The sequence below is a fragment of the Spongiactinospora rosea genome (assembly GCF_003315795.1).
GTDB classification, from domain to species: Bacteria; Actinomycetota; Actinomycetes; order Streptosporangiales; family Streptosporangiaceae; genus Spongiactinospora; species Spongiactinospora rosea.
This window is the reverse complement of record NZ_QMEY01000002.1, coordinates 684,356-783,085: the sequence shown is the minus strand read 5'-3', so window position 1 is coordinate 783,085 and position 98,730 is coordinate 684,356. Positions and strand designations below refer to the sequence as shown.

Annotated in this window: 98 protein-coding genes; 55 read left to right on the top strand and 43 right to left on the bottom strand. The window is 71.0% G+C overall.

Annotated elements, in window-relative coordinates; translation table 11 throughout:
- On the bottom strand, window positions 1-173 hold a 173-nt coding region (locus tag DP939_RS08695; protein WP_318656271.1), incomplete at its 3' end, for a helix-turn-helix domain-containing protein.
- Between the two features lie 655 nt (window positions 174-828).
- Between DP939_RS08695 and DP939_RS08690 the strand changes: the two genes are divergently transcribed.
- From DP939_RS08690 to DP939_RS08680, 3 genes are all read left to right on the top strand, one after another.
- Entirely contained in the window at window positions 829-1,674 is an 846-nt protein-coding gene (locus tag DP939_RS08690; protein ID WP_113980068.1) for a peptidoglycan-binding protein, read from the top strand.
- A gap of 60 nt (window positions 1,675-1,734) precedes the next feature.
- Window positions 1,735-2,628: a peptidase inhibitor family I36 protein gene (locus DP939_RS08685; protein WP_199565023.1), complete on the top strand. Its 894-nt coding sequence runs from the start codon at window positions 1,735-1,737 to the stop codon at window positions 2,626-2,628.
- 127 nt (window positions 2,629-2,755) lie between these two features.
- On the top strand, window positions 2,756-3,703 hold the full coding sequence (locus DP939_RS08680; protein WP_113980067.1) for a SpoIID/LytB domain-containing protein: 948 nt from the start codon (window positions 2,756-2,758) through the stop codon (window positions 3,701-3,703).
- A 40-nt stretch (window positions 3,704-3,743) separates the two neighbouring features.
- On the opposite strand, the gene DP939_RS48640 is transcribed toward DP939_RS08680, so the two are convergent.
- Window positions 3,744-4,616 carry an NBR1-Ig-like domain-containing protein gene (locus DP939_RS48640; protein WP_113980066.1) on the bottom strand — a complete coding sequence of 291 codons (873 nt, stop codon included), beginning with the start codon at window positions 4,614-4,616 and terminating at the stop codon, window positions 3,744-3,746.
- Between the two features lie 331 nt (window positions 4,617-4,947).
- Window positions 4,948-6,450 (bottom strand): ricin-type beta-trefoil lectin domain protein, encoded by a 1,503-nt coding sequence (locus DP939_RS08670; RefSeq protein WP_113980065.1) that lies wholly within the window; start codon window positions 6,448-6,450, stop codon window positions 4,948-4,950.
- A 326-nt stretch (window positions 6,451-6,776) separates the two neighbouring features.
- Here DP939_RS08670 and DP939_RS08665 point away from each other — a divergent pair, with 326 nt between their 5' ends.
- A complete protein-coding gene (locus DP939_RS08665) occupies window positions 6,777-8,066 on the top strand; it encodes an erythromycin esterase family protein (protein ID WP_113980064.1) in 1,290 nt (429 codons plus the stop codon).
- Here DP939_RS08665 and DP939_RS08660 read toward each other — a convergent pair.
- On the bottom strand, window positions 8,039-8,611 hold the full coding sequence (locus tag DP939_RS08660; protein ID WP_158578509.1) for a hypothetical protein: 573 nt from the start codon (window positions 8,609-8,611) through the stop codon (window positions 8,039-8,041). The two genes, DP939_RS08665 and DP939_RS08660, sit on opposite strands and share 28 nt — an antisense overlap.
- Window positions 8,612-8,711: 100 nt before the next feature.
- Between DP939_RS08660 and DP939_RS08655 the strand changes: the two genes are divergently transcribed.
- Together DP939_RS08655 and DP939_RS08650 are read left to right on the top strand one after the other, a co-directional pair.
- Window positions 8,712-8,975 carry a hypothetical protein gene (locus DP939_RS08655; protein ID WP_113980062.1) on the top strand — a complete coding sequence of 88 codons (264 nt, stop codon included), beginning with the start codon at window positions 8,712-8,714 and terminating at the stop codon, window positions 8,973-8,975.
- A 231-nt stretch (window positions 8,976-9,206) separates the two neighbouring features.
- A complete protein-coding gene (locus DP939_RS08650; RefSeq protein ID WP_225878107.1) occupies window positions 9,207-9,839 on the top strand; it encodes an HNH endonuclease family protein in 633 nt (210 codons plus the stop codon).
- Window positions 9,840-9,899: 60 nt separating this feature from the next.
- Here the strand turns inward: DP939_RS08650 and fmdA are convergent, their stop codons facing one another.
- The 3 genes from fmdA to DP939_RS48635 all read right to left on the bottom strand — a co-directional run bounded on the left by fmdA (window position 9,900) and on the right by DP939_RS48635 (window position 13,236).
- On the bottom strand, window positions 9,900-11,156 hold the full coding sequence (gene fmdA / locus DP939_RS08645; RefSeq protein WP_113980060.1) for a formamidase: 1,257 nt from the start codon (window positions 11,154-11,156) through the stop codon (window positions 9,900-9,902).
- Window positions 11,157-11,813: 657 nt separating this feature from the next.
- A complete protein-coding gene (locus DP939_RS08640; protein WP_113980059.1) occupies window positions 11,814-12,149 on the bottom strand; it encodes a hypothetical protein in 336 nt (111 codons plus the stop codon).
- A 172-nt stretch (window positions 12,150-12,321) separates the two neighbouring features.
- The gene (locus DP939_RS48635) at window positions 12,322-13,236 is read right to left on the bottom strand and encodes an NAD(P)-dependent oxidoreductase (RefSeq protein WP_113980058.1); all 915 of its coding nucleotides are present in this window, start codon (window positions 13,234-13,236) and stop codon (window positions 12,322-12,324) included.
- A 59-nt stretch (window positions 13,237-13,295) separates the two neighbouring features.
- Here DP939_RS48635 and DP939_RS08630 point away from each other — a divergent pair, with 59 nt between their 5' ends.
- Together DP939_RS08630 and DP939_RS08625 are read left to right on the top strand one after the other, a co-directional pair.
- A complete protein-coding gene (locus tag DP939_RS08630) occupies window positions 13,296-13,688 on the top strand; it encodes a MerR family transcriptional regulator (RefSeq protein WP_113980057.1) in 393 nt (130 codons plus the stop codon).
- Window positions 13,689-14,301: 613 nt separating this feature from the next.
- A complete protein-coding gene (locus DP939_RS08625; RefSeq protein WP_113980056.1) occupies window positions 14,302-14,955 on the top strand; it encodes an HNH endonuclease family protein in 654 nt (217 codons plus the stop codon).
- A 38-nt stretch (window positions 14,956-14,993) separates the two neighbouring features.
- On the opposite strand, the gene DP939_RS49640 is transcribed toward DP939_RS08625, so the two are convergent.
- Window positions 14,994-15,398, bottom strand: coding sequence for a hypothetical protein (locus DP939_RS49640; RefSeq protein ID WP_263972305.1), 405 nt, complete (start codon window positions 15,396-15,398; stop codon window positions 14,994-14,996).
- 383 nt (window positions 15,399-15,781) lie between these two features.
- Between DP939_RS49640 and DP939_RS47695 the strand changes: the two genes are divergently transcribed.
- Window positions 15,782-15,952 carry a hypothetical protein gene (locus DP939_RS47695; protein WP_225878118.1) on the top strand — a complete coding sequence of 57 codons (171 nt, stop codon included), beginning with the start codon at window positions 15,782-15,784 and terminating at the stop codon, window positions 15,950-15,952.
- Between the two features lie 64 nt (window positions 15,953-16,016).
- On the opposite strand, the gene DP939_RS47690 is transcribed toward DP939_RS47695, so the two are convergent.
- The 5 genes from DP939_RS47690 to DP939_RS08595 all read right to left on the bottom strand — a co-directional run bounded on the left by DP939_RS47690 (window position 16,017) and on the right by DP939_RS08595 (window position 21,088).
- Complete coding sequence (locus DP939_RS47690; protein WP_113980055.1) at window positions 16,017-16,367, bottom strand: hypothetical protein; 351 nt, start codon at window positions 16,365-16,367, stop codon at window positions 16,017-16,019.
- Between the two features lie 304 nt (window positions 16,368-16,671).
- Entirely contained in the window at window positions 16,672-17,994 is a 1,323-nt protein-coding gene (locus DP939_RS08610) for an outer membrane protein assembly factor BamB family protein (protein ID WP_113980054.1), read from the bottom strand.
- Window positions 17,995-18,039: 45 nt separating this feature from the next.
- Complete coding sequence (locus DP939_RS08605) at window positions 18,040-19,122, bottom strand: phosphotriesterase family protein (protein ID WP_113980053.1); 1,083 nt, start codon at window positions 19,120-19,122, stop codon at window positions 18,040-18,042.
- Complete coding sequence (locus DP939_RS08600) at window positions 19,119-20,243, bottom strand: phosphotriesterase family protein (protein ID WP_113980052.1); 1,125 nt, start codon at window positions 20,241-20,243, stop codon at window positions 19,119-19,121. The genes DP939_RS08605 and DP939_RS08600 overlap by 4 nt, the downstream gene beginning before the upstream one ends.
- A gap of 44 nt (window positions 20,244-20,287) precedes the next feature.
- A complete protein-coding gene (locus DP939_RS08595; protein WP_225878106.1) occupies window positions 20,288-21,088 on the bottom strand; it encodes an alpha/beta fold hydrolase in 801 nt (266 codons plus the stop codon).
- Window positions 21,089-21,145: 57 nt separating this feature from the next.
- Between DP939_RS08595 and DP939_RS08590 the strand changes: the two genes are divergently transcribed.
- Window positions 21,146-21,601 carry a MarR family winged helix-turn-helix transcriptional regulator gene (locus tag DP939_RS08590; RefSeq protein WP_113980051.1) on the top strand — a complete coding sequence of 152 codons (456 nt, stop codon included), beginning with the start codon at window positions 21,146-21,148 and terminating at the stop codon, window positions 21,599-21,601.
- A 10-nt stretch (window positions 21,602-21,611) separates the two neighbouring features.
- On the opposite strand, the gene DP939_RS08585 is transcribed toward DP939_RS08590, so the two are convergent.
- The 4 genes from DP939_RS08585 to DP939_RS08570 are packed head-to-tail and all read right to left on the bottom strand — an operon-like array spanning window position 21,612 to window position 25,566.
- On the bottom strand, window positions 21,612-23,099 hold the full coding sequence (locus DP939_RS08585) for an MFS transporter (RefSeq protein WP_113980050.1): 1,488 nt from the start codon (window positions 23,097-23,099) through the stop codon (window positions 21,612-21,614).
- Entirely contained in the window at window positions 23,096-23,647 is a 552-nt protein-coding gene (locus tag DP939_RS08580) for a TetR/AcrR family transcriptional regulator (protein WP_225878105.1), read from the bottom strand. Before DP939_RS08580 ends, DP939_RS08585 begins: the two co-directional genes overlap by 4 nt.
- Window positions 23,648-23,707: 60 nt before the next feature.
- Window positions 23,708-24,931, bottom strand: coding sequence for a pyridoxal phosphate-dependent aminotransferase (locus DP939_RS08575; protein WP_113980049.1), 1,224 nt, complete (start codon window positions 24,929-24,931; stop codon window positions 23,708-23,710).
- A gap of 8 nt (window positions 24,932-24,939) precedes the next feature.
- Complete coding sequence (locus DP939_RS08570) at window positions 24,940-25,566, bottom strand: GntR family transcriptional regulator (RefSeq protein WP_158578508.1); 627 nt, start codon at window positions 25,564-25,566, stop codon at window positions 24,940-24,942.
- A gap of 157 nt (window positions 25,567-25,723) precedes the next feature.
- Between DP939_RS08570 and DP939_RS08565 the strand changes: the two genes are divergently transcribed.
- From DP939_RS08565 to DP939_RS08515, 11 genes are all read left to right on the top strand, one after another.
- Window positions 25,724-26,869, top strand: coding sequence for a diaminopropionate ammonia-lyase (locus DP939_RS08565; protein ID WP_113980047.1), 1,146 nt, complete (start codon window positions 25,724-25,726; stop codon window positions 26,867-26,869).
- A 270-nt stretch (window positions 26,870-27,139) separates the two neighbouring features.
- Window positions 27,140-28,585, top strand: a complete 1,446-nt coding sequence (locus DP939_RS08560; protein WP_158578507.1) for a peptide ABC transporter substrate-binding protein — start codon at window positions 27,140-27,142, stop codon at window positions 28,583-28,585.
- Window positions 28,586-28,605: 20 nt separating this feature from the next.
- On the top strand, window positions 28,606-29,529 hold the full coding sequence (locus DP939_RS08555; protein ID WP_113980045.1) for an ABC transporter permease: 924 nt from the start codon (window positions 28,606-28,608) through the stop codon (window positions 29,527-29,529).
- Window positions 29,522-30,433, top strand: coding sequence for an ABC transporter permease (locus DP939_RS08550; protein WP_113980044.1), 912 nt, complete (start codon window positions 29,522-29,524; stop codon window positions 30,431-30,433). The genes DP939_RS08555 and DP939_RS08550 overlap by 8 nt, the downstream gene beginning before the upstream one ends.
- An 11-nt stretch (window positions 30,434-30,444) precedes the next feature.
- Window positions 30,445-31,449 (top strand): ABC transporter ATP-binding protein, encoded by a 1,005-nt coding sequence (locus DP939_RS08545; RefSeq protein WP_113980121.1) that lies wholly within the window; start codon window positions 30,445-30,447, stop codon window positions 31,447-31,449.
- Window positions 31,427-32,428, top strand: coding sequence for an ABC transporter ATP-binding protein (locus DP939_RS08540; RefSeq protein ID WP_113980043.1), 1,002 nt, complete (start codon window positions 31,427-31,429; stop codon window positions 32,426-32,428). The genes DP939_RS08545 and DP939_RS08540 overlap by 23 nt, the downstream gene beginning before the upstream one ends.
- 36 nt (window positions 32,429-32,464) lie before the next feature.
- Entirely contained in the window at window positions 32,465-33,727 is a 1,263-nt protein-coding gene (locus DP939_RS08535; RefSeq protein ID WP_113980042.1) for a metal-dependent hydrolase family protein, read from the top strand.
- On the top strand, window positions 33,709-34,923 hold the full coding sequence (locus DP939_RS08530; RefSeq protein ID WP_113980041.1) for an amidohydrolase family protein: 1,215 nt from the start codon (window positions 33,709-33,711) through the stop codon (window positions 34,921-34,923). The genes DP939_RS08535 and DP939_RS08530 overlap by 19 nt, the downstream gene beginning before the upstream one ends.
- Window positions 34,920-35,507: a pyridoxine/pyridoxamine 5'-phosphate oxidase gene (locus DP939_RS08525; RefSeq protein ID WP_113980040.1), complete on the top strand. Its 588-nt coding sequence runs from the start codon at window positions 34,920-34,922 to the stop codon at window positions 35,505-35,507. The genes DP939_RS08530 and DP939_RS08525 overlap by 4 nt, the downstream gene beginning before the upstream one ends.
- Window positions 35,508-35,531: 24 nt before the next feature.
- Window positions 35,532-36,578 (top strand): alpha/beta hydrolase family protein, encoded by a 1,047-nt coding sequence (locus DP939_RS08520; RefSeq protein ID WP_113980039.1) that lies wholly within the window; start codon window positions 35,532-35,534, stop codon window positions 36,576-36,578.
- A gap of 103 nt (window positions 36,579-36,681) precedes the next feature.
- A complete protein-coding gene (locus DP939_RS08515) occupies window positions 36,682-37,275 on the top strand; it encodes an FMN-binding negative transcriptional regulator (RefSeq protein ID WP_113980038.1) in 594 nt (197 codons plus the stop codon).
- Window position 37,276: 1 nt separating this feature from the next.
- Here DP939_RS08515 and DP939_RS08510 read toward each other — a convergent pair whose 3' ends face one another.
- Window positions 37,277-38,626 (bottom strand): M14 family zinc carboxypeptidase, encoded by a 1,350-nt coding sequence (locus DP939_RS08510; RefSeq protein WP_113980037.1) that lies wholly within the window; start codon window positions 38,624-38,626, stop codon window positions 37,277-37,279.
- A gap of 103 nt (window positions 38,627-38,729) precedes the next feature.
- On the opposite strand from DP939_RS08510, the gene DP939_RS08505 reads away from it, so the two are divergent.
- The 7 genes from DP939_RS08505 (at window position 38,730) to DP939_RS08475 (ending at window position 47,300) form a co-directional block, all read left to right on the top strand.
- Window positions 38,730-40,319 (top strand): PucR family transcriptional regulator, encoded by a 1,590-nt coding sequence (locus DP939_RS08505; RefSeq protein ID WP_113980036.1) that lies wholly within the window; start codon window positions 38,730-38,732, stop codon window positions 40,317-40,319.
- Window positions 40,320-40,412: 93 nt separating this feature from the next.
- Complete coding sequence (locus DP939_RS08500) at window positions 40,413-41,846, top strand: amidohydrolase (protein ID WP_199565020.1); 1,434 nt, start codon at window positions 40,413-40,415, stop codon at window positions 41,844-41,846.
- A gap of 102 nt (window positions 41,847-41,948) precedes the next feature.
- Entirely contained in the window at window positions 41,949-43,538 is a 1,590-nt protein-coding gene (locus tag DP939_RS08495) for a peptide ABC transporter substrate-binding protein (protein WP_113980034.1), read from the top strand.
- Window position 43,539: 1 nt separating this feature from the next.
- Complete coding sequence (locus DP939_RS08490; protein ID WP_113980033.1) at window positions 43,540-44,466, top strand: ABC transporter permease; 927 nt, start codon at window positions 43,540-43,542, stop codon at window positions 44,464-44,466.
- Between the two features lie 43 nt (window positions 44,467-44,509).
- Window positions 44,510-45,331: an ABC transporter permease gene (locus DP939_RS08485; protein ID WP_199565019.1), complete on the top strand. Its 822-nt coding sequence runs from the start codon at window positions 44,510-44,512 to the stop codon at window positions 45,329-45,331.
- An 8-nt stretch (window positions 45,332-45,339) separates the two neighbouring features.
- Window positions 45,340-46,311: an ABC transporter ATP-binding protein gene (locus DP939_RS08480; protein ID WP_113980031.1), complete on the top strand. Its 972-nt coding sequence runs from the start codon at window positions 45,340-45,342 to the stop codon at window positions 46,309-46,311.
- Window positions 46,308-47,300: an ABC transporter ATP-binding protein gene (locus DP939_RS08475; RefSeq protein ID WP_113980030.1), complete on the top strand. Its 993-nt coding sequence runs from the start codon at window positions 46,308-46,310 to the stop codon at window positions 47,298-47,300. Before DP939_RS08480 ends, DP939_RS08475 begins: the two co-directional genes overlap by 4 nt.
- Here DP939_RS08475 and DP939_RS08470 read toward each other — a convergent pair.
- Entirely contained in the window at window positions 47,255-48,076 is an 822-nt protein-coding gene (locus DP939_RS08470; protein WP_199565018.1) for a helix-turn-helix transcriptional regulator, read from the bottom strand. The two genes, DP939_RS08475 and DP939_RS08470, sit on opposite strands and share 46 nt — an antisense overlap.
- A 119-nt stretch (window positions 48,077-48,195) precedes the next feature.
- Between DP939_RS08470 and DP939_RS08465 the strand changes: the two genes are divergently transcribed.
- The 5 genes from DP939_RS08465 to DP939_RS08445 are packed head-to-tail and all read left to right on the top strand — an operon-like array spanning window position 48,196 to window position 52,807.
- Complete coding sequence (locus tag DP939_RS08465; RefSeq protein WP_113980029.1) at window positions 48,196-49,203, top strand: ABC transporter substrate-binding protein; 1,008 nt, start codon at window positions 48,196-48,198, stop codon at window positions 49,201-49,203.
- On the top strand, window positions 49,200-50,030 hold the full coding sequence (locus DP939_RS08460; RefSeq protein WP_113980028.1) for a siderophore-interacting protein: 831 nt from the start codon (window positions 49,200-49,202) through the stop codon (window positions 50,028-50,030). Before DP939_RS08465 ends, DP939_RS08460 begins: the two co-directional genes overlap by 4 nt.
- Window positions 50,017-51,009 (top strand): FecCD family ABC transporter permease, encoded by a 993-nt coding sequence (locus DP939_RS08455; RefSeq protein WP_113980027.1) that lies wholly within the window; start codon window positions 50,017-50,019, stop codon window positions 51,007-51,009. Before DP939_RS08460 ends, DP939_RS08455 begins: the two co-directional genes overlap by 14 nt.
- Window positions 51,006-52,025, top strand: coding sequence for a FecCD family ABC transporter permease (locus DP939_RS08450; RefSeq protein WP_113980026.1), 1,020 nt, complete (start codon window positions 51,006-51,008; stop codon window positions 52,023-52,025). Before DP939_RS08455 ends, DP939_RS08450 begins: the two co-directional genes overlap by 4 nt.
- Window positions 52,022-52,807, top strand: a complete 786-nt coding sequence (locus DP939_RS08445; RefSeq protein ID WP_113980025.1) for an ABC transporter ATP-binding protein — start codon at window positions 52,022-52,024, stop codon at window positions 52,805-52,807. The genes DP939_RS08450 and DP939_RS08445 overlap by 4 nt, the downstream gene beginning before the upstream one ends.
- On the opposite strand, the gene cas6e is transcribed toward DP939_RS08445, so the two are convergent.
- Together cas6e and DP939_RS08435 are read right to left on the bottom strand one after the other, a co-directional pair.
- Window positions 52,797-53,468 (bottom strand): type I-E CRISPR-associated protein Cas6/Cse3/CasE, encoded by a 672-nt coding sequence (cas6e, locus tag DP939_RS08440; RefSeq protein ID WP_113980024.1) that lies wholly within the window; start codon window positions 53,466-53,468, stop codon window positions 52,797-52,799. The two genes, DP939_RS08445 and cas6e, sit on opposite strands and share 11 nt — an antisense overlap.
- Window positions 53,459-53,905 carry a type I-E CRISPR-associated protein Cas5/CasD gene (locus DP939_RS08435; RefSeq protein ID WP_113980023.1) on the bottom strand — a complete coding sequence of 149 codons (447 nt, stop codon included), beginning with the start codon at window positions 53,903-53,905 and terminating at the stop codon, window positions 53,459-53,461. The genes cas6e and DP939_RS08435 overlap by 10 nt, the downstream gene beginning before the upstream one ends.
- Before the next feature lie 33 nt (window positions 53,906-53,938).
- Between DP939_RS08435 and DP939_RS08430 the strand changes: the two genes are divergently transcribed.
- The 3 genes from DP939_RS08430 (at window position 53,939) to DP939_RS08420 (ending at window position 55,102) form a co-directional block, all read left to right on the top strand.
- Window positions 53,939-54,223, top strand: a complete 285-nt coding sequence (locus DP939_RS08430; protein WP_113980022.1) for a transposase — start codon at window positions 53,939-53,941, stop codon at window positions 54,221-54,223.
- 113 nt (window positions 54,224-54,336) lie between these two features.
- The gene (locus DP939_RS46065) at window positions 54,337-54,597 is read left to right on the top strand and encodes an IS3 family transposase (protein ID WP_158578506.1); all 261 of its coding nucleotides are present in this window, start codon (window positions 54,337-54,339) and stop codon (window positions 54,595-54,597) included.
- The gene (locus DP939_RS08420) at window positions 54,575-55,102 is read left to right on the top strand and encodes an IS3 family transposase (RefSeq protein WP_113980020.1); all 528 of its coding nucleotides are present in this window, start codon (window positions 54,575-54,577) and stop codon (window positions 55,100-55,102) included. The genes DP939_RS46065 and DP939_RS08420 overlap by 23 nt, the downstream gene beginning before the upstream one ends.
- 110 nt (window positions 55,103-55,212) lie before the next feature.
- On the opposite strand, the gene DP939_RS47685 is transcribed toward DP939_RS08420, so the two are convergent.
- From DP939_RS47685 to DP939_RS08400, 4 genes are all read right to left on the bottom strand, one after another.
- A complete protein-coding gene (locus DP939_RS47685) occupies window positions 55,213-56,667 on the bottom strand; it encodes an ASCH domain-containing protein (protein ID WP_225878104.1) in 1,455 nt (484 codons plus the stop codon).
- A 14-nt stretch (window positions 56,668-56,681) separates the two neighbouring features.
- Window positions 56,682-57,254 carry an AAA family ATPase gene (locus tag DP939_RS08410; protein ID WP_113980019.1) on the bottom strand — a complete coding sequence of 191 codons (573 nt, stop codon included), beginning with the start codon at window positions 57,252-57,254 and terminating at the stop codon, window positions 56,682-56,684.
- The gene (locus DP939_RS08405; RefSeq protein WP_147267926.1) at window positions 57,251-58,189 is read right to left on the bottom strand and encodes a hypothetical protein; all 939 of its coding nucleotides are present in this window, start codon (window positions 58,187-58,189) and stop codon (window positions 57,251-57,253) included. Before DP939_RS08405 ends, DP939_RS08410 begins: the two co-directional genes overlap by 4 nt.
- Window positions 58,190-58,348: 159 nt before the next feature.
- A complete protein-coding gene (locus tag DP939_RS08400; protein WP_113980017.1) occupies window positions 58,349-58,933 on the bottom strand; it encodes a dihydrofolate reductase family protein in 585 nt (194 codons plus the stop codon).
- Window positions 58,934-59,013: 80 nt separating this feature from the next.
- On the opposite strand from DP939_RS08400, the gene DP939_RS08395 reads away from it, so the two are divergent.
- Window positions 59,014-59,700 carry a winged helix-turn-helix transcriptional regulator gene (locus DP939_RS08395; protein ID WP_113980119.1) on the top strand — a complete coding sequence of 229 codons (687 nt, stop codon included), beginning with the start codon at window positions 59,014-59,016 and terminating at the stop codon, window positions 59,698-59,700.
- Here DP939_RS08395 and DP939_RS08390 read toward each other — a convergent pair.
- Window positions 59,667-60,683 (bottom strand): SDR family NAD(P)-dependent oxidoreductase, encoded by a 1,017-nt coding sequence (locus DP939_RS08390; protein ID WP_113980016.1) that lies wholly within the window; start codon window positions 60,681-60,683, stop codon window positions 59,667-59,669. The two genes, DP939_RS08395 and DP939_RS08390, sit on opposite strands and share 34 nt — an antisense overlap.
- 89 nt (window positions 60,684-60,772) lie before the next feature.
- On the opposite strand from DP939_RS08390, the gene DP939_RS08385 reads away from it, so the two are divergent.
- Window positions 60,773-61,159: a MerR family transcriptional regulator gene (locus DP939_RS08385; protein ID WP_113980015.1), complete on the top strand. Its 387-nt coding sequence runs from the start codon at window positions 60,773-60,775 to the stop codon at window positions 61,157-61,159.
- Here the strand turns inward: DP939_RS08385 and DP939_RS08380 are convergent.
- Both DP939_RS08380 and DP939_RS08375 read right to left on the bottom strand, forming a co-directional pair.
- The gene (locus tag DP939_RS08380) at window positions 61,127-61,885 is read right to left on the bottom strand and encodes a S1 RNA-binding domain-containing protein (RefSeq protein ID WP_113980014.1); all 759 of its coding nucleotides are present in this window, start codon (window positions 61,883-61,885) and stop codon (window positions 61,127-61,129) included. The two genes, DP939_RS08385 and DP939_RS08380, sit on opposite strands and share 33 nt — an antisense overlap.
- 2 nt (window positions 61,886-61,887) lie before the next feature.
- Window positions 61,888-62,328 (bottom strand): iron chaperone, encoded by a 441-nt coding sequence (locus DP939_RS08375; RefSeq protein ID WP_113980013.1) that lies wholly within the window; start codon window positions 62,326-62,328, stop codon window positions 61,888-61,890.
- Window positions 62,329-62,424: 96 nt separating this feature from the next.
- On the opposite strand from DP939_RS08375, the gene DP939_RS08370 reads away from it, so the two are divergent.
- Window positions 62,425-62,820: a GNAT family N-acetyltransferase gene (locus tag DP939_RS08370; protein ID WP_113980118.1), complete on the top strand. Its 396-nt coding sequence runs from the start codon at window positions 62,425-62,427 to the stop codon at window positions 62,818-62,820.
- A gap of 43 nt (window positions 62,821-62,863) precedes the next feature.
- Here the strand turns inward: DP939_RS08370 and DP939_RS08365 are convergent, their stop codons facing one another.
- Genes DP939_RS08365 through DP939_RS08350 form a run of 4 tightly spaced genes read right to left on the bottom strand, consistent with a single transcriptional unit; the run spans window position 62,864 to window position 68,167 of the window.
- The gene (locus tag DP939_RS08365; RefSeq protein ID WP_147267925.1) at window positions 62,864-64,510 is read right to left on the bottom strand and encodes an ABC transporter substrate-binding protein; all 1,647 of its coding nucleotides are present in this window, start codon (window positions 64,508-64,510) and stop codon (window positions 62,864-62,866) included.
- Window positions 64,507-66,330: an ABC transporter ATP-binding protein gene (locus DP939_RS08360; protein ID WP_113980011.1), complete on the bottom strand. Its 1,824-nt coding sequence runs from the start codon at window positions 66,328-66,330 to the stop codon at window positions 64,507-64,509. Before DP939_RS08360 ends, DP939_RS08365 begins: the two co-directional genes overlap by 4 nt.
- Complete coding sequence (locus DP939_RS08355; RefSeq protein WP_199565017.1) at window positions 66,327-67,193, bottom strand: ABC transporter permease; 867 nt, start codon at window positions 67,191-67,193, stop codon at window positions 66,327-66,329. Before DP939_RS08355 ends, DP939_RS08360 begins: the two co-directional genes overlap by 4 nt.
- Window positions 67,190-68,167: an ABC transporter permease gene (locus DP939_RS08350; RefSeq protein WP_113980010.1), complete on the bottom strand. Its 978-nt coding sequence runs from the start codon at window positions 68,165-68,167 to the stop codon at window positions 67,190-67,192. Before DP939_RS08350 ends, DP939_RS08355 begins: the two co-directional genes overlap by 4 nt.
- An 88-nt stretch (window positions 68,168-68,255) precedes the next feature.
- Here DP939_RS08350 and DP939_RS08345 point away from each other — a divergent pair, with 88 nt between their 5' ends.
- The 6 genes from DP939_RS08345 to DP939_RS08320 all read left to right on the top strand — a co-directional run bounded on the left by DP939_RS08345 (window position 68,256) and on the right by DP939_RS08320 (window position 74,979).
- Window positions 68,256-68,759 (top strand): GNAT family N-acetyltransferase, encoded by a 504-nt coding sequence (locus tag DP939_RS08345; protein ID WP_147267924.1) that lies wholly within the window; start codon window positions 68,256-68,258, stop codon window positions 68,757-68,759.
- A gap of 102 nt (window positions 68,760-68,861) precedes the next feature.
- Window positions 68,862-69,173 (top strand): antibiotic biosynthesis monooxygenase family protein, encoded by a 312-nt coding sequence (locus DP939_RS08340; protein ID WP_146607327.1) that lies wholly within the window; start codon window positions 68,862-68,864, stop codon window positions 69,171-69,173.
- 22 nt (window positions 69,174-69,195) lie between these two features.
- Window positions 69,196-70,149, top strand: a complete 954-nt coding sequence (locus DP939_RS08335; protein ID WP_113980008.1) for an LLM class flavin-dependent oxidoreductase — start codon at window positions 69,196-69,198, stop codon at window positions 70,147-70,149.
- A complete protein-coding gene (locus tag DP939_RS08330) occupies window positions 70,146-72,365 on the top strand; it encodes a N,N-dimethylformamidase beta subunit family domain-containing protein (RefSeq protein ID WP_113980007.1) in 2,220 nt (739 codons plus the stop codon). The genes DP939_RS08335 and DP939_RS08330 overlap by 4 nt, the downstream gene beginning before the upstream one ends.
- Window positions 72,362-73,717 (top strand): transaminase, encoded by a 1,356-nt coding sequence (locus tag DP939_RS08325; protein WP_113980006.1) that lies wholly within the window; start codon window positions 72,362-72,364, stop codon window positions 73,715-73,717. Before DP939_RS08330 ends, DP939_RS08325 begins: the two co-directional genes overlap by 4 nt.
- 8 nt (window positions 73,718-73,725) lie before the next feature.
- Window positions 73,726-74,979, top strand: a complete 1,254-nt coding sequence (locus DP939_RS08320) for a hypothetical protein (protein WP_158578505.1) — start codon at window positions 73,726-73,728, stop codon at window positions 74,977-74,979.
- On the opposite strand, the gene DP939_RS08315 is transcribed toward DP939_RS08320, so the two are convergent.
- The 3 genes from DP939_RS08315 to DP939_RS08305 form a co-directional block, all read right to left on the bottom strand.
- Window positions 74,973-75,320: a hypothetical protein gene (locus DP939_RS08315; protein ID WP_113980004.1), complete on the bottom strand. Its 348-nt coding sequence runs from the start codon at window positions 75,318-75,320 to the stop codon at window positions 74,973-74,975. The two genes, DP939_RS08320 and DP939_RS08315, sit on opposite strands and share 7 nt — an antisense overlap.
- An 86-nt stretch (window positions 75,321-75,406) precedes the next feature.
- Complete coding sequence (locus tag DP939_RS08310; RefSeq protein ID WP_113980003.1) at window positions 75,407-77,248, bottom strand: glycoside hydrolase family 76 protein; 1,842 nt, start codon at window positions 77,246-77,248, stop codon at window positions 75,407-75,409.
- 72 nt (window positions 77,249-77,320) lie between these two features.
- Entirely contained in the window at window positions 77,321-77,677 is a 357-nt protein-coding gene (locus tag DP939_RS08305) for a hypothetical protein (protein ID WP_113980002.1), read from the bottom strand.
- A gap of 164 nt (window positions 77,678-77,841) precedes the next feature.
- On the opposite strand from DP939_RS08305, the gene DP939_RS08300 reads away from it, so the two are divergent.
- Together DP939_RS08300 and DP939_RS08295 are read left to right on the top strand one after the other, a co-directional pair.
- Window positions 77,842-80,688: an nSTAND1 domain-containing NTPase gene (locus tag DP939_RS08300; protein ID WP_113980001.1), complete on the top strand. Its 2,847-nt coding sequence runs from the start codon at window positions 77,842-77,844 to the stop codon at window positions 80,686-80,688.
- 77 nt (window positions 80,689-80,765) lie between these two features.
- Window positions 80,766-82,214, top strand: coding sequence for a pyridoxal phosphate-dependent decarboxylase family protein (locus DP939_RS08295; RefSeq protein ID WP_113980000.1), 1,449 nt, complete (start codon window positions 80,766-80,768; stop codon window positions 82,212-82,214).
- Here the strand turns inward: DP939_RS08295 and DP939_RS08290 are convergent.
- The 4 genes from DP939_RS08290 to DP939_RS08275 form a co-directional block, all read right to left on the bottom strand.
- A complete protein-coding gene (locus DP939_RS08290) occupies window positions 82,177-83,859 on the bottom strand; it encodes a S8 family serine peptidase (protein WP_113979999.1) in 1,683 nt (560 codons plus the stop codon). The two genes, DP939_RS08295 and DP939_RS08290, sit on opposite strands and share 38 nt — an antisense overlap.
- Before the next feature lie 78 nt (window positions 83,860-83,937).
- The gene (locus tag DP939_RS08285) at window positions 83,938-84,312 is read right to left on the bottom strand and encodes a ribonuclease domain-containing protein (RefSeq protein WP_199565016.1); all 375 of its coding nucleotides are present in this window, start codon (window positions 84,310-84,312) and stop codon (window positions 83,938-83,940) included.
- A 123-nt stretch (window positions 84,313-84,435) separates the two neighbouring features.
- The gene (locus tag DP939_RS08280) at window positions 84,436-85,023 is read right to left on the bottom strand and encodes a sigma-70 family RNA polymerase sigma factor (RefSeq protein ID WP_113979997.1); all 588 of its coding nucleotides are present in this window, start codon (window positions 85,021-85,023) and stop codon (window positions 84,436-84,438) included.
- A 307-nt stretch (window positions 85,024-85,330) separates the two neighbouring features.
- Window positions 85,331-85,891, bottom strand: a complete 561-nt coding sequence (locus DP939_RS08275; protein ID WP_147267923.1) for a hypothetical protein — start codon at window positions 85,889-85,891, stop codon at window positions 85,331-85,333.
- Between the two features lie 226 nt (window positions 85,892-86,117).
- Between DP939_RS08275 and DP939_RS08270 the strand changes: the two genes are divergently transcribed.
- The gene (locus tag DP939_RS08270; protein WP_113979995.1) at window positions 86,118-86,987 is read left to right on the top strand and encodes a helix-turn-helix domain-containing protein; all 870 of its coding nucleotides are present in this window, start codon (window positions 86,118-86,120) and stop codon (window positions 86,985-86,987) included.
- A gap of 13 nt (window positions 86,988-87,000) precedes the next feature.
- Here DP939_RS08270 and DP939_RS08265 read toward each other — a convergent pair whose 3' ends face one another.
- Window positions 87,001-87,927 carry a LysR substrate-binding domain-containing protein gene (locus DP939_RS08265; RefSeq protein ID WP_113979994.1) on the bottom strand — a complete coding sequence of 309 codons (927 nt, stop codon included), beginning with the start codon at window positions 87,925-87,927 and terminating at the stop codon, window positions 87,001-87,003.
- Between the two features lie 159 nt (window positions 87,928-88,086).
- On the opposite strand from DP939_RS08265, the gene DP939_RS08260 reads away from it, so the two are divergent.
- From DP939_RS08260 to DP939_RS08230, 7 genes are all read left to right on the top strand, one after another.
- Window positions 88,087-89,496, top strand: a complete 1,410-nt coding sequence (locus DP939_RS08260) for a 2-hydroxymuconic semialdehyde dehydrogenase (protein WP_199565044.1) — start codon at window positions 88,087-88,089, stop codon at window positions 89,494-89,496.
- Between the two features lie 12 nt (window positions 89,497-89,508).
- Window positions 89,509-90,315 carry a 2-keto-4-pentenoate hydratase gene (locus DP939_RS08255; protein ID WP_113979992.1) on the top strand — a complete coding sequence of 269 codons (807 nt, stop codon included), beginning with the start codon at window positions 89,509-89,511 and terminating at the stop codon, window positions 90,313-90,315.
- Entirely contained in the window at window positions 90,312-91,085 is a 774-nt protein-coding gene (locus DP939_RS08250; RefSeq protein ID WP_113979991.1) for a 2-keto-4-pentenoate hydratase, read from the top strand. The genes DP939_RS08255 and DP939_RS08250 overlap by 4 nt, the downstream gene beginning before the upstream one ends.
- A complete protein-coding gene (locus DP939_RS08245; RefSeq protein ID WP_113979990.1) occupies window positions 91,082-91,522 on the top strand; it encodes a RidA family protein in 441 nt (146 codons plus the stop codon). The genes DP939_RS08250 and DP939_RS08245 overlap by 4 nt, the downstream gene beginning before the upstream one ends.
- Before the next feature lie 2 nt (window positions 91,523-91,524).
- Window positions 91,525-92,097: a 3-hydroxyanthranilate 3,4-dioxygenase gene (locus DP939_RS08240; RefSeq protein WP_113979989.1), complete on the top strand. Its 573-nt coding sequence runs from the start codon at window positions 91,525-91,527 to the stop codon at window positions 92,095-92,097.
- 32 nt (window positions 92,098-92,129) lie between these two features.
- Complete coding sequence (locus DP939_RS08235) at window positions 92,130-93,131, top strand: amidohydrolase family protein (RefSeq protein ID WP_113979988.1); 1,002 nt, start codon at window positions 92,130-92,132, stop codon at window positions 93,129-93,131.
- 100 nt (window positions 93,132-93,231) lie between these two features.
- The gene (locus DP939_RS08230) at window positions 93,232-94,497 is read left to right on the top strand and encodes a carboxylesterase family protein (protein ID WP_113979987.1); all 1,266 of its coding nucleotides are present in this window, start codon (window positions 93,232-93,234) and stop codon (window positions 94,495-94,497) included.
- Window positions 94,498-95,095: 598 nt separating this feature from the next.
- Here the strand turns inward: DP939_RS08230 and DP939_RS08220 are convergent.
- The 3 genes from DP939_RS08220 to DP939_RS08210 form a co-directional block, all read right to left on the bottom strand.
- Entirely contained in the window at window positions 95,096-96,298 is a 1,203-nt protein-coding gene (locus DP939_RS08220; RefSeq protein ID WP_113979986.1) for an NAD(P)/FAD-dependent oxidoreductase, read from the bottom strand.
- Between the two features lie 51 nt (window positions 96,299-96,349).
- A complete protein-coding gene (locus tag DP939_RS08215) occupies window positions 96,350-97,651 on the bottom strand; it encodes an MFS transporter (RefSeq protein ID WP_199565015.1) in 1,302 nt (433 codons plus the stop codon).
- 279 nt (window positions 97,652-97,930) lie between these two features.
- Window positions 97,931-98,686 carry an ABC transporter permease gene (locus DP939_RS08210; protein WP_113979984.1) on the bottom strand — a complete coding sequence of 252 codons (756 nt, stop codon included), beginning with the start codon at window positions 98,684-98,686 and terminating at the stop codon, window positions 97,931-97,933.
- Window positions 98,687-98,730 lie beyond the last annotated feature (44 nt).

Below are 98,730 nucleotides of genomic sequence, written 5' to 3'. Positions count from 1 at the left end.
TCGAAGTTGTGCCCGCGCCGTCTGCGGCCCGGCGGCTTGCCGTCGGCCAGCGCCCGCTCGATGATGCGTCTGACGGTCTTGTGCGTGGTGCCGCACATCTGCGCGGCTCCGCGATAGGTGCCTACCTCCTGGTAGGCGGCGATGATGTCCATGATTTCCCCCGAAGACTTCATGGCCGGGCAGACCCCCTGAGCGGTGATCTCGTGACTGGCTGACACCGTCACGATCACCGCTCAGGGCACACATCGCCGCGCGACACACCAACCAGCGCGAAGACGAAGTGGGGACCTGAACCGGCCACCTGTGGTGGCCTTGAACTGGCCACCTGTGGGGACTTTTACATGGCCACGGACAGCCTGTGCCGGGTCGCCGCAGCAGGCCCATTCCGTGCACCCGGACTGCTCGTAGTCCCATAGGCGTCGGTTCGGCTGGTGGACGAAGCTGCGCCAGCGGATGAAGGCCGACTCGATCGAGCCCGGCCACAGGTAGTTCTTGAGGCGTTCGATCCGCCGGACTTCGGCCAGGGCCGCCGGGGACAGGCCAGGGATGGTCGTGGGGGGATCCTGCGTCTGGCGCCGGAGGGGAAGCTCGGCGCGGACGCGGCCGGGGCGGCTACGCGGCATCGGCCTTTCGGGTGATCGTCATGTCCGTCATCTTGTCATCGATGCGGGGGCGCTCGCTGTCAGATGCCTGTAAGACGGCCTGCTCACCTGTAAGAACAGCCCGCCGTACAGGCTGACAACAGGATCTTGTTGCGGACGCGTGAAGAGAACCAGAAGTGTGGGCCGCGTCACAGAAATTCTCGCATAACCCGAACAGGGAGAAACGATGAAGCCGACCTCGCGCGTCACTGGCCTCTTGGCGGCCGCTCTGGTCGCCGGTTTGACCGGAGCGTCCGGGATGTCGGTGGCGCAGGCGGCCTCAGCCAGGGCCCTCCCGAGTGTGAACATGGAGGCGACGGTCAAGGCGGCCCAGATCGACCCGCGGCGGGCGGACGAGACGCGGACGCCGGGAGCCAAGGCCAGTGTACTGCTCGTTGAGAAGGCGCTGCGTGACCGGCGGCTGCTCGACGGGCAGTGGGTGGACGGGTACTTCGGCAGCACGACCATCACCGCCTACGCGAAGTACCAGAAGTCGCTCGGTTACAAGGGGCTCGCCGCCAACGGGCTGCCGGGCAAGACGTCGCTCGTCAAGCTCGGGGCCGGCCGCTTCAAGGTCACCCACACCATCGTTCCGGGCGGCCGGGTGTCCGTGGACGGCGGCGTCGTCAACACCCGTACGCGCAGCATGCTGGCCGAGGCCAAGCGGCTGTTCGGCCGCCGCCTGGTGCTGGACCAGGGCTCGTACAACCCCGGGGGCGACCCCACGTCCGTAGGTACCCACGACGGCGGGGGCGTCGTCGACATCTCGGTCAAGGGGATGAACGCGGCGACCCGCACCGCGGCCATACGCGCGTTGCGGCGGGTCGGCTTCGCGGCATGGGTGCGCGACCCGAGCCAGGACGACTGGCCGTGGCACATTCACGCCGTCGCGATCAGCGACACCGACCTCTCCCGTCAGGCTCAGCGCCAGGTCGGTGACTACTACCTGGGGTTCAACGGACTTTCCGGCCGTGGGCCGGACGACGGCCCGAAGGTGGCCATCCGTACCTGGGAGGAATACCGGCGCCGCTGACCATCCGAAGTCCTGCTCCACCCGAAATCCACTTCATACGAATTCAAAGGAAACAGCATCATGGGCACGATGAACAAGGTTTTCACCGCGGCGTTCGCGACGTTGGCGCTCGGCGGGTCGCTCGCCATCACCGCAACGCCCGCTTCGGCGGCCGGCCGGGACGGCGTATGCCAGAGCGGGGAGTTCTGCTACTACTTCAACAGCAACAACAAGGGCTCGGTCTCCGACTTCACCGGCTCGCTCGCCAACTACGCGACCGAACAGCCCTCCTGCTACGACTTCAAGGGCCCGGGCAACGGCAAGGGCAAGTGCATCAAGAACTCCGCCGCCTCCGCCTGGAACCGCAGCAACAAGACGGTCCGCGTCTACTTCAACAGCAACTACAGCGGCACCTACCAGGATTTCAAACCGGGCGCCAAGGCCAACCTCATCCCGGCCCTGAAGAACCAGAACGCCTCGCATGAGTTCGGTCCGTCGTCATCGTCGCGCGTCAATATGTCGTACGCGCTGTACAAGCCGAAGACCGGTCGGCTGACCTGCGCCTTCGACGGTTACACCAGCACCTCCGGCCGGCACGAGGGCATCGACTTCGCCCGCAGCGTGGGCTCCAACGTGCACAACCTGATGCAGGGTACAGTCATCAACGTCGCGCGAGGGGCCAATGGCGGTTCGGGGCTCTCCACGATCGCCATCTACAACAGCTCGCTGAACAAGACGCTGATCTATCTGCACACCGCTCCGTCGTCCTCGCTGCGGGTGGGCCAGGTGGTGCGGACCGGTCAGATCATCGCCACCGAGGCGTGGCGCGGGATCTCGTCCAGGGCGGCCGCGCACACCCACGTCGAGCTGCGTCCGGGACGGCAGCTGCGCGCCGCCAAGAGCGTCGGCGACTCGCACCTGCAGAACCCGAACCCGAACGCGTTCTGGCGCGCTCGCGGCTACAACGTCCGATAGCGCACCGCGCCTGCGAGGAAAGCGGCCGGCGAGGAAAGCGGCCGATGAAGAAAGCGGCCTGCGGTCAAGCGGCCTGTGAAGGATCGGCCTGCGGTCAAGCGGCCTGGGTAGAAAGAGGAAGGCAACCGTGCATTCACGAACAGCGCGGCTGATCTCGCGGCTCACCACGGCGGTCGCCGCGGTGGCGCTCGGCGGATCGGTGCTCGCCATCACCGCCACGCCCGCTTCGGCGGCCGAACGCGACGGCGTGTGCCAGAGCGGGGAGTTCTGCTACTACTTCAACAGCAACAACAAGGGGTCGGTCTCCGACTTCACCGGTTCGGTCGCCGACTACGCGACCAAGCAGCCCTCCTGCTACGACTTCAAGGGCCCGGGCAACGGCAAGGGCAAGTGCATCAAGAACTCCGCCGCGTCCGTCTGGAACCGCAGCGGCAAAACGGTGCGCGTGTACTTCAACAGCAGGTTCGCCGGCACCCACCAGGATTTCAGGCCCGGCGCGAAGGGCAACCTGATCCCCGCCCTGAAGAACCAGAACGCCTCGCACCAATTCATGGGCGGAACGGCGCCGACCCGCTGCAAGACCGACGGCTCGCACAGCAGGCTGCCCACGTCGATCCTCGTCTACCGTAAGTCCCTCGGTCGCGTGGAGAGCGTGGCCTTCAAGGACTACGTCAGGAACGTCCTGCCCAACGAGTGGCGCTCGCAGTGGCCGCGGGAGTCGCTGCGGGCCGGGGCCATCGCCGTCAAGAACTACGGCTGGTACTGGGCGCTGCACTCGACGCGCAAAACGCCGGACGGTAAGTGCTTCGACGTCTACGACCACACATCGAGCCAGGTCTACAGGCCGGGCTCGGCGACGGCGGCGACGAACGCCGCGGTGAACGCGACGTGGGGCACCCGGCTGACGCGCAATGGGAAGGTCTTCCAGGCCCAGTACTGCCAGTCGTCGACGGCGTGCGGCATGTGGCGCGATGGGGACTGGATGTCACAGAACGGTTCGCGTGACAAGGCGAACAAGGGCTGGAGCCACACCAGGATTCTCAAGGCCTACTACACGAGGATCGCGATCCATTAGTGCGATCCCATAGCGCGTCCGGCTCCGGTTTCCCGCCGTTTCACCGCGGCGGGGAACCGGAGTTCTCGTCGATGATGAGCTGGAAGTTGATCGGCCGGCTGCCGGGAAAGACGACCTCTTTGGAAGCGTTCAGCATCTTGAAGCGCACGAAGCAGAAGCCCGGCTTCGTCGGTGTGATGATGTCGACACGTATGTCGACCATTTTGCCGGGCTTGGTCTCCTTGACCGGCACTTCGGCAGGGGTCTGGCATTGATCGGGATGCTGTGGTTCCAGGCGGCGCAGCGAGTATCCCTTCCAGTGCACCTTCCCGGTGTTCTCAAGCCGCCATACCTTGGTCACGGTCTCGCCCGGTCCGACGTGCGTGCAGTCGGTGAGGGTGATGTCCCCGCGGAACTTGGAGGCGTCGCCGTTGCGGGCGGGCGGGGCGGGAGGGGGGTTGGGCTGGCGTATCGGGCAGTCGATCGCGGACAGCGACGGAGCCGCGGACCCGCTCGGGGCGGGATCGGCGGGCTCGAACCCGCGGTAGATGACGATCATGATGAGGACCGCCGCGCCCACGCCGATCGTCGTCAGGGCGAGCGCCGCCGGGACGGTCAGCCGGACTCGCCTGCGGCGCTCCGGTACAGGACGGGTGGTCTGGGCGGACAGGGCCTCGTCGTTCGGCCGGTCCGGCTGCGGCGGTACGGTGAGCTGCGCCGGGAGGGGGTGCGGGACGCCATCGGGAGGGCGATCCACCGGGGGGTCCGCCCCCCGGACCGCCTGGTTGGCCCGCTCCCAGCGCTCGCGGTACGCGGCCGGGTCGGCGCCGCACGCCCGGACGAACTCGGTGGTGGTCTCCCAGCTCGGGAGCCGGTTGCCTTTGGTGGCTTCGTGCAGGGTTGTGTGGGAGATTGCCCCCGAACGACCGGACATCTCCCGAAAAGGGGGATTTCCGACAGATTGGCGTAGTTCTCGGAGGACTCCCGCGAAGTCCTCGATCGCCCCCGCCCGTGCTGGCCCATCATCCACCGGACGAAGTTAACAGGACCCACGCTCTCCACTCAACTGCCAACTCAACCGGCGGCTCAACCGCCGGGGGCGGGCGCGACTTTCGCCGAACCACCTGGCTTCGCTGGAGATCTCAATTATCGATGGCCAGCGTTCCATTGAATATAAATTAAGCATAATGTGGTGTTTCAATAATTGTGGTAATGCGCCGGTCGAGGCTTTTGCCCTACCCCGGCCGGCGCTCACCAGCCGGGCATCAGCCCCGGCGCCACTCCTGCCGGCGCCCGCCGTCGCACGTCGCCAGTTGGAGCCGGTACCCGTGGCGGCCCCCGCCCGCGACCTCCACGCACTTGTCGGCACCGGCGTTGACCAGGTCGCCCGCCGTGGTCAGGGTGAACCGCTGGGACAGGGCGTCACCGCAGCGGGACATCCGGACCGCCGCCCCTGCGACGTCGAGGCACAGGTTGAAGTTGCGGACGGTGCCGTCCCGATGGAACGTCCACAGCTGGGATCCGGTCGCGTCGCACGTCCACAGCCGCGGGCGCTCGCCTTCGACACGCCGGTCGGACGGCACGTCGACGCATCGATTCTTCCAGCCGATGATTCGCCCGGTTCGCTTCGTAGTGGTCAATGTCAGGTTGTATTCATGTAGAACCGGATTGATCGGCTGGAAAAGGGTGGACGCGTCCGGCCCGCCGCAGTCGCCGCCACCGCCGGAGAGCACGCCCTGGGCCTCGCCGTCGGAGACGAACGGGCCGCCGGAGTCGCCGCCTCCCGCGCAGGCCGTGGTCCTGGTGAGACCTGGGACGACCCCTTCGACGTACCTGACCGTGACGTCCTTGGCCGTGATCTCGCCGCAGCGCCAGTGCGTCGTACGGCCGGAGCGGCAGACGGACGCCCCGATCGGGGCCTCCTGGGTGCCGGTCACCGGGGTGTTGCCGCCGTTGTAGTCGTTGATCCACGGGCGGGGCGTCCAGTCGTCGTTCACGCGGACCCACGCCTGGTCGGCGCCGGGGAAGGTCGAGCCGACGAACGTACCCTGGTCGGTCCTGTCCCAGCCCTGGGTGCGCCACCCCGGCTGCCCGCAGTGGCCGGCGGTGACGAAACCGCCGTCGTCCACGGGGAAGCCCACGGAGCACCAGCCGACCCTGCCCTGCCCTTCGATGACGACGCTGATCTCGTCGCCGCCGCGGACATCGCCGAGCGGCCTGATCGGGTGATCGACGGTGACGCGTACGTCATCGGTGACCGACAGCCCGGCGGCCTGGGCGAACCGTTCGCCGGCCGTCCGGTCGGACGCGGTCACGACCACGGTGTTGGCCCGCACGTCCGCGTACCAGCTGTGGATCTCGGGGCCCGCGGCGTGCGCGGCCCGGTCCAGCGCGGCCTTGGCGGCGGCGAGCCGCTCCTCGCTGCGCCTGACCGGCACCGGGGTGGCGCCCGCGTCGCGGACCGCCGTGGCGTCCTCGGTGGTCAGTACGCCGACGCTGAGGCGTTCGCGCGCGGGGTCGTACCAGGCGCCGCCGATGCGGTCGCCGAGGCGTTCGCGTATCCGCCGCTCCACGGTGATCGCGGTGGCTTCGTGGGCCTGGCGGACCCGGGCCTGCTCGGTGGTGAGGCGGAGGTCGCGTTGCAGGGCCTGCTGCCTGCTGACGCCGTCCGACGAAGGGGAAGGGGGCGTGGCCTGGGCGGACGGGGGCGGGACGGCCAGTACGGCGGCAAGGGCCACCGCGGCGCCGGTCAGTACGGTTAATCGCACAGTCGGTCCTTTGCGGGGGGTGTGAAGGGAGAGATCCGCCTACGGTGACCGCGGTGTCCGCTCGTCCCGGCGTCTGCGGGGGCAGAGGCGGGGGCGTCTGTGGGGGCGGTCGAAGCCGCGTGGGAAAGCCTTCATGGCGCTTCTCCCGTCGGTTCGGCACACCTTCCGTCATGCGATTGACCAAATGCCAGTCCATTTACTGACCATTTTCCGGCTGATCTTGGGCCTCCTGTCGTACTCCGCGACAGGACTACTCCGCCCGCCGTACCGCGAATCCGTCCCCGGGCAGGACGCCGCACGCAGGACGCCGCGCGAGGCTGTCCGGTATGAATGTGGAGACGAGCCGCCAGACAGGCTTCGCCGGCTGGGTCGGTGATCATGCTTTGACCGTCGAGACCCTGGACTTCCAGGCGCCCCTGGACGATCTTGAGCCGCTGCGCGACACCATTGGCGACGCGCGGATCGTGGCGCTGGGCGAGAGCACCCACCACATCCGGGAGTTCTACCAGGTACGTCACCGTATCTTGCGCTTCCTGGTGGAACGTTGTGGATTCACGGTCTATGCGCTGGAAGCCCCTTTCACTCAGGGACAGGTGCTGGACGCGTGGGTCCAGGGCGGCCCCGGTACCGTCGAGCGGGTCGCGGCGGAGGGCATCGCGCTGTCGCTGGGGCAGTGCCGGGAGATGTACGAGGCGCTGACCTGGATGCGGACGCGCAGCGCCGCCGCCACCGCGCCGCCGCTGCGCTGCGTGGGCACCGACCTGCCCGGCGCCGCCGCGTCACCGGTGCCCGCGCTGGACGTGCTGGCCGGCTACCTGCGCTGGGCCGCGCCCGAGGTGCTGCCGGTGCTGGAGGAGGCGCTCGGCGTCGCCCGTGATTTCGACGAGCCGATCATCTTCGGGGCCCTGCGCCGGTACGAGAGCCTTGATCCCGGCCGGCGCGATGTGCTGACCGGCGCGCTGAGCAGGCTCATGGCCCACATGGACCGGCTGGCGCACGTCCAGCGCGCCAAGGGACACGGGGTCGAGCACGACACGGCGATGTGGCACCTGCGCGGGGCCTGGTACCTGGACCACCTTCATCGCGCCAACGCCGCCGAGGGTTTCGAGTCCGCCTCGACGTTCCGCGACGTCTATATGGCGGAGTCGGTGTTGCGTCTTGTCGAAAGCGGCGCGCGCGTTGTGCTGGCCGCGCACAACTGGCACATTCAGCGCACGCCCGCGCTGGACCATGAGGAGCGCCTGCTCCTGCCGACCGGCGTCCATCTCGCCGCCGCCCTGGGGGACGACTACCGGGCGATCGGGCTGACGTCCAGCCTGGGCCGGACCACCACACTGGGCGAACCGACCCCCGAACGGCCGGTCGGCGCCTGGTACGACGCGCCGCTCCCGCCGCCCGCCGAGGGCAGCATCGAGGCGGCCTTCCGCACCGACCGCCTCTGGACGCTCGCCGACCTGCGCGCCGCCCGGCCGCACGTTCACGACGCGGCGTCCTTCCGGCATTCCCGCATGGCGGACTATTTCCTGGACCTGCCGGTCTTCGAGGCATTCGACGCCATCGCGCACGTGTCGCGTACGACGGGCACTGATCACGTACTGGAACGCACCGCCGACTGAGCGTGCTGCCCGGCGTTTCCCGAGCGGCGGTGGAGTTTGAGCAGGATGTAGGCGGCGAGGGCGTAAGGAACAGCGTAGAGAGGGGATGGAATGCCGCTTGAGCCGTCCCGGAAGCAGGAATATCCATCTGGGAGCGAGGCGTAATCGGGCGGCGGGCACTGAACCAGGTCCGAGAACAGACTGACGGGCGTGGCGACGAGGTTGACCACCGCGAGAACCCCCAGAAGGGCGGCGACGGCCAGGGTGGTCCGATTTCGCCATCGGCGCCGGAGCAGGGCGGCGGCGACCACCATGGGCACCGGGAGCGCGAAGAGCAGTATGGTCAATTCGGCGTTTCTCAGCGCGTGCAGGATCGTCATGCCCGTGTCGCCGAGGTAGCCGATGCCGAGGCCCTGGGCGACGGGCTGGAATCCGATCCCGTCCAGGGGCCGGAAGTCGAGGTAGTAAGGGCCGTTCCCGCCGAAGAGAAGGCCACCGGCGAGGGCGAGGACGGTGGGCACGGCCGCGAGCAGCGCGGCCACCGGCCACCATGGCCATATTCGCATCCGACCTGCTCCTTACGGCGTTTCCGGGTGGGGTGGGAATCCCTGTCACGAGATCACTCCGTGGATTGTCCCGTATCGGGAGACCCCCTAGGATCGGCCCATGCGAGCCGGGCACAGCGAGGGGCTGACGATGCTCGGCCATGCGCTGGGTGTGGTCGTCGCGTCCGTGCTCGGGGAATGGGCGCGGGAGAGCGGCCGGGAATCGCTCGGCGATGTGATGGTCATTTGTTCGGTGCTGTTCCAGGTCGCATTCTTCTTCGGCGTGGTCCGGCTGCTGTCGCGGGCGATGCGGTGGAGTGGCGGGCTGTTCGTACGTCGGCGGCGGACGGCGCCGCGACGTTCTTCTGAACCTTCTGGCTTCTGAACCTTCTGGCGGTTAGCGAGCCCTCCGCGGCCGTCGCCGGGGGGTGACAGGTCTGCGCCGGCCAGGGGAAATCCGCCGGGCACACTCGGCATCACCATGACTACCGCACGTATTAACCATTGATTTAGGTAAATGCCGGACTAGAGTGCGACTGTCCCTTATGACCGCTCCCCTCGCCCCCCGATCGGAACGCCCTGGTTCTGGCCGAGGATGCGGTCAGAAGGGCATGTCGTGCGCCGACCCCTCTCTGCAGTCACCGCCGCCCTGGCGCTGGCCATCGCGACCGTCACGTTGACCGCCACGCCCGCCGCCGCGATTCCGCCGAACATCCCGTCCGCCTCCACGGCCGCGAGCAGGCTCGCCGCCCTGACGGTGGCCGCCGAATCCCACCACAGCTCCTACGACCGCGCCCTTTTCCCCCACTGGACGACCGTTTCCGGGTCCTGCAACACCAGGGAGGAGGTGCTGAAGCGGGATGGTTCCGGCGTCGTGGTCGACTCGTCGTGCGCGGCGGTCTCCGGCAGCTGGTACTCCCCCTACGACGGCGCAACCTGGTACGCCGCGAGCGACGTCGACATCGACCACATGGTGGCCCTGGCCGAGGCATGGTCGTCCGGCGCGTGGGCCTGGACGACCGCCAGGCGGCAGAGTTTCGCCAACGACCTGGGCGGGCCGCAGCTCTGGGCGGTGACCGACAACGTCAACCAGGCCAAGTCCGACCAGGACCCGGCCACCTGGCAGCCGCCGCTGCCGGGTGAGCGCTGCCGGTACGCGCGTGCGTGGATCCAGGTCAAGTGGTACTGGGGGCTGAGCACCGACAGCGCCGAGAAGTCCGCGCTGTCCGGCATGCTCGGCACCTGCTGACCTGCGGTTCTTCTCGCCGGCCCTCCTCATCGCTGGATGAGGAGGGCACCGGTCGATGGTTCAGCCGAAGGTGGCGTGCGGTGTGGTGGCGGTCTGCTTGATCTTCGCCGGGCCGGACGCGCTCGGGCGGACGTCGAAGTCGAAGATCGCGGTCGGCAGGTAGACGGTGGCGCAGGAGTTCGGAATGTCCACCACCCCGGACAGCCGGCCCTCGATCGGCGCGGCGCCGAGCAGCAGGTACGCCTGCTCGGGGCGGTAGCCGAACGTCGTCAGGTAGTCGATCGCGTGCAGGCAGGCGCGCTGGTAGGCGAGTTGCGAGTCGAGATAGCGCTGCTCGCCGTCCAGGGTGACCGACACTCCGGAGAACGCGAGCCAATCGCTGTATTGGGGCGCGATACGGCCCGGCATGAAAATGGCGTTCTCCTGCACGCCGTACTTTCGCATGCCGTCCTTGATGACCTCGACCCGCAGGTCGACGAAGCCGCCCATCTCGATCGCGCCGCAGAAAGTGATCTCGCCGTCACCTTGGGAGAAATGCAGGTCGCCGAGGGACAGGTTCGCGCCGGGAACGAAGACCGGGTAGAAGACGCGGGAGCCCTGGGTGAGGTTCTTGATGTCCTGGTTGCCGCCGTTCTCACGCGGTGGGGCGGTACGGGCCGCTTCGCCGGCGATCCGGTCGAAGTCGGACGCCGGTACCGAGCCGAGAACGGCGTCCTGGGGCTCGGGCGGAAGGGAAAGGGGCGGCACCCTGTTCGGGTCGGTGGCGCGCAGCGCGCTTTCCCGCGCGTTCCATTTCGCCAGGAGTTCGGCCGACGGCGCGGTACCCATGAGGCCGGGATGCACGATGCCGGTGAACGACACCGCTGGGACGTGGCGGGACGTGGCGACCTGGCCGGAGAAGTCCCAGATGGCCTTGTAGGCGTCCGGGAACTGCTCGGTGAGGAACCCACCGCCGTTCTTGGTGGGGAAGATCCCGGTATAACCCCAGCCCTGGCCGGCCAGCGGGCCGCTGTCCTCCTGCGGGATGGGCCCCAGATCGAGGATGTCCACGACCAGCAGGTCGCCCGGCTCGGCCCCCTCGACCGCGAACGGGCCGCTCAGCGCGTGCACCGTGGTCAGCGGGGCGTCACGGACGTCCTCGGCGGAGTCGTCGTTGTGGATCGCCCCATCGAACCACTCCCGGCAATGGACCCGGAAACTGTCCCCGGGGCGTACCGTTGCGACCGGCGGGATCTCCGGATGCCAGCGATTGTGGCCGATCTTGGCCTGGTCAGTGAACTTCTTGGTCGAGTCGAGCGGGAAAATCAACTCCGGCACGGCTGGCGTCCTTTCGGTGCTGCGATCGGTCAGGGCCGTGGCAGGCGAGACGCTGGGTGCCGGCCGTACGGCCGCCCATCGCGGCGCGAACGTGCGTGCCGCAGCGGGATCGGGCTGCGCGGCCGGAGTGCGCGCCGATGGCGCGCCACAGCCCATTCGCTCGACCATCTGATCGACACCGACCAGGTCGTGGCCGGTCAACGCCACCCAGGCCGGGCCGCCATCGCTGACGTCGCAACCTGGAAAACGCCTACCGAATCAGATATATCCGCGCCCCGGCGGGTTAATGGAAAGCGTCTATCCCGCTTTTCTCAACTTGCGCGTGCGGCACGGTAGATCGCCGGGGGCGTGGGGTGAAATGCCGCTTTTGCGGCCCACTTCTGATCTTGTACACCCTGCCGTGTGACACCTCACGCTCCGGTGTACGGCCCTGGCGACGTGCAGCCGGGTACGGGTCGTCGGTACGGCAGGCCGGGCTCCAGCCGCCCGCCGTCGCTGCTAGAAGCCCTGTGCCCGGCGTTTCCCAGGCCGGCGCGGTACTCACCGTTCCAGCACCGGCTACCCCGGCCCCTCCCACCGGCCCCGGCCCCGCGCTCCGCTCGGTCCGTGTTCTCCGAGCCGGGCTCCGCCCTAGGGGCTCGTACACAGGATTTCCGGTCAGTCCGGGGTGGCCTGCACGATGCGGTTGATGGTGCCATGGGTGCGGCGGGCGTGCAGGTCGGCTCGCCCTAGAAACTCTGCTACTCGTCGCATCCGTTCCCGGACCTCTGCAAGACGTGCCTCCGGGTCGGGGTCGCCAGTGGCGTCGCGCAGGGCGTAACGCTTGCCCAGGGCGGCGGTCTCGCTTTCCACGTGGCCGGCTACTGCGGCGACCGCCTGGAGCACTTCGCTCAGTACGGCTCCGACCTCATGTAATTCGGCCAGGTCCAGGGGGCGTCGCTCGGCTGCGGCCTGGGCGAGTTCGTTGAAGCGGGCGAGAGTGGTGGCGTCCATCGGCGGCCTCCTTGGGTGAGGGGCCGGATGAGAGTCCAAGAGCGGTGAGCGGGTCTTCATACCCGGCCTTTTGCGAAGGCGTAGTGTTGCCGAGTTTCCCTTGTCGGTCAAGCGGGCGGCTGCTCGTCGAATCGGGCGGGTCGCGGTACTGATAGGGGAAACCTGGGGGTGGTCATTGTGGGTGGGTCGGGTTTTTGAGTACTTCGAAGACGGCGAGGTAGTTTTTGTCGCCGTGGCCCTCTGCGATGGCCTGTTCGGCGATTTGCTTCATCAGGTGGGGCTGGGCGGCGTGGACGCCCTGTTCGATGCTGGTGGTGGTGATGTGTTCGAGGGCGTTCAGGTTCATTTCCAGGGTGCCGAAGTCGCCGGGGTAGTGGCGGTTGTCGAGGTCGGGGGCCTGGGCGGTGAGGCCGGCGGTGACCACGGTGGGCATGAACCAGTCGACGGCGAGGTCGGCGAACTTGGCCGCTGAGACGCCCGCCGTGCCGACCAGGGCGGTGGCGTGCAGGAATCCGTTCAGGGTGGCGTACATCAGGTCCAGCAGGGCGGTGTTGTAGAGGACCGCGAGGCTGGGGTCCGGGCCGAGGTGGCGGGGGTCGCCGAGGGTGGTGAGGGTGGGCTGGTGGCGGTCGAAGACGTCCTGGGGGCCGCTGTAGAGGAAGACGGCGTCGGGGCGTCCGACGAGCTGGGGTTGCACCATGATGGCGCCGTCGAGGTAGTCGATGCCGTGTCCGGCCGCCCAGCGGGCCGCGGCGTGGGCCTCGGCCGGGGTGCCGGAGTTGAGGTTCACCAGAGTGCGGCCGCGCAGAGGGGCGGGGTCCAGGATCGCGTACATGGTGGCGTAGTCCTTGAGGCACACGATCGTGACCGGGCTCGCGGACACGGCCTCGGCGACGGTCGCCGCGCGGTGGGCGCCTTTGGTGACGAGGGCGTCGCCTTTGTGGGGAGTACGGTTCCAGACTGTCACGGGATGGCCGTTGTCCAGGAGTGTCGCGGCCAGGACCACGCCCATGGGGCCCAGGCCGAGGACGGTGACCGGTGCCGGGTGGGGCAGGGCGGACGTGGCGGATGGGTGCTGTGGCGTCATGACGGATAGGTTGGACCCTCACACTGATGTGAGAGTCAATCCGACCGGACGGTGATTCCATGCGAATTGGTGAGCTTTCCCGGCGAACCGGCGTCAGCGTGCGCTCGTTGCGGTACTACGAAGAGCAAGGTCTGCTCACTCCGGTGCGCCTGCCCAGCGGTTACCGCGAGTACGACGAGCAGGCCGCCGACACTGTGCGCGGTATCCGGCTCATGCTGGCCGCGGGGCTGAACACCACCACGATCGCCGAGCTGCTGCCGTGCATGATCGATGATGGCGAGAGGCTGCGGCCGGGGTGCGCCGGCATGCTGCCTGACCTGCAGCGGGAGCGCGACCGGCTGACCGGCGCGGTCGCCGAACTGCTGGCGGCCCGCGACGCGCTGGACACGATCATGAATGCCACAGACCCGATTGAGCCGGTGGGGGCCTGCGCCGTCCCGGCGGGTGCTTGAGCGACAGCGGCCCAGGGGGCGAGCCTGGTAGGGCGGCTTGCTGTGCTGGGGCCAGGTAGCCAGGCGGCCAGGTACTCCGGGACGTGTGAGTCGATCATTGACGCTCGGAGATCCGGGGTGTTGGGTCTGGCGCGGCGGTTTGCCGTTTGGGGTTGGGTGCCCTGCTGGGTGAGTAGATCAGGATGCCTTGGGGCCGCTCGTACTGGCGAGTGCTTGAGCAACGGGGGTCAGGGTGTCGCGTCTGGCGGGGTGGCTTCTCAATCCGAGGTGGGTGCTCTGCCGTGGGAGTCGGTCATCGGGGCTCTGGGGGCTTTGGCTTGTGCTCGTGTTGGTGGGGGATCGAGTGACGGGGGCGGGGGTGGTGGGGTTGGTACGGCGGAGCCACCCTCCTGCCGTCCGTCGTTGGCGGTGGCGGCCCTGTGGGCGGGGTTTCGCGGGTGGTGGTGGTCGGTCGCCGTTGTAGCACCGGCTGTCCGGCCCGGGTAAACGGCTGTGCTCCCTTCGGCCCACCCTTGGCGGAGCCTGGGACAGTGTGGATGCCCTCCCCGGAAGCGGGGATGTTCGGCTCCCGGTATAGGCCCATGGGTGGGGAGTCGTTGGGTATGAGCAAAACATGATCTTCCTGAGCAGGGCGGCCCGGGTCGCCGTACTCGTTCTCGTGGTCATTCCGATCACTGTCGTTCTCGCCGCGTCGCCCGCGGTGGCCGAGCCTCGGAAGGCGGCGCAGGTGAAGGCCGTGGCTCAGGCGCGGCGGATGTTGGCGCGGCTCAAGGTGGCCAGGCCGTTATCCATCAGCGGTTACAGTCGCAAACGGTTCCAGCCCCGGTGGGCGCGGCACAAAGGGAACTGTGACACGCGGGAGACGGTGCTGGCCCGTGATGGGCGGCGGGTGCGCAGGAACGCGGCCTGTCATCCGGTCAAGGGGGTCTGGTACAGCCCGTACGACGGCAAGCGGCTGAAGAGCGAGAGGCAGGTGGACGTCGATCATGTCGTGCCCCTCGCCTATGCGTGGCGGTCGGGGGCCAAGCGGTGGAGTCAGGCCAAGCGGCGCGCGTTCGCCAACGACCTCACCCGCCCCGAACTGCTCACCGTCAGCCATTCCGCCAACATCGCCAAGGGCGGCCAGGGCCCGCAGAGCTGGCGTCCGCAGCGCCGGGCGTACTGGTGCCGGTACGCGTCCTCGTGGATCAGCGTCAAGCACCACTACCGGCTCTTCGTGACCCGCAAGGAGAAGAGGGCGCTGAACAACATGCTGCGCACCTGCTGAAGCCCGCTGAAGACCTGCTCAAACGGCTGGGGTTGTCCTCAAGTTGGGTTGAGGTTATAGCGTCCCCGTTCATGCGCATCGACACTGATCTGTCGGAGGTCCTGGCCGGTGTCAGGGTCCTGGAACTCACCACGGTGACCGGAAAAGGCGGGGTCAACACCCGGCCGATGTCGTCGGTATGGCTGCCGGAACGTCGGCAGATCATGCTGACCACCCCGGCGGCGTACGCCCAGAAGGCGCTCAACATTCGCCGGGACGGCCGCGTGGCGCTGCTGTATTCCGATTTCACCGGCAGCGGCCTGGAACAGCGGCGGACGGTCCTGGTAAGGGGAACCGCCGCCGCGCCCGATGTGCTGGCCGCGCCGCAGGACATCGCCGAGTACTGGCACCGGCTGATGCGCAGGAATCCGGGGCTGGCTCGGCAGGCCGCCGATCCCGGGCACCGGGCCGCGATGGACTGGTACTACTGGCGGCTGCCCATCGTCGTGGAACCGCAGCGAATAGACGTGTTGCGTCCCACCCCCGCCGGTGGGGAGTGGGACGCGGCGGCGATACCCGATGGCGCGCCGCTGGACGTGCAGATCGACGACGCGCTGACCCGTTATCCGAGTGCGGTCTTCGCGGCCAGGGACGACAGCGGACATCCGTATTCGGCGCGGGCGTACGTGACCCGGTCCGATACGGGATCGGCGTTGCGGCTGCGCACCGAGGAGCCTTTTCCCGGCGTCCCGGGTCCGGCGAATCTGCTGTGGCACCGGCACAACGGCCGTTCGGGTGACATGGCGGTACTGCTGGTGGCGGGGGTCGCGGACGGGGCGGATCGGGAATGGACGTTCAACGCCGAACGCATTCCGGGCACCGCCCGTCCGGACGCCATGAGCCGGCCTCCTTCGAGGAATGGATCGAGGACGGCAGGGCGCGTTCACTGGCCTATGCGGAAAAGGCGGGGATCGCGGTGCCCGAGATCGACTGGTCGGTGTTCACCGGAGGTCGCTGAGCGTCCCCGAAGCCGAGCATGCCCGAAGCCGAGCATCCCTGAAGCCGAGCATCCCCGAATTTCGTCAGGGATTGCCGGAACGGCAGGTCGGCGACGTGTGGTACTCGACGGAGGCGCCGGCGGCGTCGGAGATCACCGCTCGGATGTCGTACACGAAGGTCGGCTGGCAGCCGATCCCGGCGTAGCTCCGGTTGTCGTAGGAGGGGACGTGGTAGCCGTTCACGTACCAGCGGGTGGCGAGCGGCGCGACGCCGCCGCTGCTGGAGACCGAGCAGAGGAACCGGCGGGCGAGGGGTTCGCAGTAGCCGCCGGTCAGCGTGAGGCCGAGGGTGGCGGAGGCGGCGGGCGGGGCCTGGAACAGCGATAGTCCGGCGGCCAGGGCGAGGGGTAGTGCGAGGGTGCGTAACGAGCGCATTGCTGTCTCCTTCTACGGCGGGGGCCAGGGGGGCTGAGAAGACGGGTGCCGCGCCGCATCGCAGAGGCGTGGCACTCGTCATTCTTCCCGTGATTCGTCACTCCAGCCGTCGTGGATGACCATGGACGAACATAAATGAATCAATGAACCCTTTTCAACCTCACGTTCCCTGGTCAGATGCGGTAAGCGGGATGCCGTATCCGCATGACGAGGCATCCTGCCGGGCTACCGTGCCCGGGCCGAGTCCGGTGGAGGCGCCCCTGACCTGGTCCAGGCGCCCGGTTGAAAAAGGTTCAATGTCACTTCAGGCCCGGAGCGCATAGACGTAGCCGTCGTCACCGCCCACGAAAACGGCACCACCGGCCACGGTGGGACTGGAGTTGATATCGGCTCCGGTGAGGTAGGACCATTCGGTCTCGCCGGTGACCGCGTTCACGGCATGGACCCGATCGTCCTCACTCCCGAAATAGACCCGCCCGCCGGCCACCACCGGACCGGAGAAATGGATCGGGCCTTCGACCGGATGTGCCCACCGCTCCCGCCCGGTGAGCGCGTCGAGGGCGTAGAGCTTGTGGTCCTGGCTTCCCGCGTAAACGATGCCACCGGCCACGGCCGGGCGGGTGTCGACCTCGCCGTGGGTCTGGTACGTCCAGCGTTCCTCACCGGTGGCCGCGTCGAGGGCATAGACCTTCCCGTCCTCACACCCGATAAAGACGGTCCGCCCGGCCACCACCGGGCTGGAGTCGGTCTTCGCGCCCATTCTCCGCTTCCAGATGAGCGTTCCGGAATCAGCGTCAACGGCGTGGACGACCCCTTCTTCGCTCGCCAGGTAAACGACCCCGCCGGACACGGCCGGACCGCTCACCTCGCCGCCCGCCCGATACGACCAGTGCGCCTTGCCGGTGGCGGTGTGCAGCGCGTAGAGACGGCCGTCCGCCGAGCCGATGAACACCTTGTCACCGGCCACCACCGGGTCGGAGCGGATGTCGCCGTCCGTGGCGAAAAGCCATTCCGGTTTGCCGAGCATGGTGTCCAGGGCGTAAACACGCTGGTCCTTGCTGCCGACATAGGCCGTGTCCTGCACCACGACGGCCCCGGAGAAGAACGAGCCGTCGGCGGTGAAGGTCCAGCGCCGCAGGCCGGATCTGACGTCCAGCGCCATGAACGTGCCGTACCAGCTCCCCACATAGACCGTGTCCCGCACGACCACCGGCCGGGACTCCACTTTCTGCCCGGTCTTGTGCCGCCAGAGCAGGCGCCCCGCGGCCGGAACCGCGACCGGGACCGGAGGAAAGCCCGGGACCGGAACCGGGGCCGAGGCGGCGCCGGGCCGGAAGCGGGCGGGCTCGACCGGAGGCAGCACGAAGAGGACGGCCAGCACGACCAGCCCCGACCTGAGCACGCTCCGCCAGGAGCGCCGCGCCCACTCGCACAGGGCGATGATCACCTGGAGCGGATCCGGCGGCGTGTCCAGGATCTTGCCGGTCAGATACAGCCCCGGCGGTACGACGCTCGGCAGCACGCCCAGCAGGATGGCCAGCACCCCCGGGGGTATGAAGATGAACGCGACCACCAGGAGCACGATCATGGCGATCAGCGTGTAGACGGCGAGGGCCCGCTTGTTCACGGCCCCTATTCTGGGGCGCCTGAATAACGCTCGGTACCTGTAAGATTACAGAGCGTCATCGCCTGGCGAAGCGAAGGCCAGCGCGCGCGCCGGGTTGCCGACCATGATGGCGTGCACCGCCTCCTCGCCGACGCCGAGGCGGCGCAGCGCGGGCAGGAAGTGCCGCGGAATGTAGTCATACCCCTTCCCGCCGTACTTCCGCAGCTGGATCTTCTGGCACACGTCGTGCCCCAGCACGATCTGCCCGGCGTACCCGCGCTCGATCAGATCCGCGATGCCGCGGACCACCTTGTGGTCGCTGGTCAGCACCAGATGCCCCCACGGGCTGCCCGGCGAGGCCAGGAAGTCGAACTCCACGAAGACGCCGCGCCCGAGCAGCCGGTCGGCGAAGGCGGCGTCGGCGAGGACGTCCATGCCGTGGCCGAAGACGATGTTGGAGGGGGCGACGCCCTCCTCCTCCAGGATGTCCAGCACCCGGAACTTCTCCTCGCCGACGCCCCCGAAGTGGAACGTGACGGGCGCGCCGGTGATCCGGCTCGCCCGCCCGGCGGCGCGTACGCTCTTCAGTTCGGCGGCGGTCAGCGGCACGGACTCCGCGCCGACCTCGCCGATCACGCCGGAGCGGACGCCGGTGCCGTCGGCCCCGAGCACGATGTCGCGCACGATGACGTCGGTGAGCTGGTCCACGTCGCGCTCGTCCATGTCGGCGGGGTGGAACGCGGGGGTGTACCAGCCGCCGCCCATCACGATGTTGAGGCCGCTCGCCCGGGAGAGCCGCAGCAGGGACTCCGGATCGCGGCCCACGCCGATGGGGGTGACCTCGACCAGCGTGCCGCCGCCGTGGTGGGCGAAGGCGAGCACTTCGGGGAGCAGTTCGTCGAAGTCGCCCATCAGGTCGTTGTCGGCGTTGGGGCGGCCGTGCCGGGTGTGGGCGAGGTTGGCGAGCGTGAGCGGTTCGGCGGCCTCGGGGGCGTCCTCGCCGGGACGCCGGAAGCGCGGCGAGCGCCGCAGGTCCACGAAGACGTGCTCGTGCATGAGCGTCTGGCCGAGGGCGGCCGGATCGACGGGGCCGGTGACGGTGAGCGCCAGGCCGGTGAGGTCGGGGATCGCGAAGGGGAACCGGCTCATGCCCCGGCCTCCCCGGAAAGCCCGGCCTCCTCGGCAACGGCGAGCAGCCGGGCCGGGTTGGTCACGGTGACCGTTTCGATCAGGGCGTCGTCCGCGCCGAGCATGCGCAGGTAGGGGACGAACTGCTGGAGGATGAAGCCGTAACCGCCGCCCCCGTACGCGAGCAGGTGCGACTTGGCGGCGACCCCCTGCGACAGCAGGACGCGCCCCGCGTGGCCGCGCCGGGCCAGTTCCAGTACGGCGGTGGCGACGTCCTGGTCATCGGACACGCTCAGCGCCGAAGGCAGCCGGCCGAGCCCGTCGAAGCGGACGAACACCCCGCGTTCGAGCAGCGGTTCGAGGTCGTCGGGGCGGGGGGCGAGCGCGTCGCAGCCGCCCACCGCGACGCGCGTGAGGTCCGCGCCCTGCTCGGCGAGCAGGTCGAGCACCCGCCGCTGGGCCGCCGCGTCGCCGGTACGCCGGAGCGAGATCGCCGCCCCGGTGGCCGCCGACGCCCACGCCGCCGCCACCAGGACGCCGCGCCCCACCGGGTCGTCCGGATCGATCGCGCCGATCTCGCCGATGATCCCGGCCCGTACGCCGCCGACGCCCTCGGTGAGGTCGCGGACGATCTCATCGGTCAGGCTCGCCACGTCACGTCCGGCGAGGTCGTCCGCCCACGCCGGGTGGTACCACCCAGACCCCATCACGATCGCCACCCCGGTGGCCGCGGAGAGGCGGCGCAGCGCGGCCGGATCGCGGCCGAGGCCGATGGCCGTGCCGTCCACCAGCGTGCCGCCACCGGCCCGGCGGAACGCGGCCAGCTCGTCCGCCGCCAGGCGCTCGTCGCCGAGCAGCCAGTCGTCCCGGTTGGGCGCGCCCATGGCGATCTCGCCGAGGATCTCCATGGTGAGCGGGGCCCGGTAGAGGCGGAGCAGGCCCGCGGCGGTGGGCCGGGTGCGGCCGGTGGCCGCCCAGGACTCCGGGGTGTCGGCGGGCGGGGCGAAGTCGCTCAGCAGGTGCTCGTGGGTGAGCGCGACGCCGAGCGCGCCGGCCGGTACCTCACCGGTGACGGTGACGGCCGTCCCCCGCAGAGCGGGGGCGAGGCCCACAGCGGCCTCGGAAGAGTCGGTGGAGGGCACGCGATCAACGATATCATATACGATCTGCCTCGACCGGGACGATGTCACAACCTGCGCAGGAACCCCATCAGGATCTCGTTGTAGACGTCAGGCCGTTCCATGTTGGGATAGTGCGCGGCGCCGTCGATGGTGACCGAACGGCCGTCCGGCACGCTCCGGGCGACCCGGTCGGCCATCTCGATGTGGTCGGCCGCGTCCAGGGCCCCGTGCACGGCCAGGACCGGCACGTCGATCTTCGGCACCCGCGCCCAGGTGTCGCGCACCGGCACGGTGGGATCGGCCTCGCCACCGGTGTCCTTGGACCCCGTGTGCTTGGACATGGTCTCCCTGGTCATCCGGCGCAGCCGGGCCACCACGCCGGGGTCGAGGTCGTCCAGGGCGCGGTGCGGGCCGGTGGCCATCAGTGTGAAGTTCTCCACCGAACCGTCCAGGTCGCCCACGGCCATCGTGCCGAAGTAGGCGGCCCGGCCCCGGATGGTCCAGGGGTCGGTGAACTCCGGCTCGCTGGTGCCCGCGCCGGTGATGACCAGGCCGCTGACCAGGTCAGGGTGTTCAAGGGCGGTGTCCACCGCGATGCTCGCGCCCATCGAGACCCCGGCCAGCACGGCGGGGCCGGTGCCGAGGTGGCGTAGCAGCGCGGCGAGGTCGTCGGCGGGCCGGAACGGCCCGGTGGCGTTGGCGGAACGGCCGTGGCCGCGCGCGTCGGGCGCGATGACCCGGTACCGCCCAGCCAGCGCCGGGATCTGGTCCGCCCACATCTCGTGGTGCAGGAAACCGCCGTGCAGCAGGACGACGGGACGGCCGGAGCCGGTGTCCGCCCAGTGAAGGTCGTTGATTCCACTCATGACAACCAGGGTGTCATTCCTTCGACAGAATGACAACTGAGGTGTCATCATGATGGGGTGAACGAGAGCGACGAGCGGGCCGACCGGCTGACCGAGGTGTTCGACCTGGTGGGGCCGCTGTATCGGCGGGCCTACCGCAAGGTGGAGCAGGACGCGCCGATCGAGGGGCTGTCGGTGGGGGTGCGGGCGGTGCTCAACCTGCTCCGCGAGCAGGGGCCGATGACCGTCCCGCAGATGGGCCGGGCCCAGGCGCTGAGCCGCCAGTTCGTACAGCGGATGATCAACGACGCCGCCGCGCGGGGACTGGTGGAGTTCGTCCCCAATCCGGCGCACAAGCGGTCGTCGCTGATCCGGCTCACCGGCGAGGGCGCGGCGGCGATCACCGCCGTGATCGACCGCGAGCGCGCGGTGCTCCGCCAGGCGGCCGGCGATCTGAGCGAGGCCGAGATCGACGGCTGCCTGCGGGTGCTCTCCCACCTTCTGCGTTTTCTCGACGACGTGGAGGTGGACTGAGCGGCGGAGGTCAGTGCTGGGATGCGCCGAGGTCGAGGCGGGCCGGGGTGAGGTACCAGACGATGGCGGCGGCGAGCAGCATGAGCGCGCCGCCGTACAGGGCGGTCATGGTCAGGGAATCGGTGAAGGCGGCCTTGGCCTGGGCGGCGAGGGCGGTGGAGCCGGTCTCGCGGGCGACCGCGAGCGCGCCGCCCAGCGATTCGCGTACGGGGTGCGCGGCCTCCACGGGGAGTTCGGCCCGGTAGAGGGCGGCGGCGACGCTGCCCAGTACGGCGACGCCGAGCGCGCCGCCGACCTCGTAGGAGGTCTCCTCGATGGCCGCCGCGCTGCCCGCCTTGGCCGCGGGCGCGCCCGCCATGATCACCGCCGAGCCGATGGCCAGCGAGCCCATGCCCGCGCCGATCAGTACGGTCCCTGCGGCCACCGACGGGAGGGCCAGCGGCATGATCCAGAGCACCAGGAAGCCGAGCGCGGAGATCACCAGCCCGCCCGCCAGGACCGTGCGCGCGCCGATCCGGGCGGCGAGGGCCGGGGCGAGCGGGGAGACCACCGCCGCGCCCACCGCCATGGGCAGCATGGCGAGGCCGCTCTGAACCGGCGAGTAGCCCTCGATGAGCTGCATCCACTGGACCATGAGCAGCAGCACGCCGCCCATCGCGATCGAGGTGGTGAGCGCGGCCAGGGTGCCCGCGGTGAAGGACGTGTTGCGGAACAGCCTGACCTCAAGGATGGGGTCCGGGCGGCGCAGGCACCGCAGGACGAACCAGGTGAGGGCGATCCCCGCGATCAGTACGGCGGCAATGGCCTGGGCGTCGAGCCCTTCGGTGGCGATGTGCTTGATCGCGTAGACCAGGGCGACCATGCCGCCCATCGACAGCACGGTGCCGAGGGCGTCCCAGCGGCCGGGGTCGGGGTCGCGCGACTCGGGCAGCAACAGCAGCCCGGCCACGATCGCGACGACCATCACCGGCACGTTGACCAGGAACGCCGCCTGCCAGCTGAACGCCTCAAGCAGCAGGCCGCCGACGATCGGGCCGAGCGCGCTGCCGACCGCGGCCATGGCCGCCCAGATTCCGAGCGCGGTGGCGCGTTCCCGTGGGTCGGTGAACAGGTTGCGGATCATCGACAGGGTGGACGGCATGATCATCGCCCCGCCGATGCCGAGCAGCGCGCGCACCGCGATGACCATCGCCGGGGAGTCGGCCCACATCACGGCGACGGAGGCCACGCCGAAGACCGTGAAACCGGCGATCAGCATGCGCTTGCGGCCCCAGCGGTCGCCCAGCGCGCTGACCGTGACCAGCAGCCCGGCCACCACCAGGGAGTAGGCGTCGACCATCCACAGCAGTTGGACCGCGCTCGGTTGCAGGCTGGAGGAGATCTCGGGAAGTGCGACGTTCAGGATGGTCATGTCCATCACGACCATGAGCAGGCTGGCCGAGAGCACGGCCAGCGCCGCCCAGCGGCCGGTGGCCGGGGCGGCGGTGGTACGCGTCATGAAGTCCCCCGGAGGAACGTTTCGAGTACGAGGCGGGGGATGTCCCGCCGGGCGACGTCGCCGCGCCGCAGGCTCTCGCGCACGGCGAGCAGCAGGCCGTACAGGGTGTTGCTCACCCAGATGGGGGGGAAATCGGCGCGCAGGACGCCCGCCCGCTGGCAGGCGGAGATCAGTTCGATCTCCCGGGCCTCCAGCTCCTCCGCCCGCTCGACCAGGGCCCGATCGGTTTCCATGGCCTGTTCGGTGAGCGCGAAACCGTAGTTCTCCGCGGCCTCGATCTGGGCGATGAGCAGGGCGTGCAGGATCTCCTCCAGGCGCTCCCCGCCCGGCGCCGCGCCCAGGCCGATCCGCTCGTGGACCTCCGCCCACGCGTCGAGCGCCCGCCAGCCCAGCGCGACCATCAGGTCCGTGCGGGTGGCGAAGTGCCGGTGCAGGGTCGCCCGGCTGACGCCCACGCTCTGCGCGATCTCGGCCATGGAGGCGGCCGGGGCGCGGTTGAGGTGTTCGGTGGCCTTGGTGAGGATCTGGTCCCGGCTCACTGCCATCATCTGCGACACATCCGTCTAATTTGCGACATCAGTGTCTCAGCATACAGAGGGGGTGCGGGATCAGTGCACGTGGGCCCGGGGGATGTCCTGGGAGCTGAGCAGGCGCTGGAGGTGTTCCAGGCCGGTCTGGAGGCTCTGGTCGTCCAGGGCGTACGAGAGCCGCAGGCAGCCGGGCGCCCCGAACGCCTCGCCCGGCAGCAGCGCCACCCCCGCCTCGTCCAGGATGAACGCGGCCAGCTCGGCGGTGGAGGCGAAGCCGCGGCCGTTGATCGTACGGGTGAGCAGCCGCCGTACCGAGGGGAAGCAGTAGAACGCGCCCCCCGGCGTGGGGCAGTCCACCCCGCGGATGCCCTGGAGCACGTGCAGCATGAGCCGGCGGCGGCGGTCGTAGGCGGCCAGCACGTCGTCGAAGCCGGGGCGGCCCGCGCGCAGCGCGGCGATGGCGGCGGCCTGGGCGACGTTGGAGACGTTGGAGGACATGTGCGACTGGAGGTTGACGGCCGCCCGGACGGCCTCGGCCGGGCCGTACAGCCAGCCGACCCGCCAGCCGGTCATCGCGTACGTCTTGGAGACGCCGCCGATGACCAGGCAGCGGTCCCGGACGGCGGGCGCGGCCACCGGCATGGACACCGCGACCGCGCCGTCATAGACGAGGTGCTGGTAGATCTCATCGCTGATCACCCAGATGCCGCGCCGGGCCGCCCACTCGCCGATGGCCCGGGTCTCCTCGGGCGTGTAGACGGTGCCGGTCGGGTTGGCGGGCGAGCCGAAGAACAGCACCTTGGTGCGCGGGGTGACGTGCGCGTCGAGCCGGTCGGGGGTGACCTTGTAGTCCTGGCCGGGGTCGGTGTCCACGGCGACGGGGGTCGCCCCCGCCAGTCGTACGGCCTCCGGGTAGGTCGTCCAGTAGGGAGCGGGGACGAGCGCTTCGTCACCGGGGTTCAGCAGGACCATGCAGGCCAGGTAGACGGCCTGCTTGGCGCCGTTGGCGACCAGTACGTCCGAGGCGGCCACGGCGAGGCCGGTGTCGGCGAGCACGGTCTGAGCGATCAGGTGGCGCAGCTCGGGCAGCCCCGCCGCCGAGGTGTACCGGTGGTTGACCGGGTCGGCGCACGCCCGCTGGGCCGCCGCGACGATGTGGTCAGGGGTCGGGAAGTCGGGCTCGCCCGCCCCGAAGCCGACCACCCGGTACCCGGCGGCGCGCAGCTCGCGGGCGCGCGCCGAGACGGCCATGGTCGCGGACCCGGTGACCGCGCCCGCGCGATCGCTCAAACCGATGGACATGATGCTCCTTACGTGGGTGGCCCGTCCGGTGACCCGGTGATGCGCTCGATGAGGCTGTGCATGGAGGTCTTCCAGTTGCTCTCCAGCTCGGCGGTGGCCGTCGCGAGGTCCTTGTCGCCGAGGGCCGTGGCGATCCGCTTGTGCTGCTCGACCGACTCGCGGACGGTGTCCTTGTCGCCCAGGTAGGCGTGCTCGTAGCGGTGCACGATGCGCTTGGTGTCGGCGATCATCTCGCGGAGCCGGCCGTTGGGGCAGGAGGCCAGCAGGTTGGCGTGCCAGGCGTCGTCCGCGCGCTGTACGTCGCGTACGTCCTCGCTCGCCGCCATGTCCTCCGCCAGCGCGATCAGCCCGGGCGCGGCCCCGGCCAGCTCGTCGATGTCGGACAGGCGCAGCGCCAGCACCTCCAGTTGGGCGATGATCGGGTAGGTCTCGCGGACCTCCTGCTCGCTCAGCGCGGACACCCAGTAACCCCGGTTGGGGCGGGCGTCCAGGATGCCCTCCTGCGCCAGGCTGGCCAGTGCCTCGCGAAGCGGGGTACGGCTGACGCCTATCTCTTCGGCGAGACGCACCTCGTTGATGCGGCTGCCGACCGGATAGACGCCCTTGAGGAGACGATCGAGGATCTCGTCCCTCATCTGCTCACGCAGAAGTCTGCGGGAGACCGCCATTTTGCCTCCAACGCACGCTCTTGATTTTGTCAGCCCAGAGCATACTACATACTGAACTCAGAGTTCACTTTTTCGCCGCGCCGGACGGCGCGGCCCCACCCCTGACCCTCCTGGAGGCGGCACCGTGCCGAACTACGCCATCATCGGATCGCCGGGGACCGCGCCGTCGGCCGTTCCCCGTGACGAATCCCTGGACGCCCCGCGGCGGTTCCACCGTTCGATGCCGGGCTACGCCGAAAGCCCGCTGGCCGAGTCGCCCGAACTGGCACGTGACCTGGGTGTCGGACGCGTCTTCGTCAAGAACGAGCAGTCCCGCCTCGGGCTGCCGTCGTTCAAGATACTTGGCTCCTCCTGGGGCATCCACCGGACGCTGTGCGAACGGCTCGGACTCGACCCGGCCGTCCCCTTCGAGGAGTTGCGCCGGGCCGCGACCCGCCTGAGCGATCACGTGCTGACCTGCGCGACCGACGGGAACCACGGCAGGGCCGTGGCGCACGTGGCCCGCCTGCTCGGCCTGCGGTCGCGCATCTACGTGCCGCTGGACGTGTCGGCGACGCGGGCGGCGGCGATCGAGAGCGAGGGGGCCGAACTGGTCCGGGTGTTCGCCGGCTACGACGACGCGGTCCGCTACGCGGCGGTCCAGGCCGATCGCGACCCGCTGGACATCCTGGTCTCCGACACCGCCTGGCCGGGGTACGAGACGGTGCCCCGGTACGTGATCGACGGCTACTCGACGATCTTCGAGGAGGTGGACGAACAGCTCGCCGAGCTGGGCCTCGACCCGATGGACACGATCGACCTGGTGGTGGTCCCGGCCGGGGTGGGCGCGTTCGCCGCCGCGGTCGGCCTGCACTACGGCCCGCGTCCGGCCACGCGCATCGCGACCGTGGAGCCGGACACGGCCGACTGCGTCCACCGGTCGCTCGCCGCGGGCGCCAGGGTCACGGTGGGCGGCCCGCACGGCTCGATCATGGCCGGGCTGAACTGCGGCGAGACCAGCCTGGTGGCCTGGCCGATCCTGCGCGACACGGTCAGCGCGACCATCACCGTGGACGACGACGCGGCCCGCGAGGCCATGCGCGCGTTCGCCGCGTGCGGGATCGAGTCCGGCGAGAGCGGGGCCGCCTCGCTGGCCGGTGCCAGGCTGGCCTGCGGCGACGCGGGATTCCGCGCGGATCTCGCGATCGGGCCCGCGAGCACCGTGCTGCTGCTCAACACCGAGGGCGCCAGCGACCCCGCCAGCTACCGAAGCATCGTGGGGAAGCCTTGACACTCATCGGCGCACTTCTGCATTCTGTGTTCAGCACGCACTTGGAAGCGGTTGGGGGAGCCGCCCCGTGCCTGCGTCACACGATCGCCGGCTCCCGGCGGCATTGACGAATCCCTTAAAGGTGGTAAGACCGTGTTCCTGCACTTCAGAGGCATGGTGGCCGTCGGTGTAACGGCCGTCCTTCTATCGTCAGTGGCTGCCTGCGGCGGTTCCCAGAGCGGGAAGAAGACGGACTCCTTCTCCGTCGCGATCCTCGAACCGTCGTCCCTCATGCCGGCCAACTACTCCGAGGTCTACGGCTCCCAGGTGGTGTCGGCGCTCTTCACGCCCCTGGTGACCTTCGACATCAAGACCAACCAGACCCACCTTGAGGTGGCCGAGAGCATCGAGAGCGACGACAACACGGTGTGGAAGGTGAAGCTCAAGCCGGGCTGGACCTTCCACGACGGCGAGAAGGTGACCGCCAAGTCGTTCACCGACGCCTGGAACTTCGCGGTGACCAAGAAGTCCGCCCAGCTCAACGCCTACGTGTTCGGCGAGATCAAGGGCTACGACAAGGTCAAGTCCGGAGCGGCCAAGGAGATGTCGGGACTGAAGGTCATCGACGACACCTCGTTCGAGATCCACCTGGTCCGGCCGTGGTCGCAGTTCAAGCAACTGCTCGGATATCCGGCGTTCTCGCCGCTGCCGTCGGTGGCGTACAAGGACCCGCGGGCGTTCGAGCAGCGGCCGATCGGCAACGGGGCGTTCCGCATCGAGGGCTCCTGGCAGCATGACCAGCAGATCACGCTGCGCCGCAACGACTCCTACGCGGGCACCAAGGCCAAGTCCGCCGAGGTGCGCTTCAAGATCTACCAGAGCTTCGACACCGCCTACAACGACCTGCTCGCGGGCAACCTCGACGTACTCCCCGCCGTGCCCACCGCGCGGATCAGCGAGGCCAAGGGCCAGCTCGGCGACCGGTTCACCGAGTCGCCGAGCGGCCGGATGGAATACCTTGGGTTCCCGGTGCAGAGCGCCACGTTCAAGTCGGCCGGGGTGCGCAAGGCCGTCTCGATGGCCATCGACCGGCCCGCGATCAGCAAGGCGATCTTCCGGGACACCCGCATCCCGGCCACAGGATACGTGCCGCCGGTCGTGCCCGGGGCCGCCCAGAACGCCTGCGGGGCGCTGTGCGTGCACGACGCCGCCGCGGCCAAGGCCGCCTACGACGCCGCCGGCGGCGTCCCCGGCGACACGTTCACGATCGGCTACAACAGCGACGCGCCGGAGAACAAGGAGTGGGTCGAGGCCGCCGCCCGGCAGATCTCCAAGGCCCTCGGCGTGGACGTGCGCACCCGGGCCTACCCCAAACTCGCCGTGCTGCTCGGCGACCTGTCCAGCGGCAAGGTGGACACCGCCTTCCGCACCGCGTGGACCTTCTACTTCCCGAGCCCGGAGAACTACCTGAAGCCGCTGTTCACCGAGGGCGCGGGGGAGAACTTCTCCGGTTACAAGAACGCCGAGTTCGAGACGCTGCTCAAGCAGGGCGCGGCGGCCAAGGACGAGACGGCGGCGGCGGCCAAGTACGCCGAGGCCGAACGCGTGCTGCTGGGCGACATGCCGTACGTGCCGCTGTGGTACCAGGGCAGCATGGTCGGCCACTCCAAGCGGGTGAGCGACGTGGTCGTGGACTCCTTCCGCAGGACGCGGATCGAATCCGTGGTCGTGAAGTGACCGGGCGGAGGTAGTCCACCGTGCCCCGTTACATCACGAGTCGCGTCTTCCAGGCGCTGCTGGTCCTCTTCGGCGCGACCCTCGTCATCTTCATCATCACCTTCGCGCTGCCCGGCGACCCCGTGCAGGCCCTGGCGGGCGAGCGCGCCGCCGACCCGGCGTTCGCCGAGGCCATCAGGGCCCGGTACCACCTGGACGAACCGCTGCTCCAGCAGTACGGGCGGTTCCTGCTCGGGCTGGTGCAGGGCGATCTCGGGCAGACCTACAGCGGCCAGGACGTGGCCGAGATGCTGCGCGAGCGGATCGGCGTCAGCGCCCAGCTCGCGGCGGTCGCCCTGGCGTTCCAGATCCTGATCGGCATCGGCGCGGGCACCCTGTCGGCGCTGCGCCGCAACGGGCTCGCCGACACCGGCGTGCGGGTGTTCACCCTCGCCGGGCTGTCCATCCCGTTCTTCGTGACGGCCTTCGTGCTCCAGTTGCTGCTCGGCGTGCAACTGGGCTGGCTCCCGGTGGCCGGGACCGAGGACGGGCTGCTCAGCTACCTGATGCCGGGGTTCGTGCTCGGGTCGCTGTCCACCGCGTACGTGGCCAGGCTGACCAGGGGCCAGCTCACCGAGGCGCTGGGCGAGGACTACGTCCGGATGGCGACGGCCAAGGGCCTGACCCGGGTCAGGGTCGTCGCCCACCACGCGCTGCGCAACAGCCTGATCCCCGTCATCACCTTCCTGGGCCTGGAGGTGGGCGCGCTGCTCAGCGGCGCGGTCATCACCGAGAGCATCTTCAACCTGCCGGGCATGGGCCAGGCCATGGCCCGCGCGGTCTACCTGGGTGAACGCACCACCGTGGTGGGTGTGGTCACCGTGTTCGTCCTGGTCTACGTCGTGGTCAACCTGATCGTGGACCTGCTGTACGCCGTACTCGATCCGAGGATCCGCTATGCCTGAACCAGCGATGGCCACCGGTGTCATCGACCCCCCGGTGATCGTGCCGGGCAAGCGGCGCGGCCACTGGGCCGCGGTGTGGCGCAGGCTCTCCCGCAGTCCGCTGTTCTACGTGTCGGCGGCCCTGCTGGTGGTGATGCTGGGCATGGCCGCGGTGCCGGGGCTGTTCGCCACCAGCGACCCGTACGACTGCGACCTCTCCGGCACGCTCGCCGACGCCGGGGCCGGGCAGTGGCTCGGCCGCGACCTCCAGGGCTGCGACGTCTACTCGCGCAGCGTGTACGGCGCGCGTGCCAGTCTCGGCATCGGCATCGCGGTCTCGGTGATCACCGGGCTGCTCGGCGGGCTGATCGGCGCGGCGGCGGGCTACTTCGGCGGGCTGGTGGACGCGGCCCTGTCCAGGGTCACCGAGATCTTCCTGGCCATTCCGCTGCTGCTGGGCGCGAGCGTGCTGCTCACGCTGTTCGGCTCGGGCGGCAGCGGCACCTGGACGGTGATCGTCGCGCTGTCGGTGCACGGCTGGCCGCAGGTGGCCAGGATCACCCGCGGTTCGGTCATCGAGGCCAAGCAGCAGGACTACGTACTGGCCGCCGCCGCCATCGGCTGCTCGCGGCTGCGCGCGCTGGCCCGGCACGTCGTACCGAACAGCCTGGGCCCCTGGCTGGTGGTCGTCACGACGAACCTCGGCGTCTTCATCACCTACGAGTCGATCATCTCGATGCTCGGCATCGGGCTGCGCCCGCCGACGATCTCGTGGGGCCAGATGATCCACGACGCGCAGGCGCGGTTCCTGGAGGCCCCGCTGCCGCTGCTCGGCCCGGCCCTTTTCCTCAGCGTCGCCGTCCTGGCCTTCATCCTGCTCGGGGACGTGGTCAGGGACGCGATCGACCCGAAGATCCACTCGTGAGGGAGCGCGAAGTGCCCACAGAGCATCTGTTGCAGGTCGACGACCTGCGGGTGGATTTCGACGGCGAGGGCGGGCCCGCGCGGGTGCTGCGCGGGGTGAGCTGGCACGTGGACCGCGGGGAGACCCTGGCGATCCTCGGGGAGTCCGGCTCGGGCAAGAGCGTGACCGCCCAGGTCATCATGGGCATCCTGGCCTCTCCTCCGGCCAGGATCGCCGGCGGCGCCGTCCGGTGGGAGGGCCGCGACCTGCTCACCCTGCCCGAGGCCGCGCGCCGCGAGGTGCGCGGCGAGGGGATCGGCATGGTCTTCCAGGACTCGCTGTCCGCGCTCAACCCGGTGCTGAAGGTCGGCCCGCAGGTCGGCGAGACCCTGCGGACCCGGCTCGGGCTCTCCCGCCGCGAGGCCCGTACCCGGGCCATCGAGCTGATGCGCCAGGCGCGCATCCCCGATCCCGAACGCCGCTTCGGCCAGTACCCGCACCAGTTCTCCGGCGGCATGCGGCAGCGCGTGGTGATCGCGATGGCGCTCGCGCTGTCGCCGCAGGTGCTGATCGCCGACGAGCCGACCACCGCGCTGGACGCCACGGTCCAGGTCCAGATCCTGCGGCTGCTCCAGGCGCTCCAGCAGGAGTCCGGCATGGGCCTGGTGCTGATCACCCACGACTTCGGCGCGGTCGCGTCGATCGCCGACCGGGTGGCGGTGATGTACGCGGGCCGCGTGGTCGAAACCGGCGCGGTGCGCGACGTCTTCCGCCGCCCGGCCCACCCGTACACCAAGGCGCTGCTGGACGCCGTCCCCCGGGCCGACCGCCGCGCCGGGCGGCTCGCCGCGCTGCCCGGCCAGCCCCCCGTGCTGCGCGGGGACTCGGCCGGGTGCCCTTTCCGGTTCCGCTGCTCGCTCGCCCACGACGCCTGCGACGAGCGCGAGCCCGTGCTGAGCGAGCACGAGCGGGGCCACTGGAGCGCCTGTCATCTGGGAAAGGATGTGATCAGCGGTGCGCTCCCAGCCCGTTCTTGAGGTCACGGACGTCACCCGCCACTACGCGTCCGGCGGCAGGTGGCCGTTCGGCCCGGCGAGCCGGGTGCACGCGGTGGACGGGGTCTCCTTCACCGTGGGCGAGCGGGAGACGCTGGGCCTGGTCGGGGAGTCCGGCTGCGGCAAGTCCACGCTCGGCCGGATGCTGGTCGCGCTGGACCGGCCCACGTCCGGCACGATCAAGTACCGCGGCGAGGACATCCACCGGCTGAGCCGGGCGGGCCTGAAAGAGCTGCGGCGAAAGGTCCAGATCGTCCTCCAGGACCCCTACACCAGCCTCGATCCCCGCATGACGGTCGGCGACATCGTGGCCGAGCCGCTGGTCGTCCACGGCCAGGGCACTCCGGCGGAACGGCGGCGGCGTACGCAGGAGCTGTTCGAGCTGATCGGCCTGAACCCCGGCCACGTCAACCGCTACCCGCACGAGTTCTCCGGCGGGCAGCGGCAGCGGGTCGGCATCGCCAGGGCGCTCGCGCTGGGGCCCGAGGTGATCATCTGCGACGAGCCGGTCTCCGCGCTGGACGTCTCCATCCAGGCCCAGGTGCTCAACCTGCTGGCCGACCTCCAGGAACGGCTGGACCTGTCGTACGTGTTCATCGCGCACGACCTGACCGTGGTCCGGCAGATCAGCCACCGGGTCGCGGTGATGTACCTGGGCAAGATCATCGAGGTCGGCCCGGGGGAGGCGGTCTACGGGGAGCCCCGGCACCCGTACACCCAGGCGCTGCTGTCGGCCGCGCCGTCCACCGACCCCGACCAGGCACGCCTGCAAGACGTGATCATGCTGGCCGGAGATCCGCCCAGCCCGTCCTCGCCGCCCAGCGGATGCCGGTTCCGGACCCGCTGCTGGAAGGCCGAGCAGGTGTGCGAGCTGCACGAACCCGCGCTCGTGGAGACGGCGGGCGGGCACCGGACGGCCTGCCACTTCGCGTCCACCCCGACCGCGACAACCACGACTTAACTCTGTATTCTGAACACAGAATTCTATTGGAGGGGCATGATGACCCAGATTCCGAGTGACCGGCAGTTCGCCGTACGGGGCGCGCGGGTGCTCGATCCCGCGAGCGGCGAGTACTACGAGAACGCCAGCGTCGTCGTCGCCGACGGCCGGATCGTGTCGGTCGTGGACAGCCCGCCGGCCGACGCCGACGTAGTCGACGCGGGCGGCCTGACCCTGCTGCCCGGCCTCATCGACTGTCACACGCACATGCTGCTGCGCCCCGAGGACCAGGTGTGGCCGCCCGCGATCCTGTTCAAGACGCAGGTCTACCGGGTGATCGAGGGCGTGGCGGCCAGCGCGCGGGCCCTGGAGATCGGCTTCACCAGCGCCAGGGACACCGACAACGAGCAGGTCTGGCACGGTGACACCGCGCTGCGGGACGCCATCAACGCGGGGATCATCCCCGGCCCGCGCCTGGAGGTGGCCTCCGACGGCATCTCCATCACCGGCGGCGACATGCGCATCGACGACAAGGTCAACCCCGAGCTGCACCTCCCCGACGTGGCGGGCATGGTGGACAGCAGGGAGGAGCTGATCAAGGAGGTGCGGCGGCAGATCAAGATCGGCGCGGACTGGGTCAAGATCTACGCGACCAGCACCCGCAAGGACGTCGAGCCGGAGGAACTGGAGCCGCTGCACCAGTTCACCGTGGAGGACATCGCCGCCGTCGTCGCCGAGGCCAAGCGGTACCGCCGCGACGTGGCGGCGCACGCGTACGGCAAGGACGGCGCGCAGGCCGCGATCCGCGGCGGCGTCCGCACGCTGGAGCACGGCCCGCTGCTCACCGAGGACGACCTCCAGGCCATGCTGGAGTTCGGCACGTTCTGGGTGCCGACCATGCAGACGTACTACAAGCGCCAGTTCACCGAGTTCGACCGGCGCTTCGTCAAGCGGCACGAGGGCGCGTTCAAGCGCGGCCTGGAGCTGGGCGTCAAGATCGCCTTCGGCACCGACGTGGGCTCCTTCCCGCACGGTGAGCAGATCGACGAGTTCGAGCTGATGGTCCAGTACGGCATGTCGCCGCTGGACGCCATCAGGTCGGCCACCGTGGTGGCGGCCGAGGTGCTGCGCAAGGAGGGCCAGATCGGCACGCTGGCCGCGGGCGGCCACGCCGACCTGATCGCCGTGGACGGCGACCCGGTCAAGGACATCGAGGCCCTCAAGCGGGTCCGCTTCGTCATGAAGGGCGGCCTGGTCCACCGGGACGACGTCGCCGCGGCCGAGAAGACGCCCGAGATCCGGTGGCAGCCGTCGCGCTGAGCGGCCTCGCGGTGTTCGTGGGACGGCTCCGCGCGGACGCGTGGAGCCCTGCCCCCGGACCCGCGTGGCTGCTGGTCGAGCAGGGGCGCTTCGCCGAGATCGTCCCCGGACGCACCCGCCCCCCGCACTGGCCCGATGACCTGCCCTTTCTGGACCTGGGCCGGTCGGTCGTGCTCCCCGGCCTGGTGGACTCGCACGTCCACCTGACCGAACGCGGCGACGGGACCAGCACGGCGGATCTCAGCACCGCCGAGCTGGTGGACCTGGGCGTCCGCAACGCCGCGACCGCGCTGCGCGCGGGCGTCACCACCGTGGCCGACTGCGGCGGGCCGCCCGAGGCCGTGTTCGCGATCAAGGAGGCCACGGCCGGACTGCCCGGCTGCGCACGGACCCTGGTGGCGGGCGCGCCGATCACGGTCGTGCGCGGGCACTGCTGGCGGTTCGGCGGCGAGGCCGCGGACGCGTCGGCTGTACGCGACCTGACCGCCGGGTTCACCGCCGCAGGGGCCGACTTCATCAAGGTCATGGCCTCGGGCGGCGGCACCGCGGGCGCGCCCCCGTGGGAGCCCGGCTTCTCCGAGGACGAGCTGCGCGCCGCCGTCGAGACGGCGGGCGCGCTCGGCCGTCCCGTGAAGGTGCACTGCCTGTCGGCGGACTCGATGCGCGCCGCGGTGGCGGCGGGCGTCCGGGTGATCGAGCACGGGAAGTTCCGCAACGCGGCGGAGGACGGCGCCGGCTTCGACGCGGGCGTCGCGGCGCTGCTGGCCGAGCAGGGGGTGGTGGTCTGCCCGACGCTGTCGGTGGGGCACCACGTGCTCGCCGCCCCGCCGGAGGCCGCCGGGGAGGCGCGCGACCTGTGGCTGCGCCGCCACCCGCACGACCTGGGCGACTTCGCCAAGCTGGCCGCGGCCGGGGTCCGGATGGTGAGCGGCACCGACGCGGGCTGGCGGCACACGCCGTTCGACGCGCTGCCGGTGGAACTGGAACTGATGGCCACGTCCGGGATGACCAACGCGGCGGTCCTGGCGGCGGCCACCGGCGACGCGGCGGACGCCCTCGGGCTCGGGGGCCGGGTGGGCCGGATCGCGCCGGGCCACCAGGCGGACTTCATCGCCACCGACGCCGACCCGGTGGACGACATCACCGCCCTCCGCCGCCCGCACGCGGTCGCCCGCGACGGCGTGCTCCTTCCATGAACGACGGCGGCCCGATGGGCACGCTGCTCGCGTGGCGGGCGGAGGCCGAGCGGGCCGGGGACCCGCAGGCCGGGCTGATGGCGCTGTGCACCACCGGGCCCGCCGGGGAACCGGACGCGCGTACCGTCTCGGTGAAGCTCCTGCCCGGCGGCCGGATCGGCTTCGTCACCGACCGCCGCTCCCGCAAGGCCCACGACATCGCGGCCCGGCCCCGGGTCGCCGTGCTGTTCACCTGGATGACGCTGCGCCGCCAGGTCACCGTGCGAGGCGAGGCCGTGCCGATGGACGCGGCCCTGGCCGAGCCGGTGTTCCTGGCCCGCACCCGCCCGGCCCGGCTCGGGGCCTGGGCGAGTCACCAGTCCGCGCCGATCGACGGCCGGGAGGTCCTTGACGCCGCCCTGGCCGAGGCCGCCCGCCGCTGGCCGGACGGTACGGCGGTGCCGGTGCCGCCGCACTGGGCGGGCTACGTCATCGAGCCCATGGAGATCGAGTTCGTGCGGGCGGGCCGCCCCGACCGCCTGCACGACCGCCATGTGCACCGGCTCACCGGGGACGTGTGGGAACGGCAGGCGCTCAGCCCCTGAGCCCGCCGGATTGGGAAGGTGTTCATGAAACGTCGCAGCCTGCTGGCCGGTGCGGTCCCCGGCGCGCTCGCGGTCTCCGCGCCGGGCACGGCCCTCGCGGACGACGACGGCGGGTTCCGGGTACGCGAGGTCGGCGGATTCCACGTCGGCGGCGAGGCGGTCACGCTGTCCGGCGTGCCCACCAGGGACGCCTACGTGGCCGAAGGGCAGACCCCCTTCCGAGTGGACCCCAACGGTGACTTCCAGAGCGGCCAGATCTACGTCAACTACGTCCGTCTCGCCCGGCCGCGCAGCCCGCTGCCGGTGCTGATGTGGCACGGCGGCGGCCTGACCGGCGCCTGCTTCGAGACCACGCCGGACCGGCGGCAGGGCTGGCAGCAGCGGTTCCTCTCGGCCGGTCGCGACGTCTACCTGACCGACGCGCTCGGGGCCGGGCGCGCCTCGTGGGGGCGTTACCCGGAGGCATCCAAGGCCGAGCCGCTGTTCCGCACCAAGAAGGAACTGTGGGAGCTGTTCCGGATCGGCCCCCCCGGGTCGTACGCCACCGATCCGCGCAAGCGCAGGCCGTACGCCGACACGCAGTTCCCGGTCGCCGCGTTCGACGAGTTCGTCAAGCAGGTGGTCCCGCGTTTCCGCACCTACGACCGGTCCACGCAGGCGGGGTACGACGCGCTGGTGGCGCGGGTCGGGCCGAGCACGGTGCTCACCCACAGCGCGGGCGGGCCGTTCGGCTTCGCCGCCACGATCGCCGCGCCCGGCCGGGTCCGCGCGCACGTCGCGATCGAGCCCTCCGGCGCCCCCGACCCGGCCACCGTGGACTTCTCCCGGGTCCGCCGCGTCCCGCACCTGATCGTGTGGGGCGACCACCTGGACGCGGACCCCTCCTGGGGGCAGTTGTACGACTCGACCCGGCGCTTCCACGACGCGCTGCGCGCCGCGGGCGGGCACTCGACCTGGATCGACCTGCGCGACCACGGCCACCGTGGCAACTCACACATGATCATGATGGACCGCGACTCGCACCGGGTGGCCGGAATGATCGATTCCTGGCTGAAGGAGCACGTCCGCTGATCCTTCGCCGTAAGCCGCTTCGTCGTAAACCGCAAGGCAGGGCCCGCGCCCTTGTCCTTCCCAACGCTGACAGCGCGCCGGTCGCACCGGTTGGCTGTCTTCCATGCTCGAAGTACCGATCTTCGCCCTCGACGACCCCGCCGAGATCCGGGCGCTGATCGCCGATCAGGGGTGGGCCCTGCTGGTCAGCGACGGCGGGCCGGTGGTGTCGCACGCGCCGGTGATCCCCGACCCCGCGACGGCGGGGCCGGAGATCGTCGGCCATCTCGCCCGGACCGACGCCGAGCTGCACGCACTCGGTGAGCGCCGGATCGCCGTGGTCGTACAGGGACCGCACGGGTACATCTCCCCGACCCTGTACCAGGCCATGCCGTACGTGCCGACGTGGAACTACGTCACCGTCCACCTGTACGGGACGCCGGAGATCCTGGACCCCGGCGAGACCTACCAGGTGCTGTCCGACAGTGTGGACCACTACGAGCGCGACCGGGCCGAGCCCTTCCGGCTGGCATCGGCAGAGGAGTACGCGCACAGGCTGCTGCCCGCGGTGACCGGGTTCCGGCTGGTGCCGGACCGGGTGGTCGGCAAGGCCAAGCTCAGCCAGGACAAGCCCGCCGAGATCGCCGAACGCGTGATCGCCGGCCTCACCGACCCGGTGCTGGCCGCGGCCATGCGCCGCGCCCACCGGCGCCGATGAGTCAGGCGTGCGCGGCCCCGGCCAGCACGGCCCCGTACTGGATGGCCACCAGGTCGTGGATCGGGATCACCCGCGCCGGGACGCGGTCGCTCTCCGCGCACCACTGCGCGTGCAGTTCGGCCAGCCGCCCGTGCGCGGCGCGGATGGCCGGGGTGCCGTTGCCGATCGCCAGCTCCCCGGCCAGCGCCCGGAGCAGGATGCCGCCGAACCGCAGCCGCGCGCTGGACAGCCCGTCCCGGCAGGAGGACTCCTCGGCCACCGTCGCGGGCCGGTCGCTCGCCGGATCGGCGGCCCGCAGCGCGTCCGTCTCGGCCGTCCCGGCCAGCATGGGGATGAACGCCCGGCTCGCCCGCAGGAACGGCGAGCGCGTCACCAGGTCGGACGCCACGGCCGAGAGCGTCGTGCCGAGCACGTCGTGGGTCTCGCGGACCCGCTCGGCGTGCTCCCCGATCAGCTCCCGGTACGAACGTCCGGCCGGGGAGGTGTCGCCCGCCGACGGGTCGGTCCAGTACGGGATCTCGGCGGTCAGCCCGAGCGTGCCGTACTTCTTGATGTAGGAGTCGCTGGCCGCCCCGCCGATGTGCGGCACCGGGTCCTGGCCGTTGGCCTCCATGTAGTCGTAGGCGTCCTCCATCGTGGGGGCCTGGTAGATGGCCTGCTCGAAGGACCTGACCGCGGGATGCTCGGGCTCCCCGGCGTGCAGCGGCACGCCGTACCGGCCGGGCAGCTCGGCAAGGACGGCGTGCAGCGCCGGGACCGGCCGGTTCAGGTAGTAGAAGACGCCACCGGACTCCCCGTTGTGCAAGGTCGAGAAGAACGCCGGCCGCACGTCGTCGATCAGCCGCATCAGCGCCTGCGTCTCGGGGAGCACCCGGTCGAAGTAGCAGCGCTTGTAGGCGAACGGGAAGGTCCACTCGACCTGCTCGTCCGGCGCGGGCCGGTAGAAGTGCGCGGCGTAGTGGGACCTGGTGAACGGCCCGGCGAACCAGCCCTCGTTCAGGCGGGTGCCGTCGGGGTCCAGGCAGCCCACCAGGTGCCAGGTGTAGCCGGTGGCGCGGCGCAGCCCGGCGTCGGCGCACAGCCGGGCGGCCAGGTGGGTGACGGTCAGGCCGCCGATCGGCTCGTTGGGGTGCGGGCCGGCCGCGACGATCGCGTGTCGCGGGGCGTCGCCGACCGTCAGGCACATCAGCGGGTCGCCGAGCCGGGAGGTGCCGACCCTGCGCAGCGTGGCGATGTCCGGATGGGCCTCCGCGAGGGCGGCCAGCCTGCCGTGGACCTCGTCCACGGTGGCGAATCGGTCGTAGGACGGGACGGAGTCGAGTTCGTCGAGCACGCCCCAGTGTGCGCGCATACCGCCGCCCCGGGCATCGTCGCAGGTCCCAACGTGGGCGGTGGAGGCTTGTCGGAACCGTCAACCCGGTGGGAACCTTGCCTGCATGGTTGCAGACGGTTCTATGGCGAGGCCGTACCAACCGCTGCTCGACCAGGTGCTCGAAACGCTCGGAAGCCATGTGCTGTCGCCCGCGTACGTGCCGGAGGGCGAGCCGGTGACGGTGGGCGAGCCGATGGTCCACGATCCCGCCGACCACGTAGAGCCCGGCTCCGGCCGGATGCTGCTGGCGGTCGGCTCGGCCACGCCCGCCCTGGTGCGGCAGGCCGCCCTGGAGGGCTACGGCGCGCTGGTGGTGAAGGATCGCGGCGGCGACCTCGCCCCGCTCGTCGCCGCGGCCAAGGAGGCGGAGATCGCGCTGCTGATCGCGCCCGAGCGGCTGCCCTGGCGGCAGCTCGACGCGCTGCTGACCGCCGCGATCTCCGGGCCCGGCGCGGCCGGCACGACGTACTCCTCGGTCGGCATGGGCGACCTGTTCGCGCTGGCCAACGTGATCGCGGCGACCATCGGCGGGGCCACCTGCATCGAAGATCCGCAGGGCAACGTGCTCAGCTACTCCAACCTGCCCGGCCAGGAGATCGACGAGATCCGCAAACTGGGCATCCTGGGCCGCCGGACGCCGACCCGGCCGACCAACCGCACCGAGTACGGGCGGGTGTTCAACGCGGACGGGCCGGTCCGGTTCGACAGCCTGTTCCCCGGCCACACGCCCCGGCTGGCCACGGCCGTACGCGCGGGCGCGCAACTGCTCGGCTTCATCTGGGTGCTGGACGGCGTGCCCCGGGTGACCCCGGACGCCATGCGCCTGCTGGAGGACGCCACCCCGATCGCCGCGCTGCACCTGCTGCGCGCCCGCACCCCCGCCGACCCGCGCCGCTGGCACCGCGCCGAGACGCTGCGCGCGCTGCTGGAGGGCTACACCTCCGAGACGGCCGCCGCCGCCCGGCTGGGCCTGCCCGCCGACACGCCGGTCGCGGTGGTGGTGTTCGCGCCGGTCGCCCCGGCGGCCGAGCCGGGCGCCCAGATGGAGGGCGTCCTTGAGCTGGTCAGCCTGGCCTGCGAGGCGCTGCACCCCGAGTCGGCCTGTACGGCGGGCGGCGGGCGCATCCACGCCCTGCTCCCCGTGCCCCCGGGCACCACCGGAGGGCAGCTCGCCAAGACCGTCGCGGAGGTGACCTCGACCGTACGGCGGTCGGCCAGGGTCGCCCTGCACGCCGGAGTCGGGCCGGTCGTACCGGGCCTCGGCCGGGCCGGGGCGTCCGCCAGGCTCGCCGAACGCGTGGTCCAGGTGCTCGCCGAGACCGGCGGCCCGCACCCGGCCGTGGCCACCGACGAGCAGGTGCGCAGCCGGATCGCGCTGCTGGACCTGATGGAGCGCGGCGGCGCCGAACACGATCGGCTGCTGGAACCGGTGCGCAGGATGCTGGAGCACGACGCGCAGCACTCCACCACGCACGCCGCCAGCCTGCTCGCCTACCTGGACGCCTTCGGCGAGGCCGCCAAGGCCGCCGCCGAGCTGTCCGTCCACGAGAACACCCTGCGCTACCGGGTGCGCCGGTTGCAGGAGCTGTTCGACCTGGACCTCGCCGACCCCACCGATCGGCTGGTGGCCTGGCTCCAGCTCCGGCTGCTGCGCATGGCCGGCCTGCTCTAGCCGCCGGCGCTGTTGCGGAGGACAATCGGGAGGGCGGCGGACGTCCGCTTTCAACGATGAGCGCGCGGCGGCCTCGCTCCTAGCGTCATGTCCATGTCTCTCTTGCTGCGCAACGCGCGGATCGGCCTGCGCGGGCCCGTCCGCCATGTACTGATCGCCGACGGCGTGGTCACCGCGGTGAGCGCCGAGCCGCCGCCCGCCGACGAGTCGATCGACGTCCAGGGCGCCACGTTGCTGCCGGGACTGTGGGACGCGCACGTCCACGCCGTCCAGTGGGCGCAGTCCCGCATGCGGGTGGACCTCACCGGCGCGCGTTCCGCGCGCGAGGCGGTGAAGCTGATGGCGAACGGTGCCGGGCTCGGCGTCGGGTACGGCTTCCGCGACGGCCTGTGGCCCGACGAGCCGGACAAGGCGATGCTGGAGGCCGCCGCGCCCGGCAGGCCGATCACGATGATCAGCAAGGATCTGCACACCGCGTGGCTCAGCCCGGCCGCGCTCGCCCTGATCGGCCGCGGCGACCACCCGACCGGGGTGCTGCGCGAGCACGAGTGCTACACGGCGGTGGCCGAACTGCCCCCGCCGCCGGAAGACGTGCTGGACCGCTGGGTCACCGAGGCGGCCACCGCCGCCGCGGCCAGGGGCGTGGTCGGGTTCCAGGACTTCGAGCTGGCCGACAACGTCGCCGACTGGACCAGGCGGGCCCGCGCGCACCGGCTCGACGTACGCGTGACCTGCACGATCCCCAAGGCCCGGCTGGAGGAGGCGATCGGCGGAGGGCTGCGCACCGGCGACCTCGTGCCCGGCGCCGGCGGCCTGCTGGAGGTCGGCCCGCTGAAGATCTTCGTGGACGGTTCGCTGAACACCCGGACCGCCTACTGCGAAACCCCCTACCCCGGCACCGACTCCCACGGCCTGCTGGAGACCGGCCCGGACGAGCTGCGCGCGACCATGGCCAGGGCCGCCGCGCACGGCCTGCACCCCGCCGTCCACGCCATCGGCGACCTCGCGGCGGGCATCGCCCTGGACGCCTTCGAGAGCATCGGCTGCCCCGGCCGCATCGAGCACGCCCAGTTGCTGCGCCGGGAGGACTTCGCCAGGTTCGCCAAACCGGGCCTGGTCGCCGGGGTGCAACCGGCGCACGCCCCCGACGACCGGGACGTCGCCGACGTCCACTGGCACGGACGTACCGGACGGGCGTTCGCCTACGCCGACCTGCTGGCCGCCGGGGCCCGGCTGGAACTCGGCTCCGACGCCCCGGTCGCGCCGCTGGACCCCTGGGACGGCATCGCCTCCGCCGTCGCCAGGACCGACGACGAGCGCGCCGCCTGGCACCCCGAGCAGGCGATCCCGCTGGCCGCCGCGCTGCCCGCCGCGAGCAAGGGCCGCGCCGGAGTACGGCCGGGCGACCCCGCCGACCTGATGCTCACCGCCGCCGACCCCGCCACGCTCGACCCGGCCGCGCTGCGCGGCACCGAGGTGGTCGGGACCCTGCTCGGCGGCCGGTGGACCCATCTGACGCTGGTCTAGGCGACAAAGCCACCGGCCGGGGTTCAATCTTCTCGACAATGTCACGTCTAGTCGCGCTGTGGGACTCTCGTGCCTTCCCCACAGCGCCCCAGGAGGTCACATATGACACCTCGAACACGCCGCGGATGGGCCGGAGCACTGACCGCAGTCACGCTCACCCTCACGGCCTGCTCGCCCGCACAGGGCGGGGGCGCGTCCACCCGGGTCTCGTCCTACTCGGCGGGGGTGACCACGTACTTCCTGTCCCACCTGCTGCCCGGCAAGGCCACCGGCAGCAACGTGGACGCGGCTCTGTTCACTCCGCTGACCAGGGTCGATCCGGTCAGCGGGGAGGCGGTGAACGCCGTGGCCGCCGCCATCGACACCACCGACAACATCACCTGGACGATCGGCATCCGCCCCGGCTGGACCTTCCACAACGGCGAACCGGTGACCGCGCAGTCCTTCGCCGACTCCTGGAACGCGACCGCCTACGGCCCCAACGCCTACACCAACAACTTCATGTTCGCCCCGTTCAAGGGATACGAGGAGCTGAACCCGGCCAAGGGCAAGCCCACCGGCAAGACGCTGTCCGGCGTCGAGGTGGTGGACGCGAAGACCCTGCGGGTCACGCTGACCAGGCCGCTGGCGCTGCTGCCGTACATACTGGCCCAGGCGGCGTTCGCGCCGGTGCCCAAGGCGGCCCTCACCGACGCCGACGCCTTCGACCGCAGGCCGATCGGCAACGGGCCCTACCAGGTGGACGGCCCGGGGATGGTCACCGGCGCGACCAAGCTCACCCTCAAGCGGTATGAGAACTACCCGGAGGAGAAGGGGCAGGCCGAGCGGATCGAGCTGAAGTCCTACCAGGACGAGGGGGCCGCCTACCGCGACCTCTCCGCGGGCGCGATCGACGTCACGCTCATCACCGGCAACAACCTGCCCACCGCGGCCACGCAGTTCAAGGGGCGGCTGGTGGAGGTGCCCTTCCCGGCGCTGCTCTACCTCGGCTTCCCGACGTGGGACAAGCGCTTCTCCGACGTACGCGTGCGGCAGGCGTTCTCGCACGCCATCGACCGGGAGACCATCGTCAAGACCCTGCTGCGCGGCTTCGGCTCCCCGGCCAAGGGCCTGGCCGGGGCCGCCGTGCCGGGCGGCGGCGAGCCCGACTGCGCGGCCTGCTCCCACGACCCGGCCAAGGCGAAGAAACTGCTGGCCGAGGCGGGCGGCTGGTCAGGACCGCTGAAGCTGTGGACCTTCCAGGACGGGCTGAACAACGTGATCCTGGAGGCGGTGGGCAACCAGTTGCGCACCAACCTCGGTGTCCAGGGCATCACCATCCAGACCCAGCCCGTGGACCAGCTCTACCCCAACCTCAAGGCGAAGAAGATCGACGGCCCGGTGCTGCTCTACATGGGCGCGGGCTATCCGCACCTGTACGCGCTGGCCGACCAGCTCTTCACCAAGACCTCCGCGGCCAACGTCACGGGCTACGACAGCAAGGACTTCGCCGACCTGCTCGGTAAGGCGGCCAAGGCCCCCGAAGAGGAGGTCATGGCCCGCACCCGCGAGGCCACCGGCCAGGCGCTCACGGACCTGCCGCTGACGCCGCTGTTCCAGCCGACCGGCGCGCTCGCGCACTCCGAGCGGGTCAGCGGGGTGAGACCGGAATTCCTGGGCGGAGTCCGGCTGGCGGCGGTCAAGGTGCGCTGACGTGGGACCGTACGTCCTGCGCAGGGTGCTGATGGCGATCCCCGTCCTGCTCGGCACCACGTTCGTGATCTACCTCGCGGTGTACACCCTGCCCGGCGACCCCATCCAGGCTCTCGCCGGGCCCAACCAGGTGATCTCCCCCTCGGTGGCGCAGGCGCTGCGCGAGCGGTTCCACCTCGACCAGCCGCTGGTCGTGCAGTACGGGCTCTACCTGCGCGGACTGCTGGTCGGTGACCTCGGGACGAGCTTCACCGGCCGGCCGGTGGCCGAGATCATCGCGGCGAGCTGGCCGGTCACCGCGCAGCTCGGCGGCACCGCGTGGATCATGATGGCGGTCGCCGGGGTGGCGCTGGGCGTGGTCGCCGCGGTACGCCGGGGCGCGGCCGACGCCGCCGTGCTGTTCGGCACCACGCTCGCGCTGGGCGTGCCGTTCTTCGTGGTCGCCTACGTCACGCAGATCGTCTTCGGCGTGCAGCTCGGCTGGCTGCCGGTCTCCGGCGTCGAGGCGGGCTGGCCGCTGGCGTACATCCTGCCGGGGCTGGTCCTGGCCCTGTCCGGGCTGCCGCAGGTGGCCCGGCTGACCCGGACCAGCGTGCTGGACGGCCTGGCCGCCGACCACGTCGAGACCGCCGTGGCCAAGGGGCTCACCGGCGCGGCGGTGCTGTTGCGGCACGTGGTGCGCAACTCGCTGATCCCGGTGGCCTCGCTGCTCGGCGTCAGCCTCGGCTACCTGCTCGGCGGGACCGTGCTGGTGGAGGGCATCTTCAACCTGCCCGGCCTGGGCTACCAGATCTACACCGCGATCCCGCAGCACGACGGCCCGGTGGTCGTCGGCATCGGGACGATGCTCGTTCTCGTGTTCCTGTCGGTCAATCTCCTGGTGGATCTGCTCTATGGCGTCCTCGACCCTCGTATCCGCCTCGGCTGAGACCCCGCCTCCGCCCCTTCCCGGGGGCGGGGCGTGGTCCCGGTTGCGCCGCAGGCCCGGCTTCCTGATCGCCGCCTTCGTGGCCGTGCTGATGACCGCGATGGCGGCCGTCCCGCAGGCGTTCGCGGGCTGGTTCGGCGCGGGCGACCCCCGCGCCTGCGACCTGATCCGCAGCGCGCAGCCGCCCACCGCCGGACATCCGTTCGGCTTCGACGTCCAGGGCTGTGACCTGTACAGCACCGTGGTGTACGGCACGCGTTCGTCGGTCGTGGTCGCCGTGCTGGCCACCGCCGGGATGCTGGCCATCGCCGTCGTGCTGGGCAGCCTGGCCGGCTACTACCGGGGCTGGGCCGACGCGGTGATCGGGCGGGTCATGGACGTGTTCTTCGGCTTCCCCGCGCTGGTCGGCATGATCGTGATCCTGCAGACGCTCAGCGTCCGCAACGAGGTCACCGTGGCGGCCGTGCTCGTGCTGTTCGGCTGGCCGCCGCTGGCCAGGGTGATGCGCGGCTCGGTACTGGCCGTGGCGGGCAGCGAGTACGTCGCCGCGGCCCGCGGCGTCGGCGCGCGCACCGGGCGGGTGCTGCTGCGGCACGTCCTGCCGAACTCCTTCGGCCCGGTCGCGGTGCTCACCGGGCTGAACATCGGCCTGGTGATCTCCTCGGAGTCGGCGCTGACCTTCCTCGGCGTCGGGCTGCGCACCCCGGCGATCTCCTGGGGCGTGCAGCTCAACACCGCCCAGCAGTACTTCACCACCGCGCCGCACCTGCTGATCTTCCCGTCGCTGTTCCTGAGCGTCACGGTGCTCGGCTTCGTCCTGCTGGGCGACGCGCTGCGGGACGCCTTCGACCCCCGGACGCGCTAGGAGCACCCGTGCCAGAGTCCCCCGTACTGACCGTCTCCGATCTGCACGTGCGTCTCGGGAGCACGCACGTCGTCAATGGAGCTGGCTTCTCCCTCGACGCCGGGCAGACCCTCGCGCTGCTCGGTGAGTCGGGCAGCGGCAAGAGCGTCACCGCCCGCACGATCATGGGCCTGATCCGGCCGCCGCACGGCCGGGTCACCGCGGGAACGGTCCTGCTGCACGGGCAGGACCTGCTGGCCATGCCCGAGGAACGGCGGCGCGCGCTGCGCTCCACCACGATCTCCATGATCTTCCAGGACGCGCTGTCCGCGCTGAACCCGGTGCTCAGCGTCGGCTACCAGATCGCCGAACTGTTCCGCGCGCACCGCGGCATGTCCCGCAACGAGGCCCGCCGCGCCGCGGTGGACGTACTCGGGCAGGTCCGCATCCCGGCGGCGGCCCGGCGCGCGGGCGACTACCCGCACCAGTTCTCCGGCGGGATGCGCCAGCGGGTCGGCATCGCGCTGGCCATCGCGCTGCGCCCGGACGTGATCATCGCCGACGAGCCGACCACCGCGCTCGACGTCACCGTGCAGGCCCAGATCCTGCGGCTGCTCGGCGACATCCAGCGCGAGCACGGCACCGCGCTGCTGCTCATCACGCACGACATGGGCGTGGTGGCCGACATGGCCGACCGCGTCGCCGTCATGTACGCCGGGCGGGTCGTCGAGCAGGCCACCGCCGCCGAGGTGTTCGCCCGGCCGCGCCACCCCTACAGCGAGGCCCTGCTCGGCGCGATCCCCCGCCCGCACCTGCGCGGCCGGGAACTGGCCGTCATCGCCGGCGCGCCGCCCGACCTGTCGGTCCCCGACGAGGGGTGCCGCTTCCGGCCGCGCTGCCGGTACCGGATCGAGGACTGCGAGCGCAATCCGCCGGAACACGACCTCGGCGGCGGCCGGAGCACCGCCTGCCACGAGTGGGAGAAGGTGGGCAGCGCGTGAGCCGTACCGTCCTTCGGGTGACCGACCTGGTCAAGCACTTTCCGGTGCGTAAGGGGCCGCTGCGCCGGACGGTGGGGGTGCTCAAGGCCGTGGACGGCGTCAGCCTGGAACTGCGCGCAGGGGAGACCCTGGGCGTGGTCGGCGAGTCCGGGTGCGGCAAGTCCACCCTGGCCCGGATGCTCACCGCGCACGAACGGCCCACCTCCGGCGAGGTGGACCTGCTCGGCATGCCGCTGCACGAGCTGCGCGGCGGCGACCTGCGCCGGGCCAGGCGGCGGGTCCAGCTCATCTTCCAGGACCCCTCGGGCTCGCTGAACCCGCGGATGACCGTCGCGGCGAGCGTACGCGAGCCGTTCGACGTCAATCCCGACCTCGCGCCGCGCGGCGAGCGCGACCGGCGGGTGCGCGAACTGCTGGAACTGGTCGGGCTCGGCCCCGGCCACGCCGGGCGCTATCCGCACCAGCTCTCCGGCGGGCAGCGGCAGCGGGTGGGCATCGCGCGGGCGCTGGCGTTGCGGCCGGAGGTGCTGGTGTGCGACGAGCCGGTGTCGGCGCTGGACGTCTCGGTACAGGCGCAGATCGTCAACCTGCTGGAACGGCTGCGCGCCGAACTGGGGCTGGCGTACGTGTTCATCGCGCACGACCTCGGCGTGGTGAGCCACCTGGCCGACCGGGTCGCGGTCATGTACCTCGGCCGGGTGGTCGAGACCGGCCCCCAGGAGCGGGTGTACGGCCACGCCGCCCACCCCTACACCCAGGCGCTGCACGCGGCGGCCCCGCTGCCCGACCCCGCGCTGCGCGGCGACCGCGAGGCGCTGCTGGAAGGGGAGCCGCCGAGCCCGCTCGACCCGCCGGGCGGCTGCTCCTTCCACCCGCGCTGCCCGCTGGCGCGGGACACCTGCGCGACCGTGCCGCCTCCACAGGTCGAGGTGGCACCGGGCCATCAGGCGTCCTGCCACCTGGCCCGGCCTGGCGCTGGGGTGGAGTAGCGGCCGGGGGTGCAGCCGTACTCCCTGGTGAACGCGGTGATGAACGCCGAGGGGGTGGCGTAGCCGACCCGGCGGGCGACCTCGGCGACCTGGTGGTTCTCCAGCAGCACCCGTGATGCGCGCAGCCGCAGCCGGGCCCGCCAGCGGGAGTACGGCATGCCGAACTCGCGCACGAAGTCGCGTTGCAGGGTCTTGACGCTGATGTGCAGGCGGTCCGCCCAGTCGGCCAGGGTGCGGGGGTCGGCGGGGTCGCGGCTGAGGGTGCGCGCGACGGTCACGGCGTAGCCGGTGCCCTTGTTCTCGGGTCCGTGGCCGGGATCGGCGGGGGGACCGAGGCCGGTCATGATCCGGGCGCGGGCGGCCACGGCCCGCCGTACCTCGACGCCGGAAGCGGCGATCTCGCGGATCAGCTCGCCCGCGGCGGCGTCGATCGGCACCGCTCCGGCCCGCAGCCCCGCCAGCGCCGGGGGCACTTCGCGCAGGCAGATCCGGTAGACCGTCTGCCGGTCGCCCGCGCGTACCTCGTGCGTGACCGCCCGATGCACCCAGTACGCCTCGTGCGACCCGACGAAGGACGTCTCGCGGCGGTGCCAGGCCGCGAGCACGCCGTCCGGGGACCAGTAGAGCTGGTGCAGCAGGTCCTGCCGGCTCTCACCGAAGTCCAGGTGGGAGGCCGAGGCGTACTTCAGCACCAAGATCCCGTCGAGGCCGCCCAGCCCGTAGCCGTACTCCTCGCAGCGCACCGGATCGGGCCCGAAGTGACCCACCAGCGACATCGGATGTCCTCCCCGCGATATCCATGTGATTAAGGTAAGGCTAGCCTAAATAGCTGTGCATATGTCCGGTATGCCCGGCATGCGCAACGCAACCGCTCGCTACGGAAAGACCTCTCCTCATGTCCCCTCGACCACCCTGGCGCCTGGCCGGCGCGCTGGCCTTCACGCTCGCCCTGCTGGCGGGCTGCGGCTCCTCCACCGCCTCCACCGGCGCGGCCGGATCGGAGGGCGCGGCCCAGACCCGGGTCTTCAAGGCCGACAACGGTGACATCGCCATCCCCGCCGACCCCAAGCGCGTCATCGCGACGGGCTACGCGGTGCCGGTGCTCATCGAGGCCGGGGCCTCTCTGGCCGGGATCTCGACCTGGCAGCGCGGCGTACCGCTGATGACGGACGCGGACCGCGCGACGTACGAGAAGCTGACCAAGGTCGCGGGCGAGACCGCCGCCGAGACCAACTACGAGGCCATCGCCGCCGCCAAGCCGGACCTGATCGTGATCGGCGTGCCCAAGCCGGTGCTCGCCGACGTGGACATGAAGCGGCTCGCGTCGATCGCGCCCACCATCCACATCGGTCCCACCGTCCCGGACGCCTGGCGCGAACTGTCCCGCCGCCAGTCCGACGCGGCCGGGCGGCTCTCCTACTTCGAGGCGGAGAAGGCGGCTTACGAGAAGAAGGCCGGTGAGCTGACCGGGAAGTACCGTGACGCGCTCAAGGGCCTGAAGTTCGGGCACGTCGGGTCGTACGGGGACGTCGCCAAGGGGACCTTCCAGCGCGAGTACGCCCGCTCCTGGGGCACCAACATCGCGCAGGACATCGGGGTGACCTACTACGGCGAGGTCAAGGAGAAGGGCGGCGGCAGCAAGGACGTCGCCGAATACTCCGCGATCGAGGAGCTTCCGGACAGCCTGGGCGAGGCCGACGTGATCACGTACTCCGTCCAGCCGGACGGCACGCCCAACGCGGCCATCAAGCACGTGCTCGAATCCAAGCTGTGGGCATCGCTGCCCGCGGTGAAGGCCGGCAAGGCGTTCCCGCTGCGGTACACCGAGGCCGCGACCTACCGGTCCGCGACGCAGACCCTCGACGCCATCGACCAGGCGCTCGCGCCGCTGGTGAAGCCATGAGCCACCATGCGACGGAAGATCGGTCCGACCCGCGGGAGAAGGTGGCCGCGCACCACCGGGCGGGCAGCGGCAACGTCCGCGTGCCGTACCCGATCGGCGTCCGGACCACCACGATCGCGGCCCGCCACGAGCTGACCCCGCGCATGCTGCGGCTGACCCTCGGCGGCCCCGGGCTCGACGGCTTCCACACCTACCAGGCCGACGACCACGTCAAGATCGTGTTCCCGGACGCGGACGGCACGCTGCGCGCCCCCGTCCCCAACGACCACCAGATGCTCGACTGGCCGCACCCCATGCCGCCCACCCGGAAGTACACGATCAGGCGCTACGACGCCGCGGCCCGCGAACTCGACCTCGACTTCGTGCTGCACGATGGCGGCCTCGCCTCCACCTGGGCGGAGAAGGCCCAGGTCGGCGATGCGGTGGTGATCGCCGGGCCGCCCGGAGCCAAGGCGTTCCCGCACACCTACGGGCACTACGTCTTCGCGGTGGACGCCACGGCGCTGCCCGCCGCCGCGCGCTGGCTGGAGGAGGCCCCGGCCGACGTCTCCGCCCACCTCGTGATCGAATGCGACGATCCGGCCGAACACGACTACCCGCTGCCTGCCGGGCGGCCCGGGGTGGAGATCGTCCGGCTGGTCCGGGACTCGGCTGGGTCCAGACTGGCCGACGTCGTGCGCTCGCTGGACCTGCCCGGCGGGGCCTTCCTGTTCGCGGCGGGCGAGGCGGGCGACATCAAGCCGCTGCGCGCGTGGAGCGCCGGACGGATGGACGCGCTGATCACCGGCTACTGGAAGCGCGGAGTAGCCGGGCTTGTCGAAGACTGACTCCCCGCGGCGGTTCGCCTTCCTGGCAGGGGGGGTGGTCCTGCTCGTCGTCGCGGCCGTCGCCAGCGTGAGCGTGGGCGCGCACGGCGTTCCGCTGGAGGAGGTGTGGCGGGCGCTGACCGCGTACGCGGGCACCGACGACCACCTGATCGTCCTTGACGTGCGGGGACCCCGGACGGTGCTCGGAATCGCGGTCGGCGCGGCCCTCGGCGTGTCCGGCGCGCTCATCCAGGCGATGACCCGCAACCCGCTGGCCGAACCCGGCCTGCTCGGCGTCACGTCCGGGGCCGGGTTCGCGATCACCCTGGGCGGCGCGCTGGGCCTCGGCGGGTCACAGCCCGCCCAGCTCACGCTGGCCGCCGTCGGGGCGGTGCTGGTCGCCGCGCTGGTCTACGCGGTCGGGCGTACGTCGCCGCTGCGGCTGGTACTGACCGGCCTCGCGCTCAGCTCAGTGCTCGCCGGGCTATCGCTCGGGCTACGGCTGATGCTGCCCGACGTCTTCGACGAGTACCGGTTCTGGTCGATCGGCTCGCTGGCCGGCCGCGAACAGGCCCCGCTGACCCTGCCGCTGCTGGTGATCGCCGGTGCGGTGCTCGGCGCGCTCGCCCTCAGCCGTTCGCTGGGCGCGCTGGCCCTGGGCGAACAGGTCGCCCACGGCCTCGGCGGCCACGTCACCCGCACCCGCGTGGTCGCCCTGCTCATCGTGACCCTCCTGGCGGGAGCCGCCACGGCGGTGGCCGGCCCGATCACCTTCGCGGGGCTCATCGTGCCGCACCTGGTCCGCCGCGCGGCGGGCGGCTCGGTCGGCTGGCTGATCGCCCTCACCGTGATCGTCGGCCCGGTTCTGCTGGTCGCCGCCGACGTCCTGGCCCGCGTCCTCCTCCCCACCGGCGAGGTCCCGGTCGGCGTGGTCACCGCCTTCCTCGGCGGCCCCGCCCTGATCTGGGCCGTCCGCCGCTACGGGACGGTGTCCCTGTGAAGGCGTACGTACTGCGCTTCGGACCGTACTCCGCGGCGGTCGACCGGCGTACCGCCGTCACCTTGGCCGCGCTGGTCGTGGCCGCCCTCGGGCTCGCCCTGCTCGGTTTGTGCCAGGGCGCGACCTGGGCCAGTCCCGTCGAGGTACTGCGCGCCCTGGCCGGACAGGGGGACGCCGTGGTCGTGATCACCGAGTGGCGCGCGCCGAGGGTGGCCGCCGCCCTGGTGTTCGGCGCGGCGCTCGGCCTGTCCGGCGCGATCTTCCAGAACCTCACCCGCAACCCCCTCGGCAGCCCCGACGTGATCGGCCTGGACTCCGGCGCCTACACCGGCGCGCTGGTCGTGATCACCATGCTCGGCGGCACGTCGGCGCAGCTCGCCGTGGGTTCGATCGTGGGCGGGCTGGTGACCGCCGCCGCGGTGTACGTACTGTCGGCGCGCGGCGGGCTCAGCGGCCTGCGGCTGATCGTGATCGGCATCGCCGTCAACGCCATCCTGGTCGCGCTGAACTCCTGGATCGTGCTCCGCGCCGAACTGGAGGTCGCCATCGCCGCCACCGCCTGGCACGCCGGTTCGCTGAACGGCGTCAACTGGGAGGACGTGCTGCTGCCGTTCGCCGTCATCGGCGTACTGGCCGCCGGCGCGCCCTTCCTGGCGCACGCGATCCAGCAGTCCGCGCTCGGCGACGAGGTCGCGATGACCTCCGGCGTGGACCTCCCCCGGCTGCGCCTGCTCCTCGTACTCGCCGGGGTCACCTGCACGTCCACGGTCACCGCCGTCGCGGGCCCGATCGCCTTCATCGCACTGTCCGCGCCGCAGATCGGCCGCAGGCTCGCGGGCGCGCCCGGCGTACCGCTCGCACCGGCCGCCCTGACCGGCGCGGTACTCCTGCTCGCCGCCGACCTCGCCGCGCAACTGCTGCTTGCCCCCATCTCGCTGCCGGTCGGGGTGGTCACCACGGTCATCGGCGGCTGTTATCTGATCTGGCTGCTCTATCGGGAGGTGCGGCGCGCATGACGTCCACCGGCGCGCGGCTCACCGCGCGGGAGATCACGCTCGGGTACGGCGAGCGCGTGGTGTCGGCGGGCCTGAACGTCGCCGTCCCCGACGGCGCCTTCACCGCCGTCGTCGGCGCGAACGCCTCCGGTAAGTCCACCCTGCTGCGCGCCCTGGTCCGCCTGCTGCGGCCGGAGGCCGGAGCCGTACTGCTGGACGGCAAGGACGTCCGCGGCTACCGCCCCAAGGCCATCGCCAGGGAGGTCGCCTTCCTGCCCCAGAACCTGCTCGCCCCCGAGAACATCGTGGCCAGACGCCTCGTCGCCCGCGGCCGATACCCCCACCAGACACCCCTGTCCACCTGGTCCCCCGCCGACGAACGGGCCGTGACGGACGCCATGGCGGCGGCCGGCGTCACCGACCTCGCCGACCGCCCGGTCACCGAACTGTCCGGCGGGCAGCGGCAACGGGTGTGGATGGCGATGGTCCTGGCCCAGGAGACCGGGCACCTGCTGCTGGACGAGCCGACCACTTTTCTGGACATCGCGCATCAGTACCAGTTGCTGGCCCTGCTGGCGCGGCTGCGCGACCAGGGGCGCACGATCGTGGCGGTACTGCACGACATCAACCAGGCGTGCCGGTACGCCGACCACATCGTGGCCATGAAGGACGGGAAGATCGTGGCGGAGGGGGCACCGGGGGAGGTCATCGACGCGGCGCTGGTGGAGGACGTCTTCGGGCTGCCCTGCGTCGTCGTACCTGATCCGGTGACCGGCACCCCTATGGTCGTTCCTACGCTTTGACTCTGGCCGGGGCCAGGCTCAGCAGGCCGCACCCGTAGGACTTGGCCCGGCCGATGCCGGTGGTCAGCGCGGCGGTGAACAGTTCGGGGTCGGTGACCACGAGATGCCCGTCGAACCGCACCGGATCGATGGTGATCTTCCTGCTCTCGCGGCGTTTTCCGATCAACCTCGGGGCCGGGCTGGGCGCCACGTCGGGGCCGCCCTGGCGGCTGACCGGGATCACGAAACCGTGCTGCTCGCCCTTGCCGATGAGCCATTCGAGCTGCTGGGCGGGCTGCCGCAGCGGTACGCGCTTGCGGTCTGTGCTGTCCTTGGCATGCGCGCAGCGCGTCGGATTGGCCATCAGCCGAAACGCGAACCTCCGGCCGGGCGCGACGGCGTCCAGCACCGGCTGTAGGGAACGTACCTCTGCCGCTTTGAGGAGGAGGTCGGTGGGGAGGCCGCTCCAGTCGGGTTCGGTACGACTCTGGACGTACTGGATGATGTGGCCGTTCGGGAGTGTGTCGATGCGCCACAGCACGCCGTGCTCACTGCGGAACGTACCGGTGGGCGGCATTTCGGGATAGCCGGACATCACCGTGCGGTGCATGTCGTGGACGTCGGCGACATCGCGGCGGAATGCGGCCGACCTGGGGTTGATGAGAAGCTTGGTCAGGAACACTGGCGCGCTCCTTCGCTCGTCAGCACCACTTCGCCGATCCGGACGGCCCGCGCGGCGAACCGCCGATCATTCGCACTGAAACTGACCGGCTGGTCGTACCGAACCTCCGCCCCGGCCATCCCAGGCGAACACTCGACCACCGTCCGCAGCGGCTCTGTGGGCTGGGGTCCTTCCCCCAGCCATCGGTGTCGCTTCAGGATCTCTTCGGCGGGCTGCGCTTCGGGCCCTTCTCCTGGTTCGAGCAGCGGACGGGCCGGAACGTACGCCTTACGCCCGAACGACAACGGCCAATGGGGGCTTCGTACGGCGGCGGCGACCCTGTCGAGCATGTTCACTTCGCCTTCCAGGACCACCAGAAAAAGCGCGTCGGCCAGGTAATACCGCTCGCTGATGACTGTGCGTGTGAGGTGCCCCTGATCTTCCGGACACGGTGCCAAGTAGGGTGCTGACTGGTCTGGGAAGGAAGGTTCGTGGCGGGGAAGAACTACTCAGAGGAGTTCAAGGACGAGGTCGTCAAGGCCGTCTTGGACGAGCGGTCGACGATCGGGCAGGCGGCCAAGGATTTCGGTGTATCGCGGGAGACCGTGCGGAACTGGGTGACCAGGGAGAAGCGCCGCCGGTCGGGGAACACCGAGCCGGCCCGGGATGCCGCGGAGCGTGCGAGGGTACGCGAGATGGAACGTCGGATCGCGGAACTTGAGCAGGAGAACGCCTTCCTGAATATATGCGCGGCCTTCTTTGCGAGGGAGCGGTAGCCGGTGAGAAGTTCTCGCTGATCCACGCGGAGGAGGCCAACTTCGGCCTGCCCATGATGTGCCGTCTTCTCGGGGTTTCGAGATCGGGGTATTACGAATGGCGGGATCGGCCGATGTCGGCCGGGAAGCGGCGTCGTGAGGACCTCAAGCCGTTGATCGAGGAGGTGTTCGCCGAATCGGGGCGGACGTACGGTTACCGGCGAGTTCATGCGGCGCTGGGGCGGATGGGGATCGAGGTCGATGATGAGCTGGTGCGGGCGTTGATGCGGGACCTGGGCCTGACGCCGGTGCAGGTCAAGCGGCGGCGTGGGCTGACGTCGCGGACAAGGCGGCCGGCCCGGTCCCGGACCGGTGGGCCGCGACTTCACCGCTGAGGAGCCCGGAGCCAAGCTGGTCGGCGACATCACCGAGATCAAGACCGGGGAGGGGCCGCTCTATCTGGCCACTGTCATTGATTGCTTTTCGAAGGCGGTGATCGGGTGGGCATTGGATGTGCGGTATCCGGCCGGTTTGGTGTGCGCAGCCCTCGACATGGCCGCGATGCGGGTAGATCTCCCCGTTGGAGCGATTTTTCACTCGGACAGGGGTGGTCAGTACACGTCTCACATGTACGCTGCCACGCTGCGCCGGCATGGTTTGAGGCAGTCGGTCGGGCGAACGGGGATCTGTTTCGACAATTCGATGGCGGAATCGTTCTTCGGCAAGCTGAAGACGGAGTTCGTTCATCATCGTAGCTTCACGAGCGTGACGGAAGCACGTACCGCTGTGATTAAGTATATTGAGGGCTTCTATAATCGTCGGCGCCTGCATTCCATGTTGGGATATCGGCCACCGCTGGAAGTTCTCGAGGAATGGTTCGGCAGGCGAGCCGCTGCATGATATAGCTCATTTACTTCGGTGTCCGGAAAACACAGGGCATGTCACTGGTGGTTGCCTTGCAGGTGGTGACAGGGGCGACCTACGATGAAGTTTGCGCGGCGACCAGCAGCTTAGTGTGTGGCTTGGCCGACTAGTTCGATCTCGATGGCCAGGACGCCGAGTGCTTCCTTCTCCGGGCCGTAAATCCGGCGGATGTTGGCGAGCTGCTGGTCGCGAGGGCTGGTCGGATTGACCGCCTCAGGGCCTTCGGTGTCTAGCAACTCTTCGAAGCTTCGGTAGCGGGCGACACGCTTCACCCTGGTGAGAGCGTCGTCTCGGCCACAGACGAAGCGAATGTGGTCGCCGGCCTTGAGGCTACGCAGATTAGGGTACTGAACGCGGACTTCGATGGTCTTGCGGCCGTCGGCGACGAGGTCGAAGTACCGGCGATAAAGGTTCATCTCGCGGGCGCGTACGCCCGCCTTCTTCGTTGGGCGAGCGGTCATGATCCGGTCAAGTTCCTGAGACGTGTACGAGCGGTAGAAGTGTTTCGGGTCGGCCAGCATCTTGGAGACGAGCCAGACCATGGCGTCGACGTAGGAGTCGACATCGCCGGGCCACTCGGTGACGTCCAGCATCCATGGGTGGGTGCCAGGCGGCGACGCTACCTTTCCTTCCCTGATAAGCGATTTGGATAGTTTCGCACCAGCGTCTGTGAGCACCATAGGAGTGAACACCCGCGGAGGTGGTACCAGACCGGGCAGGTGAGCGAAGGCCTCGTCGACGAGTTGGCATCCGTAGGCCCAGTCACCACCCTTGACCATGACCGATAGGGTGATGTGGTCACGGGCGGCCAGGCGTTCTTTGATTAGGTTCCGATAGAGCGTCGCAAGGTCGAGATAGGCACTGGTGTCGGAAGTGATTGCTACTCTATAGTCCCCATGTTCGGTACAGACGGCCGAGAAGTCCGCGCCCCAGGATCCCATCTTCAGCAGTCGCGTTCGCTCGGCCCGCTTTTCAGCCCAGCCGCACTCGGGGCACGGCAGTCGAATATGGACCTGCCCATGCGAGGGGGCCAGCGGCCAGCGGATTTGTTCGAGCCGTCCGAGGGTGGCGAGAAACTCACCCCGGAAGGCCGGGTCGGCCTGCCGGCGCGAGTAGGTCTCGATCTCGTAGTCGACACCTGTGGCGTCTGCCAGCGAGTCGAACATTGCCCGATAGTACTTGCCGATCAGATCATCCACGCCGTGCTCGCCCAGGGCGTGGAAATAGGCCTGCTGATAGGCATGGTGTGTTTCGGGGGCGAGTTGGATGTCGTATGGCGCATTGTCCAGAGCCCCGAATCGTACCACCGCGTCCACGTTGAACGTCCGCTTTGTCGCTTTGGCGAGCAGAAACGCGGCAGTCTGGACCAGCGAGGTGCCAAGGTGAGGCGCGCCGTTGATCTGGGTGCCGACACAGAAGGCCACTCGTTCTGGGTTTGCGGCCTGTAGTCGGGGGCGAACCATGTCAATGGTGCGTAGCATCGCGTTGGCCAGCACGTTGTTCGGGCTGATGATCTCCACATTGTTGCTACGGTCGTCCATCGCCCCTCACAGGGTCAGGTCGTTGGCACGGGAAGCTGGGCGATCATGAAATCGACGCGGCGGCCGCTTTCATCGGCAGGGACGAAGATGGGCCGGTAGCCGGCGTTGTAGTAGCCCTGGATGATCAGCTCGTGGACACGGCGGATCTCGCGCTCCTTGGCCCATACTAGATCATCTTCCGAATTGAAGTCGTCCAGCGGGTCGAGTACGAACACCGCTTCGTAGCGATAGATCCGGGCCGCTTCCTCTAGTTCCGGATAGGGGCCAAGGCCGAAGAAGGCGTCCCAGCCGTACCCATCGGGTATCCCGCGGTTGTAAAAACGCAGCCCGAATTTGTGGTCGGAGTACTCGGCGATGAAGGCCTCCAGCACGTCACGGGAGTAGCTGCGGCGGTCCCCCACCTGTAGGTGCCGACCGAGTCGGTCGCGGTGCTTGCGGTAAATCTCTCGTGCAGGCTCGCCTTCGGTCGCTGGGATGCCACGGGTGTGCAGCTCGGTGAGCACGCCCTCCTTGCCGGCTGATGGGCCACCTGTAACGACATAGCGGCGCGGTGGCGTGTTCGGATCGAGCAGGGCATCAAGGCTCACAGAATGGTCACTTTCTCCTCGAAGGCTTGCTGGTGCTCAGATGGATGGGCGGACAACGCCTGCAGCCATTCGGTGATGAGCGCGCGACCGGTGACGCCCGCCTCTAGTCGCATAGCGAAGTCGGCCAGGCCTCCAGCGGGGTCGGCCAATTCGGCGAGGAGGAGGTTCTGGGTGGGGGTGAGTGACGGTGTCCACCCAGCGTAGGTGGCAATCTCCAGCGGACTCAGTCCCACTGCTGCGTGTAGAACGTTGGCGCCGTAAGCACTGTGGTAGCGGGCCACGGCTGTGAGAACCAGGGCGTGTCGCCACAGCGCCCGCATGGCCGCCTGGTCGGCCTCAGCCTGTGGGGCGCCCATGCTGACCAGGCGCGCAACTGTCAGCAACTCGGCCCGCAGCAGGTAAACCGCACCCCATAGCACTGCCACAGCGTGCTGGTGCTCGGTAGCCTCCCAAGCGAATACATCCTCCGGCAGATGCAACGGACCGGAAGGAGCGTGCAATCTGGGCGCAGTGGCGTGTCGGGCATCGAATTCTTCACTGTCACGACGCAGTTGCCATGCCACCAGCGCAGCCAGCTTTGGCTCGATGCGCTTGCGGAAGTGGTTCACCTCGTACCCGGAGGCCATGGCCGCCGCTCGACGGCGGGCGGTCAAGGTGGCCCCAGAGGTCGTCGCCTCCGCTCCGAACAACAGTCGCACGGCCGGGGCGAGCTCGGCGTTCTCGAAGCGATCAAGCTGCTCGCGCAGTAGACCGTCCAAAGCTCGTGCCCGACTGGCCCCATCCTTCGGATGCGACGCGCGTGCGTGCACGCCATGCAGGCCCAGCAGCGCCGGGCCGCACAGCTCCACCCTGAGGGGCAGTCCGCCGCGCAACAGCGCTCGGACTTCGGCGGGCAGTGTGTCGGTGGCCGTACTGACGACTCCAATAGGCCGCATGAGGCTAGTGTCGCAGAGATACCCAGTAAATGCCCAGTCTCATGACCAGAAAATACCCTCTTTCTCAGGGCTGGCCCTCTTCGGTCATGAGCATGACGGTGGTGGAGGTCCGCGTATCGCGGAGGTCGGGTCCGGCAAGGTGAGGCTGCTGGTCGGGGGTCAGTGGCGGACTTGGTAGCGGAGGTGGAGGGCGCGGTGGCCCTGGAGGACTACGGGGTCTTGGAGGAGGTGGTGGGCGCCGGGGAGGCCGGCGAGGTAGGGGATGCCCTCGCCGAAGATGACGGGGACGAGGCTGACGCAGACCTCGTCGACCAGGCCGAGTTGGAGGGCTTGGCGGGCGATGTCGGCGCTGGCGATGCAGATGTCCTTGCCGTTGGCGATCTGCTTTGCGCGGGTGATGGCGGGTTCGACGCCGTTGACGAAGGTGGTTCGGGGCCACGGGGTGGTGTCGCTGGGGGGCTGGTGGGTGACCACGACTACGGGGGCGCCCACCGGGTGGCTGTCGCCCCAGCCGTTCGCGATGTCGAAGAGGCGGCGGCCGGCGATCAGGGCGCCGGTGTTGGTGGTGAACTCGCGGAGGAGTTCGGCGCTGGTGGGATCGACGTTGAAGGAGACGTGGTCGTTGGCGCTGGGGACGGTCACGTCTCCGGCGCCGTACCAGTCGAAGAGTTCCGCGGGCTGGTCGGTCGGGTCGGCGATGAAGCCGTCGAGGGACATCGTCATGTGGGTGTAGACCTTGGTCATAGCCATCCTCTTCTACGCAAGTTGACTTGCTTAAGGCAAGCATGCTGCACTCTAGCAAGTCAAATGGTATGGTCGTGGTCATGCGCACACGTGAGTACGGGCAGTTCTGTGGGCTGGCTCGCGCCGCTGAGCTGCTTGGGCAGCGTTGGACCATGCTCATCCTTCGTGACCTGCTCGTGGGGCCGCGACGATACTCGGATCTGGCGGCGGGGCTGCCGGGCATCCCGACCAATGTCCTGGCCGCGCGGCTGAAGGAGCTGGAACAGGACGGGCTCGTCGTACGGCAGGCGCGGGGTGGGGGCGACCGGGCGATCGTCTATCAGGTGACGGGGCGGGCGGAGGAGCTGGTGCCCGCGCTCGACGCGCTCGCGAGTTGGGGGGCCGCCGGGATGAGGGTGCCCAGGGAAGGCGAGGTGGTCACGGAGGCGGCGCTGGTCACGGCGTTGCGGGTGGCGGCGGCGGGTGGGAGGCCGCCTGGTGTGCGTCGTGCGGTGACGTACGTGGTGCGGGCCGGTGAGGCCGTCGCGCACGCGATCGTGAGCGGTACGCGCGTCACCGCCGGGCCTGGGGAGCACCCGGCGCCGGACCTGACCATCGTCGCCAGGTCAGGGCCGGGATTTCGGGAGATGCTGGCCGGTACGCTCGGTGCCGATGAGGCCGTTGCCGAAGGTGTCATCGAAGTCAGCGGTGACAAGGCTCTCCTGGCCGAGTTCGCCGCCACGTTCCGCGTCCCCTACTCGCCGTCCCTCACGGGACCCGCCGCGTGATACTGACGGATCAGCCAGATGTCCCCGACCCGCTGGGCGACGATGGAAAGGCGTACTGAAACGGTGTTCCCGGTGGGGGCGGTGAAGGTCACGTTCGCGAAGCCGGCCGCGATTCCGTCGTGCAGCGGCTTCGTCCGCAGTACCTCCAGGTGTGCTTTCGTGCCTTCGGCGACATTGTTGTAGTACTCGGAGATCTCGGCCCGGCCGAAGAGCAGCCGGGGGCTGATGCCCTGGAACAGGGCGTCCTCGGTGAAGAGCGCGGCGAGGTCGGACGTCCGGCGGGCGTTGAAGGCGCTTCGCCAGCGCTCCATGAGGCCGGCGATGGCGTCGTACGCGCCGTTGTGAACGATCTCGTGTTGCCATTCGTCGCGGGGTTGGGTGTGGAGGTGCCAGTAGTGGTCGGCGATGGTGTCGGGGGCGAAGGGGGTGCCGGGGGCGACGGGGGCGGGGATGGTGACGCTGGCGGCGTGGAGGCCGGAGGGGCCGTATTCCTGGTGGAGGAGGGTGACCAGGGTGCGGACTCCGGCTTTGCCGAGGGAGAGGCTGACGTAGTCCGGCTTCGGTTCGGGCATGCCGCCGGTGATGATGATCGAGCCGGTGCCGCGGCGGGCCATGGCGGGGGCGAGGTGGGCGGCGGCGGTGAGGGCGCCGACCACGTTGACGGCCCAGGCGTTCAACTGGGTACTTGCTGATGACTGGCCGGGGTGGTCGGGCTGGATGAGGGCCGCGTTGTAGATCAGGGCGTCGGGGAGGCCGAGTTCGTCCACCGATCTGTCGAGGGCGGCGCGGAGGGCGGGCTCGTCGGTGCTGTCGGCGATCAGGGGCAGGACCGGTACGTCGAAGGGGGCGAGGGCCTTGGCGGTGTCGGCGAGGGTTGCCGGGTTTCGGGCGATGAGGGTGATGGGCAGGCCCTCGCGGGCGAAGCGGCGGGCGACCGATCGGCCGACACCCGGACCTGCTCCGATGACAACTGCTCCCGGCATTACCGGCTCCTTCGCTGGAAGATGTCCCACCAGCGGGACGTTAAGGTGTCACATCCATGTGAAGGTCAAGCTCGGTCCGGAGGAGCCACATGCAGATCGGTGCCCTGGCCCACAGGACGGGGGTCAGCAAGCGGCTGCTGCGCTACTACGAGGAGCAGGGACTGCTCCGGCCGGTACGCCTGGCGAACGGCTACCGGGAGTACGCCGAGTCGGACGTCACCGCCGTGCGCCACATCCGTGCCCTGCTGGACGCCGGTCTGCCCACCGTGGTCATCGCGCGGCTGCTGGACTGCGTCCATGACGACGGTGAGCGGCTGGTACCGGCCGCCTGCCCCGGAATGGTGGACAACCTGCGGCGGGAACGCCGCCGGATCGCGGCGACGATCGACCGGCTTCAGTCGTCTCAGCAGGTGCTCGACGGCATGCTCGCCGTCGCCCTGCGATCATCGGCGGGACAGGGTGAGCCGGCGTCGTAGCGGGTCGATCGCGGCGATGACGACGGTGAGTTCGTCGCCGACCTGAGCCTCGGCATCGGGGATGAGACCTTCGACGCCGTCGGCGACGCGGACAAGGACGCCGAAGGGCGCCACCCTGACGACCGGGCCGTGCAGGATCTGGCCGACATGGGCGTGGCGGGCGAACGGCTGGAACGGGTCGGGCTGAGTGGCGCGCAGGGACAGGCGGGCCTCGCCGTTGTGGGTGGTGAAGATGATGAATTCGCAGGTGATGTGCTGTCCCACAGAGACGGCCTCCTCGAAGGGGGACCAGGACAGCTCGGGGATGGTGATGAAGCCGACGCCGGGGAAGACGGGATGGCCGGGGGCGTCGTCCAGATCGACGAAGACGCCGAAGTTCTCGATGGCCGCCACGGTGCCGGACAGGCGTTCACCTGGGCGTAGGGCCTTGAGATAAGCCCATAGATCGGGGTTTTCCGTGGCGGATCGGGAGAGCCAGACCTGGCCCTCTCGCAGGTCGATCACTTCGGCGGCGACCCGGCCGCCGACTTCGAGGAGGTCGGCGGCCGAGTGGCCGAAGGACCGCCAGGAGCGATCGAGTGCGCCGATGACGCCGATCGGGGCGCGGGGGAAACCGTCGAGAAGCACGGTCGTGTGCGATCGGGTGATCTCCGTGACGGTTCCGGTGAGGACATCGCCGACGTGCACGGTCCTGAGGAATGCGGTGAGGGGGGATTCCGCATCCATGGTCAGCGCACGGCCTGCTTGACCAGCGCGCTGATCTGCGCCTGGATCTCCGGGGTCACCTCGGTGAGGGCGAAGGCGACCGGCCACATCGCGCCGTCGTCCAGCTTGGCCAGGTCGCTGAACCCGAACGTCGCGTACCGCGTCTTGAACTTCGCCGCGCCCTGGAAGTGGCACAGGATCTTGCCGTCCAGCGCGTAGGCGGGCATCCCGTACCAGAGCCTCGGGGCGAGGTCGGGGGCGCTTTCCATGACGACGGCATGGATCTGCTGGGCCATGGTCCGGTCCGGCTCCTCCATTTCGGCGATCTTGGCGAGCATGTCCCGCGCCGCCTCGGCGGCCTTGTCCGCGCGCGAGCCGCGCCGCGCCGCCTTCTTCTGCGCTTGGGCGTGCTCCTTCATCGCCGCCCGCTCTTCAGCTGAAAACCCCTCATATGTGCTGTTCATGGCATAAATTCTGCCTCAGCGGGACGCCTGCTCGACACTGTGGACGAACGCGCGGACCAAGTCGGTCGCGGCGGCGGCCTGAGCTACGGTCGGCCGATGACGATCGCGTACGAATGGCGGGGCCGTTTCGAGAACGACGCGCTCAACGCGCTGCACGCCGATGGGTTCGGCCACGCCGTGCTCCAGGACGACTGGTGGGCCCAGGTCAACCGGCACAGTCTCGGCTGGGTCTGCGCCACGGAGGACGGCGAACTCGCCGGTTTCGTCAATGTGGCCTGGGACGGCGGCGTCCACGCCTTCATCCTGGACACGCTGGTGGCGGCGCGGCACCGGCGGCGCGGGATCGGTACCGAACTGGTCGCGGTGGCCGCGGAACAGGCCAGGGCGGCGAAGTGCGAGTGGCTGCACGTCGACTTCGACGATGAACTGACCGACTTCTACTTCTCCGCCTGCGGGTTCCGGCCGACGAAGGCCGGTCTGATCCCCCTGTGAGAGCCGGGCCGGGCGAGGGGCCACAGCCCCTCGCCCCAAGAACTCAGCCGGTGAGGTAAAGCTGCTCGAAGTGGGCGTTGCCGAAGGAACGGCCGGAGGCGTCCTGCTTGGGCCAGCCGGCCACCTTGGCGTGGTGGGCGTTCACGACGTTGGCGAAGAACGGGATGATCCAGCCGCCGCGGTCGAACTGGATCTGGTACATCTGCTTGGTCAGCTCGGCCCGCTTGGCCTCGTCCACCGTGGACAGCGCCTTGTCGTGCAGGTCGCGCAGCGCGTCCAGGTCGGCCTTGGGCATGTGGGTCAGGGTGGTGCTCTCGCTCAGGTCGGTGAGGGCGAGCAGGGTCAGGTAGTTGCCCTGCGCGGGCCACTTGTCCACCGAGAACGGCCAGCTGTGGAACTGCGGCCCGAACAGCGTGGCGGTGTCCACCTGGCGGACCTTGATGGTGATGCCGATCTCGGCCGCGTTGTTGGCCAGGACGGTCGCCATCGACACGGCCTCGGCGGAGACCGGCCCGGCCACCAGCTCGACCGTGATGTTCTCCTTGCCTGCCTCCTTGAGCAGCGCCTTGGCCTTCTCGATGTCGCGCTTGCGGGTCAGCTCGGTGGGGTAGCCGGGGGCGTACGGCTCGGGCAGGTCGTAGGCGACCCGGCCGTGGCCGGACACGCACGAGCTGAGCGCCTGCGCGCGGTCGATGGCCAGGCGCAGCGCCTGCCGGACCCGCACGTCGTCGAACGGGGGTTCTTCCATGTTCATGTAGATGCCGGTCCACGCGCCGGTCTCCGACTCCAGCAGCTTGAGCTGCTGGTGCTGGCCGATCAGCGGGATCTGCGCGAACTGCACCATGTTGATGGCGTCCACCTGGCCGGTGACCAGCGCGTTGATCCGGGCGGAGTCGTCGTTGATGACGTTGACGACGAGTTCGTCCAGGTACGGCTTGCCGCCCAGTCCGGCGGGGGCCGCGGAGTCGCTGGGCTCGGACTCGCCGTCGGCGTTCCAGTAGTTGGCGAACCGCTCGCACACCCACTGCCGGTTCGCGGTGAAGCTCTTGTACTTGAACGGCCCGGTGCCCACCGGGTTCCTCGGGTCGAAGTCCACCGGGACGATCTTGTGCGGGCTGGCCAGCGCGTAGTGGAAGGTGGAGTTCGGCCGGAGGAGCTTCATCCGGATGGTCCGCTTGTCCACCTTCTTGATCTCATCCAGGTCCACGTACGGCTTGAACTTGCCGACCGTGACCGAACCCGTCTGGGTGAAGGTGCGCTTGAAGGTGAAGATGACGTCGTCGGCGTCCAGCGTCTTGCCGTTGTGGAACTCGATGCCGTCCTTGACGCGGATGGTCCACTCGTCACCGGCCTTGTTCGGCTCGATCAGCTCGGCCATCGCCAGCCGGTACTGGAGGTCGTTGCTGAAGTCGGCGAGCTGGTCGTACAGGACCCTGGCCATGAAGCTCACCGGCGCGCTGTTCAGCAGCACGGGGTCGAGGGTGTCGGAGCCCTTCGCGCCGCCGGTGGCGACGGTGAGCCGCCCGCCGCGGGTCGGCTTGCCCGCCGGGCCCGCGCCGGTGGCGGCGGGCTGGGCGCCGCCGCTCCCGCACGCGGCGAGCAGTTCCATCGCGGCGGCGGACATGCCGAGCGCCGCGGCCGTGCTCAGGAACCCGCGCCGGCTCGGCCCCTGGTTCATTCGTTGGGTCATGTGGGGTCCTCCAGTGACAGGGGGAGTCGGGACGGATCACCGGTAGGCGCGGCCGACAGTTCGGGCGTCGCCGCGATGAGATCCCTGGTGAACTGATCGCCAGGACGGTCGAGCACGTCATCGACGGGCCCGCCCTCGACGATCCGCCCGGCGCGCATGGCGACGACGTGGTCCGCCACCGCGCGGACGAGTCCGAGGTTGTGCGTCACGAACAGCAGGGCGAGCCCTTCCTCGTCCTGCAGCCGGCGCAGCAGCCGCACGATCGACGCCTGTACCGAGACGTCCAGCGCCGAGGTGACCTCGTCGCAGATCAGCACCTCGGGGCGGCAGACCAGGGCCCGCGCGATGGCCACGCGCTGCCGTTCGCCGCCGGAGAGCTGGTCGGGGTAGGACGTGGCCACGGCGGGTGAGAGCGAGACGCGTTCCAGTACGTCGGAGACCTCGGCGCCCGCCTTGGTGGCGGACATGCCGAACAGCACCTTCAGCGGCTCGCGCAGCGTCTCGCCGATCGAGCGGCGCGGGTTCAGCGAGTTGTAGGGGCTCTGGAAGATGTACTGGATCGCGCGGCGCGACTCGCGCGAGCGATCCCGCGTGCGGGTCGCCAGCGGCGCGCCCCGGAACGTCATCGTGCCGGTGTGGTTCTTGTGCAGCCCGATGACGCAGCGGGCCAGCGTGGTCTTGCCGGACCCGGACTCGCCCACCAGGGCCAGGCACTCGCCCCTGGCCAGCGTCAGCGACACGTCGTGCAGCACCTGCTTGCGCCCGTGGAAGGCGTCCACGCCGGTGACCTCCAGCAGGACCTCGCCGCGCCCCCCGGTACGCCCGGCCGCCAGGGCGGGGGCCGGGGCGGCGGGCTCGGCCGCGAACCGGGTGGCGTGCAGGCAGCGGGCGATGTGCCCGGGGGCGATCTCGACGGGCTCGGGGACGGTGGTGGCGCAGGCGGGGTCGGCGTGCTTGCACCGGGGGTGGAACGCGCAGCCGCCGGGCCGCCGTCCGGGCATCGGGGTGTCACCGGGGATGGCGGTCAGCTCGCGGCGTTCGGAGACCTGGGGGACCGCCGCGATCAGGGCGCGGGTGTAGGGGTGGACGGGCGCGCCGAAGATCGTGGCACTCGGGCCGGTCTCGACGATCCGCCCGGCGTACATGACCATGACGCGGTGCGCGAGCCCGGCGACCACCGCCATGTCGTGCGTGACGTAGAGCGCGGCGACCTGGTGGGAGGCGCACAGGTCGCGCACGGTGGCGAGGACCCGGGCCTGGGTGGTGACGTCGAGCCCGGTGGTCGGCTCGTCCAGCACGATCACCCGGGGCCGCAGCAGGAACGCCAGGGCCAGCGTCACGCGCTGCTGCTGGCCGCCGGAGAGCTGGTGGGGGAAGCGGGCCAGGAAGGCGTCGCTGTCGTCCAGGCCGACCTCGCGCATGGTGGCCTTGATGCGTGCGTCCCGGTCGGGTTCGGGCATGTCCGGCCGGTGGAACTCGAACAGCTCGTCCAACTGGCGGCGCAGCCGCAGCGCGGGGTTCAGCGCCATGGCCGGGTCCTGCGGCACGTACGCGACCGAGCTGCCGCGCAGCTTGGCGAGCTGCCCCGGGCCGAGCCCGACGACCTCCCGGCCGTCCAGCACGATGCTGCCGCCGGCGATGCTCGCGCCCCGCCGGGCGTCGCCGAGCAGCGTGACCCCCGCGGTCGTCTTGCCCGAGCCGGACTCGCCGACCAGCCCCAGCACCTCGCCCGCGGCGATCTCGAAGTCGATGAGATCCACGACGTCCACGCCGCGCCCGTCCAGATCGACGCGCAGGCCCTTCACCGTTACGGCGGTCACACGGTCACCTCCTTGGGCGCCTCTTTGGCCGTCTCGGCCGGTGAGACCCGTGCCACGGTACGCGCGAAGCCCTCGGCCATCAGGTTGGTGCCGAACGTGAAGGCCGCGACGCACAGCGCGGGGACCACGACGCCCCACGGTTGCAGCGCGAGGCCCTGGTAGTTCTCCCGGATCATCAGGCCCCAGTCGGCGGCGGGCGGCTGGAGGCCGACGCCCAGGAAGCTCATCGTGGTCACGATGCCGATGGACCAGGTCAGCCGGAGCCCGAACTCGACCATCAGCGGGGTCATCACGTTGGGCAGCACCTCGCGGCGCACGATCCGCAGCCGGGACGCGCCCAGGGTCTCCGCCGACTCCACGAACTCGCGGGCGACGACCTCCTTGGCCGCGCCGTACGCGACCCGGGCGACCTGCGGCACCCAGGCGATGGCCACGATCAGCGGCATCAGCGCCAGTTCGGCCTGGGCCATCGAGACCAGCAGCAGGATCAGCACCATCGGGGGGAAGGCGCGCAGCACGTCCATGGCCCGCATCAGGATCTCGTCCACCGCGCCGCCGCTGTAGGCGGCGGTCATGCCGATCGCCGAGCCGACGCCGACGCCGAGCAGCGTGCCGACGAACGACACCCACACGATGCTGCGCCCGCCTTCGAGCACCCGTGACAGCACGTCCTCGCCGAGGTAGTCGGTGCCGAGCAGGGCGAGGGAGGACGGCGGCTGGTACGGGGCGCCCACGATGGCGCTGTACGAGTGCGGCGCGAGCAGCGGCCCGATCGCGATGATCAGCAGGATCAGGCCGGTCAGCACCAGCCCGATGCGCATCCGTGGTTCGCGCAGGCAGCGCCGGAGCAGTGCCGTGTTCACTGGCCGGCCGTTCTGAGGCGGGGCGTGACGTACACCGTCAACACGTCTCCGAGAAGGTTGAAGATCACGTAACAGGCCGCGAACACCAGGCACACCATCTGGATGACCGGGAAGTCCCGGTTGTTCACGGCGTCCACCAAGGTGGTGCCGAGCCCCGGATAGTTGAAGACCTGCTCGACGACCACGACGCCGCCGGTCAGGTACGCCAGCGCGAGCGCGGTGCCCTGGATCGCGGGCACCAGCGCGTTGCTCAGTACGTGCCTGCGCAGCACCACCCGCTCGGGAACGCCCTTCAGCCGGGCGATCCGCACGTACTCCGACTCGTACACGTCGATCACCGAACCGCGCACCAGCCGGGACAGGTACGGCAGCACGCCGAGCACCAGCGCGGCCACCGGCAGCACGAGTTGGGCGGGCTGCCCGAGCGGGTTCTGACCCGGACCTAGTAGAACGGTCCCAGGGAGCAGTCGCAGCACCGAGGTGGAGAAGAGGATGACGAGCAGCAGGGCGATGATGGCCTCGGGCAGCGCGGTGAGCCCGAGCGTGACGACGAGCATCGCCTTGTCGAACCTGCGGTCCCTGCGCCGCCCGGCCAGCGCGCCGACGAACACCGACAGCGGCACGACGATGGCGGCGGACAGGACGACCAGCACGGCCGAGTTGATCGCCCGGTCGCCGATCAGCCCGGCCACCGGCTCCCTGGTCACCAGTGACTGGCCGAGATCGCCGGTCACGATGTGGCCCAGCCAGCTCAGGTACTGGGAGATGATCGGCCGGTCCAGGCCGAGTTCGGCCCGTAGGGCGGCCACGCTTTCAGGAGTCGCGTCGTGCCCTAGTACCGCCCGCGCGGGGTCGCCGGGCAGAATCTGCGTCGCGGCGAACACCAGCACCGATACCAGCAGCACGACGGCGGCGCCCAGCAGCAGTCTGCGTGCTAGCCATAGCCGCCGGGAGCCCGAGAAGCGTCCGTCCAAGTCTGGTCACCTCCTGCCACCCGGTAGTTCAGGAGAATGGCCCTCTCTGTTGTTACTGTCAACACCTTTGGGGATACGGTTCGGCTGCATGGAGATGGAGATCGAACGGGCGGCGGCGGAGGACGCGCCCGGGATCGTCGGCATGCGCAGGGCCGCGGAGGAATGGCTGGCCGGGCAGGGCATTTGGCAGTGGCCGCCGGGACTTCTGACGTCTGCGCAGGTAGAGGCACAAATAGCCACGCATGAATGGTACGTGGCGCGGGCAGGGGACGGCCGGCTGGCCGGGGCGTTCCGGCTGGTCTGGTCCGATCCGCGGGTGTGGCGGGAGCGGGACGCGTTCGCCGCGTACGTCCACGGGCTGATGGCCGACCGCGCCTTCGCGGGGGCCGGAGTGGGGGCCCGGATCCTCTCCTGGGTGGCCTGCCGGGCCAGGGAGAAAGGGGCCCGCATGGTCCGCCTGGACTGCGTGGCGAACAACCCCCGCCTGCGCCAGTACTACGTGGACCTCGGCTTCAGCGAGGTCGGACGGCAGAAGCTGAACGAGCGGTGGACCGCCGTGCTGCTGGAGCGGAGGCTCGGTCTCGGGTGTTGACATCCACAACAGGTCGCTCACATACTCGAATCCGCTCCCGTGTGACGCCGTGTGTCACGGATCGTCACCGCGACCGGTTCCCACAGTGATCGGAGTTCCGACGTGCAGAAGATCTACGTCCTCTACAAGCTGAAGCCCGGAGTGTCGCCCGAGGAGTACATCGAGTGGTCCAAGACCGTCGATCAGGCGATCACCAGCAAGCAGAAGGGCGTGCAGAGCTTCCGCGTCTTCCTGCTGGACGGCGCGCGCGGCAAGGAGTCCCCCTGGGACGTCGTCGAGGACATCGAGGCCGACTCCTGGGACGCCTGGGAAGAGGTGCTGAAGCAGCCGGCCATGGAAGCGGTCGTGGAGGGCTTCCGCAAGTACGCCGAGCGCGACTCCTCCATCGCGATCTACGGCCGCGAGATCCTCTAGCCGGGCCGGGGAGGGCGTGGGCATGACCTCGACACCGGGCGACGACGTCGGATTCTCCCTGGGCGCGCCGAACGACCCGGATCTGCTCGTACCGTTCGCCCAGCAGGCCGAACGACTCGGCTTCACCGGCCTGTGGACGCAGGACACGGTGAACGCCGCCAACTACTCCCTGGACGGTCTGCACGTGCTGTCCTACCTGGCGGCGGTGACCGAGCGGCTGCGGCTGGGCATCGGCGTGCTGTACTCCGGCCGGCGCAACCCCGCCGTCGCCGCCCGTGAGCTGGCCACCATCGACCAGCTCTCCCGCGGCCGGCTCATCGTCGGCCTCGGCGTCGGCAACGCCTACCACCGCGAGGCCCTGACCTCCCTCGGCATCCCGATGGACCGGCCCGTGCGGCGCATGGTGGAGGGCATCGGCGTGATGCGCGCGCTGTGGAGCCAGGAGGAGGCCGGGTACGACGGCGAGCTGTACTCCTTCACCGGCGTCCGCTCCCAGCCCAAGCCGGTGCAGAAGCCGGGGCCGCCGATCTGGATCGGGGCGCGGGCCGAGCAGGCGCTGCGCCGGGCCGTGCGGATCGCCGACGGCTGGACCGGCGCCGCCCCCGCCGCCAACGCCGACTTCATGGACCAGCTCGCCATCATCCGGCGGGCCCTTGACGAGCAGGGCCGCGACCCCGCGAGCTTCACGATCTCCAAGAGCGTCTACATCGCGGTGGAGGACACCGTGGAGCGGGCGCGGGAGAAGCTGGTGCCGGTGTTCCAGCGGTCGTTCGGCGGCAACCCGGTGTACGACGCGGACGGCATGGCCGACCGGGTCGCGGTGTTCGGCCCGCCGGAGCACTGCGCCGAGCGGCTGACCGAACTCGCCGACGCGGGGGTGCGCGAACTGATCCTCTATCCCATGTACGACCGGATGGAGCAGGCGGCGGCCTTCGCCGAGGTGGTCGCGTCCTTCGCCAAGGCGCGGCGCGGATGAGCGCCGGCCCTGTACTCCTGGGCTACGTCGATCGGCTCAGCGTCGCGGCGGGCGAGGAGATCCGGCTCATGGTCAGCGCCACCGCCGACTACGAGGTGGAACTGCTGCGCCTGATCCATGGCGCGGAGGACGCGCGCGGGCCCGGCGTCCGTCAGGAGGTCGTGGACCTGCCGATCGGCGCCCGGAAGGGACGCGTGCAGCCGGTGGCGTCCGGTTCGTACCTGCGTGCGCCCGCGCACCCGGCGCTGGACGTGGACGCGTTCACCGTCACCGCATGGATCATGCCGACCATGCCCGCGAGCGGCGAGCCGCGCGCGATCGTGGCCCGCAGGGACCTCGGCGAGCGGCGCGGCTGGGCGCTCGGCCTGACCGGCGACGACCACCTCGCGGTCTGGGCCGGTTCCGGTGACGCGCCGGTCGCGGTGACCGACCGGCCGGTCCCGGTGGGCCGGTGGACGTTCGTCGCCGCCGCGTTCGGCCCGGACGGCGTCACCCTGACCCAGGTCCCGGCGCCGGAGTGGCCGGTCGGGTCCTGGCGGGCTTCGGCCCGGCACGAAGGGCCGGTGGAGTACGCCGCCGTGGGCGTTGAGCCGCTGGTGGCGGCCTGGCGCGGCGGCGGGCGGGCCGAGGCGCAGTTCGACGACCGCGCCGCGGCGCACTTCAACGGCCGGATCGACCGCCCCGCCCTGTACGCGGGCGCGGCCACCCCGGAGGCCCTGGCCACGGCCGACCCCGAGCGGTTCGGGCTGCCCGAGTTGGTCCGCTGGCGGCCGGGGCAGAGCCCGCACGGCACCCGCGTGCCCGACGACGGGCCGCACGCGCTGCACGCCGAGGCCGTCAACACCCCCTCGCGCGGCGTGCCCGGCGCGAACTGGACCGGCGGCGAGATCGACTTCCGGCTCGCCCCCGCCGAGTACGACGCGCTGCACTTCCACGACGACGACCTTTCCGACGCGGGCTGGGACCCCTCGGTCGTGCTGCGCCTGCCCGCCGCGCTGCGCAGCGGCGTCTACGCCTTCCGGCTGCGCGCGGGCGAGGACGAACTGCGCATACCGTTCTTCGTACGCCCGGCCCGCGGCACCACCACCGCGCGCGTCGCCGTCCTCATCCCGACCTTCACCTACCTCGCGTACGCGGGCTCGCACAGCAGCATCGAGAAGGTCGGCCCCGAGGGCCTGGACTACCCGGTGACGCCACAGCATGTGTGGGCCGCCGAGTACAAGATGTGCAGCCTGTACGACCTGCACCGGGACGGCAGCGGCTGCTACTACGCCTCGCGGCTGCGCCCGCTCACCACGCTCACCCCCAACTACGCGGGTCCGTTCGGCCTGTGGAACCTCAGCGCCGACCTGTGCCTGATCGACTGGCTGGAGCACGAGGGCATCGGTTACGACATCGTCTGCGACGACGACCTGCACACCGAGGGCGTGGCCGCGCTGTCGGAGTACGACGTGGTGCTCACCGGGTCGCACCCGGAGTACTACACCGGGGCCATGCTGGACGCCCACGAGTCCTACCTCGCGGCGGGCGGCCGGATGATGTACCTCGGCGGGAACGGGTTCTACTGGGTGACCGGCGTCGCCCCGGACCAGCCGCACGTCATCGAGATCCGGCGCGGCCACACCGGCACCCGGGGCTGGGAGGTCCCGCCGGGCGAGACCCACCTGAGCACCACGGGCGAGGCCGGGGGCCTGTGGCGGCACCGCGGCCGGGCCCCGCAGCGGCACGTCGGCGTCGGGTTCGCCTCCCAGGGCGGGCGCGGGCACGGCCGCCCGTACCACGCCGCCCCCGGCTCCCGCGACGAGCGGGCCGCATTCGCCCTGGCCGGGGTGGACGGGCCGATCGACGCGGACGCCCTGGTCGGGCACGGCGCGGCGGGCATGGAGATCGACCGGGCCGACCCCGAGCTCGGCACCCCGCCGCACACGCTGGTGCTGGCCACCGCCGACGGCTTCCCCGACAACTTCCAGCACGCCATCGAGGAGGTGCTGACCGCGAACTCCCGGCAGAGCGCCAGCGTGGAGCCACGGGTCCGCGCCGACATGGTGCTCTTCGAGTACCCCTTCGGGGGAGCGGTGTTCAGCACCGGCTCGATCGCCTGGTGCACCGCGCTGGGCCTGGACAAGTACGTCAATCCGGTCGCCCAGGTCACCGGCAACGTGCTGCGCCGCTTCCTCGACCCCGCCCCCCTCGATCGCCCGCAGGAGCAGCGATGACGACGCCCGGAATCGACGAGGACCGCCTGGCCCGCCTGCTGGAACGCGAGCGCGCCGCCTGGATCGAGGGCCGGCCGAAGGCGGCGGCCCTGCACGAGCGGGCCCGCGCCTCGCAGGTGCACGGCACGCCGCACCACTGGGTCAGGCAGTTCCCGCCGCCGGTGCCGCTGGTGGTCGAGCGCGCCGAGGGCGTACGGCTGCACGACACCGACGGGCACGTCTACGCCGACTTCGGGCTCGCCGCCACGGCCGCGCTGTGGGGGCACACCCACCCGGCCGTGGTCGAGGCGCTGCGCGACCAGCTCGGCCGGGGCACGATCACCATGTGGCCGGGCGAGGACCACGTGTGGGTGACCGAGGAGCTGAGCCGCCGGTTCGGCCTGCCGTACTGGCAGTTCGCGGTGTCGGGCACGGACGCCAACCGGTTCGCGCTGGTCCTGGCCCGGGTGGCGACCGGCCGGGAGAAGATCCTGGTGTTCAACCGGGCCTACCACGGGGCGCTGGAGCCGACGTACGTGGTGCTGACCGCCGACGGCGTCGCCCCCGAGCCCGGGGTGGACATGGGCGGCATCGACGTGCGGCGGACCACCGAGGTCGTGGAGTTCAACGACGTGCCGGCGCTGGAGCGGGCGCTCGCCGGCGGCGACATCGCGGCGGTGCTCGCCGAACCGGTGATGACCAACGGCGGCGCGGTGATCCGGCCCGAGCCCGGGTTCCACGCGGCGCTGCGCTCGCTCACCCGCGAGGCGGGCACGCTGCTGCTGTTCGACGAGACCCAGACCATCCCGGCCGGGCCCGGCGGGTGCGTCCGTGAACTGGGGCTCGAACCGGACCTCATCGCGATGGGCAAGTTCGTGGCCGCGGGGATTCCGGCGGGCGTGTACGGCATGTCGGAGGAGGTCGCCGCGGTCGCGGCGCGGTACACCGAGCACGGTGACGGCGGGCTCGGCAGCACGCTCGCGGGCGGGGCGCTCGCGGTGCGGGCCATGCGGACGGTGCTCGGCGAGGTCATGACGGACAAGGCGTACGCGCACATGAACCGCCTCGCCGAACGCTACGCCGGCGACGTGGCCGCGGTCATCGAGCGGCACGGGCTGCCCTGGCACGTGGGCCGCCTCGGAGCCCGGGTCTCCTACGCGTTCATGCCGGAGCCGCCGCGCAACGCCGGGTCGCTCTACCCCAAGCCGGGCGGGTCGCTGCGGGCGGCGCTGTGGCTGTTCCTGGCCAACCGGGGGATCGTGCTGAACGGCATGAGCGGGGCGGCGCTGTTCTCGCCGCTGAGCGAGGAGGCCGACGTGGTACGGCACGGCGAGCTGTTCGCCGAGGTGATCGCCGAGCTGGCCGCGGTATGAGCATGGGCATGAACGTGGAGCGGCTGCGCGCGGACATCGCCGGGTCCCGGGTGCCGGGGGCGTACGAGCCGGGGTGCTGGTCGGTCGCGCCGGGCAACCGCGAAACCGCCATGCCCGGAGTCGTGAAGCTGCGCGACACCACGTTGCGCGCGCTCGGCTCGCTGACGGATGTCCCGGTGGCGGATGCGGACCGGACGGCGTTCGTGGCGCTGCTGGCGGGGTCGGGCGTACCGGAGATCGTCACCGGCGGGCTCGGGCGTGATCCGGCGCAGATCCGGGGCGATCTGGCGGTCATCCGTGCCGAGAACCCCGGCTGTGTCACGATCTGCCCGTTCGTGGGCAGCGTCGAGGCGGCGGAGCGGGCGCTGGAGTACGGGTACGACGCCGTGCAGATCGCGGTGCCGGGGTTCGGCCCGGCGTCGCTGATCTACGATCCGTCGCTGGGCACGCCGGAGGAGGTCACCCGGCGGACCGTGGTCGAGCGGTCCATGGCGGTCATCGAACGCGCGCACGCGCTCGGGCTGCGGGTGGCCGGCGCGATGATGATGGTGTCCTACCTGACGCCCGCTGTGCTGGCCGAGACCGCGTCCGCCGTGGTCGCGGCCGGGGCCGCCGAGATCGACCTGTTCGACGGGCCGGGCGCGGCCGGGCCGGAGGCGCTGGCCGAACTGGTCCGCGCCACCGTCGCCGCCGGTGGGGTGGACGTCGCCGTCCACCCGCACAACACCTTCGGGCTCGGCGTGGCCTGCGCGGTCGCCGCCGTCCGCGCGGGCGCGAGCGCCGTCGAGGTCTCGGTCAACGGCTACTGCGGCGGCCCCGGCAACGCCGACCTGGCCGCGACCGCCGCCGCTTTCGAGTCCCTGTACGGCGTGCGCACCGGGCTGCGCCTTTCCGGCATGACCGAGCTGGCCCGTACCGCCGAACGGCTCACCGGCCGCCCGGTCGCCCGGCACCAGCCGATCACCGGCGAGGACGCCTTCAACTGGGGCGGCGGCGACTGGATCGCGGTCGAGCACGAGGTGGACCCGCTGCTGCACAACTGCGTCGAACCCGCTCTTTTCGGCAACCGCCGCCGCGTCCCGCTGACCGAGCAGAGCGGGCCCCGGGTGCTGGCCGGAGTCCTTGCCGCCCTCGGGATCGAGGTGGCCGCCGCGGACGTGCCGCAGGTGCTGGAGGCGTGCGTACGCGAGATGCGGGCGCTCGGCCGGCTGCTGCACGATGACGAGATCAGGGCGCTGGCCGGGCCGTTCCGGCGTCAGTGAGCGCGGAGCACGCCGAACACCCAGCCGGCCGCCGCCGCCGCGACCAGCACCCCGAGCCGGGCCAGGTCCGCGACGCCGCTGAAGACCAGGTGCCCGGCGTGGTTGACCAGGAACCCGGTGACGAACAGCCAGGCGAAGAGCCCGGTGCACAGCGCGGCCGGTACGTCGGCCGCGGCCGCGGCGTACCCGCCCACGAGCACGGCCACGAGCACCAGCCGCGCGCCGGGCTCGCCCGCGGGCACGAGCGCCGCCGCCACCAGGCAGGCCACGGCGGCGGCGGCGAACCCGAAACCGATCAGCAGGCCACTCGGCCGGGGCCTGTCGGTGACATGAAGGAACATGCCTTCCATCCAGCCCCGCCCCGGCCGCCCGATCAATGCTCCGCTACGCGTTCCGGATGCCCATCCCAGGATTCTTGACGCGGCTCCTACACGTCGCGGGCGGCGGTGAAGGCGTCCACGGCGCTGAGCTGGCTGCCGAAGGTGATGTAGCGGCCGAGCCTGATCCGGCCCTCCCAGTGGGGGCCGAACTCCGCCCAGCCCGACCGGTTCCGGTCGATCAGCGCCTGGCGCTGGGCCAGCAGGAAGGTTCGCCAGTGGGCGGTGGGGCGGCCGAGGGTGACGCTGACATCGTAGAGTTCGCGCAGGTTGCGCACGGTGGCTCCCTTGAAGGCGGTGTCGTCGGAAGGGGCGCGGGTGTTCTCGTCCTTCAGGCCGTCGCCGCCCTCTTCCGGGGCGTAGAAGAGCACGCCGCGGGGGGTGACCAGCCGGGTAGTGGTGGCGTCGGCGATGGTGGCGGCCCAGTCGAGCAGGCCGGTGTCGCCGGTGGCCCGGTACAGCTCGGTGAGGCCCCCGGCCATGGTGCCCTGGAGATAGGTGTAGGTGTTGGCCCCGAGCGGCGGGAAGTAGGCGCACCGGCCGGGACTCGCCTCGTGTACGCCGTCCCGCATCAGGCCGGTGGCCTGGTCGTACAGCATCCGGCCGCCACTGGTGTCGCGCAGCCAGGTCACCACCTTCTGGGCCTCGGCCAGCCAGCCGGACGTGCGTCCCCGGCGGTGCAGCGAGGCGGCCAGCTTCAGGTACAGGGTGTTGGTGATCAGGTTCTTGACGTTGTCCCCGGCCCGCCAGCGCACGCCGCCGCCGCAGGCGGAGTTCCACTGGGCGCGGATGGTCGTCGCGATCCGCTCGGCCTTGTCGAGGTGGGACTGAGCGCCCGTGAGGTCGTACGCGCGGATCCAGGCCAGTCCCCACCAGGCGAAATCGTCGTAGTAGTCCTCGAAGGAGTGCGCGGGGACGCCGTTCGGGTGGCGGTTCGCGATCTCCGTGACCGTGTTCGTGTAGCGGCGGTCGCCGGTCCTGATCATGTGGTCGAGCAGCGCGGTGAACGCGTTCGCCGACAGCCAGATGCCCTGTTCGGGCTCGCCGGGTCCCCACAGCGCCTTGGCGGGGTCGTACCTCAGCATCAGTTCGTCCACGACCTTGGTGTTCAGGTCGGGCGGCTGCTCGCCGGGGCTCACCCAGGGGGTGCAGGCGATCTCCGGCCGGTCGCCGGCCTTGCCGCAGGCGCGGATCAGGCCGCCGTCTATCGCGTACACCCCGGTACGCCGGGCGGTGAGGCCCAACCGGCCGTCCCATGACGCCCCGCCGGTCCGGCTGCGGTCCAGCCACACCTCATCGGCCGGAACGCCGTCGTCCATCGAGGCCCAGGCGCGCTCGCCGTCGGTGGCGACATGCAGGGTGACGCGGCGGTACCACACCCAGGCGTGCGGGTTCACCGCCCGCTCGGCCACGCCGTCCGGGTCGGCGCCGTCGCACCCGCCGCTCCGGCAGATCGGCAGCCAGGTGGTGCAGGCGACCTCCGGCCGGTCGCCCGCCTTGCCGCAGGCGCGGATCAGGCCGCCGTCGATCCAGTGCATCCGGGTGCGCCGCCCGGTCGCCCCGGCCGGGATCGAGGTGATCCCCAGGTGCGGCTCCCAGGTCGAACCGCCGTCGAAGCTGCGGTCCAGCCACACCGGGTCGCCGGGCGCGCCCCTGCCGATGGACGCCCACGCCATGCCGCCGCCGTCGGCGTAGGAGACGTGCAGTTCGATGGCGCGTCCCCATTGTTCGACCGGTTGCAGAAGCCGGTCCTCGCGGGCGCTCACGGGGTCCTTGTCACCGTCGCAGATTCCGTCGTGGCAAATGCGGGGCGCGGCCATGGCCTGCGGTTGCGCAATGAGCAGGGTGGCCGCGCAGACGGCTAATACGGTCAGGAGCGAAATCCGGTTCATTGGTCCTCCTGGGCGAAAAGGGCGGTACGGGCCGGGATCGCGAATCGATCCCGGCCCGTACGGCCTTATGTGTTAGTCGACGTGGACGCAGGGCCAGCCCATCTCGATGTACTGCCCGCCACTGTGCGCCCAGCCACGCGCGCACACCCAGCCGCTGCCGAGGCCGTGCGCATCGGTGCTCGGGTTGGTCGCGGTCGGGCTGTTGCGGAAGGTGATTCCCGGCCCCCACAGGTCGACATGACCGTAGAAGTCCTTGCCGCTGGCGATGGCGTAGAAGCCGCCGGCGCCGGTGCCGCTGTAGTAGATGCAGGTCTTGCCGGTGCATTTCTCCTTGATGTCCAGGGCCTGGGCCGACGCGGCCTGTGGGAGGGGGAGCAGGACGGCCGCGGCGACGGCCGCGATGGCCGCGATTCGCTTGATCGTGAACATGATCAGTCCTTTCTGCGGGGCGCGATTCGCCCGAGGTCAATGCGTAGTGGAGAAACGTTCTTTTATGTCGGGCCGCGCCGCCAAAGAAAGAAAGTCTGAAGATTCCTGGCATAGAGTCGTGCGGGGGAGGCGCTGGTCGGGGGCATCGACAAAGGGGGACGACAATGGCACGTCGGGAGCGCCCGCTGGACGAGGGCGACACCGCGTTATTGCGGTTCGCGCGCGACCTGCGCGCGTTACGGGAGGGCGCGGGCAAGCCGACCTATCGGGAACTGAGCGACCGCGCCCACTATTCGGAGGCGACGCTGTCGCAGGCGGCGGCGGGGCACAAACTGCCCACGCTGGCCGTCACGCTCGCGTACGTGCAAGCCTGCGGCGGCGCGGCGGGGGAATGGGAGGAGCGCTGGCGCGCGGTGGCCGCGGAGCTGGACGGGCCGCGGCCGGGCGATCAGGAGGACTCCCCGTACGTCGGGATGGCCGCACTCCAGCCCACCGACGTCAACCGGTTCTTCGGGCGGGAGTGCCTGGTGCGGGAGTTACAGACCCGGCTGGCGCGGCGACGGCTCGTGCTGGTCTTCGGGGCGTCCGGCGCGGGCAAGTCGTCCCTGCTGCGGGCGGGCCTGATCCCCCGGTGGGAGGGCCCGGTGCTGCTGTTCACCCCGTGCACGCATCCGTTGCGGGAGTACGCGGCCCGGCTCGCCCGGCACACCGGGACGCCGCAGGCCCCGCTGGAGGACGACCCGGACGCGCTGCGCCGCGCCGCGTCGGACGGCCGCGAGCTGCTGATCGTCGTGGACCAGTTCGAGGAGGTGTTCACGCTCTGCGACGACGAGAAGGAGCGGCACCGCTTCCTCGAAGCGCTGCTCACCGCGGCGCGCGCCGAGGAGGGCGGCTGCCGGGTGGTGCTCGGCGTACGCGCGGACTTCTTCGCGCACTGCACCGCCTTCCCCGGCCTCGTCGAGGCCCTGCACGGCGGCCAGCTCACGATCGGCCCGATGCGCCCGGACGAACTCCGCCAGGCGATCACCCAGCCCGCCGTACGGGCCGGGTACACGGTGGAGACGGCCCTGCTCACCGAGCTGATCGCGCAGGCCAACACCCGGATCGGCGTACTCCCCCTGCTGTCGCACGCGCTGCTGGAGACGTGGCGGCGGCGGCGCGGCAACGCGCTGACGCTCACCGGCTACCAGGCCACCGGCGGCATCGAGGGCGCGCTCACCAAGACCGCCGAGACGGTCTACGGCGGGCTGTCCGCGTCCCAGCGGCGCGTGGCGAAGGACCTGCTGCTCCGGCTGACCGCGCTGGGCGAGGGCACCGAGGACACCAAGCGCCGGGTCGCGCGTGCCGAGCTGTCCGGCGACCAGGACGTACGGCTGGTGCTCGACCGGCTGGCCGACGCGCGGCTGATCACCCTGGGCGTGGACGACGTGGAGATCGCGCACGAGGCCCTGATCGTGTCCTGGCCAAGGCTGCGCGACTGGCTCGCCGAAGACCGCGAAGGGCTGCGGCTGCGCCACGAGCTGACCGCGGCGACCACCGCGTGGGAGTCGCTGGATCGCGACCCCGGCTCCCTGTACCGGGGGGTCCGGCTGGCCCGCGCGGCGGAGTGGGCGCAGGCCGGGGGCGGCGCGACGCTCGCCGAACGGGAACGCGCGTTCCTGGACGCCAGCCTCGCCGCCGTACGGGCCGAGCGCGACCTCGCGCGCAGGCACGGCAACCGGCTCAGGAACGCCGTGGTGCTGCTCAGCGTCCTGCTCCTGCTCACCGCGGGGACCATGACGTACGCGATCAGCGGCCGGCAGTCCGCGGCCCGCCAGCGGGACCTTGCGCTGTCCCAGATCGTCGCGGGCAAGATCGCCGGGCTGCGCACGACCGATCCCGAACTGGCCGCGCAGCTCAGCCTCGCCGCGTACCGTCTCGCGCCCAGCACGGAGGCGCGGGCGAGCGTCCTGGCCTCGCTCCCCTATCCCTACGCGACCCCGCTCGCCGGGCACACGGAGAACGTGAACCTGGTGGCGTTCAGCGCCGACGGCCGGACCGTGATCACCACCAGCCACGACCACACGGCGCGGCTGTGGGACGCGAGGGACCCGTACCGCCCGGTCGCGCTGGCCCGCCTCGGCGGGCACACCTCCTCGGTGAACGGCGCGGCGTTCCATCCGGGCGGGCGGCTGGCGGCGACCGCGGGCTGGGATCGCACGGCCCGGCTGTGGGACATCTCGGACCGCCGCCACCCCGTCGAGCTGTCCCGGCTCGGCACGCACACCGGCGAGGTCAACGCGGTGACGTTCAGCCCGGCGGGCGACGTCGCGGCCACCGTGAGCAGCGACCGTACCGCCAAGCTCTGGGACGTCACCGATCCCCGCGCGCCACGGGAGATCACGACCTTGAAGGGGCACACGGACGGCGTGGTGGCCGCGGCCTTCCACCCCGGCGGCCGGATGCTCGCCACGGCGAGCTTCGACCACACCGTCGCCCTGTGGGACCTGGCCCGCGGCGGTATGCGAACCACTCTCACCGGCCACCATGCCCCGGTGACCTGGGTCGCCTTCGCCCGGGACGGCGGCAGGCTGGTCTCCACCAGCCAGGACGGCACGGCGAGCGTGTGGGCCGTGGCGGACGGGCGGCTGCTGGGGACGCTGTCCGGGCACGGCGCGTTCGTCCGCTCGGCCGCGTTCCATCCGCGTGGCACCACCGTCGCCACGGCGGGCGAGGACGGCACCGCGCGGTTGTGGGACGTGTCCCGGCCGGGGCGCTACCGCCCGATCGGGGTGCTGGAAGGGCACGGCGACCGGGTGACGTCGGTGGCCTTCAGCCCGGACGGCCGTACGATTCTGACCGGCGGTGACGATGACGTCGCCAGGCGCTGGGGATATCCGGAGCAGTGGCCGGACCGGCCCGGCGTGGACGCCGCCGAGACCTGGCTGTGCGGAAACGTCGCCACTCCGATCGGCGCGGCCCGCTGGCACGCGTACTTTCCGGGGGTGCCCTATCGGCCGCCGTGCCCATAACGCCTTGGCCGGAAATTACCGGAATTCGGCCCTCTTGTTGCTGGTCGCCGGACGTCCGCCGCCACCAGAGTGACCCCATGGAGGACAAAGGACCGCTGGACGTTGGTCCGGAAGAGGGCGCGCGGCTGCTGGCGGCGGTCGCGGAGCTGGTCGTCGGGCACATCAGCACCATTCCGGACGGGCCGGTCGCCCCTGCGGGGCCGGACACCGCGCTGATCCGCGAGCGGCTGGCCGGGTACGACTTCGAGCGCCCGGCGCCCGCGGACGACGCGCTCACCGACGTGACCGAAATGCTGCGCCGCTGGGGCGTGCACACCACGCACCCGCGCTACTTCGGGCTGTTCAACCCCACGCCGACGTGGTGGGGCGTGGCCGGTGAACTGCTGGCGGCGGGGGTCAACCCGCAGCTCGCCGCCTACAGCCACGCCCCGGCGGCGGTCGAGATGGAACGCCATGTGCTGCGGTTCATGGCGGCCAGGCTCGGGCTGCCCGAGGCCAGTGAGGGCGGTTTCACGGTCGGCGGCGCGGAGGCGAACCTGACCGCCGTGGTGGTGGCGCTGACCAGGGCGTTCGATGACTACGCGCGGGCGGGGGTGCGCGGGCTGCCGGGCTCGCCGGTGCTGTACGCGTCGGCCGAGAGCCACCTGGCCTGGCTCAAGATCGCGCACATGACCGGTCTCGGCCGCGACGCCGTACGGCTGGTCCCCGTGGACGCGCGGCACCGGATGGACCTCGACCGGCTGCGCGAGATCCACGCGGCCGACGTCGCGGCGGGGTTCCTGCCGTTCTTGGTGATCGGCACCGCAGGCACCACGGCGGGCGGGGCGCTCGACCCGCTGCCCGAACTGTCCGCGTTCGCCGTGGAACACGGCCTGCACTTCCACGTCGATGCCGCCTGGGCGGGCGCGGTCGCGCTGTCGGACCGGCTGCGTCCACTGCTGGCGGGCGTGGAACTCGCCGACAGCGTCACCGTGGACGCGCACAAATGGCTGTCCGCGCCGATGGGGGCGGGCATGTTCCTGACCCGCCACCCGGAGGCGCTGGCCCGCAGCTTCCGGGCCAGCACGTCGTACATGCCCGGCGAGACCGCGGACGCCCCCGACCCGTACGCCACCAGCGTCCAGTGGTCCCGCCGGTTCGCCGGGCTCAAGGTCTTCCTCGCCCTGGCGGTCGCCGGACGCCCCGCCTACGCCGCCCAACTGGAGCGGGACGTCCGGCTCGGCGAACTCCTCGCCCGCCTGCTGCACGAGAACGGCTGGCAGCGGATCAACGACACCCCACTACCGCTGGTCTGCGTCGCCGCCCCAGAGGCCGAACGGTCCGGCCCCGACCACAGCGCCACCTGGCACGCGGCCGTCGCCGACCACGTGGTCACCAGCGGCGACGCCTGGATCAGCACGGTACGCCTGGCCGGCCGCCCGGCCATCCGCATCTGCCTCACCAGCCACCGCACCACCCCGGCCGACGTCGAAGCGCTCGTCTCCACCCTCACCCAAGCCCGCGCGGCCCATCAGTCCTCAGCCTGAGGCGGGTGGTCGTGGTCCGGTCGGCTTTGATGGTGAGCTTCGTGGTGGCGGTGGCGTAGCCGGGTTTGTACGCGGTCACCTGGTAGTCGCCGGGCGGGAGCCGGCGCAGCGAGAAACCGCCGTCACGGCCGGTGTCCACCGTACGGCTGAGCGGCCCGGTCACCGTCACCTCGGTGCCGGGCAACGGCCGGCCGTGCGTGGTGATGGTGCCGTGGAGGGTGCCGAGGGGTTCGCGGGGGACAGAACGTACGGCGGCGTACGCGTTGAGGCGGCCCTCGCCGAAGGCGTTGTTGTCGGCGGCGGTCCCGCCGCAGCCCGTGTCCGGGGTGTCGACGGCGGTGCCGTCCAGCAGCGCCCGGGTGGCGGCGATGTCGCCGCGCAGGGCGGGGGCGGCCGACCACATCAGCGCCACCGTGGCCGCCACGTGCGGCGACGACATCGAGGTGCCGGTCCACACGAAGTACCCACCGGGCACCGACGAACGGATATCGACGCCCGGGGCCGCGATGTCCGGCTTGGTCACCCCGTTCTCGCCCGGCCCCCGGCTGGACTCCGGCATCAGCGCGTCGTTCACGTCGAACGAGCCCGCGCTGTGGCTCTCCACGTACCGCGCCGGGGTTTCGGTGGTGTCGCACCCCGGCCCCGTGTTGCCGTTCGCGAACATCGGGAAGATCCCCGCCGCGACCCACGCCTTGACCACCGGCCGGTACCAGTCGTCCCTGCGGGCCTTGGCCCATGAGTTGTTCACGATGTCGGGCGCGAGATCGGGACGCGGGTTGCGCCCGTCGAGGTCGGTGGGCGCGAGGATCCACTGCCCGGCGGCGAGCAGGAAGTCGTTCGCGCACTTGGCGCTCTCGCACCCCCTGACCGCGATCCACTCGGCCCGCGGCGCGACGCCGATGCCGCTCCGGCCGGTCATGATGCCGGTCACATGGGTGCCGTGCCCGAGGTCGTCGCAGGGAGCGGACCCGGCGCACACGCCGGTGGCGTCGAACCAGTTGTAGTCGTGCTCGACCCGGCCGCCGGGGTGGCTGCCACGGTACTGGGCGGCGAGTTCCGGATGCTCGAAGTCCACCCCGCTGTCGATGGTGGCGACCACGATCCCCTCACCCCGGTTGCGCAGCTTCTTCCACACGCGCGGCGCTTTGATCCGGTCGATGTTCCACTCGACGCCTCCGCCCGCGGTGAGCGACTGACGCGTCCCCGGCGCCGGTCGCGGGGCCTCGGCCGTGCCGATCGGCTCGATCCCGGCCACCTCGGGCAGCGCGGAGATCTCCGCGGCCAGCGCCGGATCGGCGGTCACCTTGACGGCGTTGACGATCCAGAAGGGGGTGTGGGCGGCGTTCCGCTCAGTGAGCAGCTCGCGCAACCGGGCCTGCGAACGCTCGGCGTACCCGGTCATTGCCGCGTACACCGCCGCGCCCTTCGCCGCCTTGGTCGCCGGGGCGCGGGCGGCGGCGGACGCCGGGTCGGCCTCCCCCCTGAGCCGGACGAAGAACGTGGCCGTGCCGTCCTTCAGGTCGTCCCGCACGGCCGCGGCGACCTTGTCACGGCCGGGTTCGGCATGCGGCGCGGCGGAGATCAAGGCGAGCGGGACAAGTAACCCGGCGAGCGCCCGGGTTCGGCGTCGTAAATGGGGGGACACGTGCTCTCCTTCGCGCGAGACGGTGATCCCCAGTGTTCACCGCCACGCCCGTACGGTCGTGTCCACTTCCGGACGCCCTCAGAGCAGGTGGACGTCATCGTAATGATCGGGCGAGAACCACGCCCGCCCGCTGCCCCGGTCGATGACCAGCCGATATCCGTCCCGCGGCGCCCCACGTCGCCGGGAGTACACGTCGTACTCGCTGTACCGCCCGCCCGCCGGCAACTGCCCCTCCCGGTTCGCGAACCGCCCGCCGGAGAAGTTGTACCGCCCATCCGGCCACCGGTACCACCCCCGCCCGCCCGGCGTCCCCTTGGACTTCCAGACGGAAACCGCCTCCCGCGCGTCGGCGCACCGCGGAACGGCACAGGATCCGTAGACGTCCGCGACAGCGGGCGTACCGCCCAGCGCCACGGCCACCACGACGGCGAACAGCCAGCGGACGACGCGCACGAAGCCTCCTCCCACGCACGGCGGGTACGCTCCGATCATCTCTGATCACCGTACGTCACGCACTCGATTTTTTCGGGATGGACGCCCACGTCACGGCGGCCCCCGGGCCGGACGCGCCGCACCTCATCCTGCGCCCTCGGAGCGGTACGGGCCGGTGAGCGCGGCGATGAGCTGCCCGCGCGCCCTGGCGACCCGGGACCGCACGGTACCGATCGGGCAGCCGAGCTGCGCGGCGGCCTCCGCGTAGGAAAGGCCCGCCACCTGGGTCAGCACGAACGCCTCCCGCCGCTCGCGGGGCACGGCGGACAGCAGGTCGGTGAGGACCACCTGGTCCTCCAGGCCGGGCAGCCCGGACGGGCGGCAGCGTTCGGCGGCGGCCTGCCAGTCGGGCAGGTCGGCCACGACCGGCCGGGCCGCCGCCGCGCGGAAGCGGTCCACGACCACCCGCCGGGCGATGGCCAGCAGCCAGGTACGGGCCGATGATCTTCCGGCGAACCTCGGTAAGCTGCGCAGCACCCGTAAGAAGGTCTCCTGGGCGAGATCGTCGGCGGAGCGGTCGTCGGTCAGGTGGGCCAGGAAGCGCCGCACGTCCGCATAGGCGGCCTGGGCGAACGCGGCCAGATGGGCGGCCTCGCCGCCGCGTGCGGAAAGGGCAAGTGCGGTCAGTCGTTCGTCGTCGGTGATTCGCCGGGCGTCGTCGATGGCGGTCATGCTGATTCACCCCTGGGTCGGCAGAGCGACAGAGCCGTGGGATCGGTGGATCAGTGAACCTTTTCGACCTCAGGTTCCCTTGCCGGAGACGGTGAGCTGTCGGAGGCGGTGAGCCAAATGCCGTATCCGCGCCCCTGACCCGGTCCAGGCGACGGGTCCAAAAAGGTTCATCGCATGGAGGAGCGGCCGGCCCGCCGGACGTGCGGAAGTCGGCGCGGATGCCGAAGAACCGGCGCGAGCACGCCGGACGCGCCGGCGACCATGGGTGCCGGGAGGTCAGGTGCTCCGCCGTCTGCCGTACGGCCGATCAGCCGGCGCGCAGCGCCGGGGGCGGTCCGCGCCGGTGGATCGCCGCCGCGATCAGCCGCAGCGCCGGGGCCTCGGAGTCCTGTGCGCGGACGGTGTACCGGGGCACGGCGGCGACGACGTGCGCCACGGCGAGCGGCCGGTGCCACAGGGCGAGTACGGGTCTGCCCCACAGCCGGAGCATGAGCGAAAGGGCGCTCTCGCCCCGGTGCAGCCACCATCCGCTCAGCACGGCCACGGCGAGGTGGACGGCCATCATGCCGGGCCCCGAGCCGTTGTGCCCGTGCTCGGGTACCGCTTCGGGCAGCGGCGAGACCCAGGCGAACATCTGGTGCAGCAGGACCTGGACCCCCACCCCGGCCGCGAGCACGGTCGTCCGGCCGCGCTCGCGCCCCGCGAGCGCCCCGGCGAAGATCAGCGCACCCAGGAACCCGAGCCCCAGCCCGGCCGGCGCCACCGCCCCACCCCCGGCGAACGCGTGCCCCGCCGCCGACACGGCGACGCACACCACCGCGAACACAACGGCCCGCAGCAGGCGTAACGGCCACTCCGTGAGGGACACGATCGCCATGCTCTCAGCCCGCCGCCCCCTTGTGAAGCATACGGCGGGGCCGGAAAGCGATGTTCGCTTTCGTATATTGCCGTTATTTCCAAAGAGCGAGCGGAAACGCAATACTCGCAGCGGTCTCCATGCTCTCCGGGCTCTCCGCGCTCGCTTCCGGCTCAGTGCCGCACAATTGCATTCGTGACCCTCCCGCACGGGTCGTGTTCTCTGCGAGACTCGACCCATGAGCGGTGACGCGCATCCGAGTGAGCTGGGCGAGTTTCTGAAGGCTCGCCGGGCCCGGCTCAGCCCGCGTACGGTCGGGCTGCCCGACACCGGGGCCCGGCGGCGGGTCAAGGGGTTGCGCCGGGAGGAGGTCGCGCTGCTCGCGTCGATCAGCACCGACTACTACACCCGCCTGGAACAGGGCCGCAGGCCCGCGTCGGCGCCGGTGCTCGACGTACTGGCCAGGGTCTTGCACCTGAACGACGACGAGCGCGCCTACCTGTTCGAGCTGGCCGGCCGGGACGCCGCGCGCCCGCGCAGGCAGGCCGCCCAGCGGGTGCGCCCGCAGTTGCGCCGACTGCTGTCCGAACTCACGACCACTCCCGCGGTCATCCTGGGCCGGCGGATGGACATTCTCGCGTGGAATCGGATGTCCGCCGCACTGTTCACAGATTTCGCCAAAGTCCCAGAAAAGAAGAGAAATTACGTATGGCTGCTCTTCGCGGACCCGTCGATCAGGGCCTTGCACGCCGACTGGGAACGCATGGCCCGCGACACCGTGGCGATGCTCCGGATGGAGGCCGGCCGTAATCCGGAGGACCAGCGGATGGCGAGCCTGGTGGGCGAGCTCTCCGTCCGGTACGACGACTTCCGCCGGTGGTGGGGCGAGCACCAGGTGAGCCTGCGGGGCAAGTTCGCCAAGGTGCTGTGCCACCCGGTGGCGGGCGAGCTGACCCTCGACTGGGACGCGCTGGCCTGTACCGGCGACCCCGACCAGCAGCTCATCGTGTGGACCGCCGAGCCCGGCACGCCCTCCCACGACGGCCTGCGCATCCTGGCCTCCTGGGCGGCGGGCACCGCGCGGCCGGGCACTCCGTACCGGGGCTGACCTCCCGCCGGGGTCAGGCGGTCAGCTCGGCGGCCTGGGCGTGGAAGTGGTCCAGCATCAGGCGGGCCGACGGGGTCAGCGGGCGGTGGGCGGGGAAGGTGACGCCGACCAGGCGGCGTACCGAGGCCAGCGGCACCGGCAGCAGCGCCAGGTCGGGGTCGATGCGCGCGACCAGTTCCGGCAGGGCGGCCACCATGTCGGTGTCCCTGAGCAGGGTGCGCACGGTGAGGATCGAGGTGCACTCCACGCGGTTGCCCGGCAGCTCCAGCCCTTCGTTCCGGAACACCTGCTCCAGCTCGTGCCGCAGCGAGGTCTGTTCCAGCGGCAGCACCCAGGGGTAGGTGAGCAGGTCGGGCAGGGTGAGCCCGGGGAGGGTCTGCGCCGGGTGCCCGGCCCGCGCCACCAGCCGGACCGGCTCGCTGTAGAGGGTGATCTGACGCAGGGCGGGCTGGTCCTCGATCGGGTTGAGCCGGCCGAGGATCATGTCGATCTCGCCGTCCAGCAGGCGCGGTACCTGGGTGTCGAAGGTGGCCTCCTGCACGATCACGGTGATGCCCGGCCGGTCGGCCTTGAGCGCGGCGATGGCCCGGGGCAGCAGCACGTTGGACCCGGCGAGCAGGGTGCCGATGGTCACGGTGCCGACGTCGCCCCGGTTCAGCTCGTCGATGCGCTCCCCGGCCCGGCGCAGTTCGGCGAGCACGGTCCTGGCGTGCTCGATGAACGCCTCGCCGAACAGCGTGGGGGTCACTCCGCGCGGCCCCCGGGTGAACAGCGCGACCCCGAGGAACTGCTCCGCCTCGCGCAGCGCCCGCGTGACGGCGGGCTGGGCGAGGCGCAGGTGCTCGGCCGCGCGGAGCACGCTGCCCTGCTCGGCGATCACCACGACCAGCACGAGGTGACGCAGCTTGAGCCGCCCGTTCAGCAGATCGACGGGACGCATGGCCGTACTCCTATCACAGAACGGTGATACATAACGCAAAAACCGATATTAGCGTGGTATAGCCCGCGTAGCGCATCATCTCATTTGTCCGCTGTTGGGCGGGCTGTTGTGGAAGGGGCAGTAATGCGGCGAACAGCTCCGGGATCAGACCCGGTGGCCATGTACGTGGCCGGGTCCTTCCGGTGGGCGGACGACACCTTCCCGCTGATCGACCCCACCGACGGGGCCGTGATCGGGGCCGTCCCCGAAGCGCCCAGGGAACTCGTCGACGAGGCCGTGCGCGCGGCGCGCGGCGCCCTGGCGGGCCCGTGGGGGAGCATGTCCGTCGGGGACCGTTCGGCGGCTTTGCGCCGCATCGCCGACGGCATCGCGGCCAGGTTCGGCGACTTCGTGGACACCGAGGTACGCGAGACCGGCAAGCCCCGCGCCCTGGCCGAGACCATGGACATCCCGCGCGCGATCGACAACTTCCGGGCGTACGCCGACCTGCTCTACGCGCGCCGCGACAGCACCTTCCACACGGTCTCCCCGCAGGGCGAGGCGCTGAACTACACGGTACGGCGTCCGCTCGGCGTCGTCGCGGTCATCTCCCCGTGGAACCTGCCGCTGCTCCTGCTGTCCTGGAAGGTCGCCCCCGCCCTCGCGGCCGGCAACGCCGTGGTGGCCAAGCCGTCGGAGGAGACCCCCGGCACGGCCGCGCTGCTCGCCGAGGTGATCCACGAGGCCGGGCTGCCGCCGGGCGCGTTCAACCTGCTCCACGGGCATGGGGCGGGCGCGGCCGGTGAGTTCCTGACCAGCCACCCCGAGGTGGACGCCATCGCCTTCACCGGGGAGTCGGCCACCGGGTCGGCCATCATGCGGGCCGCCGCCGACCACGTCACCCCGGTGTCGTTCGAGCTGGGCGGCAAGAACGCCGCGCTGGTCTTCGCCGACGCCGACTTCGAGGCCGCCGTGGAGGGGACCCTGCGGTCCGCCTTCACCCACTCCGGCCAGATCTGCCTGTGCACCGAGCGGGTGTACGTCGAGCGGCCGATCTACGACGAGTTCGTGGCGGCGCTCGGTGAGCGCGCCCGCAAGCTGGCCGGCTACGGGCCGATGATCTCCGCCCAGCACCGGGACAAAGTGCTGTCGTACTACCGGCTCGCCGTCGAAGAGGGCGCGACCGTGGTGGCGGGCGGCGGCATACCGGACTTCGGGGACGACCGCGACCAAGGGTTCCACGTGGAACCAACGGTGCTGACCGGCCTGCCGTCCACGGCCAGGACCGTCCGGGAGGAGATCTTCGGACCGGTCTGCCATGTGGCCCCGTTCGACACCGAGGACGAGGCGGTCCGGCTGGCCAACGACAGCGCCTACGGGCTGGCCGCCACCGTGTGGACCACGAACCTCTCCCGGGCGCACCGGGTGGCTCCCCGCGTCGAAGCGGGCATCGTCTGGGTGAACTGCTGGAACCTGCGCGACCTGCGGACGCCGTTCGGCGGGGTCAAGGCGTCCGGGATCGGGCGGGAGGGCGGGGAGTACTCGCTGGACTTCTTCTCCGAGCCGGTCAACGTCTGCGTGCGGATCTGAGAGGGCGGGGACATGATCGGAACACAGGCGGTCGAGGCGGCGGCCGAACGGCTGCGCGCCGCGCACGACTCCGGCGTGCCCTGCGACCCGGTGCGCGACCTGCTCGGCATCGGCCCGCAGGCCGCCGACGCCGCGTACGAGGTACAGGAACGGCTCACCCGCGACTGGCTGGCGCAGGGACGGCGGCTCACCGGCCGCAAGATCGGCCTGACCTCGCGGGCCGTGCAGCGGCAGCTCGGCGTGGACGTCCCGGACTTCGGCATGCTCTACGCCGACATGGCGGTGCCGGACGGCGAGGAGATCCCCGTCGGGGCGGTGCTCCAGCCCCGGGCCGAGGCCGAGGTGGCCCTCGTCCTCGACGCTGACCTCACCCACGAGCGGCACACGGTGGCCGACGTGATCAGGGCGACGGCGTTCGCGCTGCCCGCCATCGAGGTGGTCGGCAGCCGGATCCGCGACTGGGACATCACGATCGCCGACACCGTCGCCGACAACGCCAGCTCCGGGTGTTACGTACTGGGCACCCGGCCCGTCCCGCTGCGGGACGTGGACCTGCGCACCGCCGGGATGGTCCTGGAACGGCGCGGCATCCAGGTCTCCACCGGCGCGGGGGCCGCCTGCCTGGGCCATCCGCTGAACGCGGCGCTGTGGCTGGCCGACACCCTGGTCCGGCTGGGCCGTCCGCTGCGGGCCGGGGACACCGTGCTCACCGGCGCGCTCGGCCCGGTGGCCGAGGTGGCGCCCGGCGACGTACTGGAGGCCCGCATCGCCGGGCTGGGCGACGTGCGCGTGTCCTTCGCGCCGGAGGAGGACTCATGAACACCGATGTCATAGACGTGGCGGCGCTCGCGGAGATCCTGGACGACGCCGCCCAGGCCGGCCGGACGGTAGCCCGGCCGACCGACACCCTGCCGCTCGACGTCGCCACCGCCTACCAGGTGCAGCGGGCGGCGTTCGAGCGGCGCCTGACCCGGGGCGAACGGCCCGCCGGGGTCAAGATGGGCTTCACCAGCAAGGCGAAGATGGCCCAGATGGGCGTGGACGACCTCATCTGGGGCATGATCACCGACGCGATGCTCGTCGAGGACGGCGGCACGCTCGACATCGGCGGCCTGATCCACCCCCGGATCGAGCCGGAGATCGCGTTCCTGCTGGGCCGCCCGCTGACCGGCCGTCCCACCCCCGCCGAGGTCGCGGGGGCCGTCGCCGGTGTGGCCGTCGCCTACGAGGTGCTGGACTCCCGGTACGAGGGCTTCTCCTTCACGCTGCCCGACGTGATCGCCGACAACGCCTCCGCGGCGGCGCTCGGCGTCGGCCCCTGGCGGCCCCTCACCGACGTCGGCAACGTCGGCCTGCTGCTGGAGATCGACGGCCGCCCGGCCGAGGCCGGGTCCTCCGCCGCCATCCTCGGCGACCCGCTGCGCTCGCTCGCGGCGGCGGCCCGGCTGGCCTGCGCGGCCGGCGTCACCCTGGAGGCGGGCTGGATCGTGCTCGCCGGGGCGGCCACCGCCGCCGTACCGCTGCCCCGCGGCGCGCACGTCCGCGTGGCCGCGTCCGGTCTCGGCAACGTGGAGGTGACCACCCGATGAGCCAGGACGAGCACGGCGCCATCGTCGTACCCGGCGCGGCCAGGCCACGCGGCCGGTTCCCGCACGTACGCCGGGCGGGCGACCTGGTCTTCGTGTCCGGCACGAGTTCCCGCCGCCCCGACGGGACGTTCGCGGGCGCGTCCGCCGACGAGATGGGGGTCACCTCCCTCGACATCCGCGAGCAGACCCGGGCCGTCATCGAGAACATCGCGACCCTGCTGCGCGCGGCGGGCGGCGACCTCGGCGACGTCGTCAGCGTCACCACGTACCTGGTCAGCATGAACGACTTCGGCGGCTACAACGCCGTCTACGCCGAGTACTTCGACGAGACCGGCCCCAGCCGCACCACGGTGGCGGTCCACCAGCTTCCGCACCCGCACCTGCTCATCGAGATCTCGTGCGTGGCCCACATCCCGCAAACCGGAAAGGACTCGTGACGATGACGCTGCCGCGCCTCGCCCACGGCATGCCGTTCAACTTCGAGCAGTGGATCGACGAGCACCGCGACCTGCTCAAGCCCCCGGTCGGCAACGTGCAGATCTGGCAGGACACCAACCTGATCGTCACCGTCGTCGGCGGCCCCAACCAGCGCACCGACTTCCACGACGACCCGCTGGAGGAGTTCTTCTACCAGCTCAAGGGCAACATGGTGCTGCGAGTCATGGAGGAGGTCGGCAAGCCTCCGGTGGACGTGCAGATCAACGAGGGCGACGTCTTCCTGATCCCGCCGCACGTCCGGCACTCCCCGCAGCGGCCCGAGCCGGGCAGCGTCGGGCTGGTCGTGGAGTTCGTCCGGCCGACCGGCGACCTGGACGCCTTCGAGTGGTACTGCGTCAACTGCAACCACCTGGTCCACCGCGCCGAACTCCAGCTCAAGTCGATCGTGGACGACCTACCGCCGATCTTCGAGGCGTTCTACGCGGGCGACCGCGCCTGCCCCGAGTGCGGAACCGAACACCCCGGGCGTGACTGGCCCGAGCAGTTGCGCCCCGCCGTCGCCCCCCGCGCCTGACGCCGTACCGGCACCGGACCAAGGAGAAGCCCGTGACCGTCATCGACGTCCACGCCCACATCTTCCCGGAGATCACCCGGGAGGAGAGCAGGATCATCAGCGCGGACGCCGGACCGTGGCTGCGCGTCCACGGTGACGGCACCGGGATGATGATGAGCGGCGAGGACGAGTACCGGCCGGTCACCGCCGGGCTCTGGGAGCCGGAACGGCGGCTGGCCGACATGGACGCGCGCGGCATCGACGTGCAGGCGGTCTCCTCGACCCCGCTGCTGTTCGGGTACGGCGCTGACCCAGCCCGCGCCGCCGACTGGTGCGACCTGGTCAACGAGCGCATCCTGGCGCACTGCGCCGGGGCCCCCGACCGGCTGCTGCCGCTGTGCCAGGTGCCGCTCCAGGACGTGGACCTCGCCGTGGACACGATGACCAAGGCCATCGCGTCCGGGCACCGCGGGGTCCACCTCGGCAACCACGTCGGCGAGCGGTACCTCGACCGGCCGGAACTGGTGGAGTTCCTGGCGCACTGCGGGAACGAGGGGGTGCCGGTACTGGTCCACCCGTGGGACATGCTCGGCGCGGACCGGATGGGCCACCACATGCTGTCCTGGCTGGTCGGCATGCCCGCGGAGACCCAGCTCAGCATCCTCGGGCTGATCCTGACCGGGGCCTTCGAGCGGCTGCCCGAGTCGTTGAAGCTGTGCTTCTGCCACGGCGGCGGCAGTTTCGCCTACCTGCTGGGCCGGGTCGAGAACGCCTGGCGCAACCGGGACCTGGTACGCGCGCACTCGCCCCGGCCGCCGTCGGAGTACGTCTCGCGCTTCTACGTGGACTCGGCCGTGTTCGACCCGCGGGCGCTGCGGCTGCTGGTGGAGGTCATGGGCGCCGACCGGGTGATGCTCGGCACCGACTACCCGTTCCCGCTCGGTGAGCAGGAGCCGGGGGCGGTCGTACGCGGCTGCGCCGAACTGACCGACGCCGACCGGGCCCGGATCTTCGCCGGCAACGCGCGCGAGTTCTTCGAGCCGGTCTCACCATGACTGCCCTGCGGGCGCTGCGACTGCTGGTGGATGTCATGGGCGCCGACCGGGACCGGATCTTCGCCGGCAACGCGCGCGAGTTCTTCCGGCCGGTCTCGCCGTGACCGGCCTGCGGGCGAGGGTCGCGGACGGCGTGCTGCGCGGCGTCCGGGCGAACGGCGTCACCGCCTTCCGCGGCGTCCCGTACGCGGTCCCCGCCCGCCGGTTCGGGCTCCCCGAACCGCCGGAGCCCTGGCGCGGCGAGCGGGACGCGAGCCGGTTCGGGCCGCCCGTCGCGCAGCGCCCCGGCCGGATGGCCTGGGTCCCCGGCCTGGACCTGGACCCGGCCGAGGGCGACGAGGGCCCGCTCACCCTCAACGTCTGGACCCCCGGGTGCGACGACGCGCGGCGGCCGGTGCTGGTGTTCGTGCACGGCGGCGCGTTCGTGTCCGGCTCGGGCGCGCAGCCGATGTACGACGGCGGGCCGCTGGCCCGCGCCCACGGCCTGGTCGTCGTCACCCTGAACTACCGGCTGGGCTTCCTCGGCTTCGGCCACCTCCCGGGAGTCCCGGCCAACCTGGGCCTGCGCGACCAGATCGCCGCCCTCCGCTGGGTCCAGCACAACGCCCCCGCCTTCGGCGGCGACCCCGCCCGCGTCACCCTCGCCGGCCACTCCGCCGGCGCCACCAGCGTCCTCGCCCTCCTCACCTCCCCCTCCACCCAAAACCTCTACGCCCGAGCCGCCATCCTCAGCGCCGTCCCCTACGGCTTCACCACCCCCACCCAGTCCCTTCCCCTCACCGAAAAGGTCCTCGGGGACGTTCTGGGGGCGGTGGCTGGGGACGGCCTTTTGGGTGTGCCGCTGTCCGCGCTGCTGGCGGCGGAGGCCGCCGCGATGGCGGCGTGCGCGCCGGTGGCCGGGTTGTTGCCGATCGCGCCGGTCATCGATGGCGAACTGCTGCCCCGGCACCCGATGGAGGCGATCCGGGCCGGGGCGGCGGCCCCCGTGCCGCTGCTGGTGAGCACCACCACCGAGGAGATGCGGCTGTTCGCCGCGATCGACCCGCCCACGCTGCCGTACTCCGTGGCGCGTACCGAGGAGCTGTTCGACGGACCGGCCGGGGAGATCGCCAGGGCGCACCGCGGCCCGGTGTGCCGGGTCAGGTTCACCCGCCCCGCCCCGCTCACCCACCGCGGCGTCCCGCTGGGCGCCTGCCACCTGGCCGACGTACCCTTCTACCTCGGCACCTGGCGTGACCGCCGGATGGCGGCACTGGTCGGCGACGGTGTGACCGCCCCCGCCCGCGCCGCCACCGCGGCCTTCGCCGCCTTCTGCCAGGGCGAGGACCAGCCGGACTTCGCGGGCATCCCGCGGCTTTTCGGTTGACCACCGAGGGAGTGGGGGCCGCCCCGCCAACTCGGCGTCGCGGCCGAGGACGGCGTCCGCCAGGTTGACGCCTCGCGGGCCGGGGTTGGCAACCTGCCCGCTGAAGGCGTTCGTGGCCGTCGCCGGTCTGATGGGGTGGACGTACGGCTGCGACGTTTCCGCCCTGATGGACGCGGCCCACGACATCCTGCGCCCGCTGCCGACCCGGCCTCGGTGGAGACACCGGCGCTGGACTACGCGGAGGCCGCCGCCCTCCGCCACGGGCTGGACGCCAGGGAGATGATCGTGGACATCGCTCTCGACCTGCTCAAGATCTGCTGACACCGCCCGAGCCGACCACCCCGCCGGCGCGTGACCTGATCCTGTAATCGCCTACCGGCCCCCTCACCAGGATCTACAACCCGTCCGGGCCCGGCCGGATGCCGTTCACGTACTTCGCCGCCATACCCGAGACCGCACGCGAAGCCCTCCGTGAGGGCAGCCTCGATGGGCACCGCCACCGTCATCGGCGACGACGTGATTCATAGCGTTCTGCGTGGAAACGAAAGACCCTCTGCCGGTCGCGTCCGGCAGAGGGTCGGCTTGGGTGCGCGTTTCGTCAGATGCGGGCGGCGGGGGGGCGGACGCCGACTCGGAAGTCGGCCACTCGGAGGATTTCGGCGGCGTCGTCCAGCGGGGGGTAGATCCGCTCGCGGTTCGTCGTCATCTTGCGCTGCTTGGCCGCGTCGCCGGTGTTGACGACCGTGCGCTCCCAGCCGCTGGTGAGCACCGCGCCCGCCGGGCCGAGGTCGACGCAGGTGGCGTAAGGGGCCGGGTCGAAGGAGGCGAGCGGCAGGTCGAGCAGGTCGGCGGCGGCGTTGTGGCCCGCGTACTTGCCGAGCGGGATCGCGTGCTGGCAGGACTGGAGCACCAGGTGGCCCTCCTCGGCGGTCGCGGCGGCCGTGTCGCCCGCGGCGAAGACCTCGGCGGACTCCGGCACGCGCAGGTGCTCGTCCACGAACAGCCGGTTCAGCCGGTCCCGCCGCCCGGCGATCTCGCCGGTCAGCGGGCTCGCCTGGACGCCCGCCGTCCACACCACGGTGTCCGCGGCGATCTCGGTGCCGTCGGTGAGCCGGACGACGCCGGGCTCGACGGACGCCACGCTCTGCCCGAGCCGGACCTCGATGCCGAGCTGTTCCAGCGCCTCCAGGATGGCCGGGCGCGGGCCGGGGCCGAGGTCGGGCCCCACCGCGTCGGCGCGCTCGACGAGGACGATCCGCGCGCCCTCTCCCAGCCGGGTGACCAGTTCGGTGGCCACCTCCAGGCCGGTGAAGCCCGCGCCCACGACCACCGCGGTCCGGCGGCCGGGGCCTTCCGGCAGGTCGCGCAGGTGGCGGTCGAGGGCCACCGCGCCGTCCAGGCCGTCCACGTTGTGCAGGTGCTCGGCGCCGGGGATTTCGGCGGGACGCAGCCTGCTGCCGGTGGCCAGCACCAGGCGGCGGTAGCCGAGGGTGCGGACCTCGCCGTCCCGGCCGGTGGCCGTCACGGTACGCCGGGCGGTGTCGATGCCGGTGACCGTGGCCGGCACGTGCGTCACGCCGATCGGGCCGAGCACCCGGCTCAGCGGCACCCGCATCTCGTGCGGGTCGGCCTCGTACAGCCGGGGCCGGATCACCATGTCGTCACCGGGGGCCACCAGGGCGACGGACAGTGCGGCACCGTTCTCGCCGCTGACGCGGGTCGCCGCCGCCGCGCTCCACACCCCGGCGAACCCGCCGCCGATCACCAGAACGTCGATGGGATCGGTTGTTGCATCGGTCATCAGGGGAAATCCTCTCTTACAGTGATGAAACGGGCGGGGGCGGGGGGGACGTTAGAGGGCCGCTCCGGTGCGCGGCGCGGCGTCCTTCTCCGGTACGCCGAGGTGCTGGCCACCGTCGATCTTCGGAGCGATCCGGAAGAGGGTCATCGCGGCGATCAGGCTGATCGCGCACACGGCCACCATGTAGACGCTGACCAGCGTGGTCGTACCGGTGGCGGCGAACAGCGCGCTGGCGATGAGCGGCGCGGTGCCGCCGATGAGCGAGCCCAGCCCGAGGATGATGCCCATCCCGGAGTAGCGCATCGCGGCCGGGAAGACGTCGGCCATGATGCTGCCCTGCAGCGCGTGCGAGATCGGCGTGCTGAGCGCCATGACCAGGAAGGCGAGCGCCGCCGCCGTCGTGGTGCCGCCGTTGAACACCGGGAAGTACACCCCGGCCGCGATCAGCAGCACGACCGACCCGAACAGGAACACCTTGCGCCGCCCGTGCCGGTCGGCGGCGTGCGACCAGAGCGGGATGCTGGCCAGCCAGAGCAGGCTGCCCACGGTGATGCCCAGCAGCAACGTCTGGCGGTCCAGGCCGAGTTCGGTCGAGCCGTACGAGAGGGAGAACACCGTGAACACGTACGAACAGGACGAGGCCGCCGTCACCATCAGCACGATCGCGATGATCCGCGACCAGTGGCCCTTGAGCGCGGCCATCCCCGGCATGCCGATGATCTCGCTCCGGTCCTTGACCGTGTCGAAGCTCGGGGACTCGGTGATGCGCAGCCTGATGATCAGGCCCACCACGATCAGCACCGCGCTGAGCAGGAACGGTACCCGCCACACCCAGTCGGCGAACGCGGCCGGTGTGGACGCCGCGGTGGCCACGAAGTAGACCAGGTTGGCCAGTACCAGCCCCGCCGGCACGCCCATCTGCGGGAACCCGCCGAACAGGTTGCTGCGCCCGCCCGGCGCGTGTTCCACGCTCATCAGCACCGCGCCGCTGGTCTCACCGCCCAGGCCGACGCCCTGCAACAGCCGCAGCAGCACCAGCAGGATCGGGGCCCACACGCCGATCGACTCATACGTGGGCAGCAGCCCGATGAACGTCGAGGCCAGCCCCATGGTCAGCAGCGAGACGACCAGCGTGGTCTTGCGCCCGGCGCGGTCGCCGAAGTGCCCGAAGATGATCCCGCCGAGCGGCCGGGCCAGGAACCCGACCGCGAAGGTCGAGAAGGCGGCGAGCGTGCCCGCCACCGGGCTGAGGGTGGTGAAGAACTGCTTGTTGAACACGAGCGCGGCGGCGGTTCCGTACAGGTAGAAGTCGTACCATTCGAGCGTCGTCCCTATCAGGCCGGCGATCGCCACGTTTTTCGGCTTCGACCGTGGAACCGTGTGCTGTCGTGTGGAGCCGATCATGGCGTGCCTTTCCGCTAAGTGACGGTGCTGCATGCGGCTGGCTACCGCCCCCCGTCTGCCTGATGTCCGCGGCAGATGTGGTGACAGTCTGCAATTACCAGATATGCGGGTCAAATAGCGGTTTGGTGACTGGATATCACAGGACCGATATATCCGGACCAGCGACCCCAGGGACTGAGCTGATCAGCGCCACCGAGAACGGCGGCGCACGCGACCGACCACCATCACTCAGGGTGACCGGCGGCGTCCCGGTGCGAGGGCGTGCAACGCCGCCAGCAGCGGGACGACGGCCCACCCGGCGAGCACCGCGAACGCCGCCCACACCGGCATCGCCCTGGGAAACTGCTCGATCAGTTGCATGGCCGGATAGGTCGGCAGGAACAACCCCACCCACTGCCCCCACGGCAGCATCCGGGCGACGAACGGCGCCACGATGACGATCGTGATCAGCGCGGCGATGGCCACCGCCCCGTTGCGCAGGATCGCGCCGAGCGCCAGCCCGAGCAGCGTCGTCACCACGATCATCAGCGTGCCGCCGCCGATCACCGTCCACGCCTCCGCTGGAAGCGGCGACGGGTCGAACCTCGCGGCCACGAACCGCCCGTAGACGTACCCGGGCACCGCGATGAGCAGCGAGGCGGCGACCGCGAGCCCGCCCAGCACGACCGCCTTGGCCGCCAGCACCCGCCCGCGCGAGGGCGTCGCGACGAACGTCGTGTCGAGCATGCCGGACGTGTGCTCGCCGCTGATGGCCATCGCGCCCAGCATGCCGAACGGGAGCTGCGCCAGGATCACCCCGACGTACACGGCCACGATGATCCCCATCGCGGCCTGGTCCCCGGTCTGCTCCGGATGCCAGCGCGCGATGACGCTGGCCGCGCCCGTCGCCGTGAGCGCGAGCGACAGCGCCACCCCGATGCCCAGCGCCCACCAGGTCGAACGCAGCGACCGCAACTTGATCCACTCGGCGGCGACCGTGTTCATGCCGGGCTCCCGGCGATCAGCTCCATGAACGCGTCCTCCAGCGT

Excerpts from the sequence above, each read along its gene's own strand:
- DP939_RS08690 (WP_113980068.1), top strand. The coding sequence starts at position 829 with ATGAAGCCGACCTCGCGCGTCACTGGCCTCTTGGCGGCCGCTCTGGTC.
- DP939_RS08685 (WP_199565023.1), top strand. The coding sequence starts at position 1,735 with ATGGGCACGATGAACAAGGTTTTCACCGCGGCGTTCGCGACGTTGGCG.
- DP939_RS48640 (WP_113980066.1), bottom strand. The coding sequence starts at position 4,616 with ATGTCCGGTCGTTCGGGGGCAATCTCCCACACAACCCTGCACGAAGCC.
- DP939_RS08665 (WP_113980064.1), top strand. The coding sequence starts at position 6,777 with ATGAATGTGGAGACGAGCCGCCAGACAGGCTTCGCCGGCTGGGTCGGT.
- DP939_RS08660 (WP_158578509.1), bottom strand. The coding sequence starts at position 8,611 with ATGCGAATATGGCCATGGTGGCCGGTGGCCGCGCTGCTCGCGGCCGTG.
- DP939_RS08655 (WP_113980062.1), top strand. The coding sequence starts at position 8,712 with ATGCGAGCCGGGCACAGCGAGGGGCTGACGATGCTCGGCCATGCGCTG.
- DP939_RS08640 (WP_113980059.1), bottom strand. The coding sequence starts at position 12,149 with ATGGACGCCACCACTCTCGCCCGCTTCAACGAACTCGCCCAGGCCGCA.
- DP939_RS48635 (WP_113980058.1), bottom strand. The coding sequence starts at position 13,236 with ATGACGCCACAGCACCCATCCGCCACGTCCGCCCTGCCCCACCCGGCA.
- DP939_RS08630 (WP_113980057.1), top strand. The coding sequence starts at position 13,296 with ATGCGAATTGGTGAGCTTTCCCGGCGAACCGGCGTCAGCGTGCGCTCG.
- DP939_RS08625 (WP_113980056.1), top strand. The coding sequence starts at position 14,302 with ATGATCTTCCTGAGCAGGGCGGCCCGGGTCGCCGTACTCGTTCTCGTG.
- DP939_RS47695 (WP_225878118.1), top strand. The coding sequence starts at position 15,782 with ATGGACGTTCAACGCCGAACGCATTCCGGGCACCGCCCGTCCGGACGC.
- DP939_RS47690 (WP_113980055.1), bottom strand. The coding sequence starts at position 16,367 with ATGCGCTCGTTACGCACCCTCGCACTACCCCTCGCCCTGGCCGCCGGA.
- DP939_RS08605 (WP_113980053.1), bottom strand. The coding sequence starts at position 19,122 with ATGAGCCGGTTCCCCTTCGCGATCCCCGACCTCACCGGCCTGGCGCTC.
- DP939_RS08595 (WP_225878106.1), bottom strand. The coding sequence starts at position 21,088 with ATGAGTGGAATCAACGACCTTCACTGGGCGGACACCGGCTCCGGCCGT.
- DP939_RS08585 (WP_113980050.1), bottom strand. The coding sequence starts at position 23,099 with ATGACGCGTACCACCGCCGCCCCGGCCACCGGCCGCTGGGCGGCGCTG.
- DP939_RS08580 (WP_225878105.1), bottom strand. The coding sequence starts at position 23,647 with ATGATGGCAGTGAGCCGGGACCAGATCCTCACCAAGGCCACCGAACAC.
- DP939_RS08575 (WP_113980049.1), bottom strand. The coding sequence starts at position 24,931 with ATGTCCATCGGTTTGAGCGATCGCGCGGGCGCGGTCACCGGGTCCGCG.
- DP939_RS08570 (WP_158578508.1), bottom strand. The coding sequence starts at position 25,566 with ATGAGGGACGAGATCCTCGATCGTCTCCTCAAGGGCGTCTATCCGGTC.
- DP939_RS08560 (WP_158578507.1), top strand. The coding sequence starts at position 27,140 with ATGCCGGCCAACTACTCCGAGGTCTACGGCTCCCAGGTGGTGTCGGCG.
- DP939_RS08550 (WP_113980044.1), top strand. The coding sequence starts at position 29,522 with ATGCCTGAACCAGCGATGGCCACCGGTGTCATCGACCCCCCGGTGATC.
- DP939_RS08535 (WP_113980042.1), top strand. The coding sequence starts at position 32,465 with ATGATGACCCAGATTCCGAGTGACCGGCAGTTCGCCGTACGGGGCGCG.
- DP939_RS08525 (WP_113980040.1), top strand. The coding sequence starts at position 34,920 with ATGAACGACGGCGGCCCGATGGGCACGCTGCTCGCGTGGCGGGCGGAG.
- DP939_RS08520 (WP_113980039.1), top strand. The coding sequence starts at position 35,532 with ATGAAACGTCGCAGCCTGCTGGCCGGTGCGGTCCCCGGCGCGCTCGCG.
- DP939_RS08515 (WP_113980038.1), top strand. The coding sequence starts at position 36,682 with ATGCTCGAAGTACCGATCTTCGCCCTCGACGACCCCGCCGAGATCCGG.
- DP939_RS08510 (WP_113980037.1), bottom strand. The coding sequence starts at position 38,626 with ATGCGCGCACACTGGGGCGTGCTCGACGAACTCGACTCCGTCCCGTCC.
- DP939_RS08505 (WP_113980036.1), top strand. The coding sequence starts at position 38,730 with ATGGCGAGGCCGTACCAACCGCTGCTCGACCAGGTGCTCGAAACGCTC.
- DP939_RS08500 (WP_199565020.1), top strand. The coding sequence starts at position 40,413 with ATGTCTCTCTTGCTGCGCAACGCGCGGATCGGCCTGCGCGGGCCCGTC.
- DP939_RS08495 (WP_113980034.1), top strand. The coding sequence starts at position 41,949 with ATGACACCTCGAACACGCCGCGGATGGGCCGGAGCACTGACCGCAGTC.
- DP939_RS08470 (WP_199565018.1), bottom strand. The coding sequence starts at position 48,076 with ATGTCGCTGGTGGGTCACTTCGGGCCCGATCCGGTGCGCTGCGAGGAG.
- DP939_RS08465 (WP_113980029.1), top strand. The coding sequence starts at position 48,196 with ATGTCCCCTCGACCACCCTGGCGCCTGGCCGGCGCGCTGGCCTTCACG.
- DP939_RS08460 (WP_113980028.1), top strand. The coding sequence starts at position 49,200 with ATGAGCCACCATGCGACGGAAGATCGGTCCGACCCGCGGGAGAAGGTG.
- DP939_RS08445 (WP_113980025.1), top strand. The coding sequence starts at position 52,022 with ATGACGTCCACCGGCGCGCGGCTCACCGCGCGGGAGATCACGCTCGGG.
- DP939_RS46065 (WP_158578506.1), top strand. The coding sequence starts at position 54,337 with ATGTCGGCCGGGAAGCGGCGTCGTGAGGACCTCAAGCCGTTGATCGAG.
- DP939_RS47685 (WP_225878104.1), bottom strand. The coding sequence starts at position 56,667 with ATGGACGACCGTAGCAACAATGTGGAGATCATCAGCCCGAACAACGTG.
- DP939_RS08405 (WP_147267926.1), bottom strand. The coding sequence starts at position 58,189 with ATGCGGCCTATTGGAGTCGTCAGTACGGCCACCGACACACTGCCCGCC.
- DP939_RS08400 (WP_113980017.1), bottom strand. The coding sequence starts at position 58,933 with ATGACCAAGGTCTACACCCACATGACGATGTCCCTCGACGGCTTCATC.
- DP939_RS08395 (WP_113980119.1), top strand. The coding sequence starts at position 59,014 with ATGCGCACACGTGAGTACGGGCAGTTCTGTGGGCTGGCTCGCGCCGCT.
- DP939_RS08390 (WP_113980016.1), bottom strand. The coding sequence starts at position 60,683 with ATGCCGGGAGCAGTTGTCATCGGAGCAGGTCCGGGTGTCGGCCGATCG.
- DP939_RS08385 (WP_113980015.1), top strand. The coding sequence starts at position 60,773 with ATGCAGATCGGTGCCCTGGCCCACAGGACGGGGGTCAGCAAGCGGCTG.
- DP939_RS08380 (WP_113980014.1), bottom strand. The coding sequence starts at position 61,885 with ATGGATGCGGAATCCCCCCTCACCGCATTCCTCAGGACCGTGCACGTC.
- DP939_RS08375 (WP_113980013.1), bottom strand. The coding sequence starts at position 62,328 with ATGAACAGCACATATGAGGGGTTTTCAGCTGAAGAGCGGGCGGCGATG.
- DP939_RS08370 (WP_113980118.1), top strand. The coding sequence starts at position 62,425 with ATGACGATCGCGTACGAATGGCGGGGCCGTTTCGAGAACGACGCGCTC.
- DP939_RS08365 (WP_147267925.1), bottom strand. The coding sequence starts at position 64,510 with ATGACCCAACGAATGAACCAGGGGCCGAGCCGGCGCGGGTTCCTGAGC.
- DP939_RS08345 (WP_147267924.1), top strand. The coding sequence starts at position 68,256 with ATGGAGATGGAGATCGAACGGGCGGCGGCGGAGGACGCGCCCGGGATC.
- DP939_RS08335 (WP_113980008.1), top strand. The coding sequence starts at position 69,196 with ATGACCTCGACACCGGGCGACGACGTCGGATTCTCCCTGGGCGCGCCG.
- DP939_RS08330 (WP_113980007.1), top strand. The coding sequence starts at position 70,146 with ATGAGCGCCGGCCCTGTACTCCTGGGCTACGTCGATCGGCTCAGCGTC.
- DP939_RS08325 (WP_113980006.1), top strand. The coding sequence starts at position 72,362 with ATGACGACGCCCGGAATCGACGAGGACCGCCTGGCCCGCCTGCTGGAA.
- DP939_RS08320 (WP_158578505.1), top strand. The coding sequence starts at position 73,726 with ATGAACGTGGAGCGGCTGCGCGCGGACATCGCCGGGTCCCGGGTGCCG.
- DP939_RS08315 (WP_113980004.1), bottom strand. The coding sequence starts at position 75,320 with ATGTTCCTTCATGTCACCGACAGGCCCCGGCCGAGTGGCCTGCTGATC.
- DP939_RS08310 (WP_113980003.1), bottom strand. The coding sequence starts at position 77,248 with ATGAACCGGATTTCGCTCCTGACCGTATTAGCCGTCTGCGCGGCCACC.
- DP939_RS08305 (WP_113980002.1), bottom strand. The coding sequence starts at position 77,677 with ATGTTCACGATCAAGCGAATCGCGGCCATCGCGGCCGTCGCCGCGGCC.
- DP939_RS08300 (WP_113980001.1), top strand. The coding sequence starts at position 77,842 with ATGGCACGTCGGGAGCGCCCGCTGGACGAGGGCGACACCGCGTTATTG.
- DP939_RS08295 (WP_113980000.1), top strand. The coding sequence starts at position 80,766 with ATGGAGGACAAAGGACCGCTGGACGTTGGTCCGGAAGAGGGCGCGCGG.
- DP939_RS08280 (WP_113979997.1), bottom strand. The coding sequence starts at position 85,023 with ATGACCGCCATCGACGACGCCCGGCGAATCACCGACGACGAACGACTG.
- DP939_RS08270 (WP_113979995.1), top strand. The coding sequence starts at position 86,118 with ATGAGCGGTGACGCGCATCCGAGTGAGCTGGGCGAGTTTCTGAAGGCT.
- DP939_RS08265 (WP_113979994.1), bottom strand. The coding sequence starts at position 87,927 with ATGCGTCCCGTCGATCTGCTGAACGGGCGGCTCAAGCTGCGTCACCTC.
- DP939_RS08260 (WP_199565044.1), top strand. The coding sequence starts at position 88,087 with ATGTACGTGGCCGGGTCCTTCCGGTGGGCGGACGACACCTTCCCGCTG.
- DP939_RS08255 (WP_113979992.1), top strand. The coding sequence starts at position 89,509 with ATGATCGGAACACAGGCGGTCGAGGCGGCGGCCGAACGGCTGCGCGCC.
- DP939_RS08250 (WP_113979991.1), top strand. The coding sequence starts at position 90,312 with ATGAACACCGATGTCATAGACGTGGCGGCGCTCGCGGAGATCCTGGAC.
- DP939_RS08245 (WP_113979990.1), top strand. The coding sequence starts at position 91,082 with ATGAGCCAGGACGAGCACGGCGCCATCGTCGTACCCGGCGCGGCCAGG.
- DP939_RS08240 (WP_113979989.1), top strand. The coding sequence starts at position 91,525 with ATGACGCTGCCGCGCCTCGCCCACGGCATGCCGTTCAACTTCGAGCAG.
- DP939_RS08220 (WP_113979986.1), bottom strand. The coding sequence starts at position 96,298 with ATGACCGATGCAACAACCGATCCCATCGACGTTCTGGTGATCGGCGGC.
- DP939_RS08210 (WP_113979984.1), bottom strand. The coding sequence starts at position 98,686 with ATGAACACGGTCGCCGCCGAGTGGATCAAGTTGCGGTCGCTGCGTTCG.